Source organism: Neorhizobium sp. DAR64860/K0K1 (genome assembly GCF_050500205.1).
Lineage (GTDB): Bacteria > Pseudomonadota > Alphaproteobacteria > Rhizobiales > Rhizobiaceae > Neorhizobium > Neorhizobium soli.
Window position 1 is genome coordinate 1,974,012 of the sequence record NZ_CP191459.1, and the last position, 114,793, is coordinate 2,088,804.

The 114,793-nt window shown below is 60.3% G+C and carries 100 protein-coding genes, 4 tRNA genes and 1 pseudogene (2 of these 105 only partly in view); 40 read left to right on the forward strand and 65 right to left on the reverse strand.

From position 1 onward, the window contains the following. On the reverse strand, positions 1–564 hold the beginning of the coding sequence (gene gatB, locus ACQY1J_RS14255) for an Asp-tRNA(Asn)/Glu-tRNA(Gln) amidotransferase subunit GatB (protein ID WP_113111013.1). 939 nt of this gene lie to the left of the window's left edge; the window shows 564 of its 1,503 coding nt (coding positions 1–564); the start codon lies at positions 562–564; its stop codon lies beyond the left edge, outside the window. A 145-nt stretch (positions 565–709) separates the two neighbouring features. Here gatB and ACQY1J_RS14260 point away from each other — a divergent pair, with 145 nt between their 5' ends. Beyond that, positions 710–1,033 carry a DUF1294 domain-containing protein gene (locus ACQY1J_RS14260; protein WP_430250156.1) on the forward strand — a complete coding sequence of 108 codons (324 nt, stop codon included), beginning with the start codon at positions 710–712 and terminating at the stop codon, positions 1,031–1,033. Here ACQY1J_RS14260 and ACQY1J_RS14265 read toward each other — a convergent pair. The 4 genes from ACQY1J_RS14265 to ACQY1J_RS14280 form a co-directional block, all read right to left on the reverse strand. Next, on the reverse strand, positions 1,030–1,539 hold the full coding sequence (locus ACQY1J_RS14265) for a GNAT family N-acetyltransferase (RefSeq protein ID WP_092662019.1): 510 nt from the start codon (positions 1,537–1,539) through the stop codon (positions 1,030–1,032). The genes ACQY1J_RS14260 and ACQY1J_RS14265 overlap by 4 nt on opposite strands. A gap of 85 nt (positions 1,540–1,624) precedes the next feature. Then, on the reverse strand, positions 1,625–3,106 hold the full coding sequence (gatA, locus tag ACQY1J_RS14270) for an Asp-tRNA(Asn)/Glu-tRNA(Gln) amidotransferase subunit GatA (protein WP_062453196.1): 1,482 nt from the start codon (positions 3,104–3,106) through the stop codon (positions 1,625–1,627). Positions 3,107–3,163: 57 nt separating this feature from the next. Then, positions 3,164–3,451 (reverse strand): Asp-tRNA(Asn)/Glu-tRNA(Gln) amidotransferase subunit GatC, encoded by a 288-nt coding sequence (gene gatC, locus ACQY1J_RS14275; RefSeq protein ID WP_062453197.1) that lies wholly within the window; start codon positions 3,449–3,451, stop codon positions 3,164–3,166. A 105-nt stretch (positions 3,452–3,556) separates the two neighbouring features. Beyond that, positions 3,557–4,261 carry a metal-dependent hydrolase gene (locus ACQY1J_RS14280; protein ID WP_092662017.1) on the reverse strand — a complete coding sequence of 235 codons (705 nt, stop codon included), beginning with the start codon at positions 4,259–4,261 and terminating at the stop codon, positions 3,557–3,559. Positions 4,262–4,591: 330 nt separating this feature from the next. On the opposite strand from ACQY1J_RS14280, the gene ACQY1J_RS14285 reads away from it, so the two are divergent. Both ACQY1J_RS14285 and ruvX read left to right on the forward strand, forming a co-directional pair. Continuing rightward, positions 4,592–4,891, forward strand: coding sequence for an alkylphosphonate utilization protein (locus ACQY1J_RS14285; protein ID WP_062453199.1), 300 nt, complete (start codon positions 4,592–4,594; stop codon positions 4,889–4,891). A gap of 9 nt (positions 4,892–4,900) precedes the next feature. Further along, positions 4,901–5,395, forward strand: a complete 495-nt coding sequence (gene ruvX / locus ACQY1J_RS14290; protein WP_325261007.1) for a Holliday junction resolvase RuvX — start codon at positions 4,901–4,903, stop codon at positions 5,393–5,395. On the opposite strand, the gene ACQY1J_RS14295 is transcribed toward ruvX, so the two are convergent. Together ACQY1J_RS14295 and ACQY1J_RS14300 are read right to left on the reverse strand one after the other, a co-directional pair. Continuing rightward, positions 5,332–5,664, reverse strand: a complete 333-nt coding sequence (locus ACQY1J_RS14295) for a DUF6105 family protein (protein WP_062453201.1) — start codon at positions 5,662–5,664, stop codon at positions 5,332–5,334. The genes ruvX and ACQY1J_RS14295 overlap by 64 nt on opposite strands. Next, entirely contained in the window at positions 5,661–5,840 is a 180-nt protein-coding gene (locus tag ACQY1J_RS14300) for a hypothetical protein (protein ID WP_062453202.1), read from the reverse strand. Before ACQY1J_RS14300 ends, ACQY1J_RS14295 begins: the two co-directional genes overlap by 4 nt. On the opposite strand from ACQY1J_RS14300, the gene ACQY1J_RS14305 reads away from it, so the two are divergent. Continuing rightward, a complete protein-coding gene (locus tag ACQY1J_RS14305) occupies positions 5,791–5,928 on the forward strand; it encodes a hypothetical protein (RefSeq protein ID WP_430252031.1) in 138 nt (45 codons plus the stop codon). The two genes, ACQY1J_RS14300 and ACQY1J_RS14305, sit on opposite strands and share 50 nt — an antisense overlap. A 34-nt stretch (positions 5,929–5,962) precedes the next feature. On the opposite strand, the gene ACQY1J_RS14310 is transcribed toward ACQY1J_RS14305, so the two are convergent. Then, entirely contained in the window at positions 5,963–6,619 is a 657-nt protein-coding gene (locus ACQY1J_RS14310; RefSeq protein ID WP_092662014.1) for a TetR/AcrR family transcriptional regulator, read from the reverse strand. Positions 6,620–6,821: 202 nt separating this feature from the next. Further along, complete coding sequence (locus ACQY1J_RS14315) at positions 6,822–8,474, reverse strand: acyl-CoA dehydrogenase family protein (RefSeq protein WP_092662012.1); 1,653 nt, start codon at positions 8,472–8,474, stop codon at positions 6,822–6,824. A gap of 128 nt (positions 8,475–8,602) precedes the next feature. On the opposite strand from ACQY1J_RS14315, the gene ACQY1J_RS14320 reads away from it, so the two are divergent. The 6 genes and pseudogenes from ACQY1J_RS14320 to dprA all read left to right on the forward strand — a co-directional run bounded on the left by ACQY1J_RS14320 (position 8,603) and on the right by dprA (position 13,369). Next, positions 8,603–8,869 carry a ribbon-helix-helix domain-containing protein gene (locus ACQY1J_RS14320; protein ID WP_184654936.1) on the forward strand — a complete coding sequence of 89 codons (267 nt, stop codon included), beginning with the start codon at positions 8,603–8,605 and terminating at the stop codon, positions 8,867–8,869. Between the two features lie 5 nt (positions 8,870–8,874). After that, positions 8,875–9,189 carry a type II toxin-antitoxin system RelE/ParE family toxin gene (locus tag ACQY1J_RS14325; RefSeq protein WP_430250158.1) on the forward strand — a complete coding sequence of 105 codons (315 nt, stop codon included), beginning with the start codon at positions 8,875–8,877 and terminating at the stop codon, positions 9,187–9,189. Positions 9,190–9,263: 74 nt separating this feature from the next. Continuing rightward, the gene (locus tag ACQY1J_RS14330) at positions 9,264–10,202 is read left to right on the forward strand and encodes an aspartate carbamoyltransferase catalytic subunit (protein ID WP_062453206.1); all 939 of its coding nucleotides are present in this window, start codon (positions 9,264–9,266) and stop codon (positions 10,200–10,202) included. A gap of 8 nt (positions 10,203–10,210) precedes the next feature. Then, a complete protein-coding gene (locus ACQY1J_RS14335) occupies positions 10,211–11,503 on the forward strand; it encodes a dihydroorotase (protein ID WP_430251946.1) in 1,293 nt (430 codons plus the stop codon). An 84-nt stretch (positions 11,504–11,587) separates the two neighbouring features. Continuing rightward, the gene (gene plsY / locus ACQY1J_RS14340) at positions 11,588–12,208 is read left to right on the forward strand and encodes a glycerol-3-phosphate 1-O-acyltransferase PlsY (protein WP_430250159.1); all 621 of its coding nucleotides are present in this window, start codon (positions 11,588–11,590) and stop codon (positions 12,206–12,208) included. Positions 12,209–12,226: 18 nt separating this feature from the next. Beyond that, positions 12,227–13,369: pseudogene (dprA, locus tag ACQY1J_RS14345) on the forward strand (DNA-processing protein DprA). Here the strand turns inward: dprA and ACQY1J_RS14350 are convergent. After that, positions 13,349–13,552, reverse strand: a complete 204-nt coding sequence (locus ACQY1J_RS14350) for a hypothetical protein (protein WP_062453210.1) — start codon at positions 13,550–13,552, stop codon at positions 13,349–13,351. The pseudogene dprA and the gene ACQY1J_RS14350 sit on opposite strands and share 21 nt — an antisense overlap. Before the next feature lie 245 nt (positions 13,553–13,797). Here ACQY1J_RS14350 and topA point away from each other — a divergent pair, with 245 nt between their 5' ends. The 5 genes from topA (at position 13,798) to rpmG (ending at position 20,858) form a co-directional block, all read left to right on the forward strand. Beyond that, positions 13,798–16,512 carry a type I DNA topoisomerase gene (gene topA, locus ACQY1J_RS14355; RefSeq protein WP_430250161.1) on the forward strand — a complete coding sequence of 905 codons (2,715 nt, stop codon included), beginning with the start codon at positions 13,798–13,800 and terminating at the stop codon, positions 16,510–16,512. After that, on the forward strand, positions 16,509–18,872 hold the full coding sequence (rnr, locus tag ACQY1J_RS14360) for a ribonuclease R (RefSeq protein WP_430250163.1): 2,364 nt from the start codon (positions 16,509–16,511) through the stop codon (positions 18,870–18,872). The genes topA and rnr overlap by 4 nt, the downstream gene beginning before the upstream one ends. A gap of 2 nt (positions 18,873–18,874) precedes the next feature. Continuing rightward, positions 18,875–19,330 (forward strand): DUF983 domain-containing protein, encoded by a 456-nt coding sequence (locus ACQY1J_RS14365; RefSeq protein WP_062453212.1) that lies wholly within the window; start codon positions 18,875–18,877, stop codon positions 19,328–19,330. An 86-nt stretch (positions 19,331–19,416) separates the two neighbouring features. Beyond that, a complete protein-coding gene (locus tag ACQY1J_RS14370) occupies positions 19,417–20,601 on the forward strand; it encodes an MFS transporter (RefSeq protein WP_430250165.1) in 1,185 nt (394 codons plus the stop codon). Positions 20,602–20,690: 89 nt separating this feature from the next. After that, positions 20,691–20,858 (forward strand): 50S ribosomal protein L33, encoded by a 168-nt coding sequence (gene rpmG / locus ACQY1J_RS14375; RefSeq protein ID WP_007626161.1) that lies wholly within the window; start codon positions 20,691–20,693, stop codon positions 20,856–20,858. 756 nt (positions 20,859–21,614) lie between these two features. Here the strand turns inward: rpmG and ACQY1J_RS14380 are convergent. Together ACQY1J_RS14380 and ACQY1J_RS14385 are read right to left on the reverse strand one after the other, a co-directional pair. After that, positions 21,615–22,994, reverse strand: a complete 1,380-nt coding sequence (locus ACQY1J_RS14380) for a PleD family two-component system response regulator (RefSeq protein ID WP_062453214.1) — start codon at positions 22,992–22,994, stop codon at positions 21,615–21,617. Positions 22,995–23,008: 14 nt separating this feature from the next. Then, positions 23,009–23,380, reverse strand: coding sequence for a response regulator (locus ACQY1J_RS14385; protein ID WP_062453215.1), 372 nt, complete (start codon positions 23,378–23,380; stop codon positions 23,009–23,011). Positions 23,381–23,513: 133 nt separating this feature from the next. Between ACQY1J_RS14385 and ACQY1J_RS14390 the strand changes: the two genes are divergently transcribed. The 4 genes from ACQY1J_RS14390 to ACQY1J_RS14405 all read left to right on the forward strand — a co-directional run bounded on the left by ACQY1J_RS14390 (position 23,514) and on the right by ACQY1J_RS14405 (position 27,360). Beyond that, positions 23,514–23,822 (forward strand): DUF3572 domain-containing protein, encoded by a 309-nt coding sequence (locus ACQY1J_RS14390; RefSeq protein WP_062453216.1) that lies wholly within the window; start codon positions 23,514–23,516, stop codon positions 23,820–23,822. 1 nt (position 23,823) lies between these two features. Next, entirely contained in the window at positions 23,824–24,504 is a 681-nt protein-coding gene (locus tag ACQY1J_RS14395; protein ID WP_062580026.1) for a hypothetical protein, read from the forward strand. 80 nt (positions 24,505–24,584) lie between these two features. Beyond that, the gene (locus ACQY1J_RS14400; protein WP_430250167.1) at positions 24,585–25,877 is read left to right on the forward strand and encodes a DNA polymerase IV; all 1,293 of its coding nucleotides are present in this window, start codon (positions 24,585–24,587) and stop codon (positions 25,875–25,877) included. Between the two features lie 118 nt (positions 25,878–25,995). Beyond that, positions 25,996–27,360, forward strand: coding sequence for a L,D-transpeptidase family protein (locus ACQY1J_RS14405; protein WP_430250169.1), 1,365 nt, complete (start codon positions 25,996–25,998; stop codon positions 27,358–27,360). A gap of 21 nt (positions 27,361–27,381) precedes the next feature. Here ACQY1J_RS14405 and dnaE read toward each other — a convergent pair whose 3' ends face one another. The 24 genes from dnaE to ACQY1J_RS14525 all read right to left on the reverse strand — a co-directional run bounded on the left by dnaE (position 27,382) and on the right by ACQY1J_RS14525 (position 54,416). Beyond that, a complete protein-coding gene (gene dnaE / locus ACQY1J_RS14410) occupies positions 27,382–30,873 on the reverse strand; it encodes a DNA polymerase III subunit alpha (protein WP_430250171.1) in 3,492 nt (1,163 codons plus the stop codon). A 515-nt stretch (positions 30,874–31,388) separates the two neighbouring features. After that, positions 31,389–32,078 carry an ABC transporter ATP-binding protein gene (locus tag ACQY1J_RS14415; RefSeq protein WP_062453220.1) on the reverse strand — a complete coding sequence of 230 codons (690 nt, stop codon included), beginning with the start codon at positions 32,076–32,078 and terminating at the stop codon, positions 31,389–31,391. A gap of 6 nt (positions 32,079–32,084) precedes the next feature. Further along, complete coding sequence (locus ACQY1J_RS14420; protein WP_430250172.1) at positions 32,085–33,392, reverse strand: lipoprotein-releasing ABC transporter permease subunit; 1,308 nt, start codon at positions 33,390–33,392, stop codon at positions 32,085–32,087. Between the two features lie 107 nt (positions 33,393–33,499). After that, a complete protein-coding gene (proS, locus tag ACQY1J_RS14425) occupies positions 33,500–34,822 on the reverse strand; it encodes a proline--tRNA ligase (RefSeq protein WP_062453222.1) in 1,323 nt (440 codons plus the stop codon). A 531-nt stretch (positions 34,823–35,353) separates the two neighbouring features. Beyond that, the gene (locus tag ACQY1J_RS14430; RefSeq protein ID WP_062580018.1) at positions 35,354–35,623 is read right to left on the reverse strand and encodes a DUF1467 family protein; all 270 of its coding nucleotides are present in this window, start codon (positions 35,621–35,623) and stop codon (positions 35,354–35,356) included. Between the two features lie 218 nt (positions 35,624–35,841). Beyond that, entirely contained in the window at positions 35,842–37,509 is a 1,668-nt protein-coding gene (locus ACQY1J_RS14435; RefSeq protein WP_184654927.1) for a ribonuclease J, read from the reverse strand. Between the two features lie 8 nt (positions 37,510–37,517). After that, positions 37,518–38,288 carry a biotin--[acetyl-CoA-carboxylase] ligase gene (locus ACQY1J_RS14440; protein WP_430250173.1) on the reverse strand — a complete coding sequence of 257 codons (771 nt, stop codon included), beginning with the start codon at positions 38,286–38,288 and terminating at the stop codon, positions 37,518–37,520. A 2-nt stretch (positions 38,289–38,290) separates the two neighbouring features. Then, the gene (nuoN, locus tag ACQY1J_RS14445) at positions 38,291–39,733 is read right to left on the reverse strand and encodes an NADH-quinone oxidoreductase subunit NuoN (protein ID WP_062580011.1); all 1,443 of its coding nucleotides are present in this window, start codon (positions 39,731–39,733) and stop codon (positions 38,291–38,293) included. Positions 39,734–39,751: 18 nt separating this feature from the next. Continuing rightward, positions 39,752–41,263, reverse strand: a complete 1,512-nt coding sequence (locus ACQY1J_RS14450) for an NADH-quinone oxidoreductase subunit M (RefSeq protein WP_062580009.1) — start codon at positions 41,261–41,263, stop codon at positions 39,752–39,754. Beyond that, on the reverse strand, positions 41,263–43,263 hold the full coding sequence (nuoL, locus tag ACQY1J_RS14455) for an NADH-quinone oxidoreductase subunit L (protein ID WP_430250174.1): 2,001 nt from the start codon (positions 43,261–43,263) through the stop codon (positions 41,263–41,265). Before nuoL ends, ACQY1J_RS14450 begins: the two co-directional genes overlap by 1 nt. A 7-nt stretch (positions 43,264–43,270) precedes the next feature. Continuing rightward, positions 43,271–43,579, reverse strand: a complete 309-nt coding sequence (gene nuoK, locus ACQY1J_RS14460; RefSeq protein WP_062453229.1) for an NADH-quinone oxidoreductase subunit NuoK — start codon at positions 43,577–43,579, stop codon at positions 43,271–43,273. Positions 43,580–43,606: 27 nt separating this feature from the next. Then, the gene (locus ACQY1J_RS14465; RefSeq protein WP_062453230.1) at positions 43,607–44,221 is read right to left on the reverse strand and encodes an NADH-quinone oxidoreductase subunit J; all 615 of its coding nucleotides are present in this window, start codon (positions 44,219–44,221) and stop codon (positions 43,607–43,609) included. Between the two features lie 139 nt (positions 44,222–44,360). After that, positions 44,361–44,849: an NADH-quinone oxidoreductase subunit NuoI gene (gene nuoI, locus ACQY1J_RS14470; protein WP_062580005.1), complete on the reverse strand. Its 489-nt coding sequence runs from the start codon at positions 44,847–44,849 to the stop codon at positions 44,361–44,363. A gap of 39 nt (positions 44,850–44,888) precedes the next feature. Next, complete coding sequence (gene nuoH, locus ACQY1J_RS14475) at positions 44,889–45,932, reverse strand: NADH-quinone oxidoreductase subunit NuoH (RefSeq protein WP_062454722.1); 1,044 nt, start codon at positions 45,930–45,932, stop codon at positions 44,889–44,891. Positions 45,933–45,939: 7 nt separating this feature from the next. Continuing rightward, positions 45,940–48,021, reverse strand: coding sequence for an NADH-quinone oxidoreductase subunit NuoG (gene nuoG / locus ACQY1J_RS14480; protein ID WP_192086710.1), 2,082 nt, complete (start codon positions 48,019–48,021; stop codon positions 45,940–45,942). A 232-nt stretch (positions 48,022–48,253) separates the two neighbouring features. After that, positions 48,254–49,558, reverse strand: coding sequence for an NADH-quinone oxidoreductase subunit NuoF (nuoF, locus tag ACQY1J_RS14485; protein ID WP_113111038.1), 1,305 nt, complete (start codon positions 49,556–49,558; stop codon positions 48,254–48,256). Positions 49,559–49,649: 91 nt separating this feature from the next. After that, positions 49,650–50,582 (reverse strand): NADH-quinone oxidoreductase subunit NuoE, encoded by a 933-nt coding sequence (nuoE, locus tag ACQY1J_RS14490; RefSeq protein WP_082476136.1) that lies wholly within the window; start codon positions 50,580–50,582, stop codon positions 49,650–49,652. A 15-nt stretch (positions 50,583–50,597) separates the two neighbouring features. Beyond that, positions 50,598–50,846, reverse strand: coding sequence for a hypothetical protein (locus ACQY1J_RS14495; protein ID WP_062453234.1), 249 nt, complete (start codon positions 50,844–50,846; stop codon positions 50,598–50,600). Beyond that, positions 50,846–52,036, reverse strand: a complete 1,191-nt coding sequence (locus ACQY1J_RS14500; RefSeq protein ID WP_062453235.1) for an NADH-quinone oxidoreductase subunit D — start codon at positions 52,034–52,036, stop codon at positions 50,846–50,848. The genes ACQY1J_RS14495 and ACQY1J_RS14500 overlap by 1 nt, the downstream gene beginning before the upstream one ends. Positions 52,037–52,270: 234 nt before the next feature. After that, the gene (locus ACQY1J_RS14505) at positions 52,271–52,873 is read right to left on the reverse strand and encodes an NADH-quinone oxidoreductase subunit C (protein ID WP_062454724.1); all 603 of its coding nucleotides are present in this window, start codon (positions 52,871–52,873) and stop codon (positions 52,271–52,273) included. Positions 52,874–52,891: 18 nt separating this feature from the next. Next, positions 52,892–53,473 (reverse strand): NuoB/complex I 20 kDa subunit family protein, encoded by a 582-nt coding sequence (locus tag ACQY1J_RS14510; protein ID WP_062453236.1) that lies wholly within the window; start codon positions 53,471–53,473, stop codon positions 52,892–52,894. Further along, the gene (locus ACQY1J_RS14515) at positions 53,464–53,829 is read right to left on the reverse strand and encodes an NADH-quinone oxidoreductase subunit A (protein WP_062453237.1); all 366 of its coding nucleotides are present in this window, start codon (positions 53,827–53,829) and stop codon (positions 53,464–53,466) included. Before ACQY1J_RS14515 ends, ACQY1J_RS14510 begins: the two co-directional genes overlap by 10 nt. A 375-nt stretch (positions 53,830–54,204) precedes the next feature. Then, positions 54,205–54,281, reverse strand: a tRNA-Asp gene (locus ACQY1J_RS14520). 58 nt (positions 54,282–54,339) lie between these two features. Further along, positions 54,340–54,416: transfer RNA gene (locus ACQY1J_RS14525), tRNA-Asp, on the reverse strand. Positions 54,417–54,695: 279 nt separating this feature from the next. On the opposite strand from ACQY1J_RS14525, the gene ACQY1J_RS14530 reads away from it, so the two are divergent. Continuing rightward, positions 54,696–54,771 (forward strand) — tRNA-Val (locus tag ACQY1J_RS14530). A gap of 997 nt (positions 54,772–55,768) precedes the next feature. Continuing rightward, entirely contained in the window at positions 55,769–56,560 is a 792-nt protein-coding gene (locus tag ACQY1J_RS14535) for a metallophosphoesterase family protein (RefSeq protein WP_430250176.1), read from the forward strand. Here the strand turns inward: ACQY1J_RS14535 and ACQY1J_RS14540 are convergent. From ACQY1J_RS14540 to ACQY1J_RS14550, 3 genes are read right to left on the reverse strand one after another with little or no spacing between them, the layout of a single operon-like run. Beyond that, positions 56,557–57,330 (reverse strand): SDR family oxidoreductase, encoded by a 774-nt coding sequence (locus ACQY1J_RS14540; RefSeq protein ID WP_192076758.1) that lies wholly within the window; start codon positions 57,328–57,330, stop codon positions 56,557–56,559. The two genes, ACQY1J_RS14535 and ACQY1J_RS14540, sit on opposite strands and share 4 nt — an antisense overlap. A 16-nt stretch (positions 57,331–57,346) precedes the next feature. Next, a complete protein-coding gene (locus ACQY1J_RS14545; RefSeq protein ID WP_062453239.1) occupies positions 57,347–58,780 on the reverse strand; it encodes an aminotransferase class I/II-fold pyridoxal phosphate-dependent enzyme in 1,434 nt (477 codons plus the stop codon). Next, positions 58,777–66,213 carry a type I polyketide synthase gene (locus tag ACQY1J_RS14550; RefSeq protein ID WP_430250178.1) on the reverse strand — a complete coding sequence of 2,479 codons (7,437 nt, stop codon included), beginning with the start codon at positions 66,211–66,213 and terminating at the stop codon, positions 58,777–58,779. Before ACQY1J_RS14550 ends, ACQY1J_RS14545 begins: the two co-directional genes overlap by 4 nt. A gap of 441 nt (positions 66,214–66,654) precedes the next feature. On the opposite strand from ACQY1J_RS14550, the gene ACQY1J_RS14555 reads away from it, so the two are divergent. Beyond that, on the forward strand, positions 66,655–67,503 hold the full coding sequence (locus tag ACQY1J_RS14555) for a DUF6030 family protein (protein WP_092661978.1): 849 nt from the start codon (positions 66,655–66,657) through the stop codon (positions 67,501–67,503). Between the two features lie 26 nt (positions 67,504–67,529). On the opposite strand, the gene ACQY1J_RS14560 is transcribed toward ACQY1J_RS14555, so the two are convergent. The 7 genes from ACQY1J_RS14560 to clpP form a co-directional block, all read right to left on the reverse strand. Then, the gene (locus tag ACQY1J_RS14560) at positions 67,530–70,973 is read right to left on the reverse strand and encodes an AAA family ATPase (protein WP_430250179.1); all 3,444 of its coding nucleotides are present in this window, start codon (positions 70,971–70,973) and stop codon (positions 67,530–67,532) included. Between the two features lie 4 nt (positions 70,974–70,977). Further along, positions 70,978–72,213: a metallophosphoesterase family protein gene (locus ACQY1J_RS14565; RefSeq protein WP_430250181.1), complete on the reverse strand. Its 1,236-nt coding sequence runs from the start codon at positions 72,211–72,213 to the stop codon at positions 70,978–70,980. A gap of 106 nt (positions 72,214–72,319) precedes the next feature. Continuing rightward, the gene (locus ACQY1J_RS14570; RefSeq protein ID WP_430250182.1) at positions 72,320–74,509 is read right to left on the reverse strand and encodes an esterase-like activity of phytase family protein; all 2,190 of its coding nucleotides are present in this window, start codon (positions 74,507–74,509) and stop codon (positions 72,320–72,322) included. A gap of 190 nt (positions 74,510–74,699) precedes the next feature. Further along, the gene (gene hupB, locus ACQY1J_RS14575) at positions 74,700–74,975 is read right to left on the reverse strand and encodes a DNA-binding protein HupB (RefSeq protein WP_062453245.1); all 276 of its coding nucleotides are present in this window, start codon (positions 74,973–74,975) and stop codon (positions 74,700–74,702) included. Between the two features lie 186 nt (positions 74,976–75,161). Then, on the reverse strand, positions 75,162–77,582 hold the full coding sequence (gene lon, locus ACQY1J_RS14580; RefSeq protein WP_062453246.1) for an endopeptidase La: 2,421 nt from the start codon (positions 77,580–77,582) through the stop codon (positions 75,162–75,164). Between the two features lie 441 nt (positions 77,583–78,023). After that, on the reverse strand, positions 78,024–79,301 hold the full coding sequence (gene clpX / locus ACQY1J_RS14585; protein WP_062453247.1) for an ATP-dependent Clp protease ATP-binding subunit ClpX: 1,278 nt from the start codon (positions 79,299–79,301) through the stop codon (positions 78,024–78,026). Between the two features lie 298 nt (positions 79,302–79,599). Further along, positions 79,600–80,232 carry an ATP-dependent Clp endopeptidase proteolytic subunit ClpP gene (gene clpP, locus ACQY1J_RS14590; protein WP_062453248.1) on the reverse strand — a complete coding sequence of 211 codons (633 nt, stop codon included), beginning with the start codon at positions 80,230–80,232 and terminating at the stop codon, positions 79,600–79,602. A 346-nt stretch (positions 80,233–80,578) separates the two neighbouring features. Between clpP and ACQY1J_RS14595 the strand changes: the two genes are divergently transcribed. The 3 genes from ACQY1J_RS14595 (at position 80,579) to ACQY1J_RS14605 (ending at position 84,973) form a co-directional block, all read left to right on the forward strand. Then, positions 80,579–81,838 carry a GGDEF domain-containing protein gene (locus ACQY1J_RS14595; RefSeq protein WP_430250183.1) on the forward strand — a complete coding sequence of 420 codons (1,260 nt, stop codon included), beginning with the start codon at positions 80,579–80,581 and terminating at the stop codon, positions 81,836–81,838. Positions 81,839–81,930: 92 nt separating this feature from the next. Continuing rightward, positions 81,931–83,685: a gamma-glutamyltransferase gene (gene ggt / locus ACQY1J_RS14600; RefSeq protein ID WP_430250184.1), complete on the forward strand. Its 1,755-nt coding sequence runs from the start codon at positions 81,931–81,933 to the stop codon at positions 83,683–83,685. A 40-nt stretch (positions 83,686–83,725) separates the two neighbouring features. After that, positions 83,726–84,973 (forward strand): cytochrome P450, encoded by a 1,248-nt coding sequence (locus tag ACQY1J_RS14605; protein WP_430251948.1) that lies wholly within the window; start codon positions 83,726–83,728, stop codon positions 84,971–84,973. A 30-nt stretch (positions 84,974–85,003) separates the two neighbouring features. Here ACQY1J_RS14605 and ACQY1J_RS14610 read toward each other — a convergent pair whose 3' ends face one another. From ACQY1J_RS14610 to ACQY1J_RS14620, 3 genes are all read right to left on the reverse strand, one after another. Continuing rightward, a complete protein-coding gene (locus ACQY1J_RS14610) occupies positions 85,004–85,348 on the reverse strand; it encodes a cupin domain-containing protein (protein WP_325261088.1) in 345 nt (114 codons plus the stop codon). Positions 85,349–85,355: 7 nt separating this feature from the next. Further along, positions 85,356–86,657, reverse strand: coding sequence for an O-acetylhomoserine aminocarboxypropyltransferase (locus ACQY1J_RS14615; RefSeq protein WP_430250185.1), 1,302 nt, complete (start codon positions 86,655–86,657; stop codon positions 85,356–85,358). Between the two features lie 127 nt (positions 86,658–86,784). After that, positions 86,785–87,222 (reverse strand): CoA-binding protein, encoded by a 438-nt coding sequence (locus tag ACQY1J_RS14620; protein ID WP_430250187.1) that lies wholly within the window; start codon positions 87,220–87,222, stop codon positions 86,785–86,787. Positions 87,223–87,627: 405 nt separating this feature from the next. Here ACQY1J_RS14620 and rplM point away from each other — a divergent pair, with 405 nt between their 5' ends. The 4 genes from rplM (at position 87,628) to argC (ending at position 90,664) form a co-directional block, all read left to right on the forward strand. Continuing rightward, a complete protein-coding gene (rplM, locus tag ACQY1J_RS14625) occupies positions 87,628–88,092 on the forward strand; it encodes a 50S ribosomal protein L13 (protein ID WP_062453255.1) in 465 nt (154 codons plus the stop codon). Between the two features lie 2 nt (positions 88,093–88,094). Continuing rightward, positions 88,095–88,559, forward strand: coding sequence for a 30S ribosomal protein S9 (gene rpsI, locus ACQY1J_RS14630; protein ID WP_062453256.1), 465 nt, complete (start codon positions 88,095–88,097; stop codon positions 88,557–88,559). A 129-nt stretch (positions 88,560–88,688) separates the two neighbouring features. Then, a complete protein-coding gene (gene speB / locus ACQY1J_RS14635) occupies positions 88,689–89,657 on the forward strand; it encodes an agmatinase (protein WP_062579974.1) in 969 nt (322 codons plus the stop codon). Between the two features lie 74 nt (positions 89,658–89,731). Beyond that, positions 89,732–90,664, forward strand: a complete 933-nt coding sequence (gene argC, locus ACQY1J_RS14640; RefSeq protein WP_430250189.1) for an N-acetyl-gamma-glutamyl-phosphate reductase — start codon at positions 89,732–89,734, stop codon at positions 90,662–90,664. Positions 90,665–90,699: 35 nt separating this feature from the next. On the opposite strand, the gene ACQY1J_RS14645 is transcribed toward argC, so the two are convergent. Then, the gene (locus tag ACQY1J_RS14645; RefSeq protein ID WP_430250190.1) at positions 90,700–91,803 is read right to left on the reverse strand and encodes a COX15/CtaA family protein; all 1,104 of its coding nucleotides are present in this window, start codon (positions 91,801–91,803) and stop codon (positions 90,700–90,702) included. A 159-nt stretch (positions 91,804–91,962) separates the two neighbouring features. Between ACQY1J_RS14645 and ACQY1J_RS14650 the strand changes: the two genes are divergently transcribed. Continuing rightward, the gene (locus ACQY1J_RS14650) at positions 91,963–92,175 is read left to right on the forward strand and encodes a DUF2842 domain-containing protein (RefSeq protein WP_062453259.1); all 213 of its coding nucleotides are present in this window, start codon (positions 91,963–91,965) and stop codon (positions 92,173–92,175) included. A gap of 124 nt (positions 92,176–92,299) precedes the next feature. Beyond that, positions 92,300–93,526 (forward strand): GNAT family N-acetyltransferase, encoded by a 1,227-nt coding sequence (locus tag ACQY1J_RS14655; RefSeq protein WP_430250191.1) that lies wholly within the window; start codon positions 92,300–92,302, stop codon positions 93,524–93,526. Between the two features lie 36 nt (positions 93,527–93,562). On the opposite strand, the gene ACQY1J_RS14660 is transcribed toward ACQY1J_RS14655, so the two are convergent. Then, positions 93,563–95,890, reverse strand: a complete 2,328-nt coding sequence (locus tag ACQY1J_RS14660; protein WP_430250192.1) for an exopolysaccharide transport family protein — start codon at positions 95,888–95,890, stop codon at positions 93,563–93,565. Between the two features lie 296 nt (positions 95,891–96,186). Here ACQY1J_RS14660 and ACQY1J_RS14665 point away from each other — a divergent pair, with 296 nt between their 5' ends. The 8 genes from ACQY1J_RS14665 (at position 96,187) to ACQY1J_RS14700 (ending at position 102,086) form a co-directional block, all read left to right on the forward strand. Next, positions 96,187–96,708, forward strand: coding sequence for a polysaccharide biosynthesis/export family protein (locus ACQY1J_RS14665; protein WP_062454730.1), 522 nt, complete (start codon positions 96,187–96,189; stop codon positions 96,706–96,708). A gap of 7 nt (positions 96,709–96,715) precedes the next feature. After that, positions 96,716–97,879 (forward strand): glycosyltransferase family 4 protein, encoded by a 1,164-nt coding sequence (locus ACQY1J_RS14670; RefSeq protein ID WP_092661951.1) that lies wholly within the window; start codon positions 96,716–96,718, stop codon positions 97,877–97,879. A gap of 78 nt (positions 97,880–97,957) precedes the next feature. After that, positions 97,958–99,496, forward strand: coding sequence for an undecaprenyl-phosphate glucose phosphotransferase (locus ACQY1J_RS14675; protein WP_325261105.1), 1,539 nt, complete (start codon positions 97,958–97,960; stop codon positions 99,494–99,496). After that, a complete protein-coding gene (locus tag ACQY1J_RS14680) occupies positions 99,493–100,746 on the forward strand; it encodes an O-antigen ligase family protein (RefSeq protein ID WP_430250193.1) in 1,254 nt (417 codons plus the stop codon). Before ACQY1J_RS14675 ends, ACQY1J_RS14680 begins: the two co-directional genes overlap by 4 nt. A gap of 57 nt (positions 100,747–100,803) precedes the next feature. Beyond that, on the forward strand, positions 100,804–101,097 hold the full coding sequence (locus ACQY1J_RS14685) for a hypothetical protein (protein ID WP_062579963.1): 294 nt from the start codon (positions 100,804–100,806) through the stop codon (positions 101,095–101,097). 76 nt (positions 101,098–101,173) lie between these two features. Then, positions 101,174–101,323 (forward strand): hypothetical protein, encoded by a 150-nt coding sequence (locus tag ACQY1J_RS14690; RefSeq protein ID WP_092661949.1) that lies wholly within the window; start codon positions 101,174–101,176, stop codon positions 101,321–101,323. A gap of 103 nt (positions 101,324–101,426) precedes the next feature. Then, positions 101,427–101,612 (forward strand): hypothetical protein, encoded by a 186-nt coding sequence (locus tag ACQY1J_RS14695; RefSeq protein ID WP_062453266.1) that lies wholly within the window; start codon positions 101,427–101,429, stop codon positions 101,610–101,612. Positions 101,613–101,750: 138 nt separating this feature from the next. Beyond that, positions 101,751–102,086 carry a hypothetical protein gene (locus tag ACQY1J_RS14700; RefSeq protein ID WP_430250195.1) on the forward strand — a complete coding sequence of 112 codons (336 nt, stop codon included), beginning with the start codon at positions 101,751–101,753 and terminating at the stop codon, positions 102,084–102,086. 459 nt (positions 102,087–102,545) lie between these two features. Here ACQY1J_RS14700 and ACQY1J_RS14705 read toward each other — a convergent pair. The 8 genes from ACQY1J_RS14705 to ACQY1J_RS14740 form a co-directional block, all read right to left on the reverse strand. Next, positions 102,546–102,622: transfer RNA gene (locus ACQY1J_RS14705), tRNA-Pro, on the reverse strand. A 183-nt stretch (positions 102,623–102,805) separates the two neighbouring features. Further along, positions 102,806–103,270 (reverse strand): BA14K family protein, encoded by a 465-nt coding sequence (locus tag ACQY1J_RS14710; RefSeq protein WP_062579958.1) that lies wholly within the window; start codon positions 103,268–103,270, stop codon positions 102,806–102,808. Positions 103,271–103,376: 106 nt separating this feature from the next. Then, a complete protein-coding gene (locus ACQY1J_RS14715; protein WP_062453269.1) occupies positions 103,377–103,910 on the reverse strand; it encodes a MerR family transcriptional regulator in 534 nt (177 codons plus the stop codon). Positions 103,911–104,082: 172 nt separating this feature from the next. Beyond that, entirely contained in the window at positions 104,083–104,421 is a 339-nt protein-coding gene (locus ACQY1J_RS14720; RefSeq protein WP_062453270.1) for an integration host factor subunit alpha, read from the reverse strand. A 139-nt stretch (positions 104,422–104,560) separates the two neighbouring features. Continuing rightward, positions 104,561–105,532 (reverse strand): beta-ketoacyl-ACP synthase III, encoded by a 972-nt coding sequence (locus tag ACQY1J_RS14725; RefSeq protein ID WP_430250197.1) that lies wholly within the window; start codon positions 105,530–105,532, stop codon positions 104,561–104,563. A gap of 20 nt (positions 105,533–105,552) precedes the next feature. After that, positions 105,553–106,599, reverse strand: coding sequence for a phosphate acyltransferase PlsX (plsX, locus tag ACQY1J_RS14730; protein WP_062453272.1), 1,047 nt, complete (start codon positions 106,597–106,599; stop codon positions 105,553–105,555). 148 nt (positions 106,600–106,747) lie between these two features. After that, positions 106,748–107,326 carry a YceD family protein gene (locus ACQY1J_RS14735; protein WP_430250198.1) on the reverse strand — a complete coding sequence of 193 codons (579 nt, stop codon included), beginning with the start codon at positions 107,324–107,326 and terminating at the stop codon, positions 106,748–106,750. Then, entirely contained in the window at positions 107,323–107,874 is a 552-nt protein-coding gene (locus ACQY1J_RS14740; protein WP_113167296.1) for a ubiquinol-cytochrome C chaperone family protein, read from the reverse strand. The genes ACQY1J_RS14735 and ACQY1J_RS14740 overlap by 4 nt, the downstream gene beginning before the upstream one ends. A 223-nt stretch (positions 107,875–108,097) precedes the next feature. On the opposite strand from ACQY1J_RS14740, the gene ACQY1J_RS14745 reads away from it, so the two are divergent. Next, positions 108,098–108,622, forward strand: coding sequence for an outer membrane protein assembly factor BamE (locus ACQY1J_RS14745; RefSeq protein WP_062454732.1), 525 nt, complete (start codon positions 108,098–108,100; stop codon positions 108,620–108,622). Positions 108,623–108,701: 79 nt separating this feature from the next. Here ACQY1J_RS14745 and ACQY1J_RS14750 read toward each other — a convergent pair whose 3' ends face one another. From ACQY1J_RS14750 to ribD, 6 genes are all read right to left on the reverse strand, one after another. Further along, the gene (locus ACQY1J_RS14750; RefSeq protein WP_062579951.1) at positions 108,702–110,843 is read right to left on the reverse strand and encodes a sodium-translocating pyrophosphatase; all 2,142 of its coding nucleotides are present in this window, start codon (positions 110,841–110,843) and stop codon (positions 108,702–108,704) included. A gap of 164 nt (positions 110,844–111,007) precedes the next feature. Continuing rightward, positions 111,008–112,237 carry an MFS transporter gene (locus ACQY1J_RS14755; RefSeq protein WP_062579950.1) on the reverse strand — a complete coding sequence of 410 codons (1,230 nt, stop codon included), beginning with the start codon at positions 112,235–112,237 and terminating at the stop codon, positions 111,008–111,010. A 20-nt stretch (positions 112,238–112,257) separates the two neighbouring features. Beyond that, on the reverse strand, positions 112,258–112,737 hold the full coding sequence (gene nusB, locus ACQY1J_RS14760) for a transcription antitermination factor NusB (RefSeq protein ID WP_062453277.1): 480 nt from the start codon (positions 112,735–112,737) through the stop codon (positions 112,258–112,260). Positions 112,738–112,741: 4 nt separating this feature from the next. Beyond that, positions 112,742–113,200, reverse strand: a complete 459-nt coding sequence (gene ribH, locus ACQY1J_RS14765; protein WP_062579948.1) for a 6,7-dimethyl-8-ribityllumazine synthase — start codon at positions 113,198–113,200, stop codon at positions 112,742–112,744. A gap of 203 nt (positions 113,201–113,403) precedes the next feature. Continuing rightward, positions 113,404–114,015 (reverse strand): riboflavin synthase, encoded by a 612-nt coding sequence (locus ACQY1J_RS14770; RefSeq protein WP_192076737.1) that lies wholly within the window; start codon positions 114,013–114,015, stop codon positions 113,404–113,406. Positions 114,016–114,024: 9 nt separating this feature from the next. Further along, a protein-coding gene (ribD, locus tag ACQY1J_RS14775) for a bifunctional diaminohydroxyphosphoribosylaminopyrimidine deaminase/5-amino-6-(5-phosphoribosylamino)uracil reductase RibD (RefSeq protein ID WP_192086737.1) crosses the window boundary here: on the reverse strand, positions 114,025–114,793 show its 3' portion. The gene runs 311 nt beyond the window's last position; 769 of the gene's 1,080 nt are visible here — the last part of the coding sequence; its start codon lies beyond the right edge, outside the window; the stop codon is at positions 114,025–114,027.

Here is a 114,793-nt window from a genome sequence, read left to right on the forward strand (position 1 = left end):
GTCGGACGAGCGCATGTCCGGCTTCGAGACGATTTCCATCAGAGCCACGCCGGACCGGTTGAGGTCGACATAGGACATGGTCGGATGCTGGTCATGCATCGACTTGCCGGCATCCTGTTCCAGATGCAGGCGTTCGATGCCGATCTCGATATCCTCGAACTGACCCTGACGGTCGGGGCCGAGCGAGATGACGATCTGGCCTTCGCCGACGATCGGATCCTTGAACTGCGAGATCTGGTAGCCCTGCGGAAGATCCGGATAGAAATAGTTTTTGCGGTCGAAGATCGAACGATTGTTGATCTGCGCCTTCAGACCAAGCCCGGTGCGGACAGCCTGGCGGACGCATTCCTCGTTGATCACGGGCAGCATGCCGGGCATCGCCGCATCGACCAGCGAGACGTTGGCATTGGCAGGTTTGCCGAACTCGGTCGAAGCGCCGGAGAACAGTTTTGAATTGGAGAGAACCTGGGCGTGCACCTCCATGCCGATGATCACTTCCCAATCGCCAGTGGCGCCGGGAATGAAGCGTTTCGGATCGGGCGTGCGGACGTCGACTAGGGTCATCTTATGCTCGTTCGGGCTTAGTTTCGAAGTGCTTTGTGGGTAGAGCAAATGTTGGCGAGGTGCAAGCGTAGGCCAAGGCTTGCCGGGTGAAACATCTGATACCGCCCAGGATGAATCTTAACCGGAGCGCGGTTAGCTGGGGTTCATGACCCTCAACCTTGCGCTGACACTTCTCGTTCTCTGCATCCTCTTCAACGCAGTCGTCTTTTCCATCTACTGGATCGACAAGCGGGCCGCCAGGAATGGACGCTGGCGGGTCAGCGAAACCACCCTCCTCCTGCTCGCATTTGCCGGCGGAAGTCTCGGTGCTGTGGCGGCCCAGCGCATGTTGCGTCACAAGACGCACAAGGAGCCGTTCAGGACCATCCTTGCCGCCATCGTCACGCTACATATCTGCGTGAGCATCGTGCTGATCCTTGCGGTGTCCGGAATGCTCGCATCGATCTGGACGCTGCTCGTCGGCGTTTAAAAATTCGGCCCGTAGGTGCCCGGATCGTCGGATACGAGTTGCTTGGACAGTCCCATGGACTGGATGTCGCGATCGATCTTCGGCTGATAGGCGCTCGAAAGCCAATGGACGCTGTATCCCTGCTTTTCGAAGAAACCGACTGCCCCGTCGTTCTGCGCATGGGTCTCGACCCGCGCCTTATCGAACCCGCGACGAACGATATCGGCCTCGATATCGGCGAGCAGCGCCTTTCCGAGCCCCTGCCCCTCAAACTGCGGGTCGATCCAGAAGTCGGTGATCAGGTCGTCGCGATTCTCGCAGGCAGCCCAACCGGCGACCGTGCCGTGGGCCTCGATCACCAAGATTGTCAGCCAGGACGAGGAAACGAAGTCGCGAAATGCGGCAAGCGCACTTTCGCGCATGCTGGACGGATCGCCAACGGCGCCCATCGCTTTTTCCCAGCTGAGCAAGCCGATCTGAACTAGCGCGGCTTCGTCGTCCTGGCGTGCGTTGCGGATGAGTGGCATGGCGCCCCCTGTTTCAGGAACAGTAGATCATCGGCCGGCGATTCGGGCTAGCATCGCATTGGGTGGGGCAGAGGCCGGACAGCCGCTACCACCATTTCGCAGGCGTGAACTTGCCTGCCGCCTGTTCGATCACATGCGCTGTGCGGAACAGGGTTTCCTCATCGAACGGCTTGCCGATCAGCTGCAGGCCAAGCGGCAGGCCCTTCTTGTCGAGACCGGCAGGTACGGCGATGCCGGGAAGGCCGGCCATGTTGACCGTGACGGTGAAGATGTCGTTCAGGTACATTGCGACCGGATCGGCAGCGAGTGCCTCATCGGCGATGCCGAAGGCCGATGACGGCGTTGCTGGTGTCAGGATGGCGTCGACACCGGCATGGAAGCAGAGTTCGAAATCGCGCTTGATCAGCGTCCGGACTTTTTGCGCCTGCAGGTAGTAGGCGTCGTAATAGCCGGCTGACAGGACGTAGGTGCCGATCATGATGCGGCGCTTGACCTCGGTGCCGAAGCCGGCCGCGCGGGTCTTTTCGTACATGTCGGAAATGTCCTTGCCATCGACGCGCAGGCCGTAGCGAACGCCGTCATAGCGGGCAAGGTTGGACGAGGCTTCGGCAGGCGCCACGATGTAATAGGCGGGCAGCGCGTATTTTGTGTGCGGCAGCGAGATATCGACGATCTCGGCACCGGCATCCTTTAGGTAGGCAATGCCCTTCTGCCACAAGGCTTCGATGTCTTCAGGCATGCCCTCGACGCGGTATTCCTTCGGAATGCCGATCTTCATGCCCTTGACCGACTGGCCGAGCGCTTTCTCGTAATCCGGAATTGGCAGGTCGACCGAGGTCGTGTCCTTGCGGTCGACGCTTGCCATCGACTTCAGCATGATGGCGGCATCGCGCACGTCACGCGCAATCGGGCCGGCCTGATCGAGCGAGGATGCAAACGCGACAGTACCCCAGCGCGAGCAGCGACCGTACGTGGGCTTGATGCCAACGGTGCCGGTAAAGGCAGCGGGCTGGCGGATCGAGCCGCCGGTATCGGTTGCAGTCGCGCCGGCGCAGAGATGCGCGGCAACGGCAGCGGCAGAACCACCGGAGGAGCCGCCCGGGACCAGCTGAGTGTTCGAACCTTCGGCTTTCCAGGGATTGACCACCGGTCCGTAATGCGAGGTCTCGTTGGAGGAGCCCATGGCGAACTCGTCCATGTTGAGCTTGCCGAGCATGACGGCGCCGTCATCCCACAGGTTCTGAGTGACGGTCGATTCGTATTCGGGCTTGAACCCGTCGAGTATATGGCTGCAGGCCTGGGTGTGGACGCCCTTGGTGGCAAACAGATCCTTGATGCCGAGCGGAATACCTTCGAGCGCCCCAACTTGACCCGAAGCGCGACGGGCATCGGAGGCCTTCGCCATCTCCAGCGCCATCTCGGGCGTAACGGTGATGTAGGCGTTAAGGACGGAATTTGCAGCGTCGATGGCGCCGAGATAGGCGTTCGTCAGATCGACGGAAGTGAATTCCTTCGATGCCAGTTTGTCGCGGGCTTCGGCAATGGTCAGGCTGGTCAGGTCGGTCATGATTTTTCGTGCTCTCGAAAGGCTAAGACGGGTCGGCGGCGCTCGGGCTAAAGCGGCTTATTCAACGACCTTCGGCACCATGAAGAAATTGCGGTCGGTTGCCGGCGCGTTGGCGACGATATCGTCTGCTTTGTTGCCGTCGGTGACGACGTCGGCGCGCAACCGCATTTCCATCGGCATCACCGACGTCATAGGCTCGACGCCTGTGACGTCGACTTCCGAGAGTTGTTCGACGAAATCGATGATCCCGTTCAATTCGCCAACCATGCGATTGGCCTCATCCTCCGTAACCGCAATACGGGCGAGGCGCGCGACGCGCTTGACGGTGGCGAGATCGACGGACATGGCAGGGCTCCGGTGGTAAAATTCACCTTCGCTATAATGGCCATGCCCGTCCTTCGCAACAGGCAGGGCGCCGGTTTCCTGGCGCGCCTTAACTGAAATGCCCGTTCAGCAGGTCAGCGTCACGCCGACGCCCGGCACCTCGACGGCGGTGCGGCTGCCTTCCATGCCCTTGACGAACTTATCGGGTGTCTGCTCGATGATCGGGAACGTGCCGTAGTGGCAGGGAATGGCGTGCTTGAAATCGAAGAAGCGCTGGCAGGCAACGGCTGCGACAGCACCGCCCATGGTGAAGCGGTCGCCGATCGGTACGATGCCGATATCCGGCTGGTGCAACTCGTTAATCAGTCCCATGTCGGTAAAGATATCCGTATCACCCATGTGCAGAACCGACATCTCGTCGTCGAAATGCAGCATCAGTCCGTTCGCGGAACCGAGCGAGTGGGACACGCCGAGCTCGTCGATCTGGCCAGACGAATGGAGCGCCTGGGTGAAGGTCGCGGTGAAGCCCTCGAAGCCGACTGTGCCGCCGGTATTGCCCATCTCGAGCTTCTCGACGCCTTTTCCACCCAGCCAGGATGCGAGATCGGCGTTGGCAAGAACGATGGCGCCCTTTTCCTTGGCGATCGCGACCGTATCACCGACATGGTCGCCATGACCGTGGGTAAGAAGGATATGCGTGACACCTTCGGTCACGTCTTTCAGATCCTGGCCGGCAAAGGTCGGGCTATGGGTCAGGAACGGGTCGATCAGGATCTTTGCCTTTGCCGTTTCGATGCGGAAGGCGGCATGGCCGAGCCAAGTAATTTTCATGGGGAAGTGTCCTTGAGGATGGCAAAAAGAGAGGTGATGACACCAAATCAAAATTCATAGATGGAACTTCGAAAGGGAGGTTTCGAAGCACCGAAAGCGGATGAGGCTCTGAACTCAGTTGTCTCACCTCACACCTCATCAAATAACGCGGCGCTTTCACATTTCAAAGGTCTAGGACGATGATTGCGCGAGCAGCGCCCGTACCGGAATTGACACACAGGCGGCGCCACGTTGCCACGGACTTGCCACTGGGTTAAGCGGTCGCATCCCGATATGATCGTCGCATGCTCGCTGCGATTGCGTCACATCCGAACCCCTGAGGAAACCGACATGGCCGACGACGATTATATCTATGACGAGGCTACCGGCGAATGGCTGTCTGCAGCCGATGCGGCTGCGAAGGCTTCCGCTGCATCCGAGGTGCGTGACTCAGCCGGCAATATTCTTGCCGATGGCGATGCGGTCACTCTCATCAAGGATCTCAAGGTGAAGGGTGCCGGTCAGACGCTGAAACAGGGCACCGTCATCCGCTCAATCCGTCTCACCGACAATCCGGAAGAGATCGATTGCCGGCACGATGCGATCAAGGGCCTCGTGCTGCGCACCGAATTCGTGCGCAAGAAAACCTAAGGTCAGCATATGGCAATCCTGACCATCGAAGAACTCGCTAGCACGCTTGAGCGAGGCAAGGCAATCGCAGGGCTCGATCTCGGTACCAAAACCATCGGGCTTGCGATGTCCGATCTCGGCCGGAGGTTTGCCACGCCCCGCACCGTCATCAAGCGCGTCAAGTTCACCAAGGATGCGGAGGTTCTGCTGGCGTTCGCGGAGAAGGAGAAGGTCTCAGCCTTTATTCTCGGGATGCCGATGAACATGGATGGTTCCGCCGGGCCGCGGGCCCAGGCAACCCGCGCCTTTGTGCGGGCGATGTCGGAGAAGACTGCCATTCCTTTCGTCTTCTGGGACGAAAGACTATCGACGGTCGCGGCTGAACGGGCACTTCTGGAGATGGATGTTTCGCGGGCCAAGCGCGCCGAACGCATCGATTCGGCGGCTGCGAGCTTTATTCTTCAGGGAGCCTTGGACAGGCTTTCGTCCCTTGCCAGAGAAACCGGCAACGACGTCCCCACCTGACGGCTACGCCACCAGGCTGCAATCTGCTTGCGCTTGCGGAAGGCGATGATGGCGAAAACGACAAGACTGTCGAATGCGATTGCGCGGGCAACCAGCGGCGGGATGGTTTCGGGTGGAATTCCGAGGACGTCGCCATAGACCTGAAAGACCAGATCATGGGTCTGACGGGTCAGCATGAAGAAGCCGAAGCTCATGTCGTAATAGGAAAGCCCGTACCAGCTGCCCAGCAAAAGCACGGGCCCTGCCCACAAGATCAAGAGCAACTTCATGCGGTTTCGCCTTCTGGTTCCGCTGGAGACAGGTCCAGCGTTACGACCCATCTCGACAGCGCCATCAGGCTGAGGACCAGAGCAGGAATGGCAATGTCGAGCGCCAGCACTGCAAAGATCGTCGTCATGACGATCAGCAATGCGATGCTCGTTGTGGAAGTTGCATTCTTGCCCATGGATGGCCGCGATTTGGTTAAGAAATCATTAACCAGAGATTTAGACCGCATGGCGAAAGCTGCAATTCAAAACGCCAAACATGGTTAATTTCCAGAGCGTCGCTGTGGAGAACGTCTGCTGCTCAGCCGTAGATGGCGCGAACCAGGCGGCGGACGGAAGACGCTACCTTTTCCCAGTCTTTCTCGGACTTTAACGGTATGCCGGCGAACTGGCCGCTGACGGCAGACGAGACGACCAGATGCTGGATGGCGGCAAACAGGATGGCATTCGTGGTCGCGACATCGACACCCTTCGGGGGTGTGAGCGAGCCGCGCATCTTGTCCAGCCACTTTGAGAGAGCCTTGGTGCGTGATTCGGTCAGACGCCGCACCTGTGGCGTATCCTGCGAGACTTCCCAGGCGACGATCTTGCAGACGAGCGGGTCCTCGCGCAGCGCATCCATGAAATAGATGGCGAGCTTTTCCATCAGGTCGCCGTAAGTCAGAAGAAACATGCCGCCGGTATCTTCGGGAATGCGATCCTTGACCCAGTTGCCGAGATCGGCGCCGATCGCGTCGATGAGGCCGTTCAGCCCGCCGTAATAGCGATAGATCAGCTGCTTGTCGCAGCCGGCGCGCCGTGCGACCGCATTGACGCCGAAGCCTTGAAACCCTTCCTCGGCCAGCAGCGTGCGGGCAGCAATGAAGATCGCCCGCTCCGTGCCGGCCCGGTTGCGCGGACGTATGGCCTGAGCTGATGCAGCACCGGTCTCGGTATTCGTCTCGGCTATCTGAAGCATCGCCCGCCTGTTTCGCAACTCTTTGTTAACTGTTGCGATACCCCGTCGTTTCCCATCATCGCAAGCGCCACACGGACGCCGTGCACAGGATAGAAGACCGAAACCGGGCGCATGCTGCGACACACAAGAGACAAGTGGATGCGCTGCAGTGGATGCCCTTGCCCCACAGGCAGTCTTCGTCTCTCCTTTCGGCGACTTCTTCTTACGCTGCTGGCGGGTAGAGAAGATCGACGATGTAGCGGGCGTCGAAGCGGGCATCGAGCATGCCATAGGTCGAGCGCCAACCGCCGGCGAGACGTGTTTCGAGGAAGGCATCGGCGATCTTGCCGGCACCGAGGCGCGCAAGCTCTGCGGCACCGGCGGCCAGCGCCAGCTGCTCGATCAGAAGCCTTGCAGCGCCCTCGTCGCGTTCGCACAGCGCCATCGCGGCACGCAGAACTTCCACGGTCTTCTTGCCCGATGCGCCGAGATCCCGCTCGAAACCGGCCAGAACCGTATCGAACAGATCGCGGCCTCGCGACAGCACGCGCAAAACGTCGAGCGCCATGACACTGCCCGAGCCTTCCCAGATCGCATTCACCGGCGCCTCGCGGTAATGCCGGGCAATCGGACGCTCCTCGACATAGCCATTGCCGCCCAGGCATTCCATTGCCTCGGCGATCAGCGATGGCGCGATCTTGCAGTTCCAGTATTTGATGACTGGCGTCATGACGCGGGCATAGGCCGCATCGCCGGGGTTGCCGCGGGCGCGATCGAACGCGTCGGCAAGCCGGAACGACAGCGCTGTCGCGGCCGCGACATCCAGCGCCATATCGGCGAGCACGCGCGTCATCAGCGGCTGATCGATCAGGTTCTTGCCGAACACGGCACGACCGCGGGTATGATGGACCGCTTCGGCCAGCGACGCGCGCATCATGCCGGCAGACGCGACAGCACAATCGAGACGGGTCAGCGTCACCATATCGAGAATGGTGCGGATGCCTCCACCGGACTCGCCGAGCAGATAGCCGAAGGCGTCGGTGAACTCGACTTCGGACGATGCATTGGAGCGGTTGCCGAGCTTGTCCTTCAGCCGCTGGAAGTTCAAGCCATTGGCCGAACCGTCCTCAAGAAGCCGCGGCACGAGGAAACAGCCGATTCCCTCATTTGTCTTTGCCAGCATGATAAAGCCGTCGCTCATCGGCGCCGACATGAACCACTTGTGGCCGGAAAGGCGGTAGATTCCCTCGCCCACACGCTCGGCGGTCGACCGGTTGGCGCGCACGTCGGTGCCGCCTTGCTTTTCGGTCATGCCCATGCCGACCGTGATGGCGGACTTCTGCATGGCCGGCCGATTGGTCGAATCGTATTTGCGCGACAGAACTTTCGGCGCCCATTCCTTGTGGACGCGTGGGGAAGCCATCATCGCCGCAATCGAAGCGCTCGTCATCGTCAGCGGGCACAGATGGCCGCATTCCAGCTGGGCGGACAGATAAAAGCGCGTGGCGCGAACCTTGTGTTCGTGGGCACGCTGCTCCGGAATGGTCTCCCAGATCGACGAATGCAGGCCGCTTTGCATCGAGCGGCGCATCAGGGCATGCCAGGCAGGATGGAACTCAACCGTGTCCTGCCGCTCGCCGCGCGGACCGTGGGTGCGCAGTTTGGGCGGATTTTCGTTCGCCATCCGCGCCAGTTCCTGGGCTTCCGGAGAGGTCACGTAATTGCCGAGCTGGTCGTATTCGTCGCGGATCGCGCGGTTCAGATCGCCGGTCAGGTCGACCACAAGGGGATCGGAGCGGTAGGCATTGATCCCCGACCAGGGCTTCGGCTGGTTCAGTTCACCAAATTTTTCTTCATCGCGCGACATGTCGTTCATGGGGCGGTTCTAGCGGAAGTTAAAGAGCGAGGGAACGGCAGCACAGAAGGAATTCGATGGTTCTTCACAAAAGCTGACGACCGGCGCATAGTCCATACTGGCACAGAGCGAAGACGAGAGTTGCAATCATGAGTTTGCGAAAATTCAGCATCACGCTACCGCAAGATCTGGCAGATGCAATCGTGAGCCGTGTCGAGACCGGCCAATACGCTTCGACGGATGAAGCAATGCAGGCCGCGGTCGATGCACTTATGCGGGAAGACGCCGAACAGGACGAGCGTCTCGAGGCAATACGCAACCGCGTCAAAAGATCGCTGGACGATCCGCGACCCAGTATCAGCGGTGCTGAGGCTCGTGCCCATCTCGACAGGCTTTACACCTCGCATAAGGGATGACGCCGATGAAGCGTCTCCCGGTGCAATACAGGCCGGACGCTCTCGACGACATCGACGCAATCTTTCTCTTCATTCTCGAGACAAGCCAGAGTTTTCAAACGGCTCGGCAATTCACCGACCGGCTTCTGGCGCGTTGCGACAGGATAGGCAACGCACCGGCGGGCGGCGCGCCAAGGCCAGACCTCGGTCCCGGCATTCGCATGGTCCCGTTTGAGCATCATGCCGTCATCCTCTATCGCGAGGCTGAGACAGCCATCGACATCGTCAATGTCTTCTATCGCGGCCGGGATTACCGGGCGATCATGACGAACAAGCCGTAGATAACCTCCCATCCCGCTTGCGGCCTTTCCCCCCAGACCTTATAGACCGCCGAACGCAAGCGGAGACGCCCCCTATGGTCTTCTTTCCCCACCGCCATCTCCTTGGCATCAAGGGTCTCACCCGGCAGGACATTACGACGCTTCTCGACAAGGCCGACGAGGCCGTGCAGATTTCCCGGCAGCGGGAAAAGAAGACGTCCACGCTTCGGGGCCTCACCCAGATCAATCTCTTCTTCGAAGCCTCGACGCGCACGCAGTCCTCGTTCGAGCTTGCCGGCAAACGGCTTGGCGCCGACGTGATGAACATGTCCGTCAGCAATTCGTCGGTGAAAAAGGGCGAAACGCTGATCGATACGGCGATGACGCTGAATGCCATGCACCCGGACGTGCTGGTTCTCAGGCATTCCTCGGCCGGTGCCGCGGCCCTGCTTGCCCAGAAGGTGACCTGCTCGGTGGTCAATGCCGGCGATGGCCAGCACGAACATCCGACACAGGCGCTGCTCGACGCTTTGACCATCCGCCGCGCCAAGGGCAAGCTGTCGGGCATCATCGTCGCCATCTGCGGCGATGTTTTACATTCGCGCGTCGCCCGCTCCAACATCATCCTCTTGAATGCCATGGGCGCCCGTGTCCGGGTCGTCGCGCCGTCGACGCTACTTCCGTCAGGCATCCGCGACATGAGCGTCGAGGTCTTTCACTCGATGGAAGAAGGTTTGCGGGATGCGGATGTGGTGATGATGCTGCGTCTGCAGCGCGAGCGCATGGCCGGCTCCTTTGTGCCGTCGGTGCGCGAATACTTCCACTTCTACGGTCTCGATGCGGAAAAGCTCAAAGTCGCCAAGGGTGATGCGCTGGTCATGCATCCGGGTCCGATGAACCGCGGCGTCGAAATTGCTTCCGATGTCGCCGACGGTCCGCAGAGCGTCATCGAGCAGCAGGTCGAAATGGGCGTCGCCGTCCGCATGGCGGTCATGGAAACACTCCTGACCTCCAATCAGGGAGAGCGCGCATGAGCCCGACCATGTCCAATGGCACCGTTCTCAGGAACCTGCGCATCATCGATCCCTCGCGCAATCTCGACGAAACCGGCACGATCATCATCGGAGCCGACGGTCGCATCCTTGCGGCCGGAAAGGATGCCCAGAACCAGGGTACACCCGACGGCGCCACGGTGCGCGATTGCCAGGGTCTTGTCGCAACGCCGGGTCTTGTCGATGCGCGCGTCTATGTCGGCGAGCCGGGTGCGGAACATCGCGAGACGATCTCATCGGCCAGCCGCGCCGCTGCTGCCGGTGGCGTCACCTCGTTTATCATGATGCCGGATACCGATCCTGTTCTCGACGATATTGCGCTCGTTGAATTCGTGCAGAAGACGGCGCGTGACAAGGCGATCGTCAATGTCCACACTGCCGCAGCGCTCACCAAAGGGCTTGCCGGCAAGGAGATGACCGAGTTCGGCCTGCTGCAGCAAGCCGGTGCCGTGGCCTTTACCAATGGCCGTCACGGCCTGTCCGATTCGCTGCTGCTGCGCCGCGCGATGACCTATGCGCGCGAGTTCGATGCGGTCATCTCGCTCGAACTGCGCGAAAAATATCTCGGCAACGGCGTCATGAACGAGGGCCTGTTCGCCTCCTGGCTCGGCCTGTCGGGCGTGCCGAAGGAAGCGGAAATCATTCCGCTGGAACGCGATCTGCGGATTGCCGGCCTCACCCGCGCCAAATACCACGCGGCAAAAATCTCGGTGGCGGAATCGGCCGAAGCCATGCGGACTGCCCGCGCACGCGGTGCCAATGTCACCTGCGGCGTGTCGATCAACCATCTGTCGCTCAATGAAAACGACATCGGCGAATACCGCAGCTTCTTCAAGCTGTCGCCGCCGCTTAGGTCCGAAGACGACCGGATCGCCATGGTCGAGGCGCTCGCCGACGGCAGCATCGATATCATCGTGTCCTCGCATGATCCGCAGGACGTCGACACCAAGCGTCTTCCCTTCGCCGATGCCGCCGATGGTGCGATCGGGCTTGAAACCATGCTGTCGGCTGCCCTTCGCCTGCATCATGACGGGCGCGTGCCGCTGATGCGGCTGGTCTCTGCAATGTCGACCCGCCCGGCCGAGATCTTCGGTCTTGATGCGGGCACGCTGAGACCGGGCGCAAAGGCCGATATCACGCTGATCGATCTCGACGAGCCTTGGATCGTCGCCAAGGATATGCTTCTGTCGCGCTCGAAAAACACGCCGTTCGAGGATGCGCGCTTTTCCGGCCGCGCCGTCGCGACCTATGTCGGCGGGAAATGCGTCTATAAACTGGGATAGAGATGGGGCGGGCCGACCCATCGCGCGCTTGCGCGAAAGGGTTGGAACGGGGGCAAACCCGACTAGGGGCTTTGGGGGAAACACATGATAACCGACCTTCTTACGTGGCAGATCTCGCTGCCGATCGCAGCCGGCGCGCTTGTTCTCGGCTATCTCCTGGGCTCGATCCCGTTCGGCCTGCTTCTCACCCGCGCCGCCGGTCTCGGCGACATCCGCTCGATCGGTTCCGGCAATATCGGGGCGACCAACGTTCTTCGCACCGGAAATAAGAAGCTCGCCGTCGGCACGCTTCTGCTCGACGCATTGAAGGCGACGGTCGCAGCTCTGATCGGTTGGTACGCCTTCGGTCCGGAAGCGGGGTTGCTTGCGGGATTTGCCGCCTTCATGGGTCACCTCTATCCGGTCTGGCTCGGCTTCAAGGGTGGCAAGGGTGTCGCGACCTATATCGGCACGCTGCTGGGGGTCGCACCGCTCATGGTTCTGGTGTTTGCCGCGGTCTGGCTTTCGGTTGCCAAGCTCAGCAAGTACTCATCGCTGTCCGCCATGGTTGCAACCCTTGTCATTCCGGTTGTGCTGTGGTTCATACAGGAACCAAAGATTGCTGCCGTCATGGCTCTCATGACGATCATCTCCTTTATCAAGCACAAGACCAATATCGAGCGGTTGATTGCCGGCACCGAAAGCAAGATCGGCCAAAAGGGCTAGTCCCTTAAAGGACGGATCATGCCGGATAGCAGCGCAAGACGGATAGGAATTGCGCTCACCGAACGGCAGAAGATCGCCTGGCTGCGGTTGATCCGCTCCGACAATGTCGGCCCGGCGACATTCCGGGATCTCATCAATCATTGCGGCTCGGCGGAAAATGCGCTGGCCATGTTGCCGGAACTGTCAGCGCGCGGCGGATCGACACGGGCAATCCGCATCGCCAGTGCCAGTGAGGCCGAACGCGAGCTGGAGATCGCACGCCGCTAGGGCGCACAGTTCATCGGCATCGGTGAACCCGACTACCCTCCCGCGTTGCGACAGATCGAGGCAGCGCCGCCGCTCGTTGCGGCAAAGGGCGATCTCTCCACCGCCACCCGCCCCTCGGTCGGCATTGTCGGCTCGCGCAACGCCTCAATCGCCGGGGCGAAGTTTGCGGCGGTGATTGCCAGGGATTGCGGCCGCGCCGGTTATGCGATCACTTCAGGACTTGCTCGCGGCATCGATGCGGCGGCGCACCGCGCCAGTCTCGATACCGGCACGATCGCGGTTCTGGCCGGCGGCATCGACCGTCCCTATCCGCCGGAAAACGTCGCCCTGCTCGATGAGATCACCGCCAGCAGGGGCCTTGCCGTTTCAGAGATGCCGTTTGGCTGGGAGCCCCGGGCGCGTGATTTCCCCCGTCGCAACCGGCTTATCGCTGGAATTTCGCTGGGCCTTGTTGTCGTTGAAGCAGCTGAGCGGTCAGGCTCGCTGATCACCGCAAGGCTTGCCGCCGATTTCGGACGGTTGGTGTTTGCCGTCCCCGGCTCGCCACTCGATCCGCGCTGCCACGGTACGAACGGACTTCTCAAGCAGGGCGCCATCGTCACGACCGGCGCTTCAGATGTGCTGGATGCGTTGGCGCCGCTGTCCGATCTCGAAAGATTTCAAAATACCGTCATCGAAGAGCCCGGCAGAGGCAGCACACTCCTGCCGCCCGATGACGACGACAGGACGCGCATCATTTCGGCGCTCAGTCCGACACCGGTCGAGATCGACGATATCATCCGCCATACGGGCGTTGCCGCGGCCAGTGTCTATCTTATTCTGCTGGAACTCGATCTTGCCGGTCGGCTGCACCGGCACCCGGGCGGCATGGTCTCACTTGCTATGGAAGACTGATCGCGGTCGTCGCCCGGCCTGCACGTCGCCAGCCTCGACATAGGCCATCTCGATGAGGTAGCACAGCATATCAGCCCCCTCGCTGAGCGCGACCTGCCGCAACTCTGCCAGCATCTGCCGGATGTAGGCGATGTTGCGCGAATTCTCGTCGCCCCGTCCGTCCTTGTCACCGTGAGAGACCATTTCACATCCTGTCAAATAGGGCGCGACACCGCCTAATATAACTATTCGTCACCTTATCAGCGCAGCTTAGAGATGTTTATTTAAGATTGCAACTAATTGCACATCACTCTCAGGTTGCAGTTCGTTGTATCCTACTAATTAACGATGACCTCTTGACCCCGGGACAAACGCCCGCCATGTCGGGAGACCAGATTTCCGCCTGGATCGTTACGAGACCGGGCAAAGCTCTATTGCAGAGAAACAAGATGAATGTAGTCATTGTAGAATCTCCAGCCAAAGCCAAGACCATCAACAAGTATCTTGGCTCGGGTTACAAGGTTCTCGCCTCTTTCGGCCACGTCCGCGACCTTCCTGCCAAGGACGGGTCGGTTTTGCCTGACCAGGACTTCGAGATGCTCTGGGAAGTCGACAGCGCATCCCAGAAGCGGATGAAGGATATTGCCGACGCCGTGAAGGGTTCGGACGCCGTTTATCTCGCGACCGACCCGGATCGCGAGGGTGAAGCGATTTCCTGGCATGTCCTCGACCTCTTGAAGAAGAAGAAGGTGATCGGCGATAAGCTGGTCAAGCGCGTCGTGTTCAACGCCATCACCAAGAAGGCGGTTCTCGATGCGATGGCCAACCCGCGCGATATCGACGTGCCGCTGGTGGACGCGTATCTCGCCCGCCGCGCTCTCGACTATCTCGTCGGCTTCAACCTGTCTCCGGTCCTGTGGCGCAAGCTGCCGGGCGCCCGTTCTGCCGGCCGTGTGCAGTCGGTTGCGCTGCGCCTCGTCTGCGACCGCGAAACCGAGATCGAGCGCTTCGTCTCGGAAGAGTACTGGAATATCTCCGCGCTTCTGAAGACACCGCGTGGCGACGAGTTCCTGGCCAAGCTGGTGCAGGCCGACGGCAAGCGTCTGCAGGGCAAATCGATCACCAACGGCGAGGACGCCGGACGCTTGAAGACCCTGCTCGACGGCGCTGCCTATAGCGTCGAGACGGTCGAAGCAAAGCCGGTCAAGCGCAATCCCGGCCCGCCGTTCACCACCTCAAGCCTCCAGCAGGCCGCGTCGTCCAACATCGGCTTCGGCGCCTCGCGCACGATGCAGGTCGCGCAGAAGCTGTATGAAGGTATCGATATCGGTGGCGAGACTGTCGGTCTCATTACCTATATGCGTACCGATGGCGTGCAGATGGCACCCGAAGCGATCGACCAGGCGCGCCGTGCCATCGTCGACCAGTTCGGCGAACGTTACATGCCCGAAAAGCCGCGCTTCTACTCCACCAAGGCGAAGAACGCGCAGGAAGCCCACGAAGCGATCCGTCCGACCGACTTCAACCGCACGCCGGACAAGGTTCGCCAGTATCTCGATGCCGATCAGGCGCGTCTTTACGAGCTGATCTGGAAGCGCGGCATTGCCAGCCAGATGGCATCTGCTGAAATGGAACGCACCACCGTCGAGATCTCGGCGACAAACGGTGCCGAGAAGGCTGGCCTTAGGGCCGTCGGTTCGGTCGTGCGTTTCGACGGCTTCCTCGGCGCCTATGTGGACCGCCGCGAAGAGGATGACAAAAGCGAGGACGACGACGAAGACGGTCGTCTGCCCGAGATCAACGCTCGCGAAAAGCTCGACAAGAACAAGGTCAACTCGAGCCAGCATTTCACCGAGCCGCCGCCGCGCTATTCGGAAGCATCGCTGATCAAGAAGATGGAAGAACTCGGCATCGGCCGTCCTTCCACCTATGCCGCGACGCTGAAGACGCTGTCGGATCGCGAATATGTGATCATGGACAAGCGCAAGCTGATCCCGCATTCCAAGGGACGGCTGGTGACGGCGTTCCTCGAGAACTTCTTCACGAAATACGTCGAATACGATTTCACGGCCGATCTCGAAGAGAAGCTCGACAGGATCTCTGCTGGCGAACTGGACTGGAAGCAGGTTCTGCGGGAGTTCTGGCAGGACTTCTTCGGCCAGATCGAAGACACCAAGGAACTGCGCGTCACCAACGTGCTGGACGCTTTGAACGAAGCGCTTGCACCGCTGGTCTTCCCGAAGCGGGAAGACGGTTCGGATCCACGCATCTGCCAGGTCTGCGGCACCGGCAACCTGTCGCTGAAGCTCGGCAAGTACGGCGCATTCGTCGGCTGCTCGAACTATCCGGAGTGCAACTTCACCCGTCAGTTGTCGTCCGAAGGCGGCGCGGATGCGGAAGCTTCCGGCCTCAACGAGCCGAAGGAACTAGGGACCGATCCGATGACCGGCGAGCAGCTGACGCTGCGGTCGGGTCGTTTCGGACCTTATATCCAGCGCGGCGACGGCAAGGAAGCCAAGCGTTCCTCGCTGCCCAAGGGCTGGCTGCCTGACGATATCGACCATGAAAAGGCGCTGGCACTGATCAACCTGCCGCGCGACGTGGGCAAGCATCCGGAATCGGGCAAGATGATTTCGGCAGGTCTTGGCCGTTACGGGCCGTTCCTGCTGCATGACGGTGGCTATGCGAACCTGGAAACGATCGAGGACGTGTTCTCGATCGGTCTCAACCGCGCCGTCACCGTGATTGCCGAGAAAAAGGAAAAAGGCCCCGGCGGACGCGGTCGTGGCACACCGGCAGCGCTCAAGGACCTCGGCGCGCATCCGGACGGCGGCGCGATCACCGTGCGCGACGGCAAATACGGGCCTTACGTCAACTGGGCCAAGGTCAATGCCACGCTGCCGAAGGGCATGGACCCGCAGTCTGTGACGATGGAACAGGCGATGGCCCTGATCATCGAAAAGGGCGGCAAGGCATCGTCGGGCAAGACCAAGGCGAAAGCGCCGGCCAAGAAGGCCACGGCAAAAAAGGCTGCTGCCAAGACAGAGGCGGACGCAACGACCGAGACCGCCACAAAGAAGTCGCCTGCCAAGGCTAAGACCGCAGCCAAGAAGGCACCGGCCAAAAAGACAACCGCATCGAAGGCGAAGAAGACGGACACGTGAGAGAACCGAACGAGCGATCCAATCGCCAGCAGAAACGCGCCGCGAAGGCTGACCGTGGCGACAGCCAGTCGGCGAGCAGACCGGTAATTGTCCAGGGTGCGGTTCCTCCGCGCGATGTGCTGCTCCAGTTCATCGCTGACAATCCGGACAAGGGCTCCAAACGCGAGATCGCCAAGGCTTTCGGGCTGAAAGGCGATACGCGGATCGAGCTCAAGGATCTGCTGCATTCGCTCGAGGAAGACGGTCTTCTCACCAAGAACCGCAAGTCGCTCTCGCGTCCGGGTGCCCTGCCCCCGGTCACCGTTCTCGACATCACCACCCGCGACAAGGATGGCGAACTGATCGGCCGGCCGACCGAGTGGCCGGAGGATCTGGGTGCTGCCCCGGCCGTGCTCATCCGCCAGTCGCATGACAGCCGCGGAAAAGGCAAGGCGGCAGCCGCGGGTCTCAACGATCGCATCCTTGCAAAGATCTTCCCGAACAAGGAACGGTCAGGCCCCGCCTATACGGCCCGCGTCATCAAGGTCATCGACAAGCGCCGCGGCGCCGCCCTCGGCGTCGTCCAGAGACTGGCTGACGGCGAAATGCGTCTTCTGCCGACCGAGAGGCGCGGCGAGGAAATGGTGATCGAACCCGAGGACATCGGAGACGCCAAGGACGGCGACCTGGTCGAGTCGGAAGTCGTTCGCAACGGCCGGTTCGGCCTGCCCCGCGCCCGCGTCCTCAACATTGTCGGTTCCGTCGGTTCCGAGAAGGCGATCTCGATGATCGCCATCTATTCGCACGGCATTCCGCACATCTTCCCGAACGAGGTGATGGAAGAAGCGCAAGCTGCAAAGCCGGCCAGCATGTCGAAGCGCGAAGACTGGCGCGACGTGCCGCTCCTGACAATCGATCCCGCCGACGCCAAGGATCACGACGACGCTGTTTATGCCGAGCCAGACACCTCGCCCGACAATCCGGGCGGCGTCATCGTCACCGTCGCGATCGCCGATGTCTCCTGGTATGTCCGCACCGGCAAGCCGCTCGACCGCGAAGCGCAGAAGCGCGGCAATTCCGTCTACTTCCCCGACCGCGTCGTACCGATGCTACCGGAACGCATTTCCAACGATCTCTGCTCGCTGCGCGAGGGCGAAGACCGGCCGGCGCTTGCTGTGCGCATGGTCTTTTCCAAGGAAGGCCGCAAGGCCGGCCATACGTTCCACCGCATCATGATGAAAAGCGCGGCCAAGCTCTCCTACCAGCAGGCTCAGGCCGCCATCAACGGCGAGACCGACGACAAGACCGGTCCGTTGCTGGAGCCTGTCCTGAAGCCGCTGTGGGACGCCTACCGGATCATGACGATCGGCCGCGACCGTCGACAGCCGCTCGAACTCGATATGCCCGAGCGCAAGATCATGCTGAAGCCGGATGGCACGGTGGATCGTGTGATCGTGCCAGAGAGGCTCGACGCGCATCGGCTCATCGAAGAGATGATGATCCAGGCAAACGTCTGCGCCGCCGAAACGCTCGAGAAGAAGAAGCAGTCGCTGATCTACCGTATCCATGATGGCCCCTCGCTTGCAAAGCAGGAGACGCTGCGCGAGTTCCTGAACACGCTCGGCATTTCGATGGCTCGCGGCGGCCAGATGCGCTCCAACTCGTTCAACGGCATCCTGTCGCAGGCACAGGGCACGCCGCACCAGATCATGGTCAACGAGATGGTGCTGCGCTCGCAGAGCCAGGCGGTCTACAGCCCTGACAATATAGGCCATTTCGGCCTCAACCTGATGAAATACGCGCATTTCACCTCGCCGATCCGGCGCTATGCGGATTTGATCGTGCATCGCGCGCTGGTTGGGTCGCTCGGCCTCGGCGAAGGTGGAATCACGCCGGGCGAAGAAGCCCAGCTCGAAGACATCGCGGCAGAGATCTCCACCTTCGAGCGCCGCGCCATGGCGGCCGAACGCGACACGGTAAACCGTCTTGTGGCGCACCACCTTTCGACGAAGATCGGCGAGGAGTTCCAGGGCCGCGTGTCCGGCGTGACCAAGGCAGGCCTGTTCGTGGCCCTGCCGACCTATGGCGCCGATGGTTTCGTGCCGGTGTCAACGATCGGCGACGATTACTATATCTATGACGAGGCGCATCAGGCGCTAACAGGCGAACGTTCCGGTCTCGGCTACCAGATCGGCGATACCGTCGATGTGAAGCTGAAGGCGGCAGTTCCGCTTGCCGGTGCGCTTCAGTTTGAAATGCTGAGCGAAGGCAAGAAGCTGCCGGGCGGCGCCCGCTCGTTCCACAAGTCTGCGCGACGAGACAAATCTGGCGGACGGCCCAAAAAGCCAGGTACGCGCCCCTTCCGTGGCGGCAGGAGATAGCAATGCAGTCAGATGGCGAACAGACGGTCCGCTTCGGCGGGTCGGACCCGGTCGATCGACCTCTTGGCCGCTCCATCAAACGGGGCCTCGCCTGTCGCTGTCCTGCCTGTGGAGAGGGCCGGCTTTTCCGTGCCTTCCTGAAGCCAGTCGATCATTGTTCCGTCTGCGGTGAAGATATCTCCCACCATCGTGCAGACGACCTTCCGGCCTATCTCGTCATCGTCGTGGTTGGTCACGTGCTGATGACCGGCTACATGCTGACCGATATGATCCTGCGTGTCTCTCCTTGGGTCCACCTCGCCATCTGGGCACCGCTTGCGGTGCTTGCCGCCATCGCGACGATCCAGCCCATCAAGGGCGGTGTCATCGGCCTGCAATGGGCAAACCGCATGCATGGGTTCGGCGGCGGCGAGGACGGGACCGATTCGACCAGCGGTCCGAGCAACAGACCGAACTGATCATGGACCACCGTTCGTTACCACCTTCCCGTCCTATTTCATGCGTACGGACGTCCAGTCCGAAGCCGACTTGTAAGGAAGTCTGAATGCCTCAGCCGACGACCGACGAAAACGGCCATGTCGCGGAGATCCACTGGCCATCCCTGATCGCAGCCACCGCCGCCGTCAGCGCCGTGGGAATAGCCATGGGGCTCGGCCTGCCGCTGCTGAGCATCATCCTTGAAAAACGCGGCATCTCATCGACGCTGATCGGGTTGAACGCTGCCATGGCAGGCGTTGCAGCCATGGTTACCGCCCCGATCACGACGAAATGTGCACATGACTTTGGTGTGGCGCGCAGCATGATGATCGCCGTGGTGATCGCCGCCTTCAGCGCCATCTGTTTCTACTATGCTGACCAATTCTGGATGTGGTTTCCGCTGCGCTTTACCTTCCATGGCGCGACCACGGCCCTGTTCATCCTGTCCGAATTCTGGATCAATGAAGCCGCGCCACCCAGACGACGCGGATTGGTCCTCGGCATATACGCAACGGTGCTGGCGGTCGGGTTTGCGATCGGGCCGATGCTGTTTTCGCTTCTCGGCAGCGATGGCGTGCTCCCGTTCATCGTCGGCGCACTCATTATCATGACGGCCATCATACCGATCTTTCTCGCCCGTCACGAAAGTCCGAAGCTAGACAGCAAGCCCGAGCGGCACTTCTTCCACTATATATTCCTCGTTCCCAGTGCGACGGCAGCCGTCTTCGCCTTTGGTGCCGTCTCGGTCGGCGGACTGTCGCTGTTTCCGATCTATGCGTTGCGCGAACAGATGACCGAATCGCATGCGGCCATCCTCTTGACGGTGATGGGACTGGGCAACATGGCCTTCCAGATCCCGCTGGGGATGATTTCGGACCGCATGCGTGACCGCAGGCCGCTTCTGACCGGCCTCGCCGTGCTGGGCGTTCTCGGCTCGCTGACGATCCCCTTCCTGATCGGCAACTGGATGATGACCGCGGTTCTCCTATTCATGTGGGGCGGCTGTATCTCTGGCCTCTATACCGTTGGCCTCGCGCATTTGGGAGCTCGCCTTCGAGGTGCCGATCTGGTCGCTGCCAATGCCGCCTTCATCTTCTGCTATGCCGTCGGCACGGTTGCAGGACCACAGGGCATCGGCGCTGCCATGGATGTCGCGGGCAATGACGGCTTTGCCTGGGCGCTGGCCGGTTTCTTTGGCTTTTACGTGGTTGTTTCGGGGGCTCGATGGTTTTTACCAACGAAACAAGGTTGACATTCTGACCGCGATTTGTAATTTCGCCCCAGATTTCGCCGTCGACCGTCTGCGTCCGCGGCTCCACTTTTCTTAAAGGCGCTAAGACCATGGCAAAAGCTACGACCATCAAGATCAAGCTGCTGTCGACGGCTGATACCGGTTTCTTCTACGTAACCACGAAGAACAGCCGTACGATGACAGACAAGATGACCAAGACGAAGTACGATCCGGTTGCCCGGAAGCACGTCGAATTCAAGGAAACCAAGATCAAGTAAGATCTGGTCACTTAAAGGCATGAAAGAAGGCGCAGGCTGATCAGCCGGGCGCCTTTTTCTTTGCCTGCTGTTTTCAAGCGTGAGTACCAAAACGCAAAAAGCGCCACCGTCATTTCTGACAGCGGCGCTTTGATTGGGGGTCGACCGGCTTGCAATCGCGGCACGAGGAGCCGTTGAAATTGCTTGCCAGTCGACCGACCCCACGACCCAGGAGATGCGGCGGACCTGAGCATCATGGGGTATCTCGACGTAAGCTGAAGGAACCCTTCGCCCCGTTGAAACCAAAATTGCGCAAAATCAATGGAAAATCAACACATACTTAGATCAGTACGAAACTGTTTGGATATGATGGTTAAAATCCACACGCGTCTTTGTAGAAAGAGGCTATTCCAGCTCTTCAATTGTTAGGTTTATTCTGAGCCAAAGCATTTTTAGCTTTACCCACCCTACGGTGTTCGATGCGAGCTCGAAGATTAGCCCGGCTTCGAGACGGAAGTAAAAGGCGATTATAAATCGTCAGCGAGAAGCAGGACTTTCTCGCTTCTGTGTAGATGCTACCGTATCGTTCGGCAATGCTCAAACAAAGCACCGGTCTTCCATTCCCGTATGCGTTTTATTTGGCTCGAAGCCGCGTACGAATCGTCAAATTTAATTGAGGAAACTGGGGGACGAGCGCTTCTTTATCAAAAAGCCTCGCTGCAAGACGAAAGATATTATATTAGCGTATTTTAATATAAGACGATTCTCGTGCAAATCTTAAGCGGCGGCTGCAACGACTCGGTTGCGCCCGCTGTTCTTGGCGTCGTAAAGCGCACGGTCGGCTTGTTTCAACAACTGCTCCGGCGTTTCCGCTCCACTGCGGCTGCAGGCAATCCCAAGCGAAGCTGTGATGTTCAGGCTGGCGCCAGTGCTTTTCAGCACGAACGGCGTCTGCTCGATGATGTTGCGCAATCGTTCGGCAATCAAAGCCGCGGCGGCGCTATCCGTATCGGGCATAACCACAACGAATTCCTCGCCACCGAACCGGCAGGCGAGATCAGCACCGCGTACCGTGGACCGGATACGGGCCGCAACTTCCTTCAGCACCTCGTCACCGGCGTCGTGGCCGTGCGTGTCGTTGACCGATTTGAAGCGATCGATGTCGGTGATGCAGACGGACAGCGGCCGCCCACGGGCTGTTGCACGGGCAAACAGCACCTTCATGTGATTGTCGAGATAACGGCGATTGTGCAGACCGGTCAGGGCATCTGTCACAGCCAATTCGATCGTATGGCGCACGCTCAACCGCAGGCGGTCGTTGTAACGCTTACGCTTGATCTGCGTCAGGGTCCGGGCCACGAGTTCATTTGGATCGATCGGCCGGATGATGTAGTCGTTGACGCCGAGATCGAGCGCCCGGACGATGACCTGGTCGTCGCCGTGTTCCGTCACCAGCAGCAGCGGGAGGAATCGGGTCCGCTCCAGCGATCGCAGTTGTGAACAGAGCCTCAGCGGATCGTAGTCATCGAAATTCGTATTGACGATCACCAGATCGAACGGGTTTTCAGCCGCTTCGAAAAGGGCTGCCTGCGGATCGGAGATGGCAGTGATATCCGCGACCGGTTTCAGCGCCCTGACGATGCGTTCCTGCGAGCTTCCGCGGCCATCGACCAGTAGGACCTGCGCGACGTCGTCCTGAGCGTCCTGCCCCGCTGCACTCTTCATCATGTCCTGCAGCGTGAGATCCTGCGCGGTGTCTGACCGGATGCGCAGCTCGTCACTCAGCGTCTTCAGCCGCACGAGGCTTTTGACACGGGAAATCAGCTGCAGGTCGTTGACCGGCTTGGTCAGAAAATCGTCGGCACCGGCTTTCAGGCCGCGCACGCGGTCGGAGGGCTGGTCCAGCGCGGTGACCATGACAACAGGGATATGGGATGTCCGCGGATTGGCTTTCAGCCGCTCGCAGACTTCGAACCCGTCAATGCCCGGCATCATGATGTCGAGCAGGATGACATCGACATGGGCCTGTTCACAGATCGCCAGCGCCTTGTAGCCGTCGTCGGCAGTCAACACATCGAAATATTCCGCAAGCAGGCGTGCCTCGAGCAGCTTTACGTTTGCGGGAATGTCGTCGACTACCAGGATCCGTGCCGTCATGTCATTCTCCGACCTTACGCGTCGCCAAGATACGTCTTGATGGTCTCGATGAACTTCGGCACCGAGATGGGCTTCGAAACATAGGCTTCGCACCCGCCCTGTCGGATTCGTTCCTCGTCGCCCTTCATCGCGAATGCGGTGACGGCGATGACCGGTATGACGTGCAGTTCGTCGTCTTCCTTTAGCCACTTGGTCACTTCCAGACCCGATACTTCGGGCAGCTGGATATCCATCAGGATCAGATCCGGACGGTGACGGCGGGCAAGATCCAACGCCTCCATGCCATTGCGCGTCTGGATCGTCTCGTAGCCGGACGCTTCGATCAAATCGCGGAAGAGCTTCATGTTCAGCTCGTTGTCTTCGACAATCATGACCCGTTTGGGCATGTCGATCCGTTCCTTAAATCGCGCCTTGCAAGCGTGCTTTCAGTCTATAAGCTTTCCGAATACGAGATTCTTTAAGCCACTAGCGGCACACGTTAAGGGCATTTGGTTGAGAAATAGGTAACTTGAGCAGGCGATGAGGTTCGATCCGTTGAATAACAAGGCACCCGCCGCAGCCCCCGAAGAGACGGCCGGCGCAATCCTCAGCTGGCTTGCGGACGAGCCTGACATGTTCTCCCGGTTTCTGGCGCTTTCCGGTCTCCAGCCCGGCCAACTTCGTTCTGTGATCGACGATCCGGGCTTTCTGGGCGGCATGATCGATTTTCTGATGAGCCACGAGCCAACGCTGATGGCATTTTGCGAAGCGACGAACACGAGACCGGAAACGGTTGCCGCAGCGTCACACTATTATTCCAAGCCTGCACTCGATTCGGGCGACTACTGAGATGGAGAACTCTTCCGGCGTTGCCCTCGATTTCTCCCATGTCCAACTGGGCGACCGCCCGCTGGTCGTATGCGACGTCGATGACGTCGTTCTGGACTTCGCGGCACCTTTCACCGAGTTCATCAAGGCAGAGGGGCTGGAGCTGCTGCCGCGCTCCTTCCGCCTCACCGGCAATATCGTTTCGGTCGAAACGCAGGTCCCTATCGAGGAAGCGGACGTCAAACGCCTGATCGGCGCGTTCTTCGACCGCCAAGAAGACTGGCAGACGCCCTCTGCGCTTTCGATCGAGACCCTTAAGGCGATCGGTAAGGCTGCAGACGTCATCTTCCTCACTGCCATGCCGCCACGCTATCAGGAACAGCGTCGCCGGCTTCTCGACCGGCTCGACCTCACCTTCCCTCTCGTCGCGACTGAGGAAAAGAAAGGCCCTGTCATGCAGATGATCCATGCCGCGCGCCCCCTTCCCTCGGTCTTTATCGATGACATGGCCCACAACCTGCATTCGGTCCGCGACCACGTCGAGAACTGCCTGCTGATCCACATGATGCCGGACAGTCCTCTGCACCAGCTTGCTCCGAAGCCTGATCAACCGATCGTCCGGGCCACAGACTGGCCGCATGCCGCAGAGATGATCGACGCCTACATCCTGTCCCACATCCCGCATCATCAAACCGCAAAATAGTGGTTGAAGGATGTGCGTTCTACTCTTGAGAGGTTGCAGCTTACGGCCTATTGTCGGAATGTTCAACCTTTGTTCCGCCGATGACAGTCGTACCAAATCACAAGCCCGGCTTCTGTCGAGACTGCTTTGCCGAGCAGAAGGCAGAGGTGCGACGGTGTCGCGAGTGCGGCAGTCCACGGCTGGTGTATCACCGCGAACTTCATGACCTGACGCTTGCGCATATCGACTGCGATGCCTTTTACGCCACCATCGAGAAACGCGACGACCCGAGCCTTGTGGACAAGCCGGTGATCATCGGCGGCGGCAAGCGCGGCGTGGTGTCGACCGCCTGCTACATCGCCCGCATCAGCGGCGTCCGGTCGGCAATGCCGATGTTCAAGGCGCTCGAACTCTGCCCGGATGCGGTCGTCATCAAGCCGAACATGGAGAAATACGTCACTGCCGGCCGACAGGTGCGGCAGATGATGATGGATCTGACGCCGCTGGTGCAGCCGATCTCGATCGACGAGGCGTTTCTGGAACTGGCAGGCACCCAGCGTCTGCACCACGATCAGCCCAGCCGCATTCTCGCAAAGCTCGCAAAACGCGTCGAATCCGAGATTGGCATCAGTATTTCCGTCGGGCTCTCCTACTGCAAGTTCCTCGCCAAGGTCGCTTCCGACCTCGAAAAGCCGCGGGGTTTTTCGGTGATCGGTCGCGCAGAAGCCGTGGAGTTTCTGGCGACCCGACCGGTCACGACGATCTGGGGCGTCGGCCGGGCTTTTGATGCGACGCTGGAGGCGGACGGCATCCGCACCATCGGGCAGTTGCAAGCCATGAACGAGGCCGACCTGATGCGCCGCTACGGCACGATGGGCCAGCGCCTCTATCGTTTGTCGCGCGGTATCGACGACCGAGAGGTGCATCTCAACGACCCGGCGAAAAGCGTGTCGGCCGAGACCACGTTCTTCGACGACATCTCCCGCCACGACGACCTGGTCCCGATCATGCGCCGGCTTTCGGAGAAGGTGTCTAAACGACTGAAGAGCGAGGACCTTGCAGGCCAGACGGTGGTGTTGAAATTGAAGACCGCGGATTTCAAGAGCCGTACCCGCAACAAGCGGCTGGAAGATCCGACCCAGCTTGCCGACCGGATCTTCCGCACCGGTATCTCAATGCTGGAGCGGGAGACGGACGGTACAAAATTTCGCTTGCTCGGGATCGGCGTCACCGATCTGACCGACCCTGCCCGTGCAGATCCGCCCGATCTCGTGGATGTGCAGGCCGGACGCCGGGCTGCGGCGGAAGCGGCCATGGACAAGCTGCGTGAGAAGTTCGGAGCTGCGGCCGTCGAGACCGGCTATACGTTTGGCGACAAGCGCCGCGACCGATAGTTTCAATCAAACGTGATTAAATTTTTCCTGCTAAACGTGACGAGATCAGCGCGGATGCAAACCTTCGTTAAACCTCGCTCGTTAAAATGCGGCTCAAGTTTTGCGTATGAGGTTTAGCATGATGCGTCGCCTGGTTTTGGGGTTCTGTCTGATGTCCGCGACGATGCTGTCGCCTCCAGCGTTTGCAGCGGACAGTGTTCCCCTGCAGATCATCGTTTCCAAGGACAAGCAGTCGCTGACCGTCTACGAGGGCGAGACCGTGGTCGCCAGGTCGCGGATATCGAGCGGCAAGGCCGGGCACGATACGCCGACCGGCTTCTTCTCCATCCTTGAGAAGCGGAAATACCACGAGTCGAACATCTATTCGAATGCACCGATGCCGTTCATGCAGCGAATCACCTGGTCAGGTATCGCGCTGCACGAGGGCAACGTTCCGAACTATCCGGCGTCGCACGGCTGCGTGCGCCTGCCGAGCGGTTTTGCGACCAAGCTTTACGGCCTGACCGAGCGCGGTGCGCATGTGATCGTGACCGACGCAGACGTGGTGCCGCAGCGCATCGAGGACGTCGTGCTGTTTTCGCCGCGCAAGCCTTTGCCTGCCGGCGCGCTGATGACCGATGTCGATCTTCGCACTGCATCGATCAAGGCCTCGCCGAAGAAGCCGGTGGAAGTGGCGATGAATGTCGCGCCGGCCAATCCGAACCGCGCCACGGATGCTCTTCCGCCGCAGCCTGATGATCTCGAGGAAGCGCAGACGCACGCGCTGCGCATCCTGATCACGCGGCGTACCGACCGCGAGACGCTGATGGACGCCCAGAAGTTGCTGGAAGAAATGGGCTTTGAGACCGGCGGCTCCGACGGCTATGTCGGACCGCTGACCCGCAGCGCCGTTGCCGGCTTCAAACGCTGGAAAGGCCTGAAGCAGACGGGGCCGATGATAAGCGGCGAGTTCATCGACGCGCTTTACGCCTCTGCCGGCCAGCCGAAGCCACCGGCGGGCCAGATCATGGTGCGGCAGAATTTCGAACCGCTGTTTGAGGCCCCTGTCGGCATCAAGGCGCCGGAAGTGGCCCTCGGCACGCATCTCTTCACTGTCGACAAGATCGATCGCTCGATCGAATCAGCCGATTGGCATGCGGTGACGCTGCCGAACGTGCTGTCCGACGCGACGATGAAGCGGCTGGGGATCACCATGGCGGCCGATGCGAAACTGCCGGGTGCCGCGAAAGCCGCACTCGACCGCATCGAGATTTCGCAGGACGTGCGCGACAGGATCGAGACGCTGATGGCGGATGGGACGTCTGTCACGATCAACGACAAATCGCTTGGACCGGAGACCGGCAAGGGCACCGATTTCGTCACGCTGACCAAGTCGTCGAAAAGCGAGATGGTGGCGGTTCAGGATATCGGCTCAACGCCTGCCGCCGAGCCGCGCGCCAAGCGCAGCATCATCCGTTACCAAGGCGGCGTCGGCCTCTACTGAGGCCAACGCCACCGCGGTCGGTTAGACCAGTTCCACATCCAGCACACCGGGCGCCGCCTTCAGAGCGGCGGCGATTTCCGGCGAGATACGATACCGTTCCGTCAGTTCCACCTCGATCTCGCGCTTGCCATCATCCTTGATGACGATAAACGAGACGAGGCCATCGCCGCGGGCATTAAGATGCCGGGCGACCGTCTTCAGCGGCCCTGAGTCGCGCACGAAGACCCGCAGCGCCTTCTGCATGCGGACCGACTGTTCCTCCAACGACTGCACCGTCTGGATCCGCAGGCCAATGCCTTCCGGACGCTCGTCGGCCTGAACGGTGATGACAAGCGATTTTCCGGGCTCAAGCAGATCGCGGTACTGAGCAAGCGCTTCGGAAAACAGCACCGCCTCAAACTGACCGGTGGAATCGGAAAACATGACGATGCCCATCTTGTTGCCGGTGCGCGTCTTGCGTTCCTGGCGACCGGTGACGGTCCCGGCAAGACGTCCGGCCGTGGCGCCTGCCCTCACAGCCGTCGAGAAGTCGGCGAAGGTCTGGACGCGCATCTTGTCGAGCACCGCACCGTAGGTATCGAGCGGATGGGCCGACAGGTAGAAGCCGAGCACCTGATACTCCCGCATCAGCATTTCAGACGGCATCCACGGATTGAAGGTTGGAAGCACGAGTTTTTCCGGACCGCTTGCCGCACCCGAGCCGAAGAAATCGGACTGACCGGAGACCTTCTCCTCCTGGGCGCGCTGGGCATAGCCGATGACGCGGTCCATACCGGCGCTGAGCTGCGCCCGATCGAAGCCGAAGCAATCGAAGGCGCCAGCGGCGTTGAGGCTTTCAAAGACGCGGCGGTTGATCTGCTTTGGGTCGATGCGCAGGCAGAAATCCTCGATCGACGCGAAGGGCGTGTCGCCGCGGACTTCGACGATGTGATCGACGGCGTTTTCGCCGACGCCCTTGATGGCGGCGAGCGCGTAATAGATGCGGTTGTCACCTGTCTCGAAGCGGCGGAACGAGGTCTGAACCGATGGCGGAATGACCTTGATGCCGAGCCGGCCCGCGTCTTCGCGGAAATCGTTCAGCTTTTCAGTGTTCGCCATATCGTAGGTCATCGACGCGGCGAGGAACTCGACCGGGTAATGCGCCTTCATATAGGCCGTCTGGTAGGAGACGATGGCGTAGGCGGCGGCGTGGGATTTGTTGAAGCCGTAGTTGGCGAACTTCGCCAGCAGTTCGAAGATGTTCTTCGCCTGTGGCTTCGACACGCCGTTCTTGATGGCACCACTGACAAAGCGTTCGCTCTGCTGGTCCATCTCGGCCTTGATCTTCTTGCCCATGGCACGGCGCAGAAGGTCGGCTTCGCCGAGCGAATAGCCCGACAGGACCTGGGCGATCTGCATCACCTGTTCCTGGTAAACGATAACGCCCTGGGTTTCCTTAAGCAGATAATCGATCGACGGATGGACCGATTCGATTTCTTCCTCGCCATGCTTGCGGGCGTTGTAGGTCGGGATGTTTTCCATCGGACCCGGACGATAAAGCGCCACCAGCGCAATAATGTCCTCGATACAGTCCGGCTTCATGCCGATCAGCGCCTTGCGCATGCCGGCGCTTTCCACCTGGAACACGCCGACGGTCTCGCCGCGTGACAGCATCTGGTAGGTCAGTTCGTCATCGAGCGGGATCTTGGCGAGATCCACAACGATATCGCGCTTCTTGCAGAATTCGACCGCGGTTTTCAGAACCGTCAGCGTCTTCAGTCCGAGAAAGTCGAACTTGACCAGACCGGCCTGCTCGACCCATTTCATGTTGAACTGGGTGACCGGCATGTCGGAGCGCGGGTCGCGGTACATCGGCACCAGCTTCGACAGCGGGCGGTCACCGATGACGATACCGGCGGCGTGGGTCGAGGCGTGGCGGTAGAGACCTTCGATCTTCTGGGCGATATCGAGAAGACGGCCAACGACCGGCTCCTTGTCGACCTCTTCCTGAAACTTCGGCTCTTCCTCGATCGCCTTTGCCAAGGTGGTCGGATTGGCCGGGTTGTTGGGCACCAGTTTGCAGATGCGATCGACCTGGCCATAGGGCATTTCGAGAACGCGGCCGACGTCGCGCAGTGCTGCGCGGGCCTGCAGCGAACCGAAGGTGATGATCTGCGCCACCTGCTCGCGGCCATATTTGCGCTGCACGTAGCGGATCACTTCTTCGCGGCGATCCTGGCAGAAGTCGATGTCGAAGTCGGGCATCGAGACGCGGTCGGGATTGAGGAAGCGTTCGAACAGCAGCGAGAAGCGCAGCGGATCGACGTCGGTGATCGTGAGCGCATAGGCAACCAGCGAGCCTGCACCGGAACCGCGACCCGGACCGACCGGGATGTTCTGCAGCTTTGCCCATTTGATGAAGTCGGCAACGATCAGGAAGTAGCCCGGAAACTTCATCTTCTCGATGACGCCGAGCTCGAAATCGAGCCGTTCGCGATAATCCTGCTCGGTGAAGCCCGCGGTGATACCGAGTTCGGCCATCCGGTTCTCGAGGCCTTCGACCGACTGACGGCGCAGCTCCGCCGTTTCGGCGCGCTCCGCTTCTGCCGGATCGTCGGTGGCGCCGGTGAAGCGCGGCAGGATCGGGCTGCGGGTCTTCAGGATGAACGAGCAGCGCTTGGCGATCTCGACCGTGTTATCGAGCGCTTCCGGCAGATCGGCGAACAGCTTTGCCATTTCGGCACGGCTCTTCAGGTAATGGTCGGGCGTCAAACGGAAACGGGTATCGTCGGATACGATCGCATTGTGCGCGACGGCCATCAGGGCATCATGGGCGTCGTAATCGGACTGACCTGGGAAGAAGGCCTCATTGGTCGCGACCAGCGGCACATCCTGGTCGTAGGCAAGATCGATCATCCGCTGCTCATGACGGCGGTCGTAAGTGCCGTGACGCTGCAGTTCAATATAGAGCCGATCGCCAAAGGCCTGCTTCAATGACAGGAGGCGCGCCTTTGCGAGTACGGTGTTGCCATCCTTCATTGCCACGTCGACAGGGCCACCGGCAGCACCTGTCAGCGCGATCAGTCCTTCGGTGCCGCCATCTTCCAGCCAGGCGCGGCAGATATGCGTTGCCGCCTGCCCTTCTCCATCGAGATAGGCGCGGCTGACGAGATCCACCAGCCGCTCGTATCCCTTGGCATTGGCGGCGAGCACAACGATTGCCGGCAGCTTCGCCAAATGGCCGTTGCGGCGATCGTCTGGCTGATCCTCCATGTCAATCGACAGCTGGCAACCGATGATCGGCTGAATGCCATCACCGATGGATTTCTGGGCGAATTCCAGCGCGACGAAGAGATTGTTGGTATCGGTGACGGCGATCGCGGGCTGATTGTCCGCGATGGCCTTGGAGAGGATTTTCTTAAGCGGCAGCGCACCTTCCAGAAGCGAATAGGCGGAATGGACGCGCAGATGCACGAACTGTGGCGTCGCTCCCAAATCCTCCGATTCCGATTGTAAAGTCGCTGCGTCCGCCATCTGATACCCATTCCTTGAATCGGGTCATTGTCCGGCGCGGGGGCTTCAGAGTCGAGTCAAGAATGGTCTTCTCAACCTCTTTCCGCTTGCGCCCGCCGGCTGGGCGAGCACGGACCGGCTCACATCACCAGCATGATCATCGACAAGCTGGCAACGAAAGTTGCAATGGAGGCGAATGCGGCAATATCACGAAGAAGGTCAGTCATCGTCGTCTCCCGTGTTCGTTTATGTTGGCACTTTGTTCTCTTTTCGTGCCAACGTCAATAGTAGAACAAAACGGGAATAGAAGATTCTGACCGATGGTTAATGCTGCTTGCTGGCTGGAGGTAACCAGCGCTCCATAGGACCAAGCCGTTGCCGGCCGACGCACGCGGTCGGCAGCCAAACGCCAGCCATCGCTGCGGATCGCTGACGTGACGTCATTCCATGGCAGCAGTGTCCATCGCACGCCCCTTCGAGGATGTGACGATGGACACTATCGGATTAGGGGCACGCTTTGGGGATCAGTGCGTTCGCTAGAACTCGACGACTTTGCCGCCCTCGATCGTGACGCGACGATCCATGCGGGCAGCGAGATCATGATTGTGGGTGGCAATCAGTGCAGCAAGCCCTGACTGGCGCACCAGCGCCTCCAGCGCTTCGAACACGTAGGATGCAGTCTTCGGGTCGAGATTGCCGGTCGGTTCGTCGGCCAGCAAAAGGCGGGGCGCGTTGGCCACCGCACGGGCAATCGCCACGCGCTGCTGTTCGCCACCCGACAGTTCCGACGGGCGGTGTTCGCCGCGATGACCGATTCGCATGTAATCGAGAAGCTGGCCCGCGCGTTCGCGCGCTTCCCCCTTTGAAAGGCCGCCAATCAGCTGCGGCATCATGATGTTCTCGATCGCCGTGAATTCCGGCAGCAGATGGTGAAACTGGTAAACGAAGCCGATGTCGGAGCGACGGATCGAGGTGCGCTCTTCATCCGACAAACCGTTGCAGGCCCGACCGCCGATCGTCACATCGCCAGCGTCCGGATGTTCAAGCAGGCCTGCCAGATGCAAGAGCGTCGATTTGCCGGTACCGGACGGGGCGACGAGCGCCACGATCTCGCCGCTCACGAGCGAGAAGTCTGCCCCGTTGAGGATCGACAGGCTCGTCTCCCCCTGGCCGTAGTGACGTTCGACGCCTGAGAGATTGAGGACGGTTTTACGCGGGACAGCCATGGAGACCTATTCGTATCGGAGGGCCTGGACAGGATCGAGCTTCGATGCTCTCCATGCCGGGAAAATGGTGGCGAAGAAGGACAGGACCAGCGCCATGATGACGACCGAGAAGGTCTCGCCAAAACTCATTTCGGCCGGAAGCTGGCTGAGGAAATAGAGCTCCGGATCAAACAGGATGGTGCCCGAGACCCAGGAGAAGAACTGTCGGATCGATTCGATGTTGAGGCAGACGATAACGCCGAGCGCGACGCCGGCAAACGTGCCAACGATGCCGATAGCAGCACCCGTCATGAAGAAGATCCGCATGATGGCGCCGGAACTCGCGCCCATCGTGCGCAGGATTGCGATATCGGAGCCCTTGTCCTTCACCAGCATGATCAGGCCCGAGATGATGTTCAGTGCCGCGACCAGCACGATCAGCGTCAGGATCATGAACATCACGTTGCGTTCAACCTGAAGCGCCGAGAAGAAGGTCTGGTTGCGCTGACGCCAGTCGGTGATGAAAATCTGGCGACCGGCAGCCTGCTCCACCAGCGGACGCATGTCCTCGACATTGTCGGGGTGATCGATGAACAGTTCGATCGACTGCACCAGCCCTTCGGCATTGAAATAGAGCTGCAATTCCTCAAGCGGCATGTAGATGATCGTCGCGTCGTATTCCGACATGCCGATCTCGAAAACGCCGGACACGGGATAGGATTTAACGCGCGGATTGACACCCATCGGTGTCACGTCGCCTTCGGGCGAAATCAGCGTGATCTGGTCGCCGGCCGAAATGCCGAGCTGCGAGGCAAGCCTGGAGCCGACAAGAACGCCCTGCCCCGACGCGAAGCCGACGATATCGCCCTGCTTGATATTACCAGCAACTTCCGTGACCTTCTCAAGGTCTTCCGGCCGTACGCCGCGCACAAGAGCGCCGGAACCGGCGCCACCCTTGCCGGATGCCAGCGTCTGCCCCTCGACAAGCGGCAGGGCCATCTTGACGCCGGGAACGGCAGCGAATTTCTTGGTCAGTTCGGCGTAATCGGTGAACGGCTGGTCGATCGGCTGGATCACCATGTGGCCGTTGATGCCGAGAATGCGGGAAATGAGCTCGGTGCGAAAGCCGTTCATGACCGCCATCACGATGATCAGTGTCGCGACGCCAAGCATGATGCCGACGAAAGAAAAGCCCGCGATGACCGAGATGAAGGCTTCCTTGCGGCGCGAGCGCAGGTAGCGCCAGGCGACCATTCGCTCGAACGACGAGAAAGCGCCAGCCCGCGGAGACTTGTCGACCTTCTCTGGTTCACCACTCGTCGCGATGCTCGCCATTCACGCTTCCTTACACATGGAGCGCGCGGGAGGCTTCCCGCGCTGCTGTATCAGATATGCCTGCCTAGCCTGTCGTCAGACTGGCCCGGCGAGACGTCGGTGTCCGATCATCCGGCGACGCGGTTGAGCGCCGCTTCGAGCGTCATGACGTCCCGGGCTGCGGACTTGCGGTCCTTGACCTCGACCTCGCCGTTGGCGGCGGAGCGCGGACCGACGATTATCTGTACCGGAACACCGATCAGATCCGCTGTCGCGAACTTGGTGCCGGCGCGTTCGTCGGTATCGTCAAGCAGCACGTCCTTGCCGGCCTTGTTGAGCTTTGCGTAGAGATCTTCCGACAGACGATCGCATGCCTCGTCACCGGGCTTCATGTTGATCACCACGACATCGAACGGCGCAACGGATGCCGGCCAGATGATTCCGTTATCGTCATGCGATGCTTCGATGATGGCGGGAACAAGGCGTGTCGGCCCGATGCCGTAGGATCCCATGTGGACAAGATGTTCCTTGCCATCAGGGCCCTGCACCTTTGCGCCCATCGGCTCGGAATATTTCGTGCCGAAATAGAAGATATGGCCGACTTCGATGCCGCGGGCAGAGAGGCGATCGGCATCCGGGATCTGATCGAAGGCCGATTCGTCGTGCATTTCGGACGTCGCGGCGTAGACCGATGTCCACTTGTCAAAGATCGCCTGCATGCCGGCGACATCGTCGAAATCGGTGTCTTCGCCGGGAATGTCGAAATTGACGAAGTCGCGGTGCGAAAACACTTCCGACTCACCGGTTTCGGCAAGGATGATGAACTCGTGGCTGTGGTTGCCGCCGATCGGGCCGGTATCGGCACGCATAGGAATGGCGCGCAGTCCCAAACGATCGAAGGTGCGCAGATAGGCCGCGAACATCTTGTTATACGAATGGACGGCGTCTTCCTTGTTGAGATCGAAGGAATAGGCATCCTTCATCAGGAATTCGCGCGAACGCATGGTGCCGAAACGCGGACGGATCTCGTCGCGGAACTTCAGCTGGATATGATAGAGGTTGAGCGGCAAGCTCTTGTAGGACTTGACGTAGGACCGGAAGATATCCGTGATCATTTCCTCGTTCGTCGGTCCGTAGAGCATCGGCCGCTCCTGGCGGTCCTTGATGCGCAGCATTTCCTTGCCGTAGGCGTCGTAGCGACCGCTTTCCTGCCACAACTCGGCCGACTGCAGCGTCGGCATCATCAGCTCGACGGCGCCTGCCCGGTTCTGCTCTTCGCGGACGATCTTGTTGACCTTGTCCAGCACGCGCTTGCCAAGCGGCAGCCAGGAATAGATGCCCTGGCTCTGCTGACGGATCATGCCCGCACGCAGCATCAGCCGGTGCGAGACGATTTCCGCTTCCTTGGGGTTTTCCTTCAGGATGGGCATAAAATAGCGGGACAGACGCATGGACGTTTCCGGTTTCCGAGGCGTTCCCCAGATAACAAGGGAATCGGCCGTTTCTTGGATTGAACTTTGACGGCGTACATAGCCGTTCGAGGGCGCAAATGGAACCCATAGCGCACGCTGCGGAACAGCAGATTGCGCTTGCAAGGGCTGGAGCTCAACGGTTTGATGACAAGCCCTGCGACAAATTCGTCCACGGGAGATTTTTGCCAAACTGTGTCAAAAATGCAAAAAAATCGAGTGACAAAGCACATTCGTTGGGCTAGGTTCAGCTCACAAAAGAGGCAAGGAGTTCAAATTCTTGCCAGTTCGCGGTCAAGTCTTGGGAGGATCAGATCTCTGGCGCGCTCGTCGCAGCCCCGGCAACGGAATGAGTATCACGCGAAACTGAAAAACAAGGCTTAACCGCCTTGTTTTTTTTTGGCCTGCTCACAGGCCGGGCCGCTTCTGCAGAAATCCAGAACGAAAGCTGCAGTTCGTCGCTGCTATGCCTGAAGAAAATGACAGCCGGATGACACGTCCGCCAGCAGCGCCCTACTCAAATGTCGGCATTAAGTTGGGAATGCTGTCGATCCCGAAGCCAAAATAGGTGGAGGCGAGATGGTAGGTGAGGTAGAGCGCCGCCGAGATCACGGTCGTCAACAAGATGACCCTGCCTCCGCGGAATCGAACGGGCGCACTTTCAACCGTCCCGATCATCACTTCCCCATCATCCTGCTGACTGCGATAGCCAAGCGGCAGGACGGCGAACAGAACCGTCCACCAGAGAATGAAATAGATCGCAGCGACGGTCAGCAATGGCATGATGTGTCTCCTCCGCACTACCTATAGAACAGGGGATGCCGGGCGCAAAGGACGAGGTTCGATATTTCCCGTCCGGCCAAGCGCTGCGAGATTGATTCCGCAGACGCAGCCAACATGCTGAAATGCTAACACATCTGCCCGGCCCCGAACCCTCTTGACGCTTACAGCGAGGAGAAGGTGTCGGAGGCCGTGGGCAGACTTGGTTTGGCGACGGCGCCTTAGACTTTGGAGACGAACACCGTCACGACCGGCTTCTTGCCCCAGGCCAGGTTGGCCGCGGAGCGGACGGAGCGACGCACGGCTTCGCGCAGCATGTCGAGATCCTTGCGGCGGGCGCGCGGGATGCTTTCGATCGCATTGAGAACCGCGTCATAAAGCGTGTCCTCCATGTCCTCGCCCTCATAGTCGACCTCCGGCATGCCGAAGGCAACGACGTCGGGATCGCTCAGGAAGTCGAAGCGGCTGTCGAGCAGCACGTTGACCGAGACGTGACCGGCAAAGGAGAGCTTGCGGCGGTCGCCGATACCCATTTCCTCAAAGTCGCCGATCAGCTTGCCGTCCTTGAAGACGCGGCCATGTGGCGCATCGTCGATGACCTGGGCCGGGCCCGGTGCGAGACGCAAAATATTGCCGTTGCGCACGCGCGGGATGGTCTTGATGCCGGCGGTGGCGCCGAGCGCTGCCTGGGCGGTAAGGTGGGCTGCCTCGCCGTGAACAGGCACGAGGATCTCCGGTCTGGTCCACTCGTACATCTTCAGAAGTTCATTGCGGCGCGGGTGGCCGGAAACATGCACAAGCGCATCCGAGTCGGTGATGATCTTGATGCCCTGTTCGATCAGCGCGTTCTTGATTTCGATGATCGGCTTTTCGTTGCCCGGAATGGTGCGCGAGGAGAATACGACCGTATCGCCCGCAGCAAACGCGACGTTGCGCATCTCGTCGCGGGAGATCTTGGCAAGCGCTGCGCGCGATTCGCCCTGGCTGCCCGTCAGGATCACGACGACCTTGTCGCGCGGGATATAACCGAACTCGTCTTCGGAGATGAAGGGCTTGATGCCTTCCATGATACCGAGATCACGGGCAACGGCAACGACGCGCTTCAGCGACGAGCCGAGCAGCAGCACTTCGCGGCCGGCGGCGTCCGCTGCTTCGGCGATCGAGCGGATGCGGCCGACATTCGACGAGAAGGTGGTGATCGCCACCCTGCCCGCAGCATTTTGGATGACCTGGCGCAGGCCTTCCGACACTTCTTCTTCGGAGGGGGAAACGCCTTCGCGCAGCGCATTGGTGCTGTCGCACATCAGTGCGAGAACGCCCTCGTCGCCGATCGCGCGGAAACGGTTCTCGTCGGTCAGTGGCCCGAGCGACGGCGCATGGTCGATCTTCCAGTCGCCGGTATGGACGACATTTCCGAGCGGCGTGCGGATGACCAGCGACATCGGCTCTGGGATCGAGTGGTTGACGCCGACGGCTTCGATCTCGAACGGGCCGACATTGATGCGGTCGCCAGCCTTGAAGATGGTGATCGGGATTTCGGCGCGCGTGCCTTCGTAATTCCGCTTTGCTTCCAGCATGCCCGCGGTAAACGGCGAGGCGTAGACCGGCACGTTGAGGCCGGGCCACAGATCATTCATGGCGCCGTAATGATCCTCATGCGCGTGCGTGATGATCATCGCCTTGATGTTTTTCTTCTGGGCCGTCAGAAACCGGATATCGGGTAGGACAAGATCCACGCCCGGCAGGTCCGGACCTGGAAAAGTGACGCCGCAATCGACCATGATCCACTGCCGCTTGTCCGGCGTTCCGTAGCCGTAGAGAGCGAGGTTCATGCCGATCTCACCCACGCCGCCAAGCGGCAGGAACACCAGTTCGTCCTGTTTAGCCATTTTTATTGTTATTCCGTTCTTGCAAAAAATACATCGCCTGCTGCGATCGGCATCAAAGAGCCATGGCCGGTATCAAGCAGCAGAAATCCAGTGTCATCGATACCTGCGAATGTGCCGTTTAGCGAGCGCTCAGGTAGATTTACCGTAATTTTCTCACCAATTCCGCATGCGACGCGGCGCCATCTGTCGACGACTGTGGTAATACCCCGACCCTTGTCCCATTCCTCCAGAACTGTCGCCATCTCCCTGAAAAGATGTGCGAATACATCCTCTGGCGACGCAGAAGACCCTTGGTCGTGAAGACGGGTGACACCGTAGGGTGCGCTATCGGGCATGTGGCGAATATTGATGCCGATGCCGATCACGAGCGCCCGGTGGCCGCCGGGAAGCGCTTCGCTTTCAATGAGGATGCCGCAGGTTTTCTTGCGCCCGATGAGAATATCGTTCGGCCATTTGACCTCGAGCGGCTCTCCACCGGTGGGTAGAACGGCACGCAAGGCGGCATTGACAGCGACGGCAACTGCGAGCGGGAGCGACGCAAGGCGCTCCGGAGGTGCCGGATCAATCAGCAGCAGCGAGGCATAGAGATTGCCGGGCTCTGACGTCCAGGCGCGGCCGCGGCGGCCACGGCCGTCCGTCTGGCGGGTGGCGGTCAACCACAACAAACCGGCTTCGCCCGCACGGGCGCGGGCGAGGCATTCTGTGTTGGTGGAGCCGACCTCGTTCAGCGCTTCATGACGAAACGCATTGAGCGATAGGCTTCGGCTCCTCAACGTCATCCTCAGAAGAACGACTTCGCAGCAGCGCTGGCGGCTGAGCCGATCGGTCCACCGATCAGCACATAGGCGACGACGAACAGGCCGGACAGGCCGAAGATCAGACGCAGTTCGCCGGAGACACGGGCGAACTGACCCTTCGGCTCATCAAACCACATCAGCTTGACGATGCGCAGGTAGTAGTAGGCGCCGACGACGGAAGAGAGCACGCCGATGATTGCCAGCGCATAGAGCTTAGCCTCGATCGCCGCCACGAACACGAAGTACTTGGCGAAGAAGCCTGCGAGCGGCGGAATGCCGGCCATCGAGAACATCAGCGCCGTCAGCACCAGCGCCATGAAGGGCTTGGTCGAGGAAAGACCTGCGAGATCTTCCACGGTTTCGACATAGGTACCGTCTTCGCGGCGCATCGCCATGATGCAGGCAAAGGTGCCGAGCGTCATCACCATGTAGATGGTCATGTAGAGCACGACGCCGGAGACGCCGGTCTCTGTGCCGGCAGAAAGGCCGACCAGTGCGTAGCCCATGTGGCCGATCGAGGAATAGGCCATCAGGCGCTTGATGTTCTTCTGGCCAATCGCTGCGAATGAACCGAGCAGCATGGATGCGATCGCCACGAAGACGATGATCTGGCGCCAGTCAGACAGTATCGGCAGGAAGGCTTCCGATACGACGCGAACCAGGATTGCCATGGCCGCAACCTTGGGCGCCGACGCGAAGAAGGCCGTCACCGGTGTCGGTGCACCTTCGTATACGTCAGGCGTCCACATGTGGAACGGCACGGCAGAGATCTTGAAGCAGGCGCCGGCGAGGATGAAGACCATGCCGAAGATGAGGCCGAGGCCGCGCTCTTCAGACGACAGAACGGTAGCGATTTCGTCAAAGCCGGTATTGCCGGTGAAGCCGTAGACCAGCGACATGCCGTAGAGCATCATGCCCGACGACAGGGCGCCGAGGACGAAGTACTTGAGGCCCGCTTCCGTGGAGCGGAGGTTGTCGCGGCTGAAGGCAGCGACAACATAGAGCGCCAACGACATCAGCTCGAGGCCGAGATAGAAGGCGAGCAGGTCGTTGGCCGAGATCAGCACCATCATGCCGAGCGTCGCGAGAACCAGGAGAACCGGGAATTCGAACTTGTCGAGTTCCAGCGCCTTGGCCTGTCCCATCGACATGACCATGGCGGTGATCGATCCGATCAGTGCCAGGATCTTCATGAAGCGGGCGAACGTATCCGATACGAAGGCGCCGCCAAAGGCCTGGCCGTCGCCGGTCATGAAGATCAGCATGGCGCCTACGACCGCCAGAAGGGCGATCGCAAGACCGGTGACCAGCGGAGCGGATTTCTCGCCGGAGAAGACGCCAATCATCAGAAGGGCGAGCGCGCCTACGGCCAGGATGACTTCCGGCAGGGCCAGACGCAGGCTTTGGCTCAAGAGTTCAGCGGTCATGTCCAGTTTCGTCCCGTCTCAGTGCACGTTGAGTGCAAGGTTCTTTGCTGCGGCCAAGGCTGCGGAGTAATTGTTCACCACGAGATCCACCGAGGCTGCGGTCGCGTTAAGGACCGGCATTGGATAGAAACCGTAGAAAATCGTGAGCGCGACCAGTGGGTAGAGCAGGAACTTCTCGCGCGTCGAAAGGTCGAGAAGTGCCTTCAGCTTTTCCTTTTCCAGTGCCCCGAAAATGACCCGGCGATAAAGCCAGAGCGCATAGGACGCGGAAAGGATGACGCCGGTGGCGGCAAACAGTGCCACCCAGGTGTTGACCCGGAAGACGCCCATGATCGTCAGGAATTCGCCGACAAAGCCGGATGTGCCCGGAAGACCGACATTCGCCATGGTGAGGATCATGAAGGCGACGGCATATTTCGGCATGTTGTTGACGAGACCGCCGTAAGCCGAGATCTCGCGGGTATGGAGGCGGTCATAGACAACACCGACGCAGAGGAAGAGCGCGCCGGAAACGATGCCGTGCGACAGCATCTGGAAGATCGCACCCTGCACGCCCTGCTGGTTAGCCGCAAAGATACCCATCGTGACGTAGCCCATGTGGGCAACCGACGAGTAAGCGATCAGCTTCTTGATGTCGTCCTGCATCATCGCCACCAGCGAGGTGTAGATGATGGCAATGACGGACAGCGCAAACACCATTGGCGCGAAGTACTCGGATGCCAATGGGAACATCTGCAAGAGGATACGGATCATGCCGTAACCGCCGAGCTTCAGCATGACACCGGCCAGGATGACCGAACCTGCGGTCGGAGCCTGAACGTGCGCATCCGGAAGCCAGGTGTGGACCGGCCACATCGGCATCTTGACCGCGAAGGCTGCAAAGCAGGCGAGCCAGAGCCAGGTCTGGACGCCGGCCGGGAAGCCGAACTTCAGAAGCTCGGTCATATCGGTCGTGCCGGCCTGCCAGTACATGGCCATAACGGCCAGCATCATCAGAACCGAACCAAGCAGCGTATAGAGGAACAGCTTGTAGGATGCGTAGACGCGATCCTTGCCGCCCCAGACGCCGATGATGATGAACATCGGGATCAGCGTCGCTTCGAAGAAGATGTAGAAAAGCACGATATCGAGGCCGACGAAGACGCCGGTCATGGCCACCTGCAGGAGCAGGAAGGAAATCATGTATTCCTTGACGCGCTTCTCGATCGCTTCCCAGCTGGCAAGCACGCAGAACGGCATCAGGAATGTCGTCAGGATGACGAACAACATGGAAATGCCGTCGACGCCGAGATGATAGGAAATCCCCGTGCTCAGCCACTCATGCTTTTCCACCATCTGGAAGCCCGGGTTCGAATTGTCGAAACCGATCCAGATGAACAGAGAGACGATAAAGGTGACGACCGTCGTCAGGAGCGCGATGTTGAGCACGTTGCGGCGACCGTTCGCCCCCTCGCCGTTTGTCAGCAAGAGGAGGAGAACGCCGACCAGCGGCAGGAAGGTGACCGTCGAGAGAATTGGCCAGTCGGTCATTACATTGAGCTCCCGAGCATCATCCATGTGACGAGGGCGGCGACGCCGATCAGCATCGCGAACGCGTAGTGATAAAGGTAACCGGACTGCAGCTTGACCACCCGGTCGGTGATATCGACCACGCGGGCGGCGACGCCGTTGGGGCCGTAGTTATCGATGACGGCGACGTCACCCTTCTTCCACAGGAAGCGGCCGAGAGCCTTGGCCGAGCGGACGAAGAGGAAGTCGTAGAGTTCGTCGAAATACCACTTGTTCAGCAGGAACTGGTAGAGGCCCTGCTGCGAAGCGGCGAGACGCTTCGGGGTTTCTGGCGACTTGATGTAGAAGTACCAGGCGGTGACAAGTCCGATCAGCATGGCGATGAATGGCGACAGCGCCACCAGTGCCGGCACGTGGTGGAACTCGTGCAGCAGTTCGTTCTGCTCCGACGTGAACAGGGCACCCTTCCAGAACACGTCGTAGTCGTGGCCGTAGAAGAATTCCTTGAACAGGACACCTGCGAGAACCGCGCCGGCTGCCAGGATGTAAAGCGGCACCAGCATAACGTTGGGGCTCTCATGGACGTGATGCATCACTTCATGGCTCGCGCGCGGCTTGCCGAAGAAGGTGAGGAAGATCAGGCGCCAGGAGTAGAAGCTCGTGAACATCGCGGCGATGACCAGCAGCGTGAAGGCAAAGCCTGCAACTGGCGAGGACGAGGCATAGGTTGCCTCGATGATGAAGTCCTTCGAGAAGAAGCCTGCAAAACCGATCGACGTGAACGGAATGCCGACGCCGGTGATGGCGAGCGTACCGATCAGCATCATCGCGAAGGTGAGCTTGATGTGGGAGCGCAGACCGCCCATGTGGCGCATGTCCTGTTCGCCATCGACGGCATGGATGACCGAGCCGGCGCAAAGGAACAGGAGTGCCTTGAAGAAGGCATGCGTGAACAGGTGGAAGACTGCCGCACCATAAGCGCCGACGCCGAGCGCCACGAACATGTAGCCGAGCTGCGAACAGGTCGAATAGGCGATGACGCGCTTGATGTCGTTCTGCACGAGGCCGACGGTTGCCGCGAAGAAGGCGGTGATCGCACCGATGATGGTGACGATCGTCAGCGCATCCGGCGACAGTTCAAACACCGGCGACATGCGGGCGACGAGGAAGACACCGGCGGTGACCATGGTTGCTGCGTGAATGAGGGCCGAGACCGGGGTCGGGCCTTCCATCGCGTCCGGCAACCAGGTGTGCAGCAGGAACTGCGCCGACTTGCCCATCGCGCCCATGAACAGAAGCAGGCAGACGACGGTGAGTGCTGTCGCCCGTGTCAGTTCCATGCCGAAGATGTTGGCCACGACCTGCGTCGCTTCCGGTGCACCTTCAGCCGGCAGGTAGTTGGCAGCAGCGGCGAAGATGGTTTCGAAGCTGATCGAGCCGAACAGCACGAACAGGCCGGCGATACCAAGGATGAAGCCAAAGTCGCCGACGCGGTTGACGATGAACGCCTTCATGGCCGCAGCCGATGCGGACGGCTTCTTGTACCAGAAGCCGATCAGCAGGTAGGACGCGAGACCCACGCCTTCCCAGCCGAAGAACATCTGCGCCAGGTTGTCGGACGTGATCAGCATCAACATCGCGAAGGTGAACAGCGACAGGTAGGCGAAGAACCGCGGGCGATGCGGATCGTGGTGCATGTAGCCGATCGAGTAGATATGCACGAGCGTCGACACGGAGTTGACCACGACGAACATGATCGCGCTCAGCGTATCGATGCGGAACGCCCATTCGACATCGATGCCGCCCGACTGCATCCACTCCATCACCGGAACCTTGATGACTTCGCCGGCTTCGCCGTGGTGAAGGGCCACGTTGAAGAAGACAATCCAGGACAGGATCGCCGCGATGATCATCAGACCGCTGGTGACGTATTCGGAAGCCTTGGCGCCGATCTGGCGGCCGAATAGGCCGGCGATCAGGAAGCCGATCAGGGGAAGAAAGACGATTGCCTTGTAGATCATGACCCGATCAGCCCTTCATCATATTGACGTCTTCGACCGCGATCGAGCCGCGGTTGCGGTAGAAGACGACGAGAATTGCAAGACCGATGGCGGCTTCCGCAGCAGCGACGGTCAGAATGAACAGTGCGAACACCTGGCCGACGATGTCGTTCAGGAAGGACGAGAAGGCCACCATGTTGAGGTTGACCGCGAGCAGGATAAGCTCGACCGACATCAGGATGATGATGACGTTCTTGCGGTTCAGGAAGATACCGAACACGCCGAGCGTGAACAGGATGGCACTGACCGTGAGATAGTGGGAAAGACCGATTTCCATGTTTGTTGTTCCTTGTTCCCGCTACCTTCAGAGACCCTGGCCGGACTTGACCTTGACCACCTCGACGGCGGTTTCCGGCGTGCGTGCGACCTGCCTGGAAATATCCTGGCGCTTGACGTTGGTGCGATGGCGCAGCGTCAGCACGATGGCGCCGATCATTGCGACCAGAAGCACCATGCCGGCGAGCTGGAAGAAATAGACGTAATTCGTATAGAGCACATCGCCGAGGGCGGCCGTGTTGGTGCGCACGGCTGGGTTCGGGATCGGCATCGTGATGGATTTCGCCGCCTCCGGTGCCAGCACCGAGCCGCCGATCACGACGATCAGTTCAGCCGCGAGGATCAGCCCGATGACGATGCCGATCGGCGCGTATTGAAGAATACCGGAGCGCAGTTCGGCAAAATCGATGTCGAGCATCATCACGACGAACAGGAAGAGAACCGCGACCGCGCCGATATAGACGACGAGCAGGATCATCGCCAGGAACTCGGCCCCGGTCAGCAGGAACAGGCCCGCCGAATTGAAGAAGGTGAGGATGAGGAAGAGCACCGAATGGACCGGGTTCTTGGCCGAGATGACCATGAACGCCGACGCCACCGCGATGAACGCGAAGATGTAGAAAAAGATAGCCTGCAGACCCATCGTGGTGCCTTTTCGTTCCTCATCGGGCGGCGCTTCCAAAAAGCCCCCTGCCCGTCAGAACCCGGCGCTTCGAGCGCACCGAGATTAAATGATCAATGCTTGCCCGGCGCCCGATCAGAGCGACGGCATGCTCGCCCCGTTACCGGTAGGGCGAGTCGATCCCGATGTTGCGCGCAATTTCACGCTCCCAACGATCGCCGTTTTCGAGAAGACGTGCCTTGTCGAAATACAGTTCTTCCCGGGTTTCCGTCGAGAATTCGAAATTCGGACCTTCGACGATCGCATCGACCGGGCAGGCTTCCTGGCAGAAGCCGCAGTAGATGCACTTCACCATGTCGATATCGTAACGCACCGTGCGGCGGGTTCCGTCGTTGCGGCGCGGGCCGGCTTCGATGGTGATCGCCTGGGCGGGACAGATCGCCTCGCACAGCTTGCAGGCGATGCAACGCTCTTCGCCGTTCGGATAGCGGCGCAGCGCATGTTCGCCACGGAAGCGCGGCGAGACCGGACCCTTTTCGAACGGGTAGTTGATCGTTGCCTTCTGCTTGAAGAAATACCTCATCGACAGGAAGAAGGCGCCGACGAATTCCTTCAGGAACAGCGAGTTGATAGCCTGAGCAATAGCCATCTTATTCTCCAATGATGCCGAGTGACGAACGGGCCATGATCATGCCCATCCCATCAGTTTCAGCACGAATGCAACGATCACGACCATGGCGAGCGACAGAGGCAGAAACACCTTCCAGCCGAGACGCATGAGTTGGTCGTAGCGATAGCGCGGTACGAAGGCCTTCACCATAGCGAACATGAAGAAGACCATGGAGCCTTTCAGCATGAACCAGATGATGCCGGGAACCCAGTTGAGGAACCAGACGTCTACCGGCGGCAGCCAGCCTCCGAGGAAAAGAATAGTGGTCAGCGAGCACATCATCAGGATGGCGGCATATTCGCCGAGCATCAGCATCATGTATGGCGCTGACGAATACTCGACCATGTAACCGGCGACAAGTTCGGATTCCGCTTCCGGCAAATCGAACGGGGGACGGTTGGTTTCTGCCAGAGCCGAGATGAAGAAGATCACGAACATCGGGAACAGCGCCAGCCAGTGCCAGTCAAGGAACGAAGCCGGCAGACCCATCATCGTGCCGAGGCCGTCATGCTGTGCATTGACGATGTCGGTCAGGTTGAGCGAGCCCACGCAGAGCAGGACCGAAACGATGACGAAGCCGATCGAGACTTCATAAGACACCATCTGCGCCGCGGAGCGAAGTGCGCCGAGGAACGGGTACTTCGAGTTCGATGCCCAGCCCGCCATGATGATGCCGTAGACTTCGAGCGACGAGATCGCGAAGACGTAGAGGATACCGACATTGATGTTGGCGATAACCCAGTTCTGGCTGAACGGAATGACCGCCCAGGTAGCCAGCGCCAGCGTCACCGAAATCAGTGGAGCCAGAAGGAAGACGCCTTTGTTGGCGCCAGCCGGAATGATCGGCTCCTTCAGGATGAACTTCAAAAGGTCGGCGAAGGACTGGAACAGACCGAACGGGCCAACGACGTTCGGACCACGGCGCAGCTGAACGGCCGCCCAGATCTTGCGGTCGGCGAGAAGGATATAGGCAATGAAGACCAGAAGGCAGACCAGGAGCAGAAGAGACTGCCCAACCATGATCAGTGCCGGCCAAACGTAGGTCCAGAAGAACGAATCCATGTTCATATTACTCCGCCGCAACCTGGAAATTGTTGCGGGCCAGTGCCGAGCATTCCGCCATGACGGCAGATGCGCGGGCGATCGGGTTGGTCAGATAGAAATCCTTGATCGGCGTCGTGAAGCCGCCCTTGGAAAGCTCACCGGATTTCAGGCCGAGGGTGGCGATGTCGTTGACCGAGCCGGTCGCGATCTCATCGAGATCCGCAAAATGCGGGTGATCCGCATAGAGCTTCGCACGCAGAGCATAAAGCGAGTCGAACGGCAGCTTCTTGCCGAGCACGTCGGACAGGGCGCGGATGATTGCCCAATCTTCGCGAGCTTCGCCCGGCGCGAAGCCGGCACGGTTGCCCATCTGGACGCGGCCTTCGGTGTTGACCCAGGTGCCGGACTTTTCCGTGTAGGTCGCGGCCGGCAGGATGACGTCGGCGGTATGCGCGCCGTTATCGCCGTGGCTGCCGATATAGACGGTGAACTTGGCGTATTTCGTCGAGAATTCCATCTCGTCGGCGCCAAGCAGGAAGAGAACGTCCATCGACTTCAGCATGGTTGCGGCATTGGCACCCTTGGCACCCGGCACGAAGCCGAGATCGAGGCCGCCGACGCGCGATGCTGCGGTGTGCAGCACGCCGAAACCGTTCCACTCGTCCGTCAGTGCGCCAACGGAACCGGCAAGCTTTGCAGCTGCCTGAAGGATGGCGAGACCATCCGGACGGGAAAGAGCCCCCTGCCCTACGATGATCATCGGGTTCTTCACGCCGCGCAGCTTTTCGGCAAAGCTGTTGCTGCCGGACGAAAGCTCGGCAAGCGAGTCCGGGCCGGCGCCGAGATAGTCGTAGGCGTAGCGGAGTTCGCTTACTTCGCCGATCACGCCGATCGGGAAATTGCCGCGGCGGAAGCGCTTGCGAATGCGGGCGTTCAGAACCGAAGCTTCATAGCGCGGGTTGGCGCCGATCAGAAGCAGACCACCGGCCTGTTCGATGCCTTCGATGGTCGGGTTGAAGATGTAGCTGCCGCGACCAAGCGACGGATCGAGCGCCGTCCCGTCCTGGCGACAATCGAGGTTTTCCGAACCGAGCGAGTTCATCAGCGACTTCAGCGCGTACATTTCCTCGACCGAAGCCAGATCGCCGGCAATTGCGCCGATCTTGTCCCCTGATGTCGCTAAAACAGCGGTCTTGATCGCTGCGAAGGCTTCGGCCCAGCTTGCAGCCTGCAGACGGCCGTCCTTGCGGACATAAGGGCGATCGAGGCGCTGGGTTTTCAGACCGTCCCAGATGAAGCGGGTCTTGTCCGAGATCCACTCTTCGTTCACCTGCTCGTTGACGCGCGGCATGATGCGCATCACTTCGCGGCCGCGGGTGTCGACGCGGATTGCGGAGCCGACGGCATCCATGACGTCGATCGATTCGGTCTTGTTCAGTTCCCACGGACGAGCCGTGAAGGCAAACGGCTTGGAGGTGAGCGCACCGACCGGGCAAAGATCGACGACGTTGCCCTGAAGCTCCGAGGTCATCGCATGCTCGAGATAGGTTGTGATTTCGGCGTCTTCGCCGCGGCCGATCAGGCCAAGCTCGGAAATGCCGCCGACTTCGGTCGTGAAGCGGACGCAGCGCGTGCAGTGAATGCAGCGGTTCATCACGGTCTTGACGAGCGGGCCGATATACTTGTCTTCGACGGCACGCTTGTTTTCGGTGTAGCGCGAGCTATCGATGCCGAAGGCCATCGCCTGGTCCTGCAGGTCGCATTCGCCACCCTGGTCGCAGATAGGGCAATCCAGCGGATGGTTGATGAGCAGGAATTCCATCACGCCTTCGCGGGCCTTCTTGACCATCGGCGTGTTGGTGAAGACTTCCGGCAGTTCGCCATTCGGACCGCCGCGAATATCGCGCACGCCCATCGCGCAGGATGCCGCCGGCTTTGGCGGGCCACCCTTTACCTCGATCAGGCACATGCGACAGTTGCCTGCCACGGACAGACGCTCGTGGAAACAAAAGCGCGGGATTTCGGCGCCGGCTTCCTCACACGCCTGAAGCAGCGTGAAATGATCCGGGACTTCGATTTCCTTGCCGTCTACCTTCAGCTTCGTCATCGTCTTAACTACGCCCTCAGTTCATCCATCAGCTGTTTCGCCGAGGGACACATTCTTACTTCAACAGCGCCCTCGCCTGGCCGACCCAGTCGTCCCGCAAATTGCGCCCATCGAAACCCGATTCTACTTCGAACCGGGCGATATCTGTTTCGGACCAAGGCACGAACCCCGCAAGTCCTGCGACGCCTCTGTCCTTCGAATTCTTTCCAACCTTCGGGCTGATGCCGTCCGGTTACTCCGCCGCTTCCAAAACTGCGCCGTGCGAGGTCGAGTCCTTCGTGTACTGGTCGATACGCGCTTCGATTTCCGGACGGAAATTGCGGATCAGGCCCTGGACCGGCCAAGCGGCCGCGTCACCGAGCGCACAGATGGTGTGACCCTCGATCTGCTTCGACACCTGGAACAGCATGTCGATTTCGCGCTTCTGCGCATTGCCGCGCACCATGCGCTCGAGAACGCGCATCATCCAGCCGGTGCCTTCACGGCAAGGCGTGCACTGGCCACAGCTCTCGTGCTTGAAGAAGGCTGCGATACGCCAGATCGCCTTAATCACGTCGGTTGACTTGTCCATCACGATCATGCCGCCGGTACCGAACGAGGATTTGACCTCGCGCATGCCGTCGAAATCCATGATCGCGTCGGCCATGTCTTCGCCGCGAACGATCGGGCAGGACGCACCGCCGGGAATGACGCCGAGAAGGTTATCCCAGCCGCCGCGGATACCGCCACAGTGATGCTCGATGATTTCGCGGAACGACAGACCCATCGCTTCTTCGAAGGTGCAGGGCTTGTTGACGTGACCCGATACCATGAACAGCTTGGTGCCGACATTGTTCGGGCGGCCGATCGACGAGAACCACGTGGCACCGCGACGCAGGATGGTCGGGGCAACGGCGATCGATTCGACGTTGTTGACGGTCGTCGGGCAGCCGTAGAGACCCATATTGGCCGGGAACGGAGGCTTCAGGCGCGGCTGGCCCTTCTTGCCTTCGAGGCTTTCGAGCAGCGCCGTCTCTTCGCCGCAGATATAGGCACCGGCGCCGTGATGGACGTAAATGTCGAAATCCCAGCCGTTCTTGTTGTTCACACCGAGAAGACCGGCGGCATAGCATTCGTCGATCGCCGCCTGCAGGTCTTCACGTTCGCGCATATATTCGCCGCGGACATAGATGTAGGCGGTGTGCGCATTCATGGCGAAACCGGCAATCACGCAGCCTTCGATCAGCGTATGCGGATCGTTGCGCATAATTTCGCGGTCCTTGCAGGTGCCAGGCTCCGATTCGTCGGCATTGACGACGAGGTAGTGCGGGCGACCATCCGATTCCTTCGGCATGAAGGACCACTTGAGGCCGGTCGGGAAGCCTGCGCCACCACGACCGCGAAGACCGGAGGCCTTCATCTCGTTGATGATCCAGTCCCGGCCCTTCTCGATGATGATCTTCGTACCATCCCAGTGGCCACGGCTCATCGCGCCCTTCAAGGACTTGTCCTTGAGACCGTAGATATTGGTGAAAATGCGATCCTGGTCTTGCAACATGATCTATCTACCTACTCGACCGACTTTATCACATCGGATGTCATCATCAGCATGCCCGTAGTGACGGACCGAAACTTTGCCGCGCCCATCATCAGGAGCTTTCCCCTTCAGGCTTCGGCTTGCGGCTACGCTTCGGCTTCGTCTCGCCCGAGGGAACGCCGAGCTCTGCCGGAGCGCCTTCGGCCTTGCTCCCGGTCGCTGCTGGCGCCGTCTCGGTTGTCGTCGGCGAACCTTCGCCCTTTTCAGCAACCTTGACGTTCTCGGCAGCAGCCTTCGGTGCCGTGACCGGCGTCTTCAGCGACTTGTCGGTCTCAGGCGCCGTATCCTTCGGACGACCGGCATTTGCTGGCGGCACGGATGCGCCTTCGGTCACAGCCTGTGGCTGCGGCTCGAGATTGGTGCGGACCGGCTTGATATCGTCGACCAGCGTGATCGGAGCACCGATCGGTGCCGACTCATGACGGTCGATCTGCGGACCGGTCTTGACCTCGGCGCCCTTGCCTGCCTCGAACGTGTCGATGATTTCTTCAAGACGCTCGGGTGTCAGGTCCTCGTAGGCATCCTTGAAGATGATCACCATCGGCGCGTTGACGCAGGCGCCCTGACACTCGACTTCTTCCCATGACAGCGTGCCGGAAGCATTGAGATGCAGCGGATCGTGATGGATCTTCTTCTGACAGACCTTGATCAGATCTTCGGAGCCGCGAAGCATGCAAGGCGTCGTACCGCAGACCTGGATATGCGCACGGGTCCCGATCGGCTTCAGCTGGAACTGGGTATAGAAGGTCGCGACTTCGAGAACGCGAATATAGGCCATGTCGAGCTTGGCGGCGATATGCTCGATGGCGGAACGGGTGACCCAGCCATCCTGCTCCTGCGCACGCATCAACAACGGAATGACGGCCGACTGCTGCCGGCCTTCCGGGTATTTCCTGATCGTTGCCTCTGCCCAGACCGCATTCTCCTCGTTGAAGGAGAAGTTTGCCGGCTGGAACTGTTCTTCGGCTAGTCGACGAACGGACATGCTTTCAACGCCTTATCAGTTTATGACCCCGCACCGCGATCTCGTGAGTGTCACGAATTCGCAGGCATAGGCCGTCTTGTCTTTCTGCATGAACACGATCAGCTTCGTGCCGTTGAGTACGGATGTCTTGATCTCGTATCCCTCGGACAGGAGCGTAGCCATCGACGCCGAACCGCCGCTGACACTCGACAGCGCCTCCTGCGCCTGCGAGACCGCAGGAGCAGAGAGCACGAGAGCAGCGGCTGCGACGGCGCGAAGCTTCATCAGCGGTCAACCTCACCGAACACGATGTCCAGAGAACCCAACACCGCAGACACGTCCGCCAGCTGGTGTCCGCGACAGATGAAGTCCATCGCCTGGAGATGTGCATAACCCGGAGCGCGGATCTTGCAGCGGTAGGGCTTGTTGGTGCCATCGGCGACCAGGAACACGCCGAACTCGCCCTTGGGCGCTTCGACGGCCGCGTAAACTTCGCCGGCCGGAACGTGGTAGCCTTCGGTGTAGAGCTTGAAGTGGTGGATCAGCGCTTCCATCGAACGCTTCATCTCGCCACGCTTCGGCGGCACGACCTTGCCGTCGGTCGAAGACACTGGGCCGGTCTTTGCGTCGCTGAGCAGACGATTGACGCACTGCTTCATGATCTTGCAGGATTCGCGCATCTCGATCATGCGGATCAGGTAGCGGTCGTAGCAATCGCCGTTCTTGCCGATCGGAATATCGAAGTCGAGGTCGGCGTAGCATTCGTAAGGCTGCGACTTGCGCAGATCCCATGCCGCGCCCGAACCGCGGACCATGACGCCGGAGAAGCCCCAGGCCCATGCATCATCGAGACTGACGACGCCGATATCGACGTTGCGCTGCTTGAAAATACGGTTGCCGGTCAGAAGGTCGTCGATGTCGTCGAGCTTTGCCGGGAATTCATCGCACCATTGGCCGATGTCTTCGACCAGTTCCACCGGCAGGTCCTGATGGACGCCGCCCGGACGGAAGTACGCCGCATGCATGCGGGCGCCGCAGGCGCGCTCATAGAACACCATTAGCTTTTCGCGTTCTTCGAAGCCCCAGAGCGGCGGCGTCAGCGCGCCGACGTCCATGGCCTGGGTCGTGACGTTGAGAAGATGCGAGAGGATACGGCCGATTTCCGAATAGAGAACGCGGATCAGCTGACCGCGGATCGGGATCTCGAGGCCGAGCAGCTTTTCGACCGCGAGCGAATAGGCATGCTCCTGGTTCATCGGCGCGACGTAATCGAGCCGGTCGAAATAGGGCAAGGCCTGCAGATAGGTCTTTGTCTCGATCAGCTTTTCGGTGCCGCGATGCAGGAGGCCGATATGCGGATCGACACGCTCGACGATTTCGCCATCCAGTTCCAGCACCAGACGCAGAACGCCATGGGCAGCCGGATGCTGCGGACCGAAGTTGATATTGAAGTTCCGGACGTTGTGTTCCGTCATTTCAGCGCTCCGCGCTTTGGAAAATGGGCAACCGCCCGAAATTCTGCTTCATCGTCATGTCAATCAATTCAGACGAACGCCGACCCAGTAGGAACCGATCTTTCAGGGAGTGCAACCATGTTGCTGTCCTCTCCTGATATTTTAGACCGATATCACATTACCACGTCTAATCGACCCGCCTGCCCGCTCCCTCAACCAAGTCCACCCAACCCGGCAATTACCAAATCAACCGCGTCAGGTCTTCGCTTTCTCGTCACCGGGAAGAACGTAATCCGTCCCCTCCCAAGGCGACAGGAAATCGAAGTTGCGGAATTCCTGCCGGAGCTCGACCGGTTCGTAGACGACGCGCTTGACGCTGTCGTCGTAGCGAACCTCGACGAAGCCGGTCGTCGGGAAGTCCTTGCGTAGCGGATGCCCCTCGAAACCGTAATCGGTCAGGATCCGGCGAAGATCCGGGTGACCGGTAAACAGGATGCCGTAGAGATCCCATGCCTCGCGTTCGAACCAGTCGGCGCCCGGATAGACCGAGAATGCCGAAGGAACCGGTTCGTCCTCGCCTGTTGCAACCTTGATCCGGATACGCAGGTTCCGGTGAGGCGACAGCAGATGGTAGACCACATCAAAACGCTTCGCACGGGCCGGATAATCGACGCCGCAGATATCGATGAAGCTGATGAAACCGCATTTCGGATCATCACGCAGGAAGGTCAGAAGCTCGATGATGTTGTCGCTGGTGGCAATCAGGTTCAGCTCGCCATAGGACATCACCGCGTCTTCGACCAGCGACGAGCGCGATTCGCGAATGTAGGTCGAAAGCTCGCTCAGGGTCTCGGTCATCATATCCTCCTCAAGCCCTCAACGCTCGATCGTTCCGGTGCGCCGGATCTTCTTCTGCAGCAGGAGCACGCCGTAAAGCAGCGCCTCTGCCGTGGGGGGACAGCCCGGCACGTAGATGTCGATCGGCACGATACGGTCGCAACCGCGAACGACGGAATAGGAATAGTGATAATACCCACCGCCGTTTGCGCATGATCCCATCGAGATGACGTAACGTGGCTCCGGCATCTGGTCATAGACCTTGCGAAGCGCAGGCGCCATCTTGTTGGTCAGCGTTCCCGCCACGATCATCACGTCCGACTGGCGCGGCGAAGCGCGTGGCGCAAAGCCGAAACGCTCGACGTCATAACGCGGCATGGAAAGCTGCATCATTTCGACGGCGCAGCAGGCCAGACCGAACGTCATCCACATCAGCGAGCCCGTACGGGCCCAGTTGATCAGTTCGTCGGTCGACGTGACAAGAAAGCCCTTGTCGGCGAGCTCATTGTTGATCTCGCCAAAGAACGCGTCGTCGCTGCCAATCGGCTTGCCGGTATTCGGGTCGATAATACCCTTGGACTTCGGCGCGACGAGAGTTGTGCCGCTATCGACTACTCCCATTCCAGCGCTCCTTTTTTCCATTCGTAGATAAAGCCGATCGTGAGGACACCCAGGAACACCATCATGGACCAGAAGCCGAACCAGCCGATTTCACCGAAGGACACAGCCCAAGGGAACAGGAAGGCAACTTCGAGGTCAAAAATGATGAACAGAATCGACACGAGATAGAAGCGGATGTCGAACTTCATGCGGGCATCGTCGAAGGCATTGAAGCCGCATTCGTAGGCGGAAAGCTTTTCCGAATCAGGCGCCTTGTAGGCAACGGCGAAAGGCGCGATGAGAAGCGCCAGACCGATCACCAAGGATATACCGATGAAGATCGCGATCGGGACGTAGGAAGTGAGGAGTTCACTCATGATATTCGATCCCTGCTTGCCTTTAGCGCCGGGCGACGCTCGAACATGAATTCGACAAGCGTACGTGCATTGCAACAAGGCGTGACTAGCGCAGCGTGAGGAAAGGCGCAAGCCCTTTGAGTCCCCCTCACCTACCAATAATACTCCACTGGAAAACACCAGTTCGTTCGCCAACAAATCAGTACCCGACATGTTCCCGGCCAAGGGTCTGCCGACGGTCTTCTAACGATGGAGTTTCATTCAGGAATAGCGATTCGAGAGGCGCGGCGGACGGACGCTGCAACTCTCAGCGCGACAGGTGGGTTCGACGACCCGATCATTCCCCATCCCGGTGAGGATAGAGACGCTTGATCAGCTTGGAGGAAAGAAAGTAAATGGCGCGAGTGACGGGGCTCGAACCCGCGACCTCCGGCGTGACAGGCCGGCACTCTAACCAACTGAGCTACACCCGCGCATATTGCCGACTTTACGGCGCCGCATCATTTGGACACGACGTTCGAGGAAGAAGAATGGCGCGAGTGACGGGGCTCGAACCCGCGACCTCCGGCGTGACAGGCCGGCACTCTAACCAACTGAGCTACACCCGCACATTTCTTCAGAAACTTTCGTCTCTCACCAGGCAGCCTCGACTGCTCGGTTGGCCGCTTCCTAAGAGGTTCGACGGGAGGTGTCAAGCAAGTTTGAAGACAAAATAATGACGCCACTCACTTTCCCACATCGAGGCCCGTGGTTTGTCGTTAAGAACCCTTATCTGCCACGGATTTTGTCGAAAATTCAAAAAAATGTCGTCAAAGCTCTTGCGGTTTTCGCGCGATCCGCATAGATCACGGCCACCGAAGCGGCAGACGAAACGGTCTGCAGTTTAGGGGCGATTAGCTCAGTTGGTAGAGCGCCTCGTTTACACCGAGGATGTCGGCGGTTCGAGTCCGTCATCGCCCACCATTCTTCGGCCTTCCCTACCAGATAATTTCCGTAGAATGCTCTCTCGCTGATAATGGCACATGTTTGCCCATCACTGCCTTTTGGACGATTGCGTTGACCGGAAGTAGGCGGCGGCTCTAAGCGGCTCATCCGCTCCGACAGAATACTGCGCGACATCAACGCCAGGTTCCAACCGATTCGTTATCCAGTCTCAATCATTCGATCACGGGCAAATGACGTTGGCGAGCTACACAATTGTGGTTTGCATCGCTGAGGGGCTACGTTGCAAAAGACTGTCGGCCTGCACGACTATACGCGTTGTAGCATTTGGACGGCCGGCGAACACTCTCCGGTCTCCTGTTTTGTACGCCTGTCCGGCAGCACTTCAACCGGGACTGGCGCAGAGGCGAGCGGCATGCCATTGTCCCGCCATGAAAGCTGCCGCTGTCGCCTTTATTCTGCTCTCCTGCTGCGCCGTCTTCGTCGGCGGCATAGAGCTGTTCAAATATCGCCAAGGGGTCAAGCAACTCGCGGCGACCTACGCGCAGAGGCAGCCTTAGCGACAGCGCAGAAGCTCTCGTGCACTCGAAGCGCTTACCCGTTCAATCAAAGATGCTGAGTCGTTTGCTGATGTTCAGGTTCGGCATCACGCCGTAAGCCTGGCCCGTCCTGTAGGTGGTCTGCAGACAATAGTATGCGAAAATCCACAGGAAAAGGCTTGCCATAATCGAGATGGCAACGATCTGTATCCGCATTTATTTCCCTCCCCCAGCTCCTCCCCTCGATAGTGTTTCAAAATAAAACAACTGTCCATAGCAGCACGAGGACTTGGTGCAGTGCAGCATTATATTTTGCGGAGCGCCGGTTTATACTTTCTCATACTGCAGCGGAGGCGCAGCAGCATCGGGATCGTTGAACGGTTTGCAACGAGATCCGAAAGGGCTTGTTAAACGTCCATTAGGGGCACATTTCCCATTGTGTCCTCACGTTCTCTCTCATTCTCGAAACGAACTGTATCATGCGCAAGGTCATCGGGTGGCTCACCCAGAAACGTTCCAGCCAGGGGAGCGTCCCGCGTCCCCGTCGGCGTATCGACCTTGGCGTAGACGCGCCGACCTATCCGATCTACGCGATCGGCGACGTGCATGGCTGCCTGGAGCTCCTCAAGGAAGCCGAGGCGAAGATCGCCCGCGACATCGAAGAAACGCGCCGTGCCGGCGTGGTGGTTCTTCTCGGCGACTATGTGGACCGCGGCCCGGCATCCTCGGGTGTTCTCGACTATCTGATCAAGCCGAGCGAATACGGTCTGCGCCGAATGCCGCTATGCGGAAACCATGACGATGTGTTCCGCCTCTTCCTCGATGATCCGGAGACGCATGGCGAATGGCTGAGCCTCGGCGGAGAGCAGACGCTGGCGTCCTACGGGCTCGACGTGCATGACCAGAACTTTCGCCAGCGCAGCCGCAATGGCACGCTGAAGCAGCTGCTGGCTGAAGTCGTGCCCGACGCGCACCGCCAGTTCCTCACCGATTTGCCGATCAGCATGAAGGTCGGACAACTCCTGTTCGTCCACGCCGGCATTCGGCCGGGTGTCGCGTTGAAAGACCAGGAGGAGGCCGACCTGATGTGGATCCGCGATCCATTCCTTGCAAAAGGACCAAACCTGCCATCTACCTTCGTGATCCACGGCCACACGCCGCAGACTGAGCCCTCGCTCGGACCGAACAGAATCGGCATCGATACCGGGGCATTCTATTCGGGCAAGCTGACAATCTTGAGGATTGCGGGCGAAGAGACGCGGTTTATCTAGCGACGTCTGGAAAACCAGGCCGCCACAAACGGCTTTACCAGTGGACCGAACAGGCCAAGGCCAGTGATGGAAAAGCCGAAATAGACTTTCTTCGACCGCCGATCGATGCCGCGAACGATCTTTTCGGCAACGGCATTCGCCTTCCACGGCGGCGCGGCACCCATCAGAGCCCGTGCCTGCGCCGGGCGTTTGGCGAGTTCCCTCTCGAACTGCGGCGTTTCGGTATCCGGCGGGAAGCACAGCGCTATGGTGACGCCATATCCAACCGACTCAGCCTGGAGGGCCTCGGCGAAGCCCGTGAGCGCCGACTTGGAGGCACAATAAGCTGTGTAGCCGGGTATGCCGATCAGTGCCGCACCCGAGGACACGATCATGATTGCGCCCTGCCCGCGGCTCTTCATGCCCGCGTAGACTGCGCGTACGGCATTCGCCGTACCGAGCAGGTTGACGTCTATCTGGCGGGAAAAGTCGCCCTGCGATTGCTGGTCGAAAAATGCCGGCTCTACCATCCCGGCCGAGGCTACAAGAACGTCGCACGGTCCGAATGCGGCCTCGCAGGCATCGACAGCACGCGAGATCTCGCTATCGTTTGCGACATCCGCGTTTTCGCATCTGATGTCAGCCTTGCCGGTACTGCGGAGGTCGACGACAGCGCTTTCAAGCATTGCCGCCGTGCGCGCGATGATCGATACGCGCGCACCCCGGCATGCGTAGATCCGCGCCACTTCCAGTCCGATGCCGCTCGATCCACCTGTTACGATCACGTGCATCGTCGTCGCCACAGCCTCAGGTGTTGTCAGGCGACTGGAGAAGCGGCGCAAGCTGCATCAGTTTTTCCGGGCTGAGAGAGGCAAGACCGAAATTCCTGTCCTGCAGGTCCTTCAGGCGTCTTGCTGTCGATTCCACCGCATGGCGAATCTGCTCTTCCGTATGGTCGCTGGTGATAAAGAATCGCAACCGGGCCATGCCTTCCGGGACGGCGGGATGAATGATCGGCAAAGCGTTGACGCCATCTTCCAGCAATTCGTTCGACAGCTGGATGGAGCGAAGCGAATCACCGACGAGGATCGGCACGACGGAGAAGCCGAGGCTCAATCCTGTGTCGAGACCGGCTTCCCGGGCGAGCTTCAAAAACAGCGAACCGTTCCGGTGCAACTGCTCGGCCCGATCCGGTTCCTCGCGCAGAATATCGAGGGCCGTGGCTGCAGCCGTTGCCAGAACAGGCGCAAGCCCGACGCTGTAGACGAAACCGCCCGCTTCTGCCTTGAGGATGTCAGCCAGCGCCCGGCTACCGGCAATATATCCGCCGCAGCTCGACGTTGTCTTCGACAGGGTGCCCATCCAGATATCGACGCTCTTCGGGTCGATATCAAAATGTTCAAACGAGCCGCGACCGGTCTTGCCGAGAACGCCGAGCGAATGGGCCTCGTCGACCATCAGCCAGAAGCCGTACCGATTGCGCAGCTCGATCAGGCGCGGCAGGTCGGCGATGTCGCCATCCATCGAATAGACGCCCTCGACAATCACGAGCACGCGCCGGAAATCGCCGGCGAGCGTGTTGAGCACCGTCTCGAGATTATCGACGTCATTGTGCTTGAACAGGCGCCGCGTGGCGCCGGAAAGCTTGATGCCGGCCAGCGCGCTGTTGTGGATGAATTCGTCGTGGATGACGAGGTCCTTGGGGCCGACAACACAGCTGATTGCCGCAACGTTGGTAAGGTAGCCGCTGACGAAACAGACTGCAGCATCAACGCCGTAGACGCTGGCAAGCTTTTCTTCGAGTTCCGCATGCACCGGGCGCTCGCCTGCGACCAGACGGCTGGCGGAGGCGGAAATGCCGAAACGATCGATCGCAGCCTTGGCGGCTTCGGTCACCCTCGGGTCCGTGTTGGTACCGAGATAGTCGTAGGAAGCAAAATTCGCATAGACTTCCCCGTCCATGGTCGTCGTCGCGCCGGCGGCTTCGTCGTGCGAGCGATAGAACGGGTTGTCGACGCCGATGATTTCGCTCGCCTTGCGCTGCACCATGACCCGTTGATATTCGGGCAAGGCGTCAAAACCGACCGGAGGGCGGGCCGGTTGCTGCGGCTGTGCATTGAGCCGCGTCGTGCGATTGCGCCCGACGTTTTCGTTGGCCTTGCGCATCTGGTCGATAAAATTGCCCTTCCCCCCAAGGCTCAGCTTGGAGGGCCGGGTTTCATCCGAACTGCTGTCTGTCACTGCGTTGCGGCTTTCTGCTGCGTCGAATGGCTTTTGACCAGCCGGTCGATCACTTCGTTCTGGACGGTGTCGTCCTCGCCGTTGCGCTTGGCGACACGCTCTCTCAGACGGCTTACCACGTCGCTGACGGACGTGTCTTCCCCTACTCCGCTCAGCGGAATATCAAAGCCCGTCTTCTGCTGGAAGCTCATACCGAGCTCCATCGCCATCAGACTGTCGAGACCGATATCCTTCAAGACCTTTTCCGGCGTGATACTGTCTTCCGTGACACGCAGGATCGTGGCGATTTCAGACGCGACGAGGTTGTGAAGAAGCTGCTGCGCTTCATCCGCCGACTTGCCACGGATCAGATCCTCAAGATCGATCCGGTCGCCATCGGAGGCCGATTGCTGATTGCCGGCCGAACGGATCGCCGTCTCGAAGATCGAGGCGTTGGAAATCGGCAGCATCCGCACTGCCTGCCAGTCTACTTCCGCAATCATCACCGCGGCCGCATCGATGGTGCCGGTGTCGGACGCCATGTAGCGCTCGACCTGCTCCAGAGCATCGCGCGCCTTCATGGCCGTCTTGCCGATCCGCTTCGACAGAAGCTCGTTGACCTCAGCGTTGCGGGCAAGGAAACCGGTATCGGCAATGGCGCCGAAGCCGACGGCAAGACCCGGCTTGCCGGCCGCGCGACGTGCACGCGCAAGACCTTCGAGATAGCCGTTGGCAATGACGTAGTTCGCCTGGCCCGGGTTGCCGAGCATGGTCGTGGCCGACGAGAAGACGAGGAAGAGATCGAGGTCGTCGCCCGCCGTCAGCTTGTCGAGGAGAGCCGCACCGCGAACCTTGACCTCGACAACCGGCCGGTTGCGCTCTGGCGTCAGGTTGGACAGAAGCGCGTCGTCGAGCACCATCGCGGCGTGAACGATGCCCTTGATCGGAGCTTGCTTGCGCAGGCTGTCAAGAAGCTTCGAAAGAGCCGGCTCGCTGGTGATATCGCAGGCGTGGACAGATGCCTTGACGCCCTTCGCATGCCACTTGGCGATCGCCGCCTCGGTTTCAGCGTCGGCGATGCCCTTGCGCGAGCAAAGTGCAATCTGCTTTGCACCGCGTGCGGCAAGCCAGTCCGCTGCAACGAGGCCGAAGCCGCCGATGCCGCCGGCGACCAGATAGATGCCATCGGCATCGAAGGCGACCGGCTTTTCGTTTGCAATCACCACCTTGTCCTTGCCGGCGACCGGCGGACGGATGACGATCTTGCCGATCTGGCCGGCATTCTGCATCAGACGGAAGGCACTGCCGATCTCGTCATAGCCGAAGGCACGATAGGGCAGCGGAGACAGGTCGCCCCGTTCGAACAGGACGCCGATCTCGGTAAAGATCTTCTTCGTGATCGCCGGCAGCTTGACCAGCAGCTGGTCGGCGTCGATGCCGAAATAGCTGATGTTGCGACGGAACGGACGAAGGCCGATCTTGCGGTCGGAATAGTAGTCGCGCTTGCCGAGTTCGAGGAAGCGACCGAACGGCTTTACCAGTTCCAGGCTGCGTTCCATCGCTTCCGAGAACAGCGAGTTGAGCACCAGGTCAACACCTTCGCCGCCGGTGACGCCGCGCACGCGCGCCACGAAATCCAGCGAGCGGCTGTCGAACACATGGTCTGCACCAAGCGCTTCCAGGAAGCGGCGTTTTTCCACCGTACCGGCCGTCGCGATGACAACTGCACCCTTCAGCTTGGCGATCTGCAAAGCGGCTAGGCCGACACCGCCAGCCGCGCCATGGATGAGGATGGTTTCACCGGGTTCGATATGGCCGAGCTGGACCATGGCGTAGTACGCCGTGAGGAATGCCACCGGAACCGTTGCTGCGGCCTCATAGTCGAGACGCGCCGGGAACTTCGTCACGCCGTCGCGGCGAACCTTGACGTGCGTGGAGAACGCGGCCGGGCCGATGCCCATGACACGGTCACCGGCAACGAGATCCGTCACCGACGCACCGACCGAGATGACGCGGCCGGACATTTCCATTCCGATGGTTGCGCCGGCAAAGCCGTCTTCGAGCGCTTCTTCCGGAAGCAGGCCCATGGCCCACATGACGTCACGGAAGTTGAGACCGGCGGCTTCCACCGCGAGAACGATCTCGTCGGCTTCAGGCACCGGCTCGGAAACGCTCTCCCAGATGATGCTGTCGACGCGTCCATTCACCGTCTGGCGGATCGTGGCCGCAGTGAAATCGGAACTCTCGGTGTCGTCAGGACCGAACGGCCCGCTCGATGCCCGGATTTCCGACAGCGAATCATCCCGCAAGATCCATTCGCGGTTTGCACTGGCGGAGGCCAGGATTTCGCCGACATAGATGCCGAGCTCGGCACTGCCAGTCTCGAGATCGAGAAGGTGCGTGGCGACAGCGTCGTATTCGTTCTGGAGAACGCGGGCGAAGGTCCAGAGACCGGCGTTGACATCGTCAGTCGCCTCACCCGCAAGCGGCGAGCCGCCGGGTGCGACAATCACGAGACGGGACTGATCGGCCGACGCGAGGCTGGAGCCATGGCGCGTGAAGGCTTCAACGATACGCTTGAGGTTTTCAAGGCGTGCAAGAGCGACATCGGAGGCATCGCGATCGCCAAGACGTTCGGCGAGGAACATGGCCTGCACGGGGTTGCCATCGAATCCGGCAAGCGCCTTCGAAATCGCAGTCTCGTCCGCATCCGCGCCGAGCAGGACGACGGAGTCGCCGTCACCAAGCGCTGAGCCACGGGCGCTATCTTCAGCGAAGACGAGCGCATACGGGATCGATGGCAATGCCTGCAGCTGGTCGGCCGCTGCCGAGGACGCGCCTGCAACGATCAGCAGCCCTTCGGCTGCGTCTTTCTCTTCGACAAGCGGGGCGGCAAAGCCGAGACCTGTCAGAAGGTCGGCAACCTGTTCGGTCGTCGCCAAACGTCCGACCGGAAATTCCGGCGACTGACTTGCGGCAAACCAGTCATCCGATAGGCCGAAGGCAAAGTCGTTGAACGCTGACGGTGCACGGTCGACGAACAGGAATGCAGCGCCTCTTGCGGCGGCGCCTCGTACAGCGGAACGAAGGCTATCGTCGGTGACCAGAACCGCCTGGCTTTCAAGTCCGGCGGCAATGATCACATCGATGCCGCGGAGATCGGCCAGCGCCTTCGGCTCGATCACCGAGACATGTGCATGCTGTTCGAAGGCAAGTTCGAGTGTACGGCGAACGCTTTCGCGCGGCTCGACGATCGCGAGCGTCGCCGAGTGATCGACGGCAAGCGACGCAAGCTTGCTGCTGACGGATACGGATGTGGAGCCGAGCTCGACAATGACCCGGGTCCGGCCGCCATTGGCCCGACAGGCTTGCTCGACAAGATGCAGCGCCAGATCGGAGCGCTTGCGCCCAAGTGGCGAGTGAACAAGCACGTGTTCGAGCGTTGCTTCGCTGGTGTGGCGCGCTTCGGAGACGTCTTCGCCACTATGGAGGCCGGTAAGCGACAGGTGTTCCAGAGCATCGCGATAGGCATTGTGCAGCAGCACGGCCTCGGCGATACGTCCGGAATCCTCACGGTAGATTTCTTGCAGAAGTTCAGAGACGGCCGGCATGGTGAATTCGGACGGCACGCGCCAGCCGGATTCCTCGGACGACGCGATCCCGGCATCTTCCAGAATAAACAGACAGCTTGCCAGGAAAGCCCGGAAATTGGGTTCTCCCGGGAACTCGGTGACGGAGACGAACCCGTCCTGTGATGCGAGCGACAGCGCGATCTCGTGGCAGGCACGGTAAATCATCGCATCCAGCATCAACGACGCAGTGTCCTTGGCTTCTGCATCCGTCGTCGCGGCCAGTAGACCGCCGGCAAACCCGATCCGAGCGAAATTGCCTGACATCGTCGACGGCACGGCTTCGTAATGGAACGCCACCGAGGCCAAGGTGTGATGACGACGCAACGAGGTGCGGCGGAACCGGCAGTCGTCGAACGACGCGACGATTTCGCCATCTTCCCCGAACATGCGGAAGTTGACTTTGATCGAGAAGCCGCTGAACCGTTCGATCTCAATGACTGCACGGGTAATAGGCTTGGCCCGCGCCCCCACCCGAACCGAACCGAATCGTACAGGGATATAGGGAGAGCCGGCATCGCTGCCCGATAACTGGTCGAACATGGCAACAAGGCCATGAAACACCGCGTCCACCGAGAACGGGTTGAGGTTGTAGGTCAGATAGGGGTGGGCCGGAGCCTCGGCCGCTTTCAGATCGACCTCGACGGTGTTGCGACCAAAGACGCGCGCTTCGCGCAGCAGCTGGAAGTGCGGGCCGTATTGGAGGCCGAACTTTTCGGCAGTCCCGTAGACCTCCAGCGAGGAGAGCTTCGCGCTTTCGCCTTCGTTGGCACGCCAGATCTGACGGTCAGATGCATGCTCTACCGGCTTGCGGCAGCGGGCCACCGCATGCACGGTCCAGTCGTCGCTGCTCAGTCGTTCGCGCGAGCGGATCTCGATATCGCCTGTCTCGGGCGACAGGATCGTCGATAGCTCGAGCAGCCGGTCGGTACGAAGTTCGAGCGGACGCACGATCTCCATATTCGTCAGTTCGACGTCGTCGGATCCGAAATGCACCTGGGCGGCTGTGACGGCGATCTCGACAAATCCGCTACCCGGAAGGATCGCACGCGAATCGACGACATGCTCCGCAAGATCCGGGAAGAGCTGCGCGTCGACATGGTTCTTCCAGTGGGCGCTGTTGGGATCGGTACGCCATCCGAGCAGCGAGTAGCTGCCGCGGTGTTCGCGGCCGAAGATATCGACCTCATCGGTCGTGTTCGCCATCTTCAAGACGGACGGCTCGAGCGGCAGGACCGGGAGGCCTGCAAACGCATCGCGCTTGCTGCTACGGCGCGACACGCTCGGCGAGACGCCGTGGGCGATGGCGCGGGCAAACGACTGCGCGACCGGGTCACGTCCCTCGATCGGGGTCTCTCGCTGCAGGGTGCCGATCACGACAGCCGAATGCGACGCATGCTTGGCGATTTCACTGACATAGTTCGACAGGATCGAACGCGGCGAGATCTCGATGAAGAGATTGCAGCCGAGATCCAATGCAGTTTCGGCGGCAGACTTGAAGAGAACCGGGTCACGGACGTTGCGCCACCAGTAATCGGCATCCAGGCCGCGGCAGTCGTAGATGCCGCCGGTGACCGTCGAAACATAGATGCAGGCGCCACTCTTCGGCTCGATCGTCGGCAGGTCCGCGAGGAAAAGATCGCGCGCGCTGTCGATGATCGGGTGATGGAAAGGGTAGTTGATGTCGAGAACATGGACGACGGTCTGTGCCTTGCGTGCCGCATCGCGAAACGCCTGGATCTCGTCAGTCGGACCGGAAATCGTGACCGAGTTCGGTGCATTGATGGCGGCGACGCCGATCTCGTTCAGACCATGGGTCTTTGCGAAGGCAAGCGCCGTCTCCTCGTTCATCACAGCGGCAGCCATCTTGCCCTTGCCGGCAAACAGATCCTGCGACTTGGAGCGCTTGGCAACGATCGCAACGGCTTCCGCAGCGGTCAGGGCCTTGGCGGCATAGGCAGCTGCAATTTCACCCACGGAGTGGCCGAAGACGACATCGGGGCGAACCCCGAGATTAGCGAGGCAATCCGAGATGGAAGCCTGGATCGCAAACAGCATAGGCTGAGCGATCTTGGTATCGGCAAGCCTACTGCCGATATCGTCGGCAAACAGCAGATCCGAGAGCTTTTCGCCCAGGTGATACTCGAACAACGCGCTGAAGGACTGGAAGCACTGGCGGAAATGGCGGCTTTCACGATAGGCCTCAACACCCATTCCAGCCCACTGCGCACCATTGCCGGAAAACACGAAAGCTGTCTTGCCGGCATGGGACGGCGCTTCTCCGCGCTCCCCCTGCGAAGCCGTTCCGGCCAAATGCGTTTCGATCGCCTTGAGAACCCTGCCCTCGTCCTTGGCTTCGACGGCGAAGCGATAACGCATCGGGTCGCGATTGGCGCTGGAGGCGGCGATCATCCGACGTGCCTTGACAGCATCGGAGCGTTCGAGGGCCGACTGGTAGTTTTCCAGAAGCGACTTCAGGGCGGTGGCGCTATGGGCGCTGGCAAAGAAGAACTGGCTGTCGGCCTTGGTGGGCAGCGCCGGCGTGTCGACCGGATCGGGATCGCCGATCACGACGTGGGCGTTGGTGCCGCCGAAGCCGAACGAGTTGATGCCGGCGAGCCGAGCGCCCTTGGCAGGCATCAGCTTCATCGCGGACATGTTGACCCGCACGTTGAGCGAGGCGAAGTCGATATCCTCGTTGGCTTTATCGATATGCAGCGTCGCGGGCAGGAAATCGTTTTCCAGCGCGATCATCGCCTTGATGAGACCGAAAAGACCCGACACCGGCTCGGTATGGCCGATATTCGACTTGATCGAACCGATCGGCAGCGGAGCCGGACGGTTCTGGCCGATGACAGTGCCAATGGCCCAGACTTCCGCCGGGTCGCCCACACGCGTTCCCGTGCCGTGGCCTTCGATAAAGGCGACGCGGTTCACGTCGATGCCGTTGCCCTGATAGATCGAGCGCAGAAGATCGGCCTGCGCTTCCCGCGATGGCAGACTGATGCCGTTGGTGCGGCCCGAAGAATTCACGCCTGTTGCGTGGATCTTGGCGTAGCTGCGGTCATTTTCCCGCTTCGCGCGATCGCTGCGACGAAGGACGATCGCCACCCCGCCTTCGGCGCGGACATAGCCATGGCCGTTGGTGTCATAAGCACGGCAAAGCCCTTCGGGCGACAGCATGCGCGCCTGCGCGAAGCCGACGAAGGAGAGCGGGTTGACCAGGATATTGACGCCGCCGACGATCGCGGTGTCGATATCACCGCGCTCGAGCGAGCGCACCGCCTGATCCAGCGCCACCAACGACGACGAGCAGGCGGTGTCGATGGTCATGCTCGGCCCATTGAGGCCGAAGACGTGCGAAATGCGGTTGGAGACGATCGAGAGCGTGTTGCCCGTCATGAAATACGGGCTGCCGGATGCCGGATCCTCCGACGACAGCGTACTGTTTTCGAGACTGGACGCGCCGATATAAACGCCGACCTTTTCCTTGGCGAGCGTGCTTGCCGGAAGATTGGCGTCTTCCAGCGCCTGCCAGACCAGTGTCAGAAGCACGCGCTGCTGCGGGTCCATCTGCATGGCCTCGCGCTGCGAAATGCCGAAAACGGCAGGATCAAAGTCATACAGCCTGTCGATAACGCCTGCGGCAAACGTATAGGTCTTTCCAGCGATACCCTGTGCCGGATGCCAGAAACGTGCCAAGTCCCATCGATCTCCAGGGATCTCCGAAACGGTGCAACGGCCGCCGCTCAGGATCGTCTTGAGTTCCTTGACGGAGCTTGCACCCGGCGCCACACAGGCTCTACCAATAATTTCGATCGTCATTGTCACTCTGTTTTCACAGCTAAAATGGCGGATGCGGAATGCCCGCATCGGACAACTTTAACAACATACTTATTAGCGGATGTCACGAGAAAAGCTAATACACATATGGCCCAAGGCGGGTTCAGGGGTTCGCAAAAAGCACAAAGTTATTGCATAAACAAGCCATTACATAACCTGCCTCCTGTTTATACTAGCATGGGTTGGATCGCCAGATACCTTACAGCAACAATCAACCATACAGTGAACAGAAAGCGGCACCACGCCTGCAAATGGAGTTGAGAAGGCGAGACAGCTTACAGCTCCGACCAACGTAAACTCGTCCGCCAGACGCTGATGACCGCCGGTCGAATCGAAAATATGGCGAAGCTCTAGATTTGAAGCCTGTTAGTAATGTGGTAAGCGCAGGCATCATCGCAGGCATTCCTCGATCGGAACAAGACTATGCCGCAAGAGGAGAGGCCCGCAATTTCGACCCCTGCCGAACAACGTCGCCGACGCGGCGGCCGGTTGTTCGTTCTTGCGGTGTTCCTTCTCGTTGTCTTCAGCGGGCTTGCGGCGACCGTCCTTTTCGTCAACGAAGGGCGCAACTATAAGCGTCTGGTGCGCCAGTTCGGCCTGCAAACCTATCTGCTTCCTCCTCCTCCCGCACCGGCTGTTCGCATCGGGCGCCAGCGACGGCTTGCGGCGAGTAGCAAGCAGCTGCCCAGACTGGTCCGGCCGCTGGCGCACGACACGTCGCGTCTCATCCCACCCGTTACGACATCAACCGAGGAACGCTGCCAAGCACTGGCGGGCATAGGCGTTGAACCGCCGAACTTCTTGGCGGGCGCCAATGTATGGGAGTGCACGTTCTTCCTGCCGCTGGGCCCGGGTGAAGATCCGGCGTCTCTGTTCATCCAGGCGAAAGGGGTTGGAGAGGATGACCTGCGCACCTTCCGGATCAAGCTCAGTTTCACGGATGAGCGCCACGACGGTGCGCTGTTGCAGACTGCACTGACCACGCTCGACGGTTACGGCCTGTCGCTGACACCGCAGAGCCGGTCATATCTCGAGGCAAGGCTTTCCGCCCGCACGGCGTTTAAATCCGATCTCGAAAACTACCGCGCCACCTTTGTCCCCGAAATGATGGACCAGCGGCGGTTCAACCTGCTCCTCGTTGCCCATCCCGTTACCATGGCATGCCCGGTACCGACGCCCGAACCTGGCAGAGCGTCACAGCGAGCGATCGTCAGCACGCGGATCGGCTGCCTGACGCTCCCAATGGGGCAAGTTTTTTCGCCGCAAGGCTAGCCACGCTACGCAACCGTCAGATTGCGTTAAATCCTGATCAAGTCCAGCCGCTCGCCGAGTTCGCGCTGCGCCGTTTCCACCAGGCTCAGCTGGTGGGTGAACAGCACCGTCTGGAACTTGTCGCCGGCGGCAGCGAGTGTGCGGATGCCGGCTGCGGTCCGTTCGTCGTCGAATGTCTGGAAGATGTCGTCGAGGATCAGCGGTGCGGGTTCGTTGCGGCTACAGTAATCCTCGAGGAACGCCAGACGCAGTGCGAGATAGAGCTGATCGCCGGTGCCTTCGCTGAGGCCCGATAGCGGAACCTGCTCACCGGTGTTTCGCTCGACAGCCAGCTGCAGCTCGTCCTTTTCGTCATAGAGCTGCACCAGCTTCGCAAACCGTCCACCGGTGAGATCCGCAAATACCTTGCCGGCCCGCTGCATGACCGGATCGGCCTGATGCTCGCGATAGGTTTCCATCGAGGACGATAGAAGGCTGGCCGCGAGCTTCAGCACCACCCACCGCCGCGCAAGGTCCCTCGCCTCGGTTTCGGCCGCGTGCTTCTGGAACACCGCGCGCTCGGCACCGATGCCGCTTTCCAGTTCGCGGCGACGGCGGGCATTGTCGGCCTCGGCGGTCCTCAAAGTCGAGATACGGTCGATCTGCCTGCTATCGGCGCTTTCCAGCTGTTCGATCTCAAGACCTGCCGTCACCTTGTCGAAATCGACCAGCGCTGAGCGCACTGCCGCTTCATCGTCACCATCAGCGTGCTCGTTGAAACGGGAGCGGCACTGCAGAAGCTGTCCGTTCAACCGGCTTCGCTGGCGCAATTCCTCCAACACCTGCTCGAGGTCGGCGACGTCTCGCGAGGCGGATGCGGCAAGGGAAGCAAGCTCGTCCTGCAGGGTCTTTTCGCGCGTGGCATAGCGTTCGAGAGCGAGCGTCGCACGTTCGAGATCGACCGACATCGCAGCCTTGTGCTTGGCAGCGGCATTGGCATCCATCGCCCGGTCGTTGAGCAGCCCGGCCGCGACATCCGCCGGCACCGAGATCAGGTCGGGCGCCACCTTGGTGCAGAGGCTGCGGATCTCTTCGTCAAAGGTTTCCATGTCGCGCTGCATGCCGCGCACACGGCGGCGGCGGTTTTCGCGCTCGGCCAGAATATCCGGCACGCTGCGCCAGACATCGAGCGCTGCCGCTGCCATGTCGACCGTCGCCTCATCCGGCAGACCGGCCATGGTCGCAGCGTTGGAGAATGCAGCCCGCCAGCTATCGACCTCACGACGCAACACGGTTTCGCGCTCTTCGAGACGTTGCAGCGCATCGACAGCGGAATGGCGCTTGCCTTCCAGCGAGCGGCTTTCCGTCCAGCGTTCCGCGATCTCTGCCAGTCTGCGGTCGAGAGCACGCGCCAGGGCCGCGGGCGGCAAGGCGGCTGCGGCAAGGCCGATCGCGTCGGCAAGACCGACCAGCACCGGCTTCAACCGCTCTTCCTTCAGCCGTGCGGTCTGCAGCGCGTCGTTCGCATCCTTCAGCGCCTCGACCTGATGCGACAGGGCTTCGACGCCGCGTCGCCATTCAAGCATGCGCTCGGGCGACAGCGGGGAGACGGGCACCGAGCGGAACAGGTCCTCGAATTCGGTGATCGCGTCCGACAGCGCAATATCGCTTTCGCGCGCTTCGGCGCGGGCATTCGTCAGTTGCTGCTCGATCTCGTGCTGACGCAGGCTGAGCTGCGCGTGGCGGGACACGCGCTCGGCATCGGTCAGGGCGGCGTCGGCCAGTTCGTCAGCGTTCTGCACGGCCTTGTGCACATCGGCGAGCTTATCCGCTGATGGCTTTGCTCCGAGTGCGGCAAGACCCCCATCGCGCAGCTGGCGGGCTTCCAGGATATCGGCACGCGAAACGATGCGGCCCTGCCCTTCCAGCGCCGCCATCTGATCGGCCACGGTCTTGGCGTCGGCCTTCACCGTCGACAGTGTCTGGGTGATCCTTGCATGCACCGCGCGTGCATCGTCGATCAGCTTGCGGTGGCTGCTGAGCGCTGCGAGATCCGGCAGCGGGCTCGCAAGCAGGGCGTCGATGTCCTTGACCGGCGGATCGAGCCTTGCGACGGCGGCGGCAAGATCGCTTTCTGCCCGTGTGGCGCGAACCTGCAGGTTTTCGATGCCTGCGAGATCACTGAGTTCGGGGCGCAGCGCTGTAAGCTGCTCGGCCCATGGTTTCGGATCGATCAGGCGGCTGTCCGGATTGGCTTCATCCAGACGCCGCAGCGCCTCGCGCTCTTCTTCCAGACGGAGATGCAGCTGTTTCAGGCTGCGGTCGAGTTCGCTGCCTTGCTCGAGCAGGGTCTTCAGCCGCACCAGATCGGCATCGGCAGGCTGGTGGCGTTCAAGGTCATCGGTCCTGACAAGACCCAGCCTGCGCCCCAGCTGCACCAGCCGGGTGTCGAAATCCTCGACCTCGCCGCGCACCCTTGCGATATCCTCGCGGGCTTTCAGATAGACGCCCTTGTCGGCGTGGCGGGCGAGAATGCTGCCAGCAGCGGCGATCAGCGCGTCGTCGACATGGAGAGCGGCGATCTCATCGCCCAGCCGCGAAACTTCCGTTTCCGCCGCCCGATGCGCGTCGTCGTTGCGCCGCGCCTCTTCCAGCGCCCGCGCCAACGCATCCTCGAAGCCAGGAGGCAGCGAGCCCAGCGCCTGATACTGCGCCAGCTGGTCCTGCTCGCGGTCGATCTCGCGCAGCACGGGCTCCAGCCGCATCAGCTTGCGCAGCCGTTCCAGCGTCTGCTTGGTGGTTTCGCGTTCAATCTTGATGGTGGCGAGTTCCGCTTCCAGCTCGGCCTGTTCGGCGAGCAGCGTCTTCCAGTCGGTCGCCTTCAGCTCGTTGTTCCGCTCGGCTTTGCGTGCCTCGTCATGGCTGTCGAGCACCTGGTAGAACAGGCGGTCCTTGGAGCGGCGCGGCGCGTAAATGGTGTCGGCCTCGGCATCGAAGCTTTTGCGCAGGTCGGAGAGACCGGTAAGGCCCGACGCTGCGGAAAACAGCAGACTGCCGATCTCGCCGCCGCTTTTCAGCATGCTTTGGCCGCCAGCCCTCAGAGAAGCCGAATCAAGCCCGAAGGCGCGTTGAAACACATCGCGGTTCAGCGTGCCGAGAAAGGGCGCCAGCGCATCCTCGGGAAGCGCCTCTTCCGCCTCGCTTGCCGCGAGCAGCGTGTTCTTGCGGCCGCGACGACGGCGAAAGCCCAGCTTGCTGCCATCACGCGTCTCGATCTCGGCACCAACCCTAAGTGCGGTTGCGTCGTGCAGAAAACTGTACTCGGCAGCTGTCGGAAAGCCGAACAGCAGATCCGAGATTGCCGACAGCGCGGAAGACTTTCCGGCTTCGTTCGGTCCATAGATGACATGCAGCTGCGCATCCGGCCGGAACGCGAGCGCGCGGTCGGTAAGCGCGCCGTAGCGCAGGATGTCGAGACGGGTGAAACGCATGTGACTACCCTACCCTTGCCGCGCGCGACAGAAGCAGCTCGCGCGCTTCCGCCAAGAGAGCCGCCGCATCGTCACCAAGCGCGAGGTCGCCGGCGCCGATACCGCCCGGCAGACGCGCGGCGATCTCGGCAATGCGGGCCTCAGCCTCGCTCACCAGAAGCGGCGAGAACTCCGCCGTCGGCAGGAGGCCTTCGAGCCCGAGAAGATCGGTGGATTTGCCCGTCGATGCGATCTCGGCTTCGAGTTTCACTTCCAGCTTTTCCAGCCAGATATCCTCATGGCCGCGGTGGCAGGCGGCTTGCACCTCGTCCCGGAAATCGGCCGCTCTCGCCAAGATCTCGTTGCGGAAACGACTGCGGCCGCTGATGCGGATGCGCAACGCCAGCGGGCGGCTTTCCATGGCGTCGATCACAGAACCAAGCAGATCTTCCAGCCGCCGCAGGATCGCCGCCGGTGTTTCATCCGGCTCGACGACTACGGCCAGTTCGGCAAACCTTGCACTGTCAGTGACGATGCGCTCGTAGGCGATGCGCCCGTCATCGACAGTCACGAGCACAGCGCCCTTTGCTCCCTGCTCGCGGATCGATCGTCCCTGAAGGTTGCCGGGGAACACGACGAGCGGGTCTTCGGCGACGATTTCGAAATCGTGGACATGGCCGAGCGCCCAGTAATCAAAGCCACGCGAGCGCAGATCTTCGACGGAACAGGGCGCGTAGGCTGCGTGCGGCTCGCGGCCGGTCAGCGAGGTGTGCAGCACGCCAATGTTGAACCAGCCCGGTTCCGGCTTCGGATAGGCAAGCGCCAGGTTTTCGTTGGCGGAGCGCTCGGCAAAACCCTGGCCGTGCAGCGCAACCTTCAGGTGATCCAGCTTGAACGTTCCGGGCTTTGCGGTCGGGAATTCGCTGACATTCTTCGGCAGCGTAATTGTCTTGGTGATGACGCTTTCGGCGTCGTGATTGCCCTTCAGCAGAAAGACCGGAATGCCGGCGCGTTCCAGCCGGGCAATTTCGCGGTTGAAGAACAGGCCGATCTTGTTGTCTTTCCAGTCGCCGTCGTAGACATCGCCCGCAACGATAAAGAAGTCGACCTTGCGCTCCACCGCCTCGTCCACCAAGCCCGAGAACGCCTTGCGGCTTGCCTCGATGAAGATATCGGCAAGCTCGGCATCCTTCAGCGCCAGCCCCTGAAAGGGACTGCCTAGATGCAGATCGGCGGCATGGATGAAGCGGAATGAGGTCATCGACTCGGCTGCTGGAACACATCAGGAACGACAGACTTAAGTCACGCATCGGCAATAAAAAAGGCCGGGTGCGGAAACACCCGGCCTTTTCCTGTTGATGAACGGTTTAGTTGGTCGCCTTGATCTCAACCGGGAAGAACAGCGTTTCGCCGGAACTGTCGTCGACGCCGTCATTGTCGGTGATGGCGAAGGCCTTGCCCGACTTGTCGAAGGCGAAACCTTCGAGCTTGTCGACCACATAGCCGTTGGTAGCGTTCTTGAGGTCGGAGAGGAAGTCGTGAACTTCCTGCTTGGTGACGAGCGGCAGCTCTCCGCCAAGCTTTGCGGGCTTCAGATCGGCGATTGCCACACGGTAGAGCTTCTTGAGCTTTGCGTTGTCGCCGATCAGGTTGTCGCGCTCGATGATGTAGAGGTAGTCACCGCGGGCGGTGATTTCCGACAGGCCGACCCAGCCTTTTTCGGTCTTTTCGAGCGGGTAGCGAACGGCGGCCCATTCCTTGGACTTCGGCTTGTAGGACAGAAGCTTCACCTGGCCCTTCGGATCGTCCTTCCATTCGCGCTGGATTGCCATCCAGAGTGTCAGGTCGTCGCCCGAACCCGTTGTGGTGATGCCTTCGAGACCGAAGCGGGTTTCACCTGCCAGAAGTTCTGCCGGCAGCGCGATCTCGGACTTGATCTCACCCTTGGCGCTGACGTTGTAGATGCCGTGACCGACGAACTTGGCACTGTCGCCTTCGGAAGCGAGCCAGAAGCCGCCCTTGCCGTCGAGCGCGATACCTTCGATATCGAGCTTCTGGGCCGGCTGACCGTTGCGGGTCACACGCACCACGCTTGTGATTTCCGCCGGCTTCTTGGTGGCGTCGATGGTGAAGATCGAGGGCTGCATGGCATAGACGCTATCGCTGACTGCATAGAGAATGGCGTCCTTTTCCGCATCCCCGACGAGGCCCGACATGGCACCCCAGCCGAGCGGCTTGCCGTCGATATCCTTGGAGACCAGCATCGGATAGGCCTTTTCGCCTTCGCTAAGCTCGTAGATCATGACATGCGAGCGGGCACCGCCGTCTTCGCCGAGATCGGCTTCGTTGGCGGAGGCAAGCAGGTTGCGGCCGGGAATGGCGACAGCACCTTCAGGCGAGATGCCGGATGGCAGAAGCTGCACCAGTTCCGGCTCCGCACCGGTATCCTTGTAGACCGCGATCATCGAACCGCGTTCCGACAGGACAAAGAAATACTTCTGACCGTTGAAGGTCGCAGCTTCCAGGCCTTCCGGCTCGATGCCCTTGTTCTTGGCACGTTTTTCCGGGAAGTGACCGACGCGGGCTACGGCATATTCGAGCGACGTGCCGGCGTCATAGAGAACCTTGCCGGTGCGGTCGAAAATGGTGAAGCCGCGCGACCCGCCCTTGTAGTCACCTTCGTTGGCGACAACGAAACGATCGGTACCGAGCCACTTCACCGCATCCGGTTCGCGGGGAATGGCCGTGAGCTTGCCGGAGAAGGTCAGTGCGCCGTCGGTCTTGGTGTCAACGCCATCGAGATCAACCGTGCCGGCCGTGAAATGGGCGGTGACCTTTGCGGTCTTGCTGTCGACGGTGACGATGTGATTGTTTTCCTGCAGCGTCACGACGATTTCGCCGTTGGCGTTGATATTGACGAATTCCGGCTCGGGATCCTCAGGAGCGACGGTGGACAGTCCCGTCAGATCGACGTGACGGATGCTGTCGCAGACGGGCACCCCGTTGTTCAGGGTGACGATCTGCAATTCGCCGGCCGGCAGCTGCGGAAGAGCGCCGTCGTTGAGCTTTTCGTCGCGCTGGTTCTCGATGGCAATGGCCGCAAACGTGCCATCCGGCGAGACGACGATGCTATCCGGCTGGCCGCCGAGATCGCAAGTGGCCTCGATCTTGCGGGAGGCGATATCGACCACCCCGAGCTGGCCCGCGGGCTTGGTGAGGTCCTTGGTCCGGTCGATGGTGACGAGAACCTTCGCACCGGTTGCGGCGACCGAGTTCGGCTCGCCGTCGATCTTGACCGACCCGGCGGCCTTCGGAGCCTTCGCATCGGTGATGTCGATAAAGCCGATCGTGCCGCCAGGCGCATCGGAATAGATGAGCGTGTTGCCGTCTGCGGTCGCCGTGATGATTTCCGACGAGGTCGCCTTGTCCTCGCCCTTGGGCAGGTTCTGGGCGACCGGGAAGGATGCAATGCGGTTGAAGACTTGCTCGGCGCCGGCAGGAGCTGCAACGGAGCCGAGGAGGAGCGCGGTCAAAGCGGCGCGTGTCGAAAATGTCATGGGAAGCCTCCGTGAAACTACACTCGGCTTGTGCTGCACTGTCATGACAGGCGGATGACACTTTTTGGCGTTGAACGACGGTCTGTTGGATTGGCCAAAACAAATGCGTCCAGCAATGCAAAAGGCCCGGTTTTCACCGGGCCTTTCGAGACGTTTTGCATCATGGCGGCAAGCCGCCAGATGCTTTCGATTAGCTGTTAACAGCTTCCTTGAGACCCTTGCCGGCCGAGAACTTCGGCACGTTACGAGCAGGGATATCGACTTCAGCGCCCGTGGACGGGTTGCGGCCCTTGGATGCTTCGCGACGCGAAACGGAGAAGCTGCCGAAGCCAGCGAGGCGGATGTCGCCACCATTCTTCAGTTCGGCCTGGACAGTCTCGAAAACGGCATCGACTGCAGAGGCGGCATCAGCCTTGGAGAGGCCGGCTTTTTCGGCCACTGCGGACACCAGTTCGGTCTTGTTCATATTTCCACCCTTTCAACGGTTTTGGAACGACTCATTTGGTCGGCGCCGACAATAGTTTTGCGTCGGCACTTGGCAACCCAAAGGCTCCGAAAAAGCCTGAAAAACAAGGGGTCTTGGGCATTTTTCACAAAAAAAGCCGGCTTTCGCCGGCTTTTTTATCAGTTCGTGGCGGCTTCAAGGCACCGCTTAGTGAGCAATCGTTGTCGACGAGTCGTCGGCACCGTCAACCGTCGCAATGACCGGTGTCTCCACCGTGCCATCCCACTCGATCGGTTCGGGAAGACGAACCAAAGCGTGCTTGATCACCTCGCCCATACGCGACACCGGGATGATCTCCATGCCGTTTTTCACGTTGTCCGGAATGTCCGCGAGGTCCTTCGCGTTCTCTTCTGGGATCAGCACAACCTTGATGTTGCCGCGCAGAGCCGCAAGGAGTTTTTCCTTGAGACCACCGATCGGCAGCACCCGGCCGCGCAACGTGATTTCGCCGGTCATGGCGACATCCTTGCGAACAGGAATGCCGGTCATGATCGAAACGATCGCGGTTGCCATGCCGACACCGGCCGACGGACCGTCCTTCGGCGTCGCACCTTCCGGCACGTGCACGTGGATGTCCGACTTGTCGAAGCGCGGCGGCTCGATGCCGAAATCGACGGCACGGGAGCGGACATAGGAGGCCGCAGCCGAAATCGATTCCTTCATCACGTCCTTGAGGTTGCCGGTGACGGTCATGCGACCCTTGCCCGGCATCATGACGCCTTCGATGGTGAGGAGCTCACCGCCGACTTCTGTCCAGGCAAGACCGGTAACGACACCGACCTGATCCTCGCCTTCGGCTTCGCCGTGACGGAAACGCGGAACGCCAAGGTAATCCGAAATGTTGGCAGCGGTAACCGCGACCGACTTCGTCTTGCCCTTGATGATCTCGGTCACGGCCTTGCGGGCGAGCTTCATCAGCTCGCGCTCGAAGGAGCGAACGCCGGCTTCGCGCGTGTACTGCTGGCTGATCGCCATCAGGGCATCGTCCGACACCGAGAATTCTTTCGGCTGCAGCGCATGGTCCCGGATAGCCTTCGGCAGAAGGTGACGCTTGGCAATCTCGCGCTTCTCATCCTCGGTGTACCCGGCGATGCGGATCACTTCCATGCGGTCCATCAGGGGACCTGGGATGTTCAGCGTGTTCGCCGTGGTGATGAACATCACGTCGGACAGATCGTATTCGACCTCAAGGTAGTGGTCCATGAAGGTCGAGTTCTGCGCTGGATCGAGCACTTCGAGCAGGGCCGACGACGGATCGCCTCGGAAATCCGAACCCATCTTGTCGATTTCGTCGAGCAGGAAGAGCGGGTTGGATTTCTTCGCCTTCTTCATCGACTGGATGACCTTGCCGGGCATCGAACCGATATAGGTGCGGCGGTGACCACGGATCTCGGCTTCGTCACGAACGCCACCAAGTGCCATGCGCACGTACTCGCGGCCGGTCGCCTTGGCGATCGACTGGGCAAGAGACGTCTTGCCGACGCCCGGAGGACCGACGAGGCAAAGTATCGGACCCTTGAGCTTGGTGGCGCGGGCCTGCACGGCAAGATACTCGACGATGCGTTCCTTGACCTTGTCGAGACCGAAGTGATCCAGTTCGAGGACCTTTTCAGCCGCGTTAAGATCGGTCTTGATCTTCGACTTCTTGGACCACGGAATACCGAGCAGCCAGTCGAGATAGTTGCGCACGACGGTGGCTTCCGCCGACATCGGGCTCATCTGCTTCAGCTTCTTCAGCTCGGCGTCGGCCTTTTCCTTGGCTTCCTTGGAAAGCTTGGTCTTGCCGATGCGCTCTTCCAGTTCGGCCATCTCGTCACGGCCTTCGTCGCCGTCGCCGAGTTCCTTCTGGATCGCTTTCATCTGCTCGTTGAGGTAATACTCGCGCTGGGTCTTTTCCATCTGGCGCTTGACGCGCGAGCGGATGCGCTTCTCGACCTGGAGGACGGAGATTTCGCCTTCCATGAAGCCGAGGGCCTTTTCAAGCCGCAGCTTGATCGAGACCGTTTCGAGCATTTCCTGCTTTTCGGTGATCTTGATCGACAGGTGCGAGGCAACCGTGTCTGCCAGTTTCGAGTAATCCTCGATCTGGCTCGCGGCACCAACGACTTCCGGCGAGATCTTCTTGTTGAGCTTCACGTAGTTTTCGAATTCGGAAACCACGGAGCGCGACAGCGCTTCCACCTCGACGGCGTCCTCATCGGGCTCGGCCAGAATCTCGGCCTTGGCTTCGTAGAACTCTTCGCGGTCACTGTATTCGGAGATCTGGGCGCGTGCCTTGCCTTCGACCAGAACCTTGACGGTTCCGTCCGGGAGCTTCAGGAGCTGCAGCACATTGGCCACCGTGCCGACCTTGTAGATCTGCTCGGGCTCAGGATCGTCGTCGCTGGCATTGATCTGGGTGACGAGCATGATCTGCTTGTCGGAACCCATGACCTCTTCAAGCGCCCGGATGGACTTTTCCCGTCCGACGAACAGCGGCACGATCATGTGCGGGAAGACCACAATGTCGCGCAGTGGCAGGACCGGATAGGTCTCAGCGCCGGATGCCGCAGACGTTGAATTCGTCATGTCATTTCCTTTCCATCGTCCCGTTGCCGGGATGGCTTGAGAAATTACCCAAGCACTTCACTCCCGCTAAAAGTGGAGTTTTCACAGATCGTTTTCAAGCCTTGCAAGGTCGCTGCACTGCACCTTGTGCAACCAGCCGTCAGACAAAGCGCCCACGCATAACGCCTTACGCAAAATGTCAGCTCTTAAGCACGGACGCGCCACCGTCCTTGCCGACAAACCTTTTCGAGACGAGGTCCGAAATCAACGGCACACGCACAAAAGGTGCGAAGCAGCCGGAACGGAAAGGTTCATCCCTGACCCTGTCTAAATCAAGCGGATTATCTTGCAACTCTTTGCAGTGCAAAAATCGTGTAATACGGCCTAAAACAATAGCCGAGGCTAAAACGAAAAAGAGGCCCCAATGGGGCCCCTTCTCAATGTTGCTATGACCGCTGAGGATCAGGCCGAAACGTTGGCCTTTTCTTCCTGCCTGTCGGCATAGATGTAGAGCGGCCGTGCATTGCCCCGCACCACATCGTCGGAAATGACCACTTCGCGAACGCCTTCCAGCGCTGGCAGCTCGAACATTGTGTCGAGCAGGATTTTTTCCATGATCGAGCGAAGACCACGAGCACCCGTCTTGCGGATGATGGCGCGCTTGGCGATCTCGCGCAGCGCGTCCTCGTGGAACGTCAGTTCGACGTCTTCCATCTCGAACAGGCGCTGGTACTGCTTGATCAGCGCGTTCTTCGGCTCCGACAGGATCTGGATCAGCGCATCCTCATCGAGATCCTCGAGCGTTGCCAGAACCGGCAGACGACCAATGAATTCCGGAATGAGACCGAACTTGACCAGATCTTCCGGCTCCAGTTCGCGCAGCACTTCGCCAACGCGACGATCGTCCGGAGACTGGACGGATGCACCGAAACCGATCGAGGTCTTCTCGCCACGGGCAGAGATGATCTTGTCGAGACCGGCAAAGGCGCCGCCGCAGATGAACAGGATGTTCGTCGTGTCGACCTGCAGGAATTCCTGCTGCGGATGCTTGCGGCCTCCCTGTGGGGGTACGGATGCAACCGTGCCTTCCATGATCTTCAGAAGCGCCTGCTGGACGCCCTCGCCCGACACGTCGCGGGTGATCGAAGGGTTGTCCGACTTGCGGGAGATCTTGTCGACTTCGTCGATGTAGACGATGCCGCGCTGGGCGCGCTCGACATTGTAATCCGCAGACTGAAGCAGCTTCAGAATGATGTTTTCCACGTCTTCACCGACATAGCCGGCTTCCGTGAGTGTCGTCGCGTCGGCCATCGTGAAGGGCACGTCGATGATGCGCGCGAGCGTCTGGGCAAGATAGGTCTTGCCGCAACCCGTCGGACCGACGAGCATGATGTTCGACTTCGCAAGCTCGACATCGCCGCCCTTTGAGGCATGCGCGAGACGCTTGTAATGATTGTGGACTGCGACCGACAGAATACGCTTGGCCTGCTTCTGGCCGATGACGTACTCGTCGAGGACCTTGATGATGTCCTGCGGCGTGGGAACGCCTTCACGGGACTTCACCATCGAAGACTTGTTCTCTTCGCGAATGATGTCCATGCACAATTCGACGCATTCATCGCAGATGAATACGGTCGGGCCGGCAATCAGCTTGCGGACCTCGTGCTGGCTCTTTCCGCAGAAGGAGCAATACAGGGTATTCTTGGAGTCGCCGCCGTTGCCGCCGCTGACTTTGCTCATATCACTTTCCTTCCAGCACTCCGCCTATCCGCCTGTCCAGACGGTCGCGGTCAACTTTGTCGCTGTCGACACGCGCGGACGCCATGCCGCGCCTGTCTTCGCTCAAGGGGTACTCTACCGGCCTCAAACTCGCTTTCGCAGGTCCAGAATGACCGGCTGCAACGAAACCCCTAAGACGCCAATGCTATGTCATAAACACTCAACACAGCCTTAATAGGTACTAATAGCGCGTTCCGTGCCACTTGGAACCCCCGAAATCACTCAAATCCGGGTGAGCAGCACGGATGCCACTATTGCCTCAAGACGCCGAAACGCCTTCCATTTCCTGACGCGTGGTCAGGATCTTGTCGACGACGCCCCAGTCCTGAGCTTCGTCGGCGGTCATGAAGTGGTCACGATCGAGGGTTTTTTCAACTTCCTCAAGCGTACGGCCAGTGTGCTTCACGTAAACGTCGTTCAAACGGCGCTTCATCTTCAGAATGTCGCGGGCGTGACGTTCGATGTCAGAGGCCTGACCGGTAAAGCCGCCGGAGGGCTGGTGAACCATGATACGCGAGTTCGGCATTGCAAAACGCATGCCCTTCTCGCCGGCGCACAGCAGCAGCGAGCCCATCGACGCGGCCTGACCGATGCAAAGCGTCGATACGGCCGGCTTGATGAACTGCATCGTGTCGTAGATCGACATGCCGGCGGTGACGACACCACCTGGCGAATTGATGTAGAGCGCGATTTCCTTCTTCGGATTTTCAGCCTCGAGGAAAAGCAGCTGGGCGCAAACGAGCGACGCCATGTAATCTTCCACCGGACCGGTGACGAAGATGATGCGCTCCTTCAGGAGGCGCGAGTAGATATCGTAGGAGCGTTCACCGCGATTGGTCTGCTCAACGACCATCGGCACCAAGGCCATTGCGGTATCAACTGGATTTCTCATGTCCGTCCTTTGTCAAATGCATCGCCGAAGGCGGCGATGCGCTCCGGAATCATTGGAATGGGTTATCTCCTACATAGAGTGTCACCGCCGGGTACTTCAAGACGGAGAGCCCGATATCCTTAATCGGCTTGGGATGCGCGAGGCTGACCGATAATGCAACAACTCTCATATACCAGAGGCAAAAGAGAAGTATCGACGGCCATCCAAGCATTTTTGATCGAGCAGGGTAAAGCAGATATGAATAAATGACAGCATTCTAATCAAAATAACCGACGCAAAACAGCAACGCAGCCTTAAAGACTTGGCTGCATACTGAAGCGGCCGGGAATGAATGACGGAGCTGGACGTGGATATCTTGACGGGTCTGTTGATCTGGGCCGCTGAAGCGGTGACGCTCGCCGTCCTGCTCTTTTCACGCTGGTACTATGAGCGCGAACCACTTTATCTCAGCTGGGGCAGCGGCTTCGCTGTGCACGGGATTGGCGCAGCTCTGGTCGCAATGCGCGGCGACATCCCGGACTTCGTTTCGATCGAGATCGCCAATACCATGGTTCTTGCGGGTATCGGCCTGTGGGCTGCGGGCCTGATGCAGCTCGACCGCCGGCCCGTTGAACCCTATGTTGGCATTCCGGCCCTGATCTGGATTGCCGGGATGTTTCTAGACCCCGTCCGCGGCGACTTCGCCAGTCGCGCCATCCTTCACCATGTCGCGGCCATGGTCGGTCACGCCATGATCATCGGCATTCTGCTTTACCATCGCGGTCCGCCCAGCATCACCCGTCGCGTGTTTGCCAGCGTCATCGGGATACAGTTCTTCTCCTGCGCGCTGATTGTCCTGATGGTGTTCATCGGTAGACCGGATGCGCTTGTCGCTGCGTCGCATTCGCCGTGGCTCTATCTCCCGACGGCTTTCGTCTTTGTCGGCAGCATCGTCTGCGGGGCGCGACTCCTGACCGAGCGGTCCGAGCTGACCCTGAAAGAGCTGGCGCGGACCGACCCGCTGACCGGCGTGCTCAACCGCCGCGGTCTGCTGGAAGAGTTTCACCGGTCGAAGGGTGTTGATGCGGTGGATGGCAGCATGACTGCTTTCATCCAGTTCGATCTCGACGGGTTCAAGCAGATCAACGACGTCTACGGTCATCAGGCCGGCGATGACGTGCTCTCCGCCTTTGCACGGATTGGTGCGGCGGCTCAGCGCGGCCGCGGCTCGTTCGGACGCATGGGCGGCGAGGAATTCGCGTCTATCATCCGCGTCTCCGATATGGTCGAAGCAGCCAGTATCGCAGAGGCCATCCGCTCGACGCTCAGACGGCAGCCAATCAGTGTCGGCGAACACAGGATAGCCGTGACGGTCAGCGCCGGCATCTCGCTGTGCTCCACGAAGGACGCTGATATCGACGTGTTGCTAACCGCTGCCGACAAGGCTCTTTACGTGTCGAAGACCAGCGGCCGCGACCGCACCGCCGTTCATACGGATCAGGAAATCATGATCGTACCGTCGACGGATTTTGCGTCCCCAACACCGTTTGCCGCAGAATTTTTCGAAGACATCAGCGTGTCCCAACAGGTGGCGTCGCTGAAACGCATCGTCGTCCTCAGCCAATAGTGCCGTTGCCCACGACCGCCTAAAGTCTTGCAATGGCGCGACAATGCTCCACACTCTCTCCGAGCAAACTCAAGAATGCGGAGAGACATGCCATGCTGAAGCAAATTTCCGGAACTGTTCTCGCCGGTTTCCTGACGATCTCGGTTGCCTCGGCGCAGCAGGCATCGGACACGACCGCGCCGGAAAAGGCATCGGCAGTCACGTCGGCCAAGCGGGTGGAGACGAAGCGCTACATGGTCGCCGCCGCCAATCCGCTCGCCGCGGAAGCGGGTCGTGCAGTGATCGAGGAAGGCGGCAGTGCCGCCGATGCACTGGTTGCCGTGCAGACCGTGCTCGGGCTCGTGGAGCCGCAAAGTTCGGGCCTCGGCGGTGGCGCTTTCCTCGTCTATTACGACGCAGCCTCGCAGAAACTGACGACGTTCGACGGCCGCGAGACGGCGCCGATGGAAGCCACGCCGCAGCTCTTTCTCGACGATCAGGGTCAGCCGTTGAAGTTCATGGCAGCCGTGGTCGGCGGCCGGTCGGTCGGCACGCCGGGCACGGTGCGGCTTCTCGAAACCGTCCACCGCAAATACGGTAAGGCGAACTGGGCGGGATTGTTTACTGCCGCCGAGCGCCTCGCCACTGACGGCTTTGAGGTCTCGCCCCGGCTCGGCACGCTGCTTGCGGCCGAGGGTGACAAGCTGAAGACCGATGACGCTACGATCCGCTATTTCTTCGGCGATGCCGGCGCACCGCTGAAAACCGGCACTCTCCTCAAGAACCCGGCCTATGCCGAAACGCTGCGGACGATCGCTGCCGGTGGCGCCGATGCCTTCTATTCCGGCCCGATTGCGCAGGCGATCGTCAGGGCCGTGCGCGAAGCGAAGGGCAATCCCGGCGTTCTGTCGCTATCCGATTTCGCCAACTACAGGGTCAAGGAGCGGGAACCCGTCTGCCTTGCCTATCGCGCTCTCGATATATGCGGCATGGGCCCACCCTCCTCCGGTGGCGTTGCCGTCGGCCAGATGCTGGGCATGCTCGAAAACTTCGATCTGAAGGGGCTCGGGCCGGACAATGTTGAAAGCTGGAGGCTGATCGGCGATGCGCAGCGTCTGGCGTTTGCTGACCGCGAAAGATATCTCGCCGATCCCGATTTTGTGCCGGCACCGATCAAGGGTCTCCTCAAAAAAGAGTATCTCGGCGAACGGGCACGACTGCTCGACACGGATAAGGCGCTTGCCAAGGATGCCGTGAAGTCGGGTGAGCCGACCTGGGATCACGCGCTCCTGTTCGGCCGCGGCGAGGCGATCGAACTTCCCTCCACCAGCCATATCTCCATCGTCGACAGGGACGGCAACGTCGCCAGCATGACGACGACGATCGAGAACGGCTTCGGCTCGCGGCTGATGGTCAACGGCTTTCTGCTCAACAACGAACTGACCGACTTTTCCTTCAAGACGCATGATGGAAGCCTGCCGGTCGCCAACCGCGTCGAGCCGGGCAAACGTCCCCGCTCCTCGATGGCGCCGACGATCGTGATGAAGGACGGCAAGCCGCTGATGGCCATCGGGTCGCCCGGCGGCAGCCAGATCATCGGATATGTGGCGCAGGCTTTGGTCGCCTATATCGACTGGGGCATGCCGGTGGAGCAGATCGTCGCCCAGCCGCATCTGATCAACCGTTTCGGGACATACGATATCGAAGCCGGAACGCGGGCCGAGACGCTGATGGAGCCGCTGAAGTCACTCGGCTACGAGGTGAAGGCCGGTGAAATGACGTCTGGCCTGCAGGCAATCGAGATCACCGACCGAGGACTTGCGGGAAGTGCCGATCCGCGGCGCGAGGGTATCGCGACAGGCGAATGACGGGCTTTCGTGGGACCGCGGATTGAGTTACCCATTCGGCATGACCGCGATCCCCGATTTTCTCCGCATCGATCCAGAAACCCGCCGCGTCTCGCTGGATGGCCGCAACCCGGCCTTCTACAGCGATCCGAACCGCGTCTACGGGCTCTTGCATCAGCACTGTCCAACCTTCTTCTGGGAGGAGCAGCGGCAGTGGTTCTTCACCGGCTATGACCATGTGAACCTGCTCCTGCGCGACCGTCGATTCGGCCGCCAGATCCTGCATGTCGCCAGCCGCGAGGAACTGGGGCTCCCGGAGCCGGAAGCGCATCTTGCGAATTTCGACCTCGCCGAACGATACTCGCTGCTGGAGATCGAACCGCCGGAACATACGCGGCTCCGGACGATGGTAAACCGCGCCTTCGTCTCCCGCCATATCGAGAAGCTGAGGCCGGAGATTACCGAGCTTGCGGAGCGTCTGATCGACGCGTTTGACGGCGAAGGCCGGGTGGAGCTGCTCTCGGCCTTTGCCGACATCATTCCCGTGACGATGATCGCCCGGATGATCGGCATTCCGGACGAGATGGGTCCGCAACTGCTGAAATGGAGCCATGCCTATGTCGGCATGTACATGTTCAAGCGCTCGCGGGAGGATGAACATGCGGCGGACCGCGCCGCTGCGGAATTCGCAGCTTATGTGAAGATGCTGATCTCCGAGCGCCGGCGTGAACCGCGCGAAGACCTGCTCACCCACATGATCCATACGGAGCACAAGGGCCAGTATCTGACCGACGACGAACTCGTCTCGACCACGATCGTGCTCTTGAACGCTGGCCACGAGGCGACCGTGCACCAGATCGGCAATTCGGTTCGGGTGATTCTGGAAAGCGGGCTTTCGCCGGCCGAGCTCTTCCGCGACGAGGCCGCGACGGAGCGGACGGTGGAAGAGACGCTGAGGCTGTGCGCGCCCGTCCATATCTTCCAGCGCTGGGCCCTTGAGGACGCGGAGATCGACGGTGTGTCGCTGAAGCGCGGCGACAAGGTGAGCCTGATCCTCGCCGCCGCCAATCTCGACCCGAAGAAATTTTCAGAGCCGCTGGTGTTCAAGCCGGATCGTCAGGAAGGCCAAAACCTGTCCTTCGGCGCCGGTATTCACTTCTGCATCGGCGCACCACTGGCGCGGCTGGAACTGAATACCGTTCTGCCCATCCTGTTTCGCCGCCTGCCCGGCCTGAAACTGGCCGGGGTACCGACGGTCAAGGACGTCTACCATTTTCACGGGCTAGAGCGGCTCGATCTGGTCTGGTGATAGGAGCAACCGGAGGATCTGCCGTCAGGTTCAGAGCCTGATGACGTAATCCTTGCGGGTCGTCTCCACCACTTCCCAGGTGGCAACCAGACCTGGCCGCAGAACCATGCTGTCGCCGGCCTTCAGATGCAGCGGTTCGCCGCCTTCTTCGGTGATGATCGAGTAGCCGAACTGGATGTGGAAATATTCCCACTCGTCATAGACGATCTTCCACTTGCCCGGTGTCGCTTCCCAGACGCCGGCATAGATCCCGCCTTCGGCCTCCTCGAAATTCCAGGTCAGGAATTTCGGATCGCCGAAGATGACGCGGTCGGGCGCGGGTGCGCCCTCCTCCGGTTCGATAGCGGTCAAATCGAATGTCAGCCAGTTCTTCATGAGTGTCTCAAGTCCTTGCTAATGCTTGGTCGAGGTCGGAGATCAGGTCTGCGACATCCTCGATGCCAACAGAGAGGCGGACCACGTCAGGTCCGGCACCGGCGGCGATCTGCTGCTCTTCGGTGAGTTGCCGGTGGGTGGTGGATGCCGGGTGGATGACCAGCGAGCGGGTATCGCCGATATTGGCGAGATGCGAGAAGAGCTTGAGGCTTTCCACGAAGATCTTGCCGGCCTCATAGCCGTTCTTCAGGCCAAAGGTGAAGACAGCGCCGGCACCGTTCGGCGAATAGCGCTGCTGCAGAGCATTGTTCGGGTCGTCAGGCAGGCCGGCGTAGTTCACCCATCCAACCTTCGGATGGCGGCTCAGCCACTCGGCAACCGCAAGCGCATTATCGCAATGCCGCTGCATGCGCAGCGAGAGCGTCTCGATCCCCGTCTGGATCTGGAAGGCGTTGAAGGGCGAGATGGCCGGCCCGAGGTCGCGAAGGCCGAGCACCCGCGCGGCGATCGCAAAGGCGATGTTCCCGAAGGTTTCATGCAGGACCATGCCCGAATATTCCGGCCGCGGTTCGGACAGGACCGGGTAGTTGCCGGAGCGCGACCAGTCGAACGTGCCGCCGTCGACGATGATGCCGCCCATGGAGTTGCCGTGGCCGCCGAGAAATTTGGTGAGCGAGTGTACGACGATATCGGCGCCGTATTCGAGCGGCCGGACGAGATAGGGGCTCGCCATCGTGTTGTCGACGATCAGCGGGATCCCGAAACGCTGGGCCACCTCCGAAATCGCCGCGATATCGACGAAGGTGCCGCCGGGGTTTGCCAGGCTTTCGACGAAAATCGCCTTGGTGCGATCGTCGATCTCGTTTTCAAAACTTTCCGGATCGGCGCTATCGGCCCAGCGCACCTGCCAGCCGAAATTCTGAAACGCGTTACCGAACTGATTGATCGAACCGCCATAGAGTTTGCGCGCCGCGACAAAGTTGTCACCGGGCTGCATGATCGTGTGGAAAACCAACAACTGCGCCGCATGGCCGGACGCGACGGCAAGGGCTGCCGTGCCGCCTTCGAGCGCCGCCACCTTTTCCTCCAGCGCGGCCTGCGTCGGGTTCATGATGCGGGTGTAGATATTGCCGAATTCCTTCAGCCCGAACAGAGCGGCTGCATGTTCGGTATCCTTGAAGACGAAGGACGTCGTCTGATAGATCGGCACCGCGCGGGCGCCGGTCGTCGGATCGGGCTCAGCGCCGGCATGAACAGCGAGCGTTGAAAATCCGGGATTGCCGGAACTGCGTGAATTCGGGTTGGCCATGCCGGTCTCCTCTAGGGTCGTTTCATCACAGCAGAGCCTGCGGGCCGACGGCGATCAAGAAATATCGTTGCAGCATTCGCAGCGATTGCGAAAAGAGTCCGCGAATTACCTGCCCCGCTCCCTTACCCTATCCGAGAAGACGGGCAAGCCTTGGGTACTCGATCGCCGGGCAGCGATCCATGATTACCTTTATACCGGCGGCCTCGGCCTTCACTGCGGCCTGATCGTCGCGCACGCCAAGCTGCGCCCATATCACCTTGGGCGGCTGATCCAGCGCCAGCGCTTCGTCCACGACGCTATCCAGGTATTCCGAGGCGCGGAACACATCGACCATATCGACGGGTTCCGGCACATCCGCGAGCCGCGCGTAGACGTCCTGGCCGAGGATCTGCTTGCCCGCCTGGCCCGGATTGACCGGAAACACCCGGTATCCGCGCTGAAGCAGAAACCCCATGACGCGGTTGCTGGGCCGGTCGGGATTGGGTGATGCGCCGACCAGCGCAATCGTCTTCGTGCTTTTCAAGACGCCAGCGATGACGTCGTCGTCATACCGATCGTGAGCCATGGTTCTAATCTCCTCATGCAGTCACCTGGACATAGGAAAGCAATGGAAATCTTCCAACTCGGTTCCGGAATCACGCTTTCCACCAGCCAGGCGTTCCGCCTGCTGCGGCTCAAACGAAGGTATCCCTTCTCAAGAAGTCGTGTAAGAGACGAAACACCCGGCGATTATTTGTGAGGTATTATTTTACCTCATCAGTAAGTCACTCTAAACGTTGAGCTATTTTTCCGACCGCTCCGGGCCGGCTGCTTGACGCTTTTTAGGCTCCGTCGTATAACCCGCCCAGATCGCGGACCTCTCGAAGGCCCGCTTTCTTTTTTGTCGGCATAGCCGAGCAAATCAAGCAACAAAAAACGCCCTTACGGCCGGTCTTCCGGTGGTCTTGGGTTCAGATGAGAGAGAAAAACAATGTCAACCTTCGTTCAGAAGCCTGCAGAGGTGGAGAAGAAGTGGATCATCATCGATGCCGAAGGCCTCGTTGTCGGTCGCCTCGCCACCCTCGTTGCCAATCGCCTTCGCGGCAAGCACAAGGTCACCTACACACCTCACGTCGACGACGGTGACAATGTCATCATCATCAACGCTGAAAAGGTTGTCCTGACCGGCAAGAAATACACAGACAAGAAGTACTACTGGCACACCGGTTACCCGGGTGGCATCAAGGAGCGTACTGCACGCGCCATCATCGAAGGCCGCTTTCCTGAGCGCGTCGTCGAAAAGGCGATTGAGCGTATGATCCCGCGCGGCCCGCTCGGCCGTCGCCAGTTGAAGAACCTGCGTGTATACGCCGGCTCCAACCATCCCCATGAAGCACAGCAGCCTGTCGCTCTCGACGTGGCATCGCTGAACAGCAAGAACGTAAGGAGCGCCTGATCATGGCCGATCTTTCCTCTTTGAAGGACCTCGCTCCGGCTGAAAGCCAGGCACCGGTTCACGTCCGCAAGGTCGATGCACAGGGCCGTTCCTATGCAACCGGCAAGCGCAAGAACGCGATTGCCCGCGTTTGGGTCAAGCCAGGCTCCGGCAAGATCATCATCAACGGTCGCGACTTCTCGGCGTATTTCGCCCGTCCGGTTCTGCAGATGATCCTTCAGCAGCCGCTGGTTGCCGCTGCCCGCACAGGTCAGTTCGACATCATTGCCACCGTCACCGGTGGTGGTCTTTCCGGTCAGGCCGGTGCCGTTCGTCACGGCGTCTCCAAGGCCCTCACCTACTTCGAACCAGGCCTTCGCCCGGTTCTGAAGAAGGGTGGCTTCCTGACCCGCGACAGCCGCGTCGTCGAGCGTAAGAAGTACGGTAAGGCGAAGGCCCGCCGGTCCTTCCAGTTCTCGAAGCGTTAATCGCTTCAAGACTTTGCATTTCGAAAGGCGGGGCTTCGGCTCCGCCTTTTTCGTTTCGGGCTTTCTTCGGTCCGAGTCTTGTCTTCCAGACACTCCCACTGCACTTTCTCTGCGATCCGGGAGAATGCAATGGCTTCAAAATCCATCGACAACGCCTTTACCGCCAAGTCCCTGCGCGATGCTGCCACCGACCCGACCTATGCGGGCGCGCTGTCCTTCATGCGGCGGCGCTATACCAAGGATCTGATCGGCGCCGATGCGGTCGTCCTCGGTATTCCCTTCGACGCTGCGGTCTCCAACCGGCCGGGTGCGCGGTTCGGGCCACAGGCCATCCGCCGGGCTTCGGCGATCTTCGACAACGACCCGCAATATCCGTTCTCGCGCGATCTCTTCGAAGCCATGTCGGTCATCGACTATGGTGACGTCATGCTCGACTACGGTCATCACTGGAAGACGCCGCGGCTGATCGAGGCGGAGGCGACGAAGATCATCGAGTCGGGCGCGTTTCTGCTGTCGCTCGGCGGCGATCATTTCGTTACCTGGCCGCTCTTGAGGGCGCATGCAGCCCGCCACGGTCCGCTTGCCCTCGTGCATTTCGATGCCCATCAGGACACATGGAGCGACGATGCGGACGAGACCGGCGACATAGAACGGATCGACCACGGCTCGTTCGTGGCGCGCGCCGTGCGACAGGGCGTGATCGAGCCGCAGCATTCGATCCAGATCGGCATCCGCACCCATGCGCCTGGGGATTTCGGCATCAGGATCATGCCGGGCCATGAGGTAGAGGATCTGAGCGCCCAGGCAATTGCCGACGCGATCCTTGCCCATGTCGGCGACCGCCCGTGCTATCTCACCTTCGACATCGACTGCCTGGACCCCGCCTACGCGCCCGGTACAGGAACGCCCGTTGCCGGTGGTCCGTCGAGTGCGAAAATCCTGTCGGTGCTGCGCAAACTCGGCGCCCTCGAGATCTGCGGCGCCGACGTGGTGGAGGTGGCACCGGCCTATGACCATGCCGATATCACCGCCATTGCCGGGGCAACGGTTGCGATGTATATGCTTGGCCTGCGCGCGGAGCGACTTTCCGCCCGTTAACAAATTGAATCAAGCAGCTGGCAAACTGATTCCGGCTCTCACCCCAAGGCACTGACATTTCAGGGATAATGACCATGACGGCAAAGATCTTCATCGACGGCGAACACGGCACGACAGGGCTGCAGATCCGCACCCGCATGGCCGACCGCCGCGACGTCGAGCTCCTGTCGATCCCGGAAGCCGAGCGGCGCAATGCAGCGATGCGCGAGGACCTGCTCAACAGCGCCGACATCGCGATCCTGTGCCTGCCGGACGAGGCTTCGAAAGAAGCCGTGACAATGCTTGCCGGCAACAACAACGTGCGGGTAATCGACACCTCGACCGCCTACCGGGTCGATCCGAACTGGGCCTATGGTTTCGCCGAACTGGACAAGGCGCAGGCCGACAAGATCAAGGCTGCCCGCAACGTCGCCAATCCCGGCTGCTATCCGACCGGTGCTATCGCGCTGCTGCGTCCGCTGCGCGCTGCCGGTCTCCTGCCCGACGGCTACCCGGTCTCGGTCAATGCAGTGTCCGGCTATACCGGCGGCGGCAAGCAGCTGATCGGCCAGATGGAAGATGCGTCACGCGAGGACGCGATCTCCGCCAACAACTTTCTCTACGGCCTGACGCTGAAGCACAAGCACGTGCCCGAGATGAAGGAACATGGCCTGCTCGATCGCGCGCCGCTGTTCTCGCCGTCCGTCGGCCGCTTTGCGCAGGGCATGATCGTGCAGGTGCCGCTGTTCCTCGAAGACCTCAAGGATGGTGCCACGATCGAGAGCATTCATAGCGCCCTCGTCGCCCACTATGCGGGACAGGATATCGTTACCGTCGTGCCGCTCAACGAGAGCGCGACGCTTGCCCGCGTCGATGCCGAGGAACTGGTCAACACCGACAGGATGAAGCTGTTCGTGTTCGGCGCGGCAGACAGCCCGCATGTCAATCTGGTCGCGCTGCTCGACAATCTCGGCAAGGGTGCCTCCGGTGCCGCTGTCCAGAACATGGACCTGATGCTGTCGGCCTGAGGCGATCCGGATTTCGAATCAGAGCCGCGGTGAACTCAGTTCGCCGCGGCTTTTCTGTCTTCAAGCGGATATTCGCCGATATAGCCACGCCAATGGGTGATGGCATAGCCGAGGACGACCAGGGCGCCGCCCTGATGCGCAAGCGCCAGATCCAATGGCACCTGATAGACCAGCGTCAGAATGCCGATCACCGCCTGCAGACAGACCAGCAGGAACAGGATGACGGCTCGCCCCGTATGGACCGAGCCCGGCGCCTTGGACAGTGAAACGATCATGTGGATCAGTGTTGCGGCCAGAAGCACATAGGCGCCGCAGCGGTGAACGAACTGCACGGTCTTCGGGTTCTCGAACAGATTGATCCACCAGGGATCGCGCAAAAAGAGGTCGGCCGGAACGAAGGCGCCATCCATCATCGGCCAGGTATTGTAGCTGAGGCCGGCGTCCAAGCCCGCGACGAGTGCGCCGAGATAGATCTGGAACAGCGCCAAAAACGCGAGGCCTCCAGCCGCGATATAGGAGTGACGCGTCGGGGCCGCCCCCTGCTTCTGGGGCGTGAGGCCGCGCATGATCCAGACGCAGGCGGAAAAGATCAGACAGGCGATGACCAGATGCGTGGCGAGCCGGTATTGCGACACGCTGACGAGCTTGGTGAGGCCCGAAGATACCATCCACCAGCCGACGAAGCCCTGAAAGCCGCCAAGTGCCAGCGTGCCGACCAGCGGCCAGCGCAGGCGTTTCTCAATGCGACCGGTCACCCAGAAGAAGATGAGCGGCACGGCGAAGACGAGACCGATCGAGCGCGCCAGGAAACGGTGCGCCCATTCCCACCAGAAGATGGTCTTGAACTCGTCGACCGTCATGCCGGCGTTGACCAGCTGGTATTGCGGGATGCGCTGATAGAGCTCGAACTCTTCCTGCCATTCTGCCGCATTGAGAGGCGGAATGACGCCGTGGATCGGTTTCCATTCGGTGATCGAGAGACCCGAATCGGTCAGCCGGGTCGCGCCGCCGACCAGGACGAGGCAGAACAGCACGAAGACGACGAAGCCGAGCCAGATACGCACCGATCTGCGGTCGCGCTCGCGGCGTTTTGCTGCCGGATGGATGACATCGATGATGACGCTATCAGTCGCCGACATGCGGAAACTCCTGTCGCTCGAAGAAAGATCAGCCTTGCACGCGCTTGAGAGCACCATGCGGGCGGTAATCTTTCCGCTCCTGGCGTTGATTTGCCCCAAGGACACGTGCAAAACAAGCCCCGATGCTTTGCGGCATCGCGTCGCGGGAGGAGAAACGCGTTGGTCCCACGCCTGAGAAGTTTCATCGGCACGATCATGATCATCGTGCTCGTCATCGTCTACGCGCTGGCTGCAACCACGGTCGCGACGCTGTTGCTCGCGACATCGCCGTGGTGGGTGCATTTCCTCTACTTCCTGCTGTCGGGGCTTTTGTGGATCCTGCCGGCCATGCTGATCATCAAGTGGATGGCGGGCGCACGGCCGAAAGTCTAGGTTATGCCTGGGTTCACCCCGCATTAACCAGCCGTGATAGTATTGGCGGCGGGCGACACAGCAATAAACAGATTGTTGGTGCACGCTGCCTATTCTCCCCGCTTGAAAGACAGCGGAGCGCGTCATGCAAACCTCGAGACTGATTGAAGAGCTTGCGCCGGCAGGGACATCGGGATCGTCTTCCCGTGAGACTGTCCCGTTGCGTTTCGCGCAGATCGAAATGGCAGTCGCGACGGACATGGCGGATCTGAAGTCCGACTGGCACCGTCTGCAGGCGATCAAACTCAATTCGCTGCATCAGGGTTTCGACTGGTGCGAAGCCTGGGTAAAATCCCACGGCCGCACGCTCGCAGTCGTCGTCGGTCGCATCGGCGGTCGCGCCGTGTTTATCCTGCCGCTCGATATCGTGCTCGAAAAAAGCATCCGCATCGCCCGCCTCCCCGGCAACCATTACAACAATCTCAATACCGGCCTGTTCGATCCGGCACTCGAGGTGGCTTCCGCTGCCGAGCTGAAGCCGTTCCTGCGCATGCTGCGCACGGCTCTTTCTCCTTATGCCGATCTCGTGGTGCTCGATTGCGTGCCGCTCTCCTGGCGCGGCAGTCGGCATCCGCTGGGTGCGCTGGCGACGACCGAGAACCAGAACCATTCGTTCCAGCTGCCGCTTTTTCCGAATTTCGAGACGACGCTCGCACAGCTCAACGCCAAGACGCGGCGCAAGAAATTCCGCTCACAGAGCCGCAAGATCGAAGCAGCCGGCGGCTATGACCATGTGATCGCGCTAGACGCGGACGAAAAGCACGCGCTGCTCGATACGTTCTTCCGGCAGAAGGCGGCGCGGCTGAAAATGTTCGGCCTGCCTGATGTCTTCCACGCATCTGAGATCCGTGACTTCTTCCATCGCCTGATGGACGCGCCGAATGATGGGACAGACACGTCGCTCACCCTTCACGCGATCCGTATGCGGGGTGAGCACGAGGGACATGTGGTGGCGATTGCCGGCGTGTCGCGCAAGGGCGACCATGTGATCTGCCAGTTCAGCTCCATCGACGACAGCATCTGCCCCGAGGCAAGCCCCGGCGAGTTGCTGTTCTGGCTGATGATCGAGAAAAGCTGCCACGAAGGCGCGACACTGTTCGATTTCGGCGTGGGCGACCAGCCCTACAAGCGCAGCTGGTGCAGCCAGGAAACAGTCCTGCACGATATTCTGATCGCCATCACCCCGAAGGGCTCCGTCCTCAAACCGCTGATGGTTCTGGCAACAAGGGCAAAGGCTGCGATCAAGCACAACCCGCGCCTTTACACTCTTTTGCAAAAACTGCGGGCCGCCAAAACGAACAAGGCGGCCTGAAAGCCGCCTTGTAGATCGTGGTTCATGCGGTGTGGCTCACGCCACCTGTCGTCCAGCCTTGCGCGGCGAACTGCGGTCATTGGCGTCAGACATTACCAGCAGGTTGCGAATTCCCTCGCCTTGGAAGTCCTGGACGATCTTTGCGACATCCTCTTCCTTGAATTCAGGCACGGAGAGGATGACCTCCGCCTTTTCGTTGCGGGTCAGTCGCGACAGCATCGGCGCTTCCGCCGGGCCGCATTCGATCAGCACCAGATCATAGGCGTCTGCGAGTGCATCGACGACCATCGGCAGCCGGTCGGCGCCCCGCATGGCGCGAACCGGATCGGCAGAACCGAACGGGATGATATGCGCATCCGAGAGACGGTCCGGATGGATGGCTTCCCCGAACGCAACCTCGCCGCACAGCAGATCGGTGATGCCGGCAAGCTTGACGTCCTGCGCCATCAGCCGTGTCGGGCAAGCCGAGCCGGTCATGTCGATCAGGGCGACGGTGCGACCGCGCTCCGAAATTTCACGGGCCAACATCACGGTCGCCGTCGAGCCTGCATCGCCACCGGGCGACACGACCAGGCCGATCGGCACCGCACGGCGCTGGAGGTAGCGGGCAACGGACGCGATCGTGAAGGATTCCTCCTCCCCGTCGTTCGCCGGCGGCGCCACGGCAATTTCTTCGACCGGTGGCTCGGCAGCGATCGAAGCCTCCTGCTTCTGGTCAACTTCCGCGCCCTTCGCGGCAGCGGCATCCTTGCGGGAGGCAGCCAGCATTTCCTTTGCCGCCGCGAACAGCCTGTGTTCGCGCTTTGGCCGATCTGCAACAGTTTCTGCCGCAACCGGAGCTGCGGCGGGTGTTGTTGCAACCAAAGCGCCGGCAGGGGTCGGTTCGGGCTCGGCCGGGGCCGGTTCGACTGCAGGCGTTGCGACCTTGTGTGGTGTCAGCAAGAAATCGTCCTCGCGACGGCGATTGAGAGGGCGGAGCGCCCGGCCGCTGAACAGTTCGGCGATGATGACGACCAGGCAGCTGACGATCAGTGTCGCAAGCGTCGCCACGATGACGATCGGAATGACCTTCGGAAAGAAGGGTTCCGACGGTTCGACCGCGCTCGATACGATGCGGGCATCCGCAGGGCTTGAATTGGCGTCGCGGCGCGACGTCGCCTCGCGGTAGCGCACGAGATAGGTTTCGAGCAGCTGGCGCTGGGCGGACGCTTCGCGTTCCAGGGCCCGCAGCCCGACTTCCTCTTCACCGGCCTTGGCCGAATCAGCCTTCAAGCCGTTCATCTGCTGCGTCAGCTGACGCTCGCGGAGCCGTGCAATCTCTCTCTCGTTGTCGAGGCTTGCCAGGATCTTCTGGGTTTCACGCTCGATCTGCTGATTGATGCCGCTGAGCTGCGCGCGAAGTCCCCGAAGACGCGGATGGTTGTCGAGCAGGGATGTCGAGAGATCATTGATCTGCGCCTGCAAATTGGTCTGGGTTTCCTTCAGACGCTGGATGACCTGCGATCCCGCGACGTCCGCCAGGGTGTCCGAAGCGCGGCCGGCTCTCAAACCAGCGCGGACGTTTTCCGAACGGGCCTCGGCATTGGCGAGATCGGCGCGAACGCGGGCAAGTTCGGTCGAGATATCGTTCAACTGTTTGCTGGAAAAGCTGTTGGCTTCGCTGGTCTGGAAAAGTCCGTTCGAGGAGCGGTAGTCCGCCACCTTCTTTTCGGCATCGTTGACGCGGGTCGTCAGGTTGGCGATTTCCGGCTCCAGCCAGCGGGCGGTTTCGGCATGGGTGTCCACCTTCGAGCCACTCTGGATCTGAAGATAGGCTTCGGCCATCCGGTTCGGGACATCCGCCGCGAGCTTCGGATCATGCGATGCAAATTCGACGGCGATGACGCGCGAGCCCTCGACCGGATAGACCGACAGCTTTTCGCGGAACTTCTGGATGACCCGGTCTTCCGGATCGATCGCCATCGGATCCTGCTTCAGGCCGACCATCACCAGAAGGTCCGGCAGTGCCGACTGTCCAGCCGGGTCGAATTCCGGGCGATCGGAAAGCTTCAGATCGCGCGCAACCCGCTTGATGAGGTCGGTCGATTGCAGCAGCTGGGCCTGACTGGTGATGTTAAGCGTGTCCAGAACCGGATCGTTGGAACTGCCTGCCCCTTCCCCGCCGTAGAGGTTCGGCGATCGCGATTCGATCAGCAGCCTGGTTTCGGCCTTGTAGCTGGGTTTGATCAGCGAGGCGCCGACCAGCGCCAGCGCGCCCGCCGCGATCGTGACGGCGAGGATCTTCGCCTTGCGTTCCCAGACGGCCGCGATGACCTGCCTGAGGTCGATATCCACATCCTGATGGCCGCCGTTTACGCCAGACATTGCCCGCTCCAAACTGGTCTATTTGGGCGGACAGTAAATTATCATGGTAACGCTACAGTTAATGAGCCGCGGCTTCGAAGAAAAACCGGACTCTGATCTTGCAGGCATTATTTCCGATGGTCGTCGCGCCTCTCTTTACCGGGCATTAACCCTAATGGATCGATAACAGGCTCGAAATCGTCGAACCACCACCCCGAGCCTGGGACGCGAACATGCTATTCGCCCAAGACAAGAAAAATCCGACGCGCAACCAGCGCGCCAAAACCGTTCTGGCTCTTGTGGCGGCAGCCGTTGCGATGACGCTGTCGGGCTGCGCCTCCTACAAACCGGCTCCCAAAAGCTTTCAGGAAGCAACGATCCAGCCTTACCGGCTGGACAGCGGCGATCGGCTACGTGTCAGCGTCTTCGAACAGCCGAGCCTTTCCAACACCTATACCGTCGATCAGGCCGGCTATATCGCCTTCCCGCTGATCGGTCAGATCACGGCCCGGGGCCAGACCATGCCGACGCTCGAGGGTGCAATCGCCGCCAAGCTCAAGCAGGGCTATCTGCGCGATCCCGACGTGACGATCGAAATGGATCGTTACCGCCCGGTTTTCGTCATGGGCGAAGTCGGACGACCCGGACAGTATTCCTATGTGCCCGGCATGACGGCACAGAACGCCATCGCAATCGCCGGAGGCTTTACCTCCCGCGGAAACCAGCGCGATGTCGACGTCACACGCAAGATCAACGGCGAGGTCATCACGGGCCGTACGACGATTTCCTCACAGGTCCTCGCTGGCGACACGGTCTACGTCCGCGAGCGGCTGTTCTGACATCATCATGTCGGCTGAGGCCCCTCCCTTGCGCATCCTCCATTGTTTCAGGTCGCCCGTCGGCGGGATCTTCCGCCATGTGCGAGATCTGGTGGAAGAACATCGGGCTGCCGGCCACGAAGTCGGCATCCTCTGCGACAGCTCGACCGGTGGCGAGCATGAGGACAGGTTGTTCGACACGATCCGGCCGCAGCTTTCGCTTGGCCTGACACGAATTCCGATGCGCCGTTCGATCGCTCCTTCCGATCTTGCGGCACTCTACAGAAGCTACAAGCATATCAAGAGCTTGCGGCCGGACATATTGCACGGACACGGCGCCAAGGGCGGCGTTCTGGCGCGATTGATCGGCTCAGCCTTGCGGGTTAACAGGTATTGCGTGGCCCGCCTCTATTCGCCGCACGGCGGCAGTCTGCATTTCGACCGGTCCAGTCTTTCGGGCAAGGTCGTGCTGCAGCTCGAACGGTTCCAGGAACGCTTCGGCGATGCCCTGGTCTTTGTCTGCGATTATGAGCGCCGCACCTACGAGGAAAAGGTCGGAAAACCGCTCAAGACCGCGCGTGTGATCTATAACGGCATTGGCGAAGCCGAGTTCGAGCCGGTCCCAGCGGTCATTTCCGCGGTCGACTTTCTTTATATCGGCATGCTGCGCGACCTTAAGGGACCGGATGTCTTCATCGACGCCTTTGCCCGAACGGAACGCGCGGTCGGTCGGCCGCTCTCGGCGCTGATGGTCGGCGACGGTCCGGACCGTGAGCGCTATGAAGCCATGATTTCCGAACGTGGCCTTGGCCGCCGGCTGACGATGATGCCGGCCATGCCCGCCCGCAAGGCGTTTGCCCTTACAAATTTCGTCGTCGTTCCGTCGCGGGCGGAAGCGATGCCCTATATCGTGCTGGAAGCGCTCGCCGCCGGGAAGCCTGTCATCGCATCGCGTGTCGGCGGCATTCCCGAAGTGCTGGGTGTGAAAAGTGCGGCCCTTGCCGTCCCCGGCGACGCCACAAGCCTTTCCGACGTGATGACGCAGGCACTGCAGACACCGGAGTGGCATGACCGCGTCATGCCGAAGCCGTCCGATTTCAAGGCGGTGTTTTCCGCCTCCGTTATGGCGGACGACATGCTTCACTTGTACCAAGATCTACTCGGCCAAATCCCGGACCGCAGGTACAGCTAAAGGCTTCTTTAGCTTCTTTTTGCTACTGGACTGAGACTACTTCTGCGCCTTCGCGGCAGCTGAGTCGAGGATCCTGGCATGAGCCCGCTGAACAAGCCCGATGAATTCGACGTCGAAAGCCTTCGCCGCAAGGTCTCCGAGATGCGTGCGAGCGAGGAGAAGGAAGCGGGCGCGGTCCTCAATCCCTTCGCACGCCAGATCGCCCAGCAGTTCCGCGAAACCAGCTATTCGCCATCCCTGCTGGTCGGACTGATCCGGCTTACCGAATTTGCCGCGATCCTGATTGTCGGCCTCATCGTCGACCTGATCTACGGCGCGACCGAGATGTCGCTTTCCCGCCTGGTCATCATCACCTTCGGTTCTGCCATCACGCTTCTGCTTCTGCAGATTGCCGACACCTATCAGATCCCCTCCCTGAGGTCCGCCAACAGGACCTTGAAGCGGGTCCTCATCACATGGGCCTTCGGTTTTGTCCTGACCAATCTCGCGCTCAGCTTTGCCGCGGGCGGTTGGGTGCCCGTGACCGGTCTCATCGTCTGGTTCTCCGTCAGCTGCGTCGTCCTTGCCGCCGAGCGGCAGGCGATCGCGCTTGGCATCCGCCACTGGGCGCGCAACGGCGTGATGGAACGCCGCGCCGTAATTGTCGGCGGCGGCGAACCTGCCAAGCAACTGGTGCGCGCCCTGGAACGCCAGTCGGATAACGACATCCGCATCTGCGGCATCTTCGACGACCGCAACAGCGACCGCTCGCCGACCGTCGTTGCCGGCTACCCGAAGCTTGGTACCTTTGCCGAGCTTGTGGAATTCTCGCGCCTTGCCCGAATCGACATGCTGATCATCGCGCTTCCCGCCAGCGCCGAGCAGCGTATCCTGCAGCTTCTGCGCAAACTCTGGGTTCTGCCGGTCGATATCCGGCTCGCGGCGCATGCGAACCGCCTGCGCTTCCGCCCACGGGCCTATAGTCACGTCGGCACCGTTCCGATGTTCGATATTTTCGACAAGCCGATCCGCGACTGGGATTCGGTCGCAAAGCGCATCTTCGATATCGTCTTTGCCGTGTTCGCGATCGCCTGCCTCTGGCCCGTCATGCTGGCTGCCGGCATTGCCGTGAAGCTCAGCTCGAAAGGGCCGATGCTGTTTCGCCAAAAGCGCCACGGCTTCAACAATGAGATCATCAACGTTCTCAAATTCCGCTCGATGTACACGAGCATGAGCGACCAGACCGCGATCAAGGCCGTGACCAAGGGCGATCCGCGGGTCACGCCCGTCGGCCGGTTTCTGCGCAAGTCCTCGATCGACGAGCTACCGCAGCTGTTCAACGTGCTGAAAGGAGAGCTGTCTCTCGTTGGTCCCCGTCCGCATGCGGTCAGTGCCCAGACTGGCGAACGCAGATATGTGGACGTCGTCGAAGGCTACTTCGCCCGCCACCGCGTGAAACCCGGCGTGACTGGCTGGGCGCAGATCAACGGACTGCGCGGCGAGTTGGACAGCGATGAAAAGATCCGTGCCCGCACCGCCCACGATCTCGACTATATCGAGAACTGGTCGATCCTGTTCGATCTCAAGATCCTGTTCCTGACGCCGATCCGGCTTCTCAACACGGACAATGCATATTGACGACGCTGGCCGCACATGAGACCCGGCCGTTCAACGTCCAGCTGGCCGTTTTTGCCCTCGTGGCAAACGGCATGCTGGCCTTTGGCGTCTTTCTGTCCGGCTTCGTCATGTCGGAGCCTGCCCCTTACGAACTGATGATGGTGGCCCAGATCGGCCTCTGGTTCCTGTTTGGGCTCAGAATCTCGCGCACCGTCGCGATGCTGATGGCGATGCTGCTGATCTTCAACATCAGCGGCCTGTTTTCCATCTTCGTGATGAAGGATTCGTCCGGCGCCGGTATGTATTATGCGGTCTCGATCTTTCTTGCGCTCACCGCCGTGTTCTTTGCAGCGGTCATAGAGAACGACCATCGGCGGCTGAAGATCATCTTTCATGCCTGGGTGGCGGCCGCCATCATCACGGCCACTCTCGGCATCCTCGGCTATTTCGACGCGTTTCCCGGGGCCCATGTCTTTACCCGCTATAACCGCGCCATGGGCGCCTTTCAGGACCCCAACGTGTTCGGCCCCTATCTGGTCGGCCCGCTCCTCTATCTCCTTTACCGCATGCTGACCGGCCCGGTCATCCGTACCCCCCTTCTCATCCTCGGCATGCTGGTGCTGGCGATCGGCATCTTTCTGTCGTTTTCACGCGCGGCCTGGGGCCTCCTGCTGTTCGGTGCCATCGCACTGATCGTCCTCATGCTCCTCAAGGAGCGCACGACGGCATTCCGCCTGAAGATCCTGGTCATCTCGATTTGTGCCGGCGTGGCACTCGTGCTCGCCCTTGCGATCGCTTTGCAGATCCCGCAGATCGCCGACCTGTTTTCCAACCGTGCGAAACTGGTGCAGGATTACGACGGCGCGCGGCTTGGTCGCTTCGAGCGGCATAAGATCGGCTTCCTGATGGCGATGGAGCGACCGCTCGGCATGGGACCGATGGCGCTTGGAAAAATCTTCGGCGAAGACGAGCACAATATCTGGCTGAAGACACTCACGACCTATGGCTGGGTGGGTGCGGTGACGTATCAGATCATGATCTGGTCCAGCCTGTGGATGGGCTTCCGCTATATGCTGCGCGAGAGGCCTTGGCAGCCTTTTCTGATGATTGCATGGGTCCTGATCCTGGGACATGCTATGATCGGCAACGTCATCGACACCGACCACTGGCGGCATTTCTATCTCTCGCTCGGCATTCTCTGGGCGTGCGTCGCCCTGGAAAACCGCTATCAGCGAAACACCACTGCCGCGATGCCGCCGTTACAGGCCTGAGTTGTTGCCTAAAGCGCAAGTCCTTGACATTGGGTCGCCTTGCGCCAGATTTCTCGTATGTTGACCTCATCACAAATTCGCGCAGCGCGCGCACTCACCGGCATCTCGAAAGAGGCGCTTTGCGCCGCTTCGGGCCTGTCCGCCGTCGAATTCGACAACGCGGAGGCCCATGACGCCCTGCCCGACCCAACCATCAGTGAGAGACTGAGGGCATTCTTCGAGACAAGGGGCGTTATATTCCTGGCAGCCGGCGACGGCGGATCCGGAATGGGACCGGGTGTGAGACTGAAGCAAGACGGTCAGGAAGAGGGCATGCGCCCCGAAGATCTCAACGCCGCAAACGACGATTGAAAAAAACCTGAAACTCGCTGGAACATATTGAGCTCATAGGCGTTTCCCGGCCAGAATTGTATAGTCGGGGAAATTCATGACGCGTTCCAATAATCTGTACTTCATCATCGGCGCTCTCGTTGTTCTGGTCGTCGGTCTGGGGTTCTATGTCTACCGCGAAGAAACCAAGCCAAAGGGCGTAGAATTCAGCATCGGCCAGGATGGCGTCAAGGTCGAGGAAAAGTAGTTTCTCCGGGAAAACCGAGCTTAAGAATTTCTTTATTTAACGTCGTTTTTATATGCACTGGATATTGGAGGATACCATCCTCCAATATCTGTGAGGGGGCACAATGTCGCATATTACACCCGTCGATCTTCAGCAGTCCGGAATGAAGAAGGTGTGGAGCGTAACTGACTTCGCCCGCCGTTACCGTCTCGACAAGGACGAGGAAAACCGTCTTCTGCAGCTCCTGGGGTCGTTTGCTTCCGAGCAGGAGCTTCTGATGAATGCGAGCCGGACAGCGCGTTTTCGCTAACGCGAACTACTATCATATCTGCTCCGCCTATACTTGCTGATTGATCGCAGGCGGAACTTTACCACTCACAAATCAGTTACATCCCCGTGAATATCTTGCGCCGCAGGCCCTGCCACGGCTCCATACACGGAGGATACAATGATCAATGTTTTCGCAAAGGCAGGCCTCGCCTTGACCTTGTCCGTCTGCACCCTTGGTGCGGCCACTGCCCCGGCATCGGCCCAGGACGTACAGCTGCGCATCGGACCTGACGGCGTGCGCCCGGTGATCCGCGACAGGGATCGCGATTACGACAGGCGCGATCGCAGCATGGGCTGCAGCCCTGGCGAAGCACGCGCCGCCGCTCGCGACGAAGGCTTCCGTCAAACGGAGATCGTCCGCGCCACTCGCCGCAGCATCACCGTCCAGGGCATGACCCGTCGGGGCCCCGACCGGATCACCTTCGCCAATCGCCCTGGTTGCCCGGAAATCTGAGACTCACCGAAAAGGCCCCGCGAGTGCGGGGCCTTTTTTTTGCCTAGAGCTATATCTCGACAACAGCCGCCAAAATGAAAAAGGGTCAGCTCGTGTCTCGGAGCTGACCCTTTTAGATCGAAATGCGCTGGCCGTTACCGCCAGAGATCCAGAACTTTAGAATACGAATGCGTAGAGCAGCACGATTACAAGGATCGGAACGCCCATCGCCCAAAGTACAACACCCTTCAACATCACATTCTCCTTTGTTTTCCTATCTGACAACGCGTCGGGAACACTGACGTTCCAGCCAAATGCAAATTGTAGTCAGATAAGTCGAACGCGGTTCGGGATGTTCCATCATTCGTTCACAGGTTCTGGTGAGTGACGTGGCAACAAATTGGCGTGACGAGAAACGAGCTCGCCCATGGCGAGCTCAGGTCACAGCGGCTCTGGGGGAGCCTATCGCCGAAGGAAGAATGGTCGGAATGGCCGGATTCGAACCGACGACCCCTTGACCCCCAGTCAAGTGCGCTACCGGGCTGCGCTACATTCCGCCACATCGCTTCGAGCCGGCGGACCGGCGTCGCGTGAAGCATGCATTCCATACTGACATGATCTTCACCACGCAAGGAAAAAATCGGCTTTCAATGGATCTCGGATCGACGGTCTTGCTTCAACAAGAAAGCCGGCCCCATTGTCTGGAGCCGGCCTATCAGGACGCCTTGGCGACTACCCTATCAGTAGGGCGAGTAGCACAGCTGGCGCGGGCCGTTATAGGGCTGGAACGTATTGTCGTAAGCCCTGTAGGACCGGTAGCGGTTGGCGCACCAATTGACGTGCGCGCTATTGGCGTTCACGTAACGACGTGGCTGCACGTAACGCGGCTCGGCGTAGCGCGGCTGGGATGCAATGGCACCGCCAATCAGAGCGCCGGCAGCAAGACCGCCGATGATCGCACCCGAATTGTGGCCACGGTAGTGGCGACCGCGATAATAGTCGCCGCGGCGGTAGTCGCGATGGTGACGATAGTAGCGACGACCTTCCCAACGATCACGATGCCGCCACTGAACCTGCTGGACCTGATCAACGCTCTGCGGCGCTTCGATGGTCTTCGGTGCGTTGACGACAGGGAAGGCGTGTGCCGGTACCATGCTCGTCAGTGCCGTCATGGCCGAGACGACAATGATTGCGAGTTTTTTCACGTTTGCATCTCCTCTAGTGTTTCCTCGTAGGTAAATGTTGTACCTTCGCGTTTGAACCAGAGGTGAACGGTAAATTTACAGTGAGTTCATGTAAGCAGGTATCGGATCAACGAACCTGGTCCAGCAGGCGCTTGCATTCCAGAAGGTCAAACAGTGCCTCCTGCAGCAGGGCACGGTCTTCCTTGCCGACGCTCGATTTTCCAACCGAGACTTCCAACTGGTCCTCCCCGGCACCGCCGAAACCGAAGAACCGGCCGCTTGGCTTTACCTTCGGGCGCCCGACGACCTGATCTTCTTCCTGGGTGGAAATTTTAGGCTCGGCATTCTTCTCGCTGTTGGCCGCCATGATGGCTTCCATCGTGGCGATATCGCCGGACGCGATCGCTGAAACGAACTTGTTGCCATTCGTCTTCAGGAGCTTCTGAACGCCCTTGATCGTGTATCCGTGGTCGTAGAGAAGGTGACGTATCCCCTTCAACAGATCCACGTCCTCCGGGCGGTAGTAGCGACGGCCGCCTCCCCGCTTCATCGGCTTGATTTGCGGAAACCGCGTTTCCCAGAAGCGCAGCACGTGTTGCGGCAGGTCGAGATCGTCAGCGACTTCGCTGATGGTGCGGAATGCGTCCGGGCTCTTGTCCAAGTGTCAATCTCCAGGGATCGAACGGCCGTGCGGCGCGAAAGGGGTCAGCACGAAAGGCTGGACGAGGATTATGCGTCGAATCGCACATTTCTCAACGGCTTGCACCGAAAGATTCAAGTGTGTTAACAAGATTGGTGTTTTGGCAGGGGTGCCAGCGTGCAAAACGGGCGTGTCAGCTCGCAGGGCTTGCCGGCTTCTGCTTGACCTTGCGCAATGTGTGCGCTTTGAGGATGCGTTGCTTCAAAACATTGGATGCCTTGAAGGTCATCACCCGGCGGGGTGAGATCGGTACTTCCTCGCCTGTCTTCGGATTGCGACCGATGCGCTCGTTCTTGGCGCGCACCTGAAATGTCGCAAACGACGAAAGCTTGACCATTTCGCCGCGAACGATGGCGTTGCAGATTTCGTCGATTACCGTTTCGACGAGTTCCGCCGATTCCGTGCGAGAGAGGCCAACCTTGCGAAAAACCGATTCCGCCAGATCCGCGCGTGTGACTGTCTTGCCGGCCATGGTCCCCCGCCTGATTTAATGTGATATTATCAAAGCCCGCAAACAGTATTTTGGTTGTGCCCCACGGTCAAGCGCCCCCGGGCCAAGCATCTGTTCGGCATTGATTATTTCATAATATGGCTCAGGTTTTCAGCCGGCATCACCAGCGGATCAGGACGGCCCCCCAGGTGAAGCCGCCACCCATGGCTTCCAGCATCACAAGATCGCCCTTCTTGATGCGACCGTCGGCACAGGCAACTGAAAGCGCAAGCGGGATCGATGCCGCAGACGTGTTGCCGTGAATGTCGACGGTGACGACGACTTTCTCGGTGGGAATGTTGAGCTTCTTGGCAGATCCATCAATGATACGACGGTTGGCCTGGTGCGGTACCAGCCAGTCGATATCCTCGGCAGTCGTGCCGGTCGCCTCGAATGCGTCCTCGATCACGTCGGTGATCATGGCCACCGCATGCTTGAAGACCTCACGGCCTTCCATCTTCAGGTGCCCGACCGTGCCGGTCGTCGATGGGCCGCCATCGACGTAGAGCTTGTCCTTGTGGGATCCGTCCGAGCGCAGATGCGCCGTCAGGATACCGCGGTCGGCAATCGTGCCCTCGCCTTCCTGAGCCTCCAGCACAACGGCGCCGGCGCCATCGCCGAACAGCACGCAGGTTGTGCGGTCGTTCCAGTCCAGAATGCGGGAAAAGGTTTCGGCGCCGATCACCAGCGCGCGCTTCGCAAGCCCGCCACGCAGGTGGAGGTCTGCCGTCGTCATCGCGTAAACGAAGCCGCTGCAGACCGCCTGCATGTCGAAAGCGTAGCCATGCTTCATGCCGAGCCGGTTCTGGATCTCGACGGCGGTCGCGGGAAAGGTGTTGTTCGGCGTCGAAGTCGCCAGAAGGACCAGATCGATGTCGTCAGGTGTCAGGCCAGCATTATCGAGCGCTGCCCGCGCCGCCTTCTCACCGAGCGATGCCGTCGTTTCGTCGTCGCTGGCGATGTACCGCTGGGTGATGCCGGTGCGCTGGACGATCCACTCGTCCGACGTGTCGACCATCGTCTCCAGCTCGCGATTGGTGACGACCCGTTTCGGGAGCGCTGCCCCGTAACCGCGAACAACTGATCGAATCATAGTCAAATCACATCCTAACGTCATGCGGCTTCAGGGCCGGCCGGCGGCAGGCGTCTGGCATGATAAATCTTCAAATCCTGCGAAATTTTGGCGTTGAGGTCATTTCGCGCCATGTCATAGCCGACTGCGATCGCGGCCGCGATGCCTTCGGCGTTGGCGCTTCCATGGCTCTTGATCACAATGCCGTTGAGGCCCAGAAACACGCCGCCATTGACCTTGTTCGGGTCCATCTTCTCACGCAGTCGATCGAATGCAGGCTTGGCCAGCAGATAGCCGATCCGGGCAAGAAGCGTGCGCGACATGGATTCGCGCAGAAGCGTGGCGATCTGGCGCGCAGTTCCCTCGGCGGTCTTCAGAGCGATATTGCCGGTAAAGCCTTCGGTCACCACAACGTCGACAGTGCCCCGACCGATATCGTCGCCCTCGACGAAACCGTGATAGGAGAGGTGCGGAAGGTTGGCTTCGCGGATCAGGCGACCGGCTTCCTTCACCTCTTCCTGACCCTTGACCTCTTCGACACCGACATTGAGAAGGCCGACGGTCGGGCAATCGACTTCAAACAGGGCCCGCGCCATAGCGCCGCCCATCAGGGCGAAATCGAGCAGCTGCTGGCTGTCGGCACCAATCGTCGCGCCGATATCGAGAACGATGCTTTCGCCCTTCAGCGTCGGCCAGATGCCTGCAATTGCGGGGCGTTCGATACTCGCCAACGTGCGAAGACAGAATTTCGACATTGCCATCAGCGCACCGGTATTGCCGGCGGACACAACGACATCAGCTTCGCCAAGCTTCACGGCTTCGATGGAACGCCACATGGTCGAGACATAGCGACCACGGCGTAGCGCCGCACTCGGCTTCTCGTCCATGGCAACGGCCAGTTCACACGCATGGAACACGGACCGCTCGCGCAATTTCGGATAGCGCGCAAGCCACGGCTCGCATTCGGCTTTCAGTCCGTAGAGGAGGAAACTGACGTCGGGATGGCGTTCGAGCGCCTTCGCGGCGCCCGCCATGACAACCTCGGGGCCAAAGTCGCCACCCATGGCGTCAATCGAAATTCTGATCACGCGTCCCTGATCCTTGTTTTAACCGGCCGCACGCGCCTGCAACGAATGCCTGCGCCGACTTTTGCTTCTTCAGTGGGCACGCTCATGCGCCGCCCTGCCGGCGAAATCGTGGCCAAAATATAGGTTTTGTTTCTGCTTACAACCGGTCTCAGTCTTTTTTCCAATCCTTGAGCGCGGCAAACGGATTGGGTTTGGTCGCCGGATCGTTCGGGTCGCTCTCGATATGGTCCTTGAAATCGATGCCCTGCCTGCGCGGATAAGGGTCTATCGCCAGTGCCACGAACTCGGCAACGACCTCGCCCGCATCGATCGTATCGCCGACAAACATTTCCGGCAGGTCCGGACCATCAGGATCGACCACCATCTCGGCGCTTTCGGCAGTGACGACGCGCGCAAGCTTGGATCCCTCAGGCACAAAGACCTGATCGAAATCTTCTGAAATGGTCGACGACACAGGATCAAGCGTCACCACGCAGGCCTGGGTGACAGCGGCCTTGACGCGGCCCTTCAGGCGCACGCCGTCCTTCTTCCAGCGGGCAATGTAGATTTCCGCCTTCAACGAATTGACCGATACGACGTCCCAGAGAACGGCCAAGCCCTTCAGCTCGTTTTCATCGGCTTCAACAGTGACAGTGACGGGATTGGCCGAAATGTTTCCGACCTTCACAGGATAGGAGAACGGAGGCTTGCCGCCTTTGGCCTTGCTGGGTTCTTGATCGCGTTTCATTGTTCCTCGCCTTCCCGGACCGGCTGCGGCACGACCAGCAGCCCACGGGAAATCGTATCTTCTGAGACCGCTGACATAGCGGTTTCGGTGGTTGTCATCCAGTGCGCAAGTGCGCTCATGTCTTGTATATCGGTGGCTTTAGGATGGATATTACGGTGCAGCGCTGCGGCAAGCGCGGTCTCGTCGCCGCTGTCGAGAGCTGCGGCATAGGTTTCGAGCCGACCGTAGAACATGCCCGCGAGCTTCTTCATCCGCTTCGGAACCCCCTGGTCGCCGATGCCGAGCTCGCGAATCGAATGGTCGATATCCTGAAAGAAGGCATCGACGATCTCCTGCGCCAGTTCCTGCCCGCTCGCCCCCGACTTCGCGGTCCGGCGAAAAAACAGGATCATCACGATGGACAGCATTTCAAACCGGCCCATCACGGTGTCGGGTACGCCGAAATCCTCGTAGAAGACGGGGATGCGCGCTGCCGACGTCAGGGCGTAGTATTGCCGGTTGACGATGGTCTGATTGCTGTTTTTCTTTTTGAACAGGCCGAATATCATCGTGTTTCCTGCATTTGCCTTCATGTTTGCGTCATGGTCGAAGCTGGCGATGTTGCATGCAAACGAAAGCTGGTTTACCGAAGCAGGCACGAATTGCAATGCATTCGCCATCGGCGGGCTTCGGTTCGGCTATCCGGAAGCGGCAGTCAGCTGTCCCCGGAATAGCCACAATGGTATGAGCAGCAGAGTAACCGGCTTCCGCCGGCACATCGACATGTGGGGGATACCGTTGAAGAAGCGGGTTTTCGGATACGAAATGAAAGCGTTGAGCAAAACGGCGGCGGCCCTTGTCGTTGCATCGATTGCAGTTTCCGGCTGCACGTCCATGGAAATCGGCGACACGATGTACAACGGCTATGTCGTTGACCAGCAGTCGCTGAACCTGATCCCTGTCGGTTCAAGCCGCGAGCAGGTGATCCTGACCATGGGTACACCGTCGACGACCGCGACCTTCGATACGGAAGTGTTCTATTACATTTCCCAGAAGCGCCACCGTCGGGCAGCCTTCATGAAGCCGCAGATCGTCGAGCAGAGCGTGCTTGCCATCTATTTCGACAAGAACGGCGTGGTCGCCCAGCGCGCCAACTACGCACTTCAGGACGGCAAGGTGTTCGACACGATCTCGCGCACGACGCCAACCGGCGGCCGCGACCTTACCTTCCTGCAGCAGCTTCTATCGGGTGGTTCCGGAGCAGCAAGCGGCGGTGCAGGCCAGATCCGCAACATGCTGCAGAGCATGGGCAACTGACAAGCGCATTTCCGAATATCAAAAAGCCCGCGATACCAATGGTACCGCGGGCTTTCTTTTGTCTGGATGAGACCTGCTTCTAGTGGGCGAGAACCGCGAGCAGCAGAAGGGCGACGATGTTGGTGATCTTGATCGCCGGGTTGACGGCAGGGCCTGCCGTATCCTTGTAGGGGTCACCCACCGTATCGCCTGTCACCGAAGCCTTGTGGGCTTCGGATCCCTTCATGTGGCGGGTGCCGTCCTTATCGACGAAACCGTCCTCGAAGCTCTTCTTGGCATTGTCCCAGGCGCCGCCGCCCGAGGTCATCGAGATCGCGACGAACAGGCCGTTGATGATGACGCCGAGAAGCGAGGCACCGAGCGCTGCAAAGGCGGACGCCTTGTCGCCGCCCGAGACGAGAAGCACGCCGAAATAGACGAAGATCGGCGCGAGAACCGGGAGCAGCGAGGGCACGATCATTTCGCGAATCGCAGCCTTGGTCAGGATATCGACCGCGCGGCCGTAGTCGGGCTTTTCCGTTCCTTGCATGATGCCGGGCTTTTCGCGGAACTGCCGGCGAACTTCCTCGACAATCGAGCTTGCCGCCTTGCCGACCGCCGTCATGGCGATGCCGCCGAACAGATACGGGATGAGACCGCCAAACAGCAGGCCCGCCACCACATACGGATTGGACAGGCTGAACGAGATCTGGCCTACCCCCTGGAAGTACGGATATTTATCGGCGTTTGCCACGAAGTACTGGAGATCGTTGGCGTAGGCCGCAAACAGCACCAGTGCGCCGAGACCGGCTGAGCCGATCGCGTAGCCCTTGGTGACGGCCTTGGTCGTATTGCCGACGGCATCCAGAGCATCCGTGGCTTTCCGAACATCCGGCGGCAAGTGCGCCATTTCGGCAATGCCGCCGGCATTGTCGGTGACAGGGCCGAAGGCATCGAGTGCCACGATCATTCCGGCAAGGCCGAGCATGGCGGTGACGGCGATGCCTGTGCCGAACAGTCCGGCGAGCTGATAGGTGGAGATGATGCCACCAACGATGACGAGTGCCGGCAGTGCGGTCGATTCCAGCGAGACGGCCAGTCCCTGGATGACGTTGGTGCCGTGGCCCGTGACGGAAGCCTGGGCGATGGAATTGACCGGCCGCTTGTTGGTGCCGGTATAGTATTCGGTGATGACAACGATCAGCGCTGTCACGACCAGCCCGACGAGGCCGCAGGCAAACAGTCTGGCGCCGGTGATGTCCATGCCGGCAACCGTGCCGATCGTGCCCCAACCGATGGTGATCGAGGTCGCGATCGCAAGCCCGACGATGGACAGCAGCCCCGTCACGATCAGTCCCTTGTAGAGGGCGCCCATGATCGAGCCGTTTGTGCCGAGCTTGACGAAGAACGTGCCGACGATCGAGGTGATGATGCAGGTGCCGCAGATCGCCAGCGGATAGAGCATCGCCTGGTCGATGACGGCGCTGCCGGCAAAGAAGATTGCCGCGAGCACCATGGTCGCAACGACCGAGACTGCGTAGGTCTCGAACAGGTCGGCCGCCATGCCGGCGCAGTCACCGACATTGTCGCCCACATTGTCGGCGATCGTTGCCGGGTTGCGTGGATCGTCTTCCGGAATACCGGCTTCCACCTTGCCGACGAGATCGCCGCCGACATCGGCGCCTTTGGTGAAGATGCCGCCGCCAAGGCGCGCGAAGATCGAGATCAGCGAGGCGCCGAAGCCGAGTGCCACAAGGGCATCGATCACTTCGCGTGAACCGACCGCATGGCCGAGCACGGTTGTCAGGATGAAAAAGTAGATGGACACGCCGAGCAGTGCGAGGCCCGCGACAAGCATGCCGGTGATGGCGCCAGACTTGAAGGCAATGTCGAGACCTGCTGCCAGACTATGCGATGCCGCCTGCGCCGTGCGCACATTGGCCCGCACCGAGACGTGCATGCCGATGAAGCCGGCAGCGCCCGAGAGAACGGCGCCGATGATGAAGCCGATGGCTGCCGTGCCAGACAGAAGAAACCATGTGAGACCCGCAACCAGCACGCCGACGATGGCAATCGTCATATACTGGCGCGACAGATAGGCCTGCGCGCCTTCCCGGATATAACCGGCGATCTCCTGCATCCGCTGATTGCCTTGATCGGCGGCAAGTACGGAACGCGTGGCCCATGCAGCATAAATGATCGACAGCAGACCGCAGACGATCACACCTAGAATTACAGTCATGCGAATTTTCCTCTCCCTGACCGGCTGCGGCCGATGCCGCCCCGGCATTCTGCACCCTCCAGCAACGGCTTTCCCCTCCCAAGGAACGCAGCTGTTGCCATGCGCGGGTGAGATTGCGGTGAGGAACAACCGCCGTCAAGCGCTACGACGGTAATAGAACCGGGTCAGTTGGCTTTTGCGACGGGCCTGCGCAGCATCAGCGCCAGAATGAGAAGAAGGCAGAAGATCGCGACCGGCCAGATCACCAGGTTGATGAATGACCAGCCCCAGGTGACGAACACCTTGCCCGAGGAGAAGGAGGACAGTGCCACCGTGCCGAAGAGGACGATGTCGTGAAACCCCTGCACCTTGTCGGCCTCCTGCGGTCGATAGCTGGAGGCGACGATCGTGGTCGAGCCGATGAATCCGAAATTCCAGCCTATCCCGAGCAGGACCAGCGCCAGCCAGAAATTCCACAATTCCACGCCCATATGGGCAACGATCGCGCAGCCCATCAGCGTGACGAGGCCAGCGGCGACCACTTTTTCCGCGCCGAAGCGGGTGATCAGCATGCCGGTGAAAAAGCTCGGTCCGAACATGGCGAGCACATGCCACTGGATGCCGAGCGCCGCCAGTTCCGTCGGAAAGCCGCAGCCGATCACCATGGCGAGCGGCGCACCAGTCATCACGAAGGTCATCAGCGCGTAGGTGCAGATACCGCAGACCATGCCGGTCATGAACCGCTGCGTCACGACGATTTCCCGCAGCGACCGTGCCGGCGGCTGCTGGGTTGAGAGCGACGCATCCGCCTTGGTCGGAAGACGCAGGAAGGCCATGATGCAGATACCGGCAAGGCAGAGCGGGATCAGCATCAGGAACGCACCGGCGAAGGTCACCGGCGCCAGCCAATCCTTTGCGGCGATGGAGAGCTGCGGTCCGACGATCGCCGAGACGATACCGGCCCCGAGGATCCAGGAGATGGCTCGCGGCTTATAGGCTTTGGGAGAAATATCGGCAGCGGCGAAGCGGATCTTCTGGGTGAAGCCGGCGCAGGACCCGACCAGCAGAAGCGCGAAGGCAAACAGCCAGAAATCACCACGAAACAGCGCGATTGCCGCAAGCCCGCCGCCGATCGCGCCGAGCATTCCGCCCGACATGAAGGCCGCCTTGCGGCCCAGGAACTTGGACGCGATGGCAATCAGCACCGCACCGACGGCGGTGCCGAGGTTGAACGCGGTGATCGGCGCTGTCGCGAGCGACTTGTCGTCGCCAAGAAGCTGATAGCCGGCAAGAGCGCCGATCGACACGGTGAGAGGTGTGGCAGACCCCAGGATGGCCTGGGTGCCTGCGAGCAGAAAGACGCTGCGGCGGGCGGTGCTCAAGTCAATTCTTTGACGCTCGACCGCTTCGTCCATCTGATGCTCTTTCCGGGATGTTACTTCTTCGCGTCGCCGCGGATTTGCTTGGCAATCCGGTCGAGAACCGCATTGACGACCTTCGGCTCGTCTTCCTCGAAGAACGCGCGGGCAATCTCGACATATTCGGTGACGATGACAGCCACCGGGACATCCTTGCGCTCGACGATCTCGAACGTTCCGGCACGCAGGATGGCGCGCAGGGTCGAATCGATCCTCGACAGCAGCCAGTCTTCCTGGAGCGCCGAGCGGATCAGCGGGTCGATCTTGTCCTGATCGCGGACGACGCCGGCGACGATCGAGCGGAACCAAGAGGCGTCCGCCTTCAGATAGGTATCGCCGTCCAGTTCCTGTCCGAGGCGGTGCGCCTCGTATTCGGCCACGACCTCGAGAACGCCGGTGCCGCCCACATCCATCTGATAAAGGGCCTGAACGGCTGCCAAACGCGCCGCGCCACGCTGATTTGCCGGCTTGACCGGATGCTCGCCTTCTTTGGACATTCTATCAACCACCATTCAGCTTTTCGCGCAGTGCGATCATGGTGAGGCAGGCACGGGCCGCAAAGCCGCCCTTGTCCTTCTCGGACCGCTTGATGCGCACCCAGGCCTGCTCGTCGTTCTCGACGGTCATGATGCCGTTGCCGATCGCCAGCGATTCGGAGACCGCAAGATCCATCAGCGCGCGCGAGGATTCGTTCGAGACGATGTCGAAATGGTAGGTTTCGCCACGGATGACCATGCCGAGCGCGACAAAGCCGTCATAGGACGTGCCGTCCTGATCGCCGGCATCGAGCGCCATCGCGATTGCCGGCGGAATTTCGAGGGCTCCCGGAACCGTCACCACGTCGTAGGTCGCACCCGCATCCTTGAGAGCGGTCGTTGCGCCATCGAGCAGCGCGTCCGCCATGTCGTCATAAAACCGTGCTTCCACGATCAGGATGTGAGGTGCGTTTTCTTGCGGCATGATTTCACCTTGGTTACATCGGCGCGTTGGGCGACAAGCCGAATAGTCGGCGGTCAAAACATGCCCGGCCGGGATTGGCAAGTGGTTTTCGCTGAACGCTGCGTTGCAGGGCGCGAATACCTATTCTGCAACGTCATCGGGGCGGAACAGGAGGAGCGCAGCTTGCACGCTGCCGCCTGTTTCCGCATGTCGTCGGGTCAGCCTCAGCCTGTCGGGAACTGGGCCAGCCTTGCTGCGTAACGAGCCATCGTGTCCACTTCGAAATTGACGAAATCGCCGGCCTGGCGATCGCCCCATGTGGTCACGCCCAGCGTATGCCTGATCAGCAGCACATCGAAATCGGTGCCATCGACCGAGTTGACGGTCAGCGATGTGCCATCGAGCGCAACCGATCCCTTCGGCGCGACGAAGCGGGCGAGGCTTTCCGGCGCCCGAAGGCGAATGCGGACTGCTTCGCCTTCGGAGGTCACGGACAGGATCTCCGCCTTGCCGTCGACATGGCCGGAGACGATATGGCCGCCCAGTTCGTCGCCGATCTTCAGCGCCCGCTCCAGATTGACGCGGGTACCGGATGTCCAGCCAGCGATCGTTGTCAGCCGCAGCGCTTCTTCCCAGGCTTCCACCTCGAACCAGCGCTCATTGCTGCCGTCCTCAGGCAAGTTGGTCACGGTCAGGCAAACGCCGCCATGGGCGATCGAGGCACCCATCGCGATCGTCTTCGGATCGTAGCTGGTGGCGATACGGAGCTTGACGCCCTCGTCCATCGGGGTCGTCGCCGCTACGGTTCCGACATCGGTGACAATTCCGGTAAACATCGACGACCTCTATGACTGCTCGATTTTCTGGAAATCGTAGGAACGGTCGGGACCGAACGTATCCTCACGAACCAGCTGGAAACCCTCCGGCATATCGGATGGCGACAGAGGCGATTCAAGACCGCCCTCGCCCACCATCGTCGGCCCCTGCGACAGCACGATCCGATCGACGAGGCCGGCATCCAGAAAGGCCTTGCCAACCGTCGCGCCGCCTTCAACGAATAGAAGGGAAATTCCGCGTGTCGCCAACTGGTCGAGAAGTGCTGCGAGATCGCCTGCCTCGATCACATCGACACCTGCGGCCAGAAGTTTCTCGCGCTTTTCGGACTCTTGCGAGACCGGCACGCAGGCGACGATCACAGGCACGTCGCGGGCAGACTTCACCAGAAGGCTGTCGAGCGGCAGTTCGAGACGGCGATCTAGAATAATGCGGACGGGCGATCTGTCGCTCATCTCGGGAAGCCGGACCGTCAGTTGCGGATCGTCGGAACGGACGGTTCCCATGCCAACCAGAATCGCATCACTTTCGGCACGCATGACATGCACCTGCGCACGGGCAAGCGGCCCGGTGATCAGCACTTCTTCGCCACGGCGTCCCAGCATTCCGTCGGCCGAGACGGCAAGCTTGAGCGTGACGTAAGGGCGGTGGCGGATCTGGCGGGAGAGATAACCGGCGAGCGCGCGCTTGCCGTCATCTTCCATGAGGCCAAGCTCGGTCGCGATGCCGGCATCGTGCAGGATCTTCAATCCCTGACCGGAGACGCGCGGATCGGGATCG

Excerpts from the sequence above, each read along its gene's own strand:
- ACQY1J_RS14665 (WP_062454730.1), top strand. The coding sequence starts at position 96,187 with ATGACGCTGTCGGGCTGCGCCTCCTACAAACCGGCTCCCAAAAGCTTT.
- ACQY1J_RS14380 (WP_062453214.1), bottom strand. The coding sequence starts at position 22,994 with ATGACGGCACGGATCCTGGTAGTCGACGACATTCCCGCAAACGTAAAG.
- ACQY1J_RS14685 (WP_062579963.1), top strand. The coding sequence starts at position 100,804 with ATGTTGACCTCATCACAAATTCGCGCAGCGCGCGCACTCACCGGCATC.
- ACQY1J_RS14655 (WP_430250191.1), top strand. The coding sequence starts at position 92,300 with ATGCAAACCTCGAGACTGATTGAAGAGCTTGCGCCGGCAGGGACATCG.
- ACQY1J_RS14615 (WP_430250185.1), bottom strand. The coding sequence starts at position 86,657 with ATGGCCAACCCGAATTCACGCAGTTCCGGCAATCCCGGATTTTCAACG.
- ACQY1J_RS14405 (WP_430250169.1), top strand. The coding sequence starts at position 25,996 with ATGATGCGTCGCCTGGTTTTGGGGTTCTGTCTGATGTCCGCGACGATG.
- nuoK (WP_062453229.1), bottom strand. The coding sequence starts at position 43,579 with ATGGAAATCGGTCTTTCCCACTATCTCACGGTCAGTGCCATCCTGTTC.
- ACQY1J_RS14645 (WP_430250190.1), bottom strand. The coding sequence starts at position 91,803 with ATGTCGGCGACTGATAGCGTCATCATCGATGTCATCCATCCGGCAGCA.
- ACQY1J_RS14660 (WP_430250192.1), bottom strand. The coding sequence starts at position 95,890 with ATGTCTGGCGTAAACGGCGGCCATCAGGATGTGGATATCGACCTCAGG.
- ACQY1J_RS14370 (WP_430250165.1), top strand. The coding sequence starts at position 19,417 with ATGCCTCAGCCGACGACCGACGAAAACGGCCATGTCGCGGAGATCCAC.
- ACQY1J_RS14430 (WP_062580018.1), bottom strand. The coding sequence starts at position 35,623 with ATGCCATTGCTGACCGTCGCTGCGATCTATTTCATTCTCTGGTGGACG.
- ACQY1J_RS14620 (WP_430250187.1), bottom strand. The coding sequence starts at position 87,222 with ATGGCTCACGATCGGTATGACGACGACGTCATCGCTGGCGTCTTGAAA.
- ACQY1J_RS14320 (WP_184654936.1), top strand. The coding sequence starts at position 8,603 with ATGAGTTTGCGAAAATTCAGCATCACGCTACCGCAAGATCTGGCAGAT.
- ACQY1J_RS14315 (WP_092662012.1), bottom strand. The coding sequence starts at position 8,474 with ATGAACGACATGTCGCGCGATGAAGAAAAATTTGGTGAACTGAACCAG.
- nuoI (WP_062580005.1), bottom strand. The coding sequence starts at position 44,849 with ATGGCTATTGCTCAGGCTATCAACTCGCTGTTCCTGAAGGAATTCGTC.
- ACQY1J_RS14305 (WP_430252031.1), top strand. The coding sequence starts at position 5,791 with ATGACGATCAGCAATGCGATGCTCGTTGTGGAAGTTGCATTCTTGCCC.
- ruvX (WP_325261007.1), top strand. The coding sequence starts at position 4,901 with ATGGCAATCCTGACCATCGAAGAACTCGCTAGCACGCTTGAGCGAGGC.
- ACQY1J_RS14695 (WP_062453266.1), top strand. The coding sequence starts at position 101,427 with ATGTCGCATATTACACCCGTCGATCTTCAGCAGTCCGGAATGAAGAAG.
- ACQY1J_RS14675 (WP_325261105.1), top strand. The coding sequence starts at position 97,958 with ATGAGCCCGCTGAACAAGCCCGATGAATTCGACGTCGAAAGCCTTCGC.
- topA (WP_430250161.1), top strand. The coding sequence starts at position 13,798 with ATGAATGTAGTCATTGTAGAATCTCCAGCCAAAGCCAAGACCATCAAC.
- ACQY1J_RS14400 (WP_430250167.1), top strand. The coding sequence starts at position 24,585 with ATGACAGTCGTACCAAATCACAAGCCCGGCTTCTGTCGAGACTGCTTT.
- nuoG (WP_192086710.1), bottom strand. The coding sequence starts at position 48,021 with ATGACGAAGCTGAAGGTAGACGGCAAGGAAATCGAAGTCCCGGATCAT.
- nuoH (WP_062454722.1), bottom strand. The coding sequence starts at position 45,932 with ATGGATTCGTTCTTCTGGACCTACGTTTGGCCGGCACTGATCATGGTT.
- ACQY1J_RS14690 (WP_092661949.1), top strand. The coding sequence starts at position 101,174 with ATGACGCGTTCCAATAATCTGTACTTCATCATCGGCGCTCTCGTTGTT.
- ACQY1J_RS14385 (WP_062453215.1), bottom strand. The coding sequence starts at position 23,380 with ATGCCCAAACGGGTCATGATTGTCGAAGACAACGAGCTGAACATGAAG.
- ACQY1J_RS14265 (WP_092662019.1), bottom strand. The coding sequence starts at position 1,539 with ATGCCACTCATCCGCAACGCACGCCAGGACGACGAAGCCGCGCTAGTT.
- ACQY1J_RS14325 (WP_430250158.1), top strand. The coding sequence starts at position 8,875 with ATGAAGCGTCTCCCGGTGCAATACAGGCCGGACGCTCTCGACGACATC.
- ggt (WP_430250184.1), top strand. The coding sequence starts at position 81,931 with ATGCTGAAGCAAATTTCCGGAACTGTTCTCGCCGGTTTCCTGACGATC.
- nuoE (WP_082476136.1), bottom strand. The coding sequence starts at position 50,582 with ATGTCCGTTCGTCGACTAGCCGAAGAACAGTTCCAGCCGGCAAACTTC.
- ACQY1J_RS14500 (WP_062453235.1), bottom strand. The coding sequence starts at position 52,036 with ATGACGGAACACAACGTCCGGAACTTCAATATCAACTTCGGTCCGCAG.
- ACQY1J_RS14310 (WP_092662014.1), bottom strand. The coding sequence starts at position 6,619 with ATGCTTCAGATAGCCGAGACGAATACCGAGACCGGTGCTGCATCAGCT.
- ACQY1J_RS14725 (WP_430250197.1), bottom strand. The coding sequence starts at position 105,532 with ATGATTCGATCAGTTGTTCGCGGTTACGGGGCAGCGCTCCCGAAACGG.
- gatA (WP_062453196.1), bottom strand. The coding sequence starts at position 3,106 with ATGACCGACCTGACCAGCCTGACCATTGCCGAAGCCCGCGACAAACTG.
- ACQY1J_RS14440 (WP_430250173.1), bottom strand. The coding sequence starts at position 38,288 with ATGACGTTGAGGAGCCGAAGCCTATCGCTCAATGCGTTTCGTCATGAA.
- ACQY1J_RS14535 (WP_430250176.1), top strand. The coding sequence starts at position 55,769 with ATGCGCAAGGTCATCGGGTGGCTCACCCAGAAACGTTCCAGCCAGGGG.
- ACQY1J_RS14560 (WP_430250179.1), bottom strand. The coding sequence starts at position 70,973 with ATGCGTTTCACCCGTCTCGACATCCTGCGCTACGGCGCGCTTACCGAC.
- ACQY1J_RS14565 (WP_430250181.1), bottom strand. The coding sequence starts at position 72,213 with ATGACCTCATTCCGCTTCATCCATGCCGCCGATCTGCATCTAGGCAGT.
- ACQY1J_RS14755 (WP_062579950.1), bottom strand. The coding sequence starts at position 112,237 with ATGGACGAAGCGGTCGAGCGTCAAAGAATTGACTTGAGCACCGCCCGC.
- lon (WP_062453246.1), bottom strand. The coding sequence starts at position 77,582 with ATGACGAATTCAACGTCTGCGGCATCCGGCGCTGAGACCTATCCGGTC.
- ACQY1J_RS14390 (WP_062453216.1), top strand. The coding sequence starts at position 23,514 with ATGAGGTTCGATCCGTTGAATAACAAGGCACCCGCCGCAGCCCCCGAA.
- ACQY1J_RS14670 (WP_092661951.1), top strand. The coding sequence starts at position 96,716 with ATGTCGGCTGAGGCCCCTCCCTTGCGCATCCTCCATTGTTTCAGGTCG.
- rplM (WP_062453255.1), top strand. The coding sequence starts at position 87,628 with ATGTCAACCTTCGTTCAGAAGCCTGCAGAGGTGGAGAAGAAGTGGATC.
- ACQY1J_RS14350 (WP_062453210.1), bottom strand. The coding sequence starts at position 13,552 with ATGGTCTCTCACGGTGACAAGGACGGACGGGGCGACGAGAATTCGCGC.
- speB (WP_062579974.1), top strand. The coding sequence starts at position 88,689 with ATGGCTTCAAAATCCATCGACAACGCCTTTACCGCCAAGTCCCTGCGC.
- nusB (WP_062453277.1), bottom strand. The coding sequence starts at position 112,737 with ATGTCCAAAGAAGGCGAGCATCCGGTCAAGCCGGCAAATCAGCGTGGC.
- ACQY1J_RS14510 (WP_062453236.1), bottom strand. The coding sequence starts at position 53,473 with ATGGGAGTAGTCGATAGCGGCACAACTCTCGTCGCGCCGAAGTCCAAG.
- ACQY1J_RS14295 (WP_062453201.1), bottom strand. The coding sequence starts at position 5,664 with ATGAAGTTGCTCTTGATCTTGTGGGCAGGGCCCGTGCTTTTGCTGGGC.
- rpmG (WP_007626161.1), top strand. The coding sequence starts at position 20,691 with ATGGCAAAAGCTACGACCATCAAGATCAAGCTGCTGTCGACGGCTGAT.
- ACQY1J_RS14435 (WP_184654927.1), bottom strand. The coding sequence starts at position 37,509 with ATGGCTAAACAGGACGAACTGGTGTTCCTGCCGCTTGGCGGCGTGGGT.
- ACQY1J_RS14330 (WP_062453206.1), top strand. The coding sequence starts at position 9,264 with ATGGTCTTCTTTCCCCACCGCCATCTCCTTGGCATCAAGGGTCTCACC.
- ACQY1J_RS14260 (WP_430250156.1), top strand. The coding sequence starts at position 710 with ATGACCCTCAACCTTGCGCTGACACTTCTCGTTCTCTGCATCCTCTTC.
- ACQY1J_RS14465 (WP_062453230.1), bottom strand. The coding sequence starts at position 44,221 with ATGGGTCTGCAGGCTATCTTTTTCTACATCTTCGCGTTCATCGCGGTG.
- dnaE (WP_430250171.1), bottom strand. The coding sequence starts at position 30,873 with ATGGCGGACGCAGCGACTTTACAATCGGAATCGGAGGATTTGGGAGCG.
- hupB (WP_062453245.1), bottom strand. The coding sequence starts at position 74,975 with ATGAACAAGACCGAACTGGTGTCCGCAGTGGCCGAAAAAGCCGGCCTC.
- ACQY1J_RS14720 (WP_062453270.1), bottom strand. The coding sequence starts at position 104,421 with ATGGCCGGCAAGACAGTCACACGCGCGGATCTGGCGGAATCGGTTTTT.
- ACQY1J_RS14770 (WP_192076737.1), bottom strand. The coding sequence starts at position 114,015 with ATGTTTACCGGAATTGTCACCGATGTCGGAACCGTAGCGGCGACGACC.
- ACQY1J_RS14335 (WP_430251946.1), top strand. The coding sequence starts at position 10,211 with ATGTCCAATGGCACCGTTCTCAGGAACCTGCGCATCATCGATCCCTCG.
- ACQY1J_RS14570 (WP_430250182.1), bottom strand. The coding sequence starts at position 74,509 with ATGACATTTTCGACACGCGCCGCTTTGACCGCGCTCCTCCTCGGCTCC.
- ACQY1J_RS14555 (WP_092661978.1), top strand. The coding sequence starts at position 66,655 with ATGCCGCAAGAGGAGAGGCCCGCAATTTCGACCCCTGCCGAACAACGT.
- nuoN (WP_062580011.1), bottom strand. The coding sequence starts at position 39,733 with ATGACCGCTGAACTCTTGAGCCAAAGCCTGCGTCTGGCCCTGCCGGAA.
- ACQY1J_RS14700 (WP_430250195.1), top strand. The coding sequence starts at position 101,751 with ATGATCAATGTTTTCGCAAAGGCAGGCCTCGCCTTGACCTTGTCCGTC.
- ACQY1J_RS14300 (WP_062453202.1), bottom strand. The coding sequence starts at position 5,840 with ATGGGCAAGAATGCAACTTCCACAACGAGCATCGCATTGCTGATCGTC.
- ACQY1J_RS14540 (WP_192076758.1), bottom strand. The coding sequence starts at position 57,330 with ATGCACGTGATCGTAACAGGTGGATCGAGCGGCATCGGACTGGAAGTG.
- ACQY1J_RS14420 (WP_430250172.1), bottom strand. The coding sequence starts at position 33,392 with ATGGCGAGCATCGCGACGAGTGGTGAACCAGAGAAGGTCGACAAGTCT.
- ribH (WP_062579948.1), bottom strand. The coding sequence starts at position 113,200 with ATGCCGCAAGAAAACGCACCTCACATCCTGATCGTGGAAGCACGGTTT.
- ACQY1J_RS14735 (WP_430250198.1), bottom strand. The coding sequence starts at position 107,326 with ATGAAACGCGATCAAGAACCCAGCAAGGCCAAAGGCGGCAAGCCTCCG.
- ACQY1J_RS14365 (WP_062453212.1), top strand. The coding sequence starts at position 18,875 with ATGCAGTCAGATGGCGAACAGACGGTCCGCTTCGGCGGGTCGGACCCG.
- ACQY1J_RS14285 (WP_062453199.1), top strand. The coding sequence starts at position 4,592 with ATGGCCGACGACGATTATATCTATGACGAGGCTACCGGCGAATGGCTG.
- rpsI (WP_062453256.1), top strand. The coding sequence starts at position 88,095 with ATGGCCGATCTTTCCTCTTTGAAGGACCTCGCTCCGGCTGAAAGCCAG.
- gatC (WP_062453197.1), bottom strand. The coding sequence starts at position 3,451 with ATGTCCGTCGATCTCGCCACCGTCAAGCGCGTCGCGCGCCTCGCCCGT.
- ACQY1J_RS14605 (WP_430251948.1), top strand. The coding sequence starts at position 83,726 with ATGACCGCGATCCCCGATTTTCTCCGCATCGATCCAGAAACCCGCCGC.
- ACQY1J_RS14515 (WP_062453237.1), bottom strand. The coding sequence starts at position 53,829 with ATGAGTGAACTCCTCACTTCCTACGTCCCGATCGCGATCTTCATCGGT.
- ACQY1J_RS14395 (WP_062580026.1), top strand. The coding sequence starts at position 23,824 with ATGGAGAACTCTTCCGGCGTTGCCCTCGATTTCTCCCATGTCCAACTG.
- ACQY1J_RS14610 (WP_325261088.1), bottom strand. The coding sequence starts at position 85,348 with ATGAAGAACTGGCTGACATTCGATTTGACCGCTATCGAACCGGAGGAG.
- ACQY1J_RS14550 (WP_430250178.1), bottom strand. The coding sequence starts at position 66,213 with ATGACGATCGAAATTATTGGTAGAGCCTGTGTGGCGCCGGGTGCAAGC.
- argC (WP_430250189.1), top strand. The coding sequence starts at position 89,732 with ATGACGGCAAAGATCTTCATCGACGGCGAACACGGCACGACAGGGCTG.
- ACQY1J_RS14495 (WP_062453234.1), bottom strand. The coding sequence starts at position 50,846 with ATGAAGCTTCGCGCCGTCGCAGCCGCTGCTCTCGTGCTCTCTGCTCCT.
- ACQY1J_RS14415 (WP_062453220.1), bottom strand. The coding sequence starts at position 32,078 with ATGGCTGTCCCGCGTAAAACCGTCCTCAATCTCTCAGGCGTCGAACGT.
- clpP (WP_062453248.1), bottom strand. The coding sequence starts at position 80,232 with ATGAGAAATCCAGTTGATACCGCAATGGCCTTGGTGCCGATGGTCGTT.
- ACQY1J_RS14280 (WP_092662017.1), bottom strand. The coding sequence starts at position 4,261 with ATGAAAATTACTTGGCTCGGCCATGCCGCCTTCCGCATCGAAACGGCA.
- clpX (WP_062453247.1), bottom strand. The coding sequence starts at position 79,301 with ATGAGCAAAGTCAGCGGCGGCAACGGCGGCGACTCCAAGAATACCCTG.
- ACQY1J_RS14505 (WP_062454724.1), bottom strand. The coding sequence starts at position 52,873 with ATGACCGAGACCCTGAGCGAGCTTTCGACCTACATTCGCGAATCGCGC.
- plsY (WP_430250159.1), top strand. The coding sequence starts at position 11,588 with ATGATAACCGACCTTCTTACGTGGCAGATCTCGCTGCCGATCGCAGCC.
- nuoL (WP_430250174.1), bottom strand. The coding sequence starts at position 43,263 with ATGATCTACAAGGCAATCGTCTTTCTTCCCCTGATCGGCTTCCTGATC.
- nuoF (WP_113111038.1), bottom strand. The coding sequence starts at position 49,558 with ATGTTGCAAGACCAGGATCGCATTTTCACCAATATCTACGGTCTCAAG.
- ACQY1J_RS14450 (WP_062580009.1), bottom strand. The coding sequence starts at position 41,263 with ATGACCGACTGGCCAATTCTCTCGACGGTCACCTTCCTGCCGCTGGTC.
- ACQY1J_RS14740 (WP_113167296.1), bottom strand. The coding sequence starts at position 107,874 with ATGATATTCGGCCTGTTCAAAAAGAAAAACAGCAATCAGACCATCGTC.
- proS (WP_062453222.1), bottom strand. The coding sequence starts at position 34,822 with ATGCGTCTGTCCCGCTATTTTATGCCCATCCTGAAGGAAAACCCCAAG.
- ACQY1J_RS14750 (WP_062579951.1), bottom strand. The coding sequence starts at position 110,843 with ATGACTGTAATTCTAGGTGTGATCGTCTGCGGTCTGCTGTCGATCATT.